Genomic DNA, 115,343 nt, shown 5'->3' on the forward strand with positions numbered 1-115,343 from the left:
GCGCCGGCGCTCGGCAACGCCATCTACAACGCCTGCGGCGCAAGGCTGCGCTCGCTGCCGATCACCGCCGCGGCGGTGAAGGCGGCGATGAAGGCGTAACAACAACGACGGGGTGGGGCGGTATGCCGCTCCACCCTGTTTGTTTTGATGATTGTCTTTGGCGCCCTCGGGTCACCTCCGCACTGTTTGTTTCGGTTGATCTGATCGCTTTTACTGATCTCCTCAGCCGGCTCTGCCCTCGATCATCAAGTCTGGCTGCACCACCACCACCACTGTCGTCCCGGACAAGCGCGCTCCCGGCAACGCGCAAGCGTTGTCCGGTGAGCGCGCGCAGATCCGGGACCCATAACCCTAGGGAGACGTGCGTGGCACGATGGTCGACAGATCTCGCCCAGCCACGTCCGCCGCGGCGTATGGGTCCCGGGTCGGCGCCTGCCAACGCTGGCGCGTTGGCAGGCTTGCCCGGGACGACACCTTTTGTGGGGGTCGGCTTGTGTGATCAGCCAAAAAAGGCCAGCAGGACCAGACGCCTCAAATCCTCCCACAGATCTCAAAGAAGTTCCATTAGCGCCCCTTGATTTGAATTCGAATTCGGAATACGAATTCAAAACGGAGGAGGGAACGACGATGAGGGACCTCTTGAACTTCGGGCAGATGCTGTCCGCCCACGCCCGCATGTCGCCGGATCGCACCGGCGCCCGTGACCTGGAGCGCGCGATGAGTTTTGCGCTCTGGAACGCGCGCGCCTGCCGGCTGGCCAACGCGCTGCTCGGGCTCGGCCTCGCCAAGGGCGATCGCGTCGCGATCCTGGCCTACAATTGCGTCGAGTGGTGCGAGATCTACGCCGCGACCGCCAAGGCCGGCTTGGTGGCGCTCCCTATCAACTTCCGCCTCACCGCGCCCGAGGTGCAGTTCATCGTCCAGAACGCCGAAGCGGCCGCGGTCATCGTACAGGACGAACTCACAGGCCTCGTCGAGGAGGCGCGCAAGGATCTCGGTATCGCCGACGATCGCTTCATCCATTTTGGCACCAGGCCGCGTCCGGCCGGCTATCGCGGCTATGAGGACATCATCGCCGCGGCTGCTGATCGCGAGCCGGAGCAGCAGGTCGCGCTGTCCGATCCCTGGACGCTGATGTACACCTCGGGTACGACCGGCAAGCCCAAGGGCGTGCTGCGCAGCCATCGCAGCGCCGTGCTGCTGTCGATGGTCACCGAGATCGAGTTGAAGCTGAGCCGCAACGACGGCGCGCTGCTGGTGATGCCGATGTGCCACGCCAACTCGCTCAATTTCTTCGGCGCGTTCGGCTATATAGGCGGCGTCAACTCGATCTATTCGCGCAAGAGTTTTGATCCAGAGCACGCGGTGACGACGCTCGCCGACGGCGGCTCGACCTTCACCTCGCTGGTGCCGACGCATTACATCATGATGCTCGACCTGCCGCGCGCGATCCGCACGCAGCACGATTTCAGCGCGATCACCAAGCTGATGATCTCTTCGGCGCCGGCGCGCCCGGAGACCAAGCGCGAGGTGATGGAGATGTTCCCGAAGTCCGGCCTCTACGAGCTCTATGGTGCGACCGAGACCGGCTGGGTCACGATGCTGCATCCGCACGAGCAGTTCACCAAGCTCGGCTCGGTCGGGCGCGAATGCGTCGGCGCGGCGCCGATCCGCATCCTCGACGAGGCCGGCAACGAGGTGCCGGACGGCGAGGCGGGCGAGCTCTATTCCTCCAACGCGCACACCTTCGACTGCTACTGGCGCCTTCCCGAGAAAACGAAGGAGGCGTTCCGCGGCGATTATTGCTCGGTCGGCGACATGGCCCGCCGCGACGCCGACGGCTACATCCATCTCGCCGACCGCAAGAGCAACATGATCATCTCTGGCGGCGAGAATATCTATCCTTCCGAGGTCGAGGCGCTGGTCGGCGCACATCCTGGGGTCAAGGACATCGCCGTGATCGGGCTGCCCGACGACAAATGGGGCGAGCGCGTCCATGCCGTGATCGTGCCGCGCGACGGCATGACGGTGCAGGAGTGCGAGCTGGTCGACTGGGCCAAGGAACGCCTTGCCGGCTTCAAGCGGCCGCGCTCCTACGCCTTCATCACCGACAGCGAGATGCCGCGCAACGCCACCGGAAAGATCCTGCATCGCGAGCTGAAGAAGAGATTTTCGTGAACGAGTGGTGGCAATGCGCTGCGGTCTGATAGATAGCTGCGATGCAGGCCGTCCTCAATTCCGCTCTCCCCATCTTCGCGCTGATCCTGACCGGATTTTTGTGCGGACGGTTCGGTGTGTTCGATCGCACCGCGACCGACAATCTCAACCGCTTCGCGGTGTATCTCGCGCTGCCGGCGCTGATCTTCACGGCGATGTCCAAGATCGGCGTCGAGCAGGTCAGCCAGTTCGGCTTCATCGGCGCGTTCTGCGGCGGCATCGCCGCGACTTTTGCGACCGGCTTCGTCATCAGCCGGCTGCGCGGCCGCCGCGTGGCGAACGCCAGCATCGAGGGGCTGGACGCCGGCTACAGCAATGTCGGCTTCATGGGCATTCCGATGTGCCTGCTGGTGTTCGGCCCCGACAGTGCGCCGGCCTCGATCATCGCGACCCTGTTCACGGCCTGCGTGCTGTTCCTGTTTGCGATCGTCGTCGTCGAGATGGATCTGCAGAAGGGCGCGTCGCTCGGGGCCACAGTGGCAAAGGTCGCGCGCTCGCTGCTGACCAGCCCACTGTTCATTGCGCCCGTCGCCGGACTCGCGGTGGGCCTCAGTGGCTTCGCGCTTCCCGCGCCGTTCATGAGCTTCACCACCTTGCTCGGCGGCGCGGCCTCGCCGGCGGCGCTGGTCTGCATCGGCCTGTTCCTGGCGCAGGAGCGCGTCGTCACGCACGATGCAACCTCGATCGCCATTCTCGTCTCGCTGAAGCTGGTGATGCAGCCCGCTGTCACTGCGCTGCTCGCCTTTCACGTCTTTTCAATGCCGCCGCTGTGGTCGCATTCGGCCGTCATTCTCAGCGCGCTGCCGATCGGCTCCGGGCCGTTCACGATCGCCAAGCTGTATGGGCTGGAGGCGGGCGTGACATCAGGCTCGATCCTCGTCTCGCACATCTTCGCCGTTCTCACGGTCTCGCTGCTCGTGGCCTGGCTGGCGCCGGGCTGATCACAACATCATCCGCCGGAGTGCTCCGATGAAAGTCTCTCCCGACAGTGCCGCCGACCTGATCGCCCGCCTGCTCAAGCGCCGCGGCGTTGCCCGCGTCTTCGCGCTGTGCGGCGGCCACATCATGCCGATCTGGATGCGGCTCGACGCCGAGGGCATCCGCATCATCGACGTGCGCGACGAGCGCGCCGCCGTCCACATGGCGCAGGCGCATGCGGAGCTCACCGGCGAGCTCGGCGTCGCATTGGTCACGGCGGGACCCGGCATGACCAACGCGATCACCGGCATCGCCAACGCCCACGTCTCGCGCGCGCCGGTGCTGGTGATGTCAGGCGGCAATCCGCGGCCGCAGGAGAACCGCGGCGGCCTGCAGGACATGGACCACACCCAGCTGGTGCGCTCGATCACCCGCTATGCCCGCACCGTGCGCGAGCCGTCGCTGGTGCTGCAGGAACTCGACGAGGCGATCTCGCGCGCGTTCGGCGATGGCGGCGAGCCGGGACCTGTCTTCATCGACTTCCCGGTCGACACGTTGCGCGGCATCGTGCCCAAGGCGTTGCAGCTCGAGGAGCATCTCGCGCCGAAGCCGCGCGCCGCGACGCGGCCCGATGCGGCGGAGGTCGAGAAGGCTGTGGAGCTGTTGTGGTCGGCAAGGCGCGTGCTGGTGATTTCCGGACGCGGCGCGCGCGGCGCAGGTCCTGAGCTGATCGCGCTGCTCGACCGACTCGGCGCTGTTTATCTCGACACCGGCGAGAGCAGGGGCCTGGTGCCGGACGACCATCCCTCCGTGGTCGGCGCGATGCGCGGCGCTGTCATGGGCGATGCCGATGTGATCCTCACCGTCGGCCGCAAGCTCGACTTCCAGCTCGCCTATGGTTCGCCGGCCGTGTTCAAGGACGCCAAGTTCGTGCGCATCAGCGATACCGCGAGCGAGCTGCGCGACAACCGCCGCGGCGCGGCTGAGATCCTCGCGTCACCTGCGGAAACGTTGCGCGCGATGGTCGCGCTGGCAGGCAACCGCGAATCCGCCGTCGACAAATCATGGGCGTTGAAGCTGCGCGCCAGCCATCAGGAGCGCGCCGCCAAGCTGAAGCAGAGCATGGCGGCGGCGCCAGCCGGCTCCGACGGCCGGCTGCATCCCAATCGCGTGCTCTCGGCGATCCAGGACGCCATCGGTAACGACGCCGTGGTCATCACCGACGGCGGCGACTTCCTGTCCTTCGCCCGCGTGGGCTTGAGCGCGCCCCTGATGCTCGATCCCGGCCCGTTCGGCTGCATCGGCATCGGCGTGCCCTACGGCATCGCCGCGAGTCTCGCTTATCCCGACAAGCCGGTGGTGGTCGCGACCGGCGATGGCGCGTTCGGCTTTAACGCGATCGAGGTCGACACCGCCGTGCGCCACAAGGCACCCGTGCTGATCGTCGTGGCCAATAACGGCGCCTGGCAGATCGAGGTGCACGACCAGACCGTGACGCACGGCAAGGTCGTCGGCACGAAACTTCAATTCGCCGATCACGCCGCGATGGCCCGCGCCTTCGGCATGCATGCCGAGCGCGTCGAGACGGAGGAGCAGTTGGGCCCAGCGATCCAGCGGGCGCTCGCCAATCGCCCGGCGCTGCTCGACATGGTGGTGACGCCGGAGGCGGTGTCATCGGATGCCAAGACAGGACTGGCGTGGGTGCCTGACCTGCAGCCGCTGGCGGCGTGGGACGAGGCGGAGCGCAAGTGGCGGGGGAGCTGAAGTATCAAAAGCCAGGACGATCAGCGCTCGCCTGGCAACAGCAGCGACGGTCGGTCGCGTTCGCGTAGCACTCACAATCAGACACGGCGGCAGTGCACCCTCTCCCCTTGTGGGAGAGGGTGGTATGAGCGCGCAACGCGCGATCATACCGGGTGAGGGGTCTCTCTCTACGGAGACAGTCTCGCGTGAGGAGACAAACCCCTCACCCAACCGAGTTTGACGCACTGTCCTACATGCCCTCTCCCACAAGGGGCGAGGGCGCAATCACTGGCAATGGCGAGTGAACTCATTCCTGCTTGGTGCGCGGTCGCCGAGCGCGTGGCTCGTAGCAAGCCTTGCCGAGGCATCAACTCGCGCGACGACTACGTCTGCTGCAGCTGCCTTGGCGCGCTGAGCCACAGCGCGAGCAACGTGCAGACCGCGCCGGACAGCAGATAGCCGCCGGCCGACAGCAGGCCGAAATACGACGCCAGCAGCAGCGCGGCAAGCGGCGCGAAGCCGGCGCCGAACAGCCACGCCAAATCCGCCGTCAGCGCCGATGCCGTGTAGCGATAGGTGCGGGCGAAGTTCGCGGCGATCGCTCCGGAGGACTGGCCGAACGACAAGCCGAGCAGGATGAAGCCGAGCACCATGTAGATGGTCTCGCCCGCAGGACCCGCGTCGAGCAGCTGCGGAGCAAAGCCGGAGAACACCGCGATTGCGATGGCAGAGCCGATCAGCAGCGATCTGCGGCCGATGCGGTCGGCGAGCATGCCGGAGGCGACGATGGCGATCACGCCGAACACCGCGCCGACGGCCTCGATGACCAGGAAGCGGGCCGGCGTCTCCTTGGTGAACAGGAACACCCAGGACAGCGGAAACACCGTCACCATGTGGAACAGGGCAAAGCTCGCGAGCGGCGCGAAGGCGCCGATCACGATGTTGCGGCCTTCGTGGCGAATGGTGCTGCCGACGCTGGCCGGCTGCAATTCGCGCGACTGGAATAGCTCGTCATATTCGGGGGTGACCACCATGCGCAGCCGCGCGAACAGCGCCACGACGTTGATGGCAAACGCGACGAAGAACGGATAGCGCCAGCCCCAGTCAAAGAAATCCGCTGCCGAGAGATTGCCGACGAAGAACGCGAACAGCACGCTGGCGACGATCAGCCCAAGCGGCGCGCCAAGCTGCGGAATCATCGCATACCAGCCGCGCTGATGCTCCGGTGCGTTCATCGCGAGCAGCGAGGCGAGGCCGTCCCAGGCGCCGCCCCAGGCGAGGCCCTGGCCTACTCGCGCCAGCGCCAGCAGCCAGATCGCGGCGGCGCCGACGGTGTGATAGCTCGGCAGGAAGGCGATCGCGACCGTAGAGGTGCCCAATAGAAACAGCGCTGTGATCAGCTTGGCGCTCTTGCCGTAACGGCGGTCGATCGCCATGAAGATCACGCTGCCGAACGGACGCGCGATGAAGGCGAGGGCGAACAGCGCGAAGGAATACAGCGTCTGCGTCAGTTCGTCGGCGAACGGGAACACCAGGCGCGGAAACACGATCACCGAGGCGATGGCGTAAACGAAGAAGTCGAAGAACTCCGACGTGCGGCCGATGATGACGCCGATCGCGATCTCGCCCGGATTCGCCTCATGCCTGCGGGAGAGATCGGTTTCGCCGTCCATGGCCGCTGCCTGTGTCATCGCCGCTCGCAGTCCTCTCGCATTCTATTCTCGGCCCGAAAATGTCCGCCGGGGCGTCGGTCCGGTATTGGACAAATTGTCCAATGTTGGGCGTGACGTCCGGTCGCTACGTGAGGCCTCGTTCAGAGATCCGCCTTTCGACGAGGTTAAACGTGCGTTACTGGAAATCGTTGGCTCTGGCGCCGCTGGGGCTCGCGCTCGGCGGCTGCAATCTGGTGGTGCTCTCGCCGTCCGGTGATGTCGCGGCCCAGCAGCGCGATCTCGTGGTCATCGCCACGGTGCTGATGCTGCTGATCGTGGTGCCGGTGATGGTGGCCACCGCCATGATCGCCTGGCGCTACCGCCAGTCCAACAAGGCAGCGACGTACACGCCGGACTGGGATCACTCGACCCAGCTCGAGCTGCTGATCTGGGCGGCACCTCTGCTGATCATCATCTGCCTGGGCGCCGTGACCTGGATGGGCACGCATCTGCTCGATCCCTATCGCACGCTCGGCCGCATCTCCGCCGATCGCGCGGTGACGCCGCAGGACAAGCCGCTCGAGGTCAACGTCGTCGCGCTCGATTGGAAGTGGCTGTTCATCTACCCCGAATACGGCATCGCCAGCCTCAACGAGCTCGCGGCTCCCGTGAACCGGCCGCTCGATTTCCGGATCACGTCCTCGTCGGTGATGAACTCGTTCTATATTCCGGCACTCGCCGGCCAGATCTATGCGATGCCGGGCATGCAGAGCCGGCTGCACGCGGTCATCAACAAGCCCGGCGTCTATCGCGGCTTCTCGGCGAACTACAGCGGCGCCGGCTTCTCCGGCATGCGCTTCGCCTTCCACGGCCTGCCGAATGCGGAGTTCAGCGGCTGGGTCGAGAAGGCCAAGGCCAGCGGCAATCAGCTCGGAAAGCCAGAATATCTGACCCTGGAGCGTCCGAGCGCCAACGAGCCGGTGCGCTACTACGCCTCCGTCGATGGCGACCTGTTCCGAGCCATCCTCAACATGTGCGTCGAGACCGGCAAGATGTGCATGAGCGAGATGATGGCGATCGACGCCAGGGGCGGCATGGGCATGGCCGGCATCAGCAACACGCTGCCGCTCGCCTATGACAAGTTCGCCGGCCGCGGCGCGGTGTTCGGCGCCGAGCCGAGCTTCGTCGCCGGCGGCGTCTGCCTGCCGGGCGATCAGGTCACGCGCATGGCCGCGGACTCCTCGCCGACCGTGCTGGCGCCGCTCGACTGGACGCCGCTGCAGGGACGCGGCTTGGAACGGCCCGGCTTGATGCGGCCGTCCAAGGCATCCTTCATCACGTGGTCCACCTCCAAGTCGGATTCGTGAGGACAACACCATGTTCGACACAGCCAATCTCACCAAGCTCATCTTCGGCCGGCTGACCCTGGAGTCGCTGCCGCTGCATGAGCCGATCATCGTCGGCACCTTCGCGATGGTCGCGCTCGGCGGCCTCGCGCTGTTCGGCGCCATCACCTATTTCCAGCTCTGGGGCTATCTCTGGAAGGAGTGGTTCACCACCGTCGACCACAAGCGCATCGGCATCATGTACATGGTGCTCGGCATCGTCATGCTGCTGCGCGGCTTTGCGGATGCCCTGATGATGCGCCTGCAGCAGGCGATCGCCTTCAACGGCTCCGAGGGCTACCTCAACTCGCATCATTATGATCAGGTGTTCACGGCCCACGGCGTGATCATGATCTTCTTCGTGGCGATGCCGCTGGTCACCGGCCTGATGAACTATGTCGTGCCGCTGCAGATCGGCGCCCGCGACGTGTCGTTTCCGTTCCTCAACAATTTCAGCTTCTGGATGACCACATCAGGCGCCGTGCTGGTGATGTGCTCGCTGTTCGTCGGCGAGTTCGCGCGCACCGGCTGGCTGGCTTATCCGCCGCTCTCGAACATGTCCTACAGTCCGGATGTCGGCGTCGACTACTACATCTGGGCGCTGCAGGTCGCGGGCGTGGGCACGCTGCTGTCCGGCGTCAACCTGATCTGTACCATCGTCAAGATGCGGGCGCCCGGCATGACCATGATGAAGATGCCGGTCTTCACCTGGACCTCGCTGTGCACCAACGTCCTGATCGTCGCCTCCTTCCCGGTGCTGACGGCAGTGCTGGCGCTGCTGTCGCTCGACCGCTACGTCGGCACTAATTTCTTCACCAATGATTTCGGCGGCGATCCGATGATGTATGTCAACCTCATCTGGATCTGGGGCCATCCGGAGGTCTACATCCTCATCCTGCCGGCGTTCGGCATCTTCTCCGAGGTGACCTCGACGTTTTCGGGCAAGCGGCTGTTCGGCTACACCTCGATGGTCTACGCGACCGTCGTCATCACCATCCTGTCCTATTTGGTCTGGTTGCACCATTTCTTCACGATGGGCTCCGGCGCCAGCGTGAACTCGTTCTTCGGCATCACGACGATGATCATCTCGATCCCGACGGGCGCGAAGATGTTCAACTGGCTGTTCACGATGTACCGTGGCCGCATCCGCTTCGAGCTGCCGATGATGTGGACGGTCGCCTTCATGCTGACCTTCGTGATCGGCGGCATGACCGGCGTTCTGCTCGCGGTGCCGCCGGCCGACTTCGTGCTGCACAACAGCCTGTTCCTGGTTGCGCATTTCCACAACGTGATCATCGGCGGCGTGCTGTTCGGCCTGTTCGCCGGCATCGCCTACTGGTTCCCGAAGGCGTTCGGCTACAAGCTCGATCCGTTCTGGGGCAAGATGTCGTTCTGGTTTTGGACGGTGGGCTTCTACTTCGCCTTCATGCCGCTCTACGTGCTCGGCCTGATGGGCGTGACCCGCCGCCTGCGCACCTTCGATGATCCAAGCCTGCAGATCTGGTTCATCATCGCGGGCGTCGGCGCGTTCCTGATCCTCTTGGGCATCGCCAGCTTCCTGATCCAGATCGCCGTCAGCGTCCTGCGCCGCGAGCAACTCGCCGACGTCACCGGCGATCCCTGGGATGCGCGCACGCTGGAGTGGGCGACGTCGTCGCCGCCGCCGGCCTACAATTTCGCTTTCACGCCCGTCGTGCACGACAACGACGCCTGGTGGGACATGAAGCGCCGCTTCTATGCGCGTCCGCTCGGCGGCTTCAAGGCGATCCACATGCCGAGCAACACCGGCACCGGCGTGATCCTGGCGGGGCTCAGCACGACCATGGCGTTCGGCCTGATCTGGTACATGTGGTGGATGGCGGCCGGCAGCTTCGTCGCGCTGCTGGCGGTCGCGATCGCCCACACCTTCAACTATCACCGCAGCTTCCACATCCCGGTCGATGAGGTCGTCAGCGTCGAGCGCGCGCGGACCACGCTGCTCGCGGCAGGAGCGAAGTCATGACGATCGCAACGGGCACCCTGAAGGCCGGCGAGCCGGTCTTCTACCTCGTCGACGAGCACGAGCACCCGGAAGGCAGCAGCACGATGCTCGGCTTCTGGATCTATCTGATGAGCGACTGCCTCATCTTTGCGATCCTGTTCGCCGTCTATGGCGTGCTCGGCGCGAAGTATGCCGCCGGCCCGGCGCCGAAGGACCTGTTCGACCTGTCGCTGGTTGCGGTCAACACCTCGTTCCTGCTGCTGTCCTCGCTCACTTACGGCTTCGCGATGCTGTCGATGCAGCAGAACCGGCTCAGTGCGATGCAGGGATGGCTGGTGGTCACAGGCATGTTCGGCCTCGCCTTCCTCGGCATCGAGTTGACCGAGTTCGCTCACATGATCCATGAGGGCGCGACGCCGCAGCGCAGCGCCTTCCTGTCGTCGTTCTTCACGCTTGTGGGAACCCACGGCCTGCACGTGACGTTCGGTCTGGTCTGGCTGGTCACGCTGATGGTGCAGGTGCAGCGCTTCGGCCTGATCGAGCCCAACCGGCGCCGGCTGGTCTGCCTCAGCCTGTTCTGGCACTTCCTCGACGTGATCTGGATCGGGGTCTTCACCTTCGTCTATCTGATGGGGATGCTGCGATGAGCTCGGAAGTCCACGCCCACGCGGATGCGCACCACGCGGCCGATGATCATGCCGGCACGCGTTCGGGGCAACTGATCGGCTTCGGCGCGTCCGTCGTCCTGACCGCGATCCCGTTCCTGCTGGTCATGACCGGCGCGCTCGACAAGCAGGCGACGGCGCTGATCATCACGGCGTTCGCGGCCGTGCAGGTCGTCGTCCACATGGTGTTCTTCCTGCACATGAACACCAAGGCCGAGGGCGGCTGGACCATGATGGCGCTGATCTTCACCATCATCATGGTGGTGATCGCGCTCTCCGGCTCGCTCTGGGTCATGCATCATCTGACGACCAACATGATGCCGGTGCACGAGATGGGCTCGACGCCGTGATGCCGGCTCCTGCCGACGGGGCAGGGGAACGAGCCGCGCGGCGCGCGTGGCGGCCGGCGACGCTCGCGATCGGCGCGGCATGGGTCGCGTGCGTCGCGATCCTGCTGGCCCTCGGCGTCTGGCAGGTCGAGCGCCGCGCCTGGAAGCTCGATCTGAGCGACCGGGTCGAGCGTCGCATCCACGCTGAGGCAGTGCCTGTACCGGATCGCGTTGCGTGGCCGGCGATCAATCGCAGCGACGATGAATATAAGCGGGTGACTCTGAGCGGTCGCTTCCTCTACGACCGCGAGACGCTGGTCCAGGCGCTCACGGTCGAGGGGCCGGGCTACTGGGTGGTGACGCCGCTGCAGACGGCCGACGGCGTCGTGCTGGTGAACCGCGGCTTCGTGCCCCCGGATCGACGCGATGTCGCAAGCCGCCGCGCTGGGAACCCGGATGGTCCGGTCAGCGTGACCGGGCTGCTGCGGATCTCCGAGCCCGGCGGCGGCTTTCTGCGCCACAACGATCCCGCCGCCAATCGCTGGTATTCACGTGATGTCGCGGCGATTACGGCGACACGCGGCTTGCGCGATGTCGCTCCCTTCTTCATCGATGCCGATGCCGCGCCCAATCCCGGCGGCTATCCGATCGGGGGCCTGACCGTGATCGCGTTTCCGAACAACCATCTGGTTTACGCGCTGACGTGGTTTACATTGGCCCTGATGCTGGCCGGCGCCGGTGTGCAGCGGCTCTACCGCGCGCGCAGCGAGACCGGCGTGGCGGCAGCGCAGGATGCGGAATGGGACGATCGGCAGCAAGGCATGCGCGGACACGAGGCGTCATCATCTTGAGCGGCGCCGTCGCATGAGGAATGAAGCGCCGAACCTGCCGATCGGAGCCGTGGCGGCACTCGCCGCGCCCGAGATCCATGCGCCGGTCACGACCAAGGACGCCACCAACCGCAAGAACATGGTGCTGTTGATCCAGCTGCGCTGGATCGCCGTGGTCGGGCAGATCGTCACCATCGCCTTCGTGAGTTACTGGTTCGGCATCGCGCTGCCGGTGCTGCCGATGGCTGCGATCATCTGCGCGCTGGTCGCGCTCAATATTGCCAGCCACATCTGGCTGCGCTATCGCGACGACGTCGGCAACCGGCATCTCTTGATCGCGTTGATGCTCGATGTCGTGGCGCTGACGTCGGAGCTCTATCTCACCGGCGGCGCGTCGAATCCGTTCACCTGTCTCTATCTGCTGCAGGTCACGCTCGGCGCCGTGCTGCTCGACGCCCGCTCGTCCTGGTCGCTGGTTGCGCTCACCGTGCTCAGCTTCGTCTGGCTCACGATCGAATATCGGCCGCTGGCGCTGCCGCAGCATCATGTCAGCGATCCGTTCGCTCTGCATATCACCGGCATGTTCGTCGGTTTCGTGCTTGATGCCGTGCTGCTCGTCGTCTTCGTCACCCGCATCAACCGGAATTTGCGTGAGCGCGACGCCAAGCTCGCCGACCTGCGCCAGCATGCCGCCGAGCAGGATCACATCATCCGCATGGGCCTGCTCGCGTCGGGCGCCGCGCACGAGCTGGGCACGCCGCTGGCCTCGATCTCGGTGATCCTCAACGACTGGCGGCGCATGACCGCGATCTCGGCCGATCCGGCGTTGGCCGAGGATTTCACCGAGATGGAAGTGGCCGTGCAGCGCTGCAAGTCGATCGTCACCGACATTCTGGTCTCGGCGGGGCAGGCGCGTGGCGAGGGCTCGGCGCCGACGACGTTGACGGCGTTCCTGACGACGCTGGTCGACGAATGGCGTGCGGCGCGCTCGGCGCGCAACCTGATGGTCCGCAACGAGTTCGGCTCGGATCCCACGATCGTCTCCGACGTCGCGCTCAAGCAGGCGATCGTCAACGTGCTCGACAACGCCTTCGAGGTGTCGCGTGAGTGGGTCGAGCTCGTCGTCGAGCGCGACGGCGATCAGCTGCTGCTCAGCGTCAGCGATCGCGGCCCGGGCTTCGATCCCGCCATGCTGGCGCAGCTCGGGCGCCCCTATCAGTCGAGCAAGGGCCGTCCGGGTCGCGGCCTCGGCCTGTTCCTGGTGGTCAACGTGATCCGCAAGCTTGGTGGCGGCGTTTCAGCCTGGAACCACAGGGGACGCGGGGCCACCGTGCGGCTGTCGCTGCCGCTCTCGATGCTTGCGATTGGAGAGCCCCGTGGAGATTGAACGCTCCCTCCTGATCGTCGAGGACGACGACGGCTTTGCGCGCACCTTGAAGCGCTCGTTCGAGCGCCGCGGCTACGACGCCGTGATCGCGCCCTCGCTCGAGCAGGTCGACGAAGCTCTGAAGGACAAGAATTTCGGCTATGCCGTCGTCGACCTGAAGCTCGGCGGCGCCTCCGGCCTCGTCTGCGTCGAGAGGCTGCACGCGCACGATCCGGAGATGCTGATCGTGGTGCTCACCGGCTTCGCCAGCATCGCCACCGCCGTCGAAGCGATCAAGCTCGGCGCCTGCCACTACCTCGCCAAGCCGTCGAATACCGACGACATCGAGGAAGCCTTCCGCAAGGCCCAAGGCAACGCCCAGGTCGCGCTCGCCGAGCGCTCGACCTCGATCAAGACGCTCGAATGGGAGCGCATCCACCAGACCTTGATCGATACGAATTTCAATATTTCCGAGGCCGCGAGACGGCTCGGCATGCACAGGCGAACATTGGCGCGCAAGCTGGAGAAGCGTCCGGTGAAGTAGGACGCCATTCGATCGATTTGTTGCTGAGATGAAGCTCAGCTCTTGCGGCACGGTCGGTGCGCTCCCTCTCCCCGTTCTTCACGGGGAGAGGGTTGGGGTGAGGGGCAGCCGCACGGGAAGTATGAATAAGGGGCCCGCGCACCGGGAGTGTATGTGGTGAGACCTGTACCCCCTCACCCGGATTGCATCTTCGATGCAATCCGACCTCTCCCCGCAAGCGGGGCGAGGTGCACCGTGCGAGCCGCGAGACGTGGGCTCAAGCTGAGCTTGGCTACCCGAAAGGGGGCTGCTGCATCCGGCCGTGAATGAAACCCCGCGCTACTCCGCCGCCTCGCTCCTGCCCTCGATCAGCAGCACGTCCAGGCTCTCGATCTCCTGCATCGCCCGTCCCGCGATGCCCTGCAGGTCGCCGTAGAGTCCGGCCGTCGAGTCCAGCACGCCGCGCAGCTGCTCCTCGCGCTTGGCCCAGAGACGCATCATGGTCTTGCGCTCGCGGTCCAGATCGCTCTGCATCTCGGTGAAGCGCTCGACGATAGCGTCGATGCGGTGGCGGAAGCGCGGACCGGTGAGATAGGCGTAGACCATTTCCATCTTGGTCTGCTGGCCCTCCTGCGCGAGCTTGCTGCAGGCGACGTCGATCAGCGACTGGCGCAGCGCCTGCGACAGCGGCAACGCGAAGCGCGGCTCGGCGACCCAGACGCCGTCGATCAGGTCGAAGCCGTCGACGCCCTTCGGCAAAGCCGTGGAGACGATCAGCGCGATGTCGGCCTTCGCCGCGCGCAAATCGTCGCGCAGCTTGACCAGCCAGCCGTCGCTCCAGTTCTTGGTCCGTTTGGACTCCCACAGGATCGCGCCGCAGGCCTGGCCGCCGGGGCCGACCACGCGATGGATGACGTCGCCGCCGAATTCGCCCTTCGGCACCGGCTCGACCAGGTCGCGCGGAAAGCGCGCGCGCAGCTGCGATTCCAGCTCGATCTCGAGCGCCTCGCCCTGCAGCTGCTGCGAGCCCTGCTCGGCCTTGCGGCGGAGCTCCTCGATCTGCCGCTGCATGCCGGCGATCTGGGTCTCCTTCTCGGCGACTTTCGCCTTCAACGAGTCCTCGGCTTCCAGCCGCGCCTTGTCGCGCACGGCGACGAGCGACTCCTGCACCTTGGTCTCGATGGTGAGGTCGAGCTCGCGGCGGGCCTCGTCGAGCTCGCGCTGCTTGCGCATCATCTCGGCCTGCGCCTTCTGCGCGTCGGCGAGCTTGGCGTCCTTGCTGACGATGGCTTCGTGCAGTTCGGCGAGCTGGCGGTCGCGGTTGCCGATCTCGTCGGCGACCGCCTGCCGTGCCCGTTCGGCCTCGGCTTGCGCAATGGCCGCACGCTCGGCCTTCAGCTTGGCGGCGACCTGCTGGTCGATGGCGGCCTTGGCCTGCGCGATCTGCTCCTGCGCGGCCTTGAGCTGCGCCTCGCGGCGGCCGAAATCGGCCTCCTTGGCCTGCAGCTGGCGCTCGAACTGCCGGCGCGTCTCCGCGATCAGCGGCGCTGCGAGCTGCTCGGTGAGCCGGATCTCGGTGCGGCAGGAGGGGCAGACGATCTGTGGATCGGTCATGATTCGCATCCTTGCATGGACACCGAATCTACCCGGCCGCCGCGTGGCATTTAACCCAAGCGACGGCTTATCCCGTGCAATTATCCGCGATTCACGCCGCGTGCGGCTTGGCCTCCGGCTCCGTCCTCGTCTCAGGCGTCTTGATGCGGAACCAGGCGACGTACAGCGCCGGGAGGAACAGCAGGGTCAGCACGGTGCCGACGATGATGCCGCCCATCATCGCGTACGCCATCGGGCCCCAAAACACCTCGCGGGCGATCGGGATCAGCGCCAGCGAGGCCGCCGCCGCCGTCAGCATAATCGGCCGCATGCGGTGTTCGGTCGCCTCCATCACGGCCTCCCAGGGCGGCCGTCCCTCGTCGCGCAGATGCTCGATCTGCACGATCAGGATCACCGAGTTGCGGATCAGGATGCCGATCAGCGCCAGCACGCCGAGGATGGCGACGAAGCCGAGCGGCGCGCCGCTCGGCAGCAGCGCCGCGACCACGCCGATCAGCGCCAGCGGCGCCACCGCGAACACCAGGAACAGCCGCTGGAAGCTCTGCAGCTGCAGCATCAGGATCGTGGCCATCGTGAACAGCATGATCGGCACCACCGCGATGATCGGCGCCTGGCTCTTGCCGCTCTCCTCGACGCTGCCGCCGGTCGCGACTTTGTAGCCGGCCGGGAGCTTGGCGTTGAAGGCAGCCATGGCCGGCTTGAGCTGATCGACGACCGTGTTCGGCTGCACCTGGTCGATCACGCTGGCCTTCAGGGTCAGCGTCGGCAGGCGCGAGCGGCGCCAGATTTCCGGCTGCTCGATCTGATAGCGCAGGGTCGCCAGCGCCGCGAGCGGGATCGACTGGCCGTTGGACCCGGATAGCTGCAAGTCGCGCAAGGTCTCCAGCGATTGCCGCTCCTTGGCCTGGGCGCGGCCACGGACGTCGATCAGATAGATGTCGTCGCGCACCTGGGTGATCGAGGTGCCGTCGAGCACGCCGTTCAGCGCGTTGGCGATGTCGGAGGAGGTGACGCCGAGCTGGCGCGCCTTGTCCTGCAGCACGTCGACCTTGACGACGCGCGCGGGCTCCATCCAGTCGAAGATGACGGCGCCGAGATGGCTGTTGTTGCGCATCACACCAGCGGCCTCCTGTGCGATCTCACGCACCTTGGCGACATCGGGCCCGCTGACGCGGTACTGCACCGGGCGGCCGACCGGCGGGCCGATGTCGAGCAGATGCACATAGGCGTCGGTGCCGGGGAAGGTCTTGGTCAGATAGGCCTGCAGCTTGGCGCGGGCGCGATCGCGCGCCTCGAGGCTCTTGGTGACAATGATGATCTGGCCGAACGAGACGTCGGCCGGCTGCACGTCGAACGACAGCACGAAGCGCTGCGCGCCGGAGCCGACATAGGTCGACCAGTGGTCGATGTCGGGATCGCCCTTCAGCGCCTCCGCTTCGAACTTCGCCATCTGCGCGTTGGTCTCGGTGATCGAGGAGTTCTGCGGCAGGTTGAAGTCGATGACCAGTTCGTTGCGGTCGGAGGAGGGGAAGAACTGCTGCTGCACGAAGCGCATGCCGAACACCGACAGCCCGAAGATCAGGACGGTCGCAATGATCGTGGTCCAGCGATGCCGCATGCAGGCGTTGAGCATGGCGCGGAACATCCGCGTGAGGCGGCCGCCCTCGGCATGATGGCTCGGCAGCGAGGCCGGCAGGATGGTGACGCCGAGCAGCGGCGTGAACAGCACGGCGACGATCCAGGACACCAGCAGCGACACCGCGATCACGACGAACAGCGTGAAGGTGAACTCGCCGGCGGCGCTGTTGTTGAGACCGATCGGGATGAAGCCGGCGACCGTCACCAGCGTGCCCGTCAACATCGGGAACGCGGTCGAGGTGTAGACGTAGGTCGCGGCCTTGCGCAGGGAGTCGCCGACCTCCAGCCGCGCCACCATCATCTCGACCGCGATCATGGCGTCGTCGACGAGCAGGCCGAGCGCGATGATCAGCGCGCCGAGCGAGATGCGCTGCAGGGAGATGCCGGTATAGGCCATGAACAGGAAGGTGATCGCGAGCACCAGCGGGATCGAGATCGCGACCACCAGCCCGGCGCGCACGCCGAGGCTGACGAACGAGATCGCGAGCACGATGATGACCGCCTCGTACAGCGCCTTGGTGAAGCCGCCGACCGCCTCCTCGACGATCTTCGGCTGGTCCGAGACGAGATGCACGCCCACGCCGACCGGCAGGTCGGCCACGACCTTGGTCATCTCCTCCTTGAGCGCCTCGCCGAACTCCAGCAGGTTGGCGCCGGACTTCATGCCGATCGCGAGCCCGATCGCGGGCTGGCCGTTGAAGCGGAACAGCGAGGTCGGCGGATCCTCGTAGCCGCGGGTGATGGTGGCGACGTCGGTGAGCGGGAAGAAGCGATCGTTGATGCGCAGGTTGATCGCCTTGAGGCTCTCCTCCGAGGTGAACTGTCCGGAGACGCGCACCGCGATGCGCTCCGGGCCCGCCTGCAGCACGCCCGACGGCGACACCGCGTTCTGCGCCTGCAACGCGGTCAGGATGGTGCGCTGGTCGATGCCGAGAGCGGCCACCTTGCGCGGCGAGAATTCGAGATAGATCACCTCGTTCTGCGCGCCGACGATGTCGACGCGGCCGACATTCGGCACGGTCAGCACCTTGGCGCGGACCTCTTCGACACGGTCGCGCAGCTGGCGCTGGCTCAAGCCGTCGCTGGTGAAGGCGTAGATGTTGCCGAACACGTCGCCGAAACGGTCGTTGAAGCCGGGGCCGATGACGCCCGAGGGAAAGTCGCCTTTGATGTCGTTGATCAGGTTGCGCACCTGCAGCCAGGTCGGCACCACGTCGCGCGCCTTGGTGGTGGCGAGCAGGTTGACGAACACCGTGGTCTGGCCGGGAACGGTCAGGCTCTTGGTGTAGTCGAGCGCCGGCAGTTCCTCGAGCTTCTTCTCGATGCGGTCGGTGACCTGCCGCGTCATCTCCTCGGCGGAGGCGCCCGGCCACTTCGCCTGGATCAGCATCGTCTTGATGGTGAAGGAGGGATCCTCCTCGCGGCCCAGATGGACGTAGGAGAACAGGCCCGCAGCCATGAAGGCGATCATGAAGTACCAGACCAGCGAGCGGTGCTCGAGCGCCCAGTCGGAGAGGTTGAACGATTTCACGGCTGCGAATCCTGATCGATGCGGACGGACTGGCCATCCTTGAGGCTGTGGACGCCGGCGGTGACGACGCGCTGTCCGGCGCCGAGGCCGCCGGTGACGCGGACGCTGCCGTCCTCGTTGCTGGCGATCGTGACTTCCTGCCGCTTGACGGTCTTGCTGCCGCTATCGACCAGCCAGACGAAGCGCTTGTCGTCCTGCTCGAGCACGGCCGAGCGCGGCAGCCGAATGACGGTCTTCTGGTCGGTCTCCATCGATGCCGTCACCGTGGTGCCGAGCCGCATGATCTCGGGCGGACCGTCCAGCGTGATACGGATGCGGCGCGTGCGCGTGGTGGCGTCGGCGCGCGGCGCGATCTCGCGGACCTTGCCAGTTGAGCTGACCTTGGGATCGACCTGCAGCCGCACCGTGAAGGAGGTGCCGACCTGCAGGCTGCCGGCGAGGTCGTCGCCGACGTCGATGACCGCTTCGCGGATGTCGGGCCGCGCCACCGTCACGACGCTCCGGCCCGGCGACACGACTTGGCCGACCTCCGCGCTGACGGCGGTGACGATGCCGGCGAAATCGGCCTTGAGCTGCGCATAGCCGAGCTGCTCGCGCGCCTTGGCGAGATTGGATTGCGCCTTGATCACCGAGGCCTGCGCCGCTGCGCGCGATTGCTCCGCGCTTTCCAGGGTCGCCTTCGTCGTCGCGTCGGTTTCCAGCAGAGCGCGCTGCCGGCCCTCGGTCCCGGTCGCGTTGGTCAGTTGCGCCTGGCTGCGCGAGACCTCGGCGGCCGAGGCACGCACGGCCAGCTCGAGCGCGGCGGGATCGATCGCCGCCACCACCTGGTCCTGCTTGACCATGTCCCCGACATAGACGGGACGCGCGATCAGGCGCCCCAGCACGCGGAAGCTCAGATCGGCCTTGTAGCGCGGCTCGATCGTCCCGGTCACGGCGGCGGCATTGGCGGCCTGCGGCTCGACGGTCATCGACAGCACCGGCCGGACCGGCTCGGGAGCCGCGGCCTTTTCGTTGCAGCCGGCGAGCACGGCCAGTGCGCCAAGCGAAACGACACAACGCATCGGCGTCATCACGACCGAGCCTCCTCGCTGAATGTGATCTGCTGCCCGACGCTCAGGAGCTTGCCGCCCTCGGTGACGACGCGGTCACCCGGCTTCAGCCCCACCGAGACGACGATCGCGCCAGTCTCGTAGTCCTCGATCTTGATCGGCTCGAGCGAGACGGTCTTGCTGGTGGGGTCGACCAGCCAGACGGCCGGTGTCTTGCCGTCCGCGTTGAGCGCGCTCCACGGCAGCACGATGCGCTGCTCGGGCTTGATGAAGCCGGTCGCGCTGACGGCGCTGCCGAGGGTCATCTCGGGGGGCGGATTCTCGATCGCGATCTTGACCCGGACAGTGCCGGACTTCGCATCGATCGTCGGCGAGACCTCGCGCACGGTGCCCTTGGCGGTCACCGAGGGATCGGAAAGCAGCGCGAGCGCCACCTTGGTGTCGTCGAACTTGAGCGACAGCGCCGCCTCATAGACGTCGATGACCGCGTCGCGATTGCCGTCATGGGCGAGCGTGAACACTGATTGCGCCGCCTGCGCCACCTGGCCGACTTCGATGTTGCGCGCCGTGATGGTGCCGTCGGCATCGGCGCGCAGCTCGGTGAAGCCGAGGGCATCCTTGGCGGTGTCGCGCTGGGCCTTGGCGGCCTCCAGCGAACCTTCCGCCGCGCGCAGCGTTTCCTGCGCCTGGTCGAAGGCTGCGCGCGTGGTGAAGCCGCTGGTGATCAGCGTCTGCTGGCGACCAAAATTGGAGGTCGCGACCTTGACCTGCGACTGCGCCGCCGCGACGGCGGCTTCGGCGGAATCGAGGTCGGCCTGCTGTTCGGCCGGATCGATCCTGGCGAGCAACTGGCCGGCCGTGACGTGCGCACCGACCTCGACCAGCCGCTCGGTGACGCGGCCGCTGACCCGGAACGACAAGTCGGCCAGCACGCGCGCCTGGACGTCGCCGGTCAGCGTGATGGATTGCCGCCGTTCCGACAGTTTCACGACCTCGGTCCGGACCGACCGTACCGGCGGCGCGGTCGCCGCCGTCTTCTGGTCGCAGGCCGCAAGCAGCAGCCCGGTCGCGGCACACATGGCGCCGGCCAGCAGGCGGGAGCCGGACCTGCGGAGGGAAGGTGGAGATCGCATCAGTGAATTCATGGTTGCACGTTCGGGCCCAGGCGGGGGTTGCAAGCGGAGTTGACGGTCGTTCCGACCGGGGTGGAGACCGTCGGTCGTCCTCTGCGTCCGGGATTGGAGGACGGTCATTGCAAGTTCGGGCCATTGAACCCCGACCGGGGTTTGGCCGTTGAGAGCGGGATCATGGCTTTCGGAACCATGCTGAGCAGCATCCCCTTGACAGCACGTGAATTAGACAAACATTTCTAGAAAAAAATGTCTAGTAACATTCCCGTTGATAGGATTAGGCTTGGCCCAACGTCGTCGGTGGCGGCCAAGCCGGCCGCGTCGATCTGCGGAGGATCAACCGGGAGTTCGAACGCAACGTGCGACGGAAGGATGTGATCACCCCGGAAGCTTCGGTCCGAACGCCCCGCGCTCCGCGTCAGGCCCGCGGCCGCGAGCGCCGCGAGCAACTGCTCGACGCCGCGGCGGCGCTGATTGCGGAATCCGGGTTGGCTGCGGTGAGCATGCACGCGACCGCCGCGCGCGCCGGCGCATCGATCGGCTCGGTCTATCACTTCTTCCGCGACAAGGATCAGATGCTCGACGCGCTCGCCGAGCGTCACGACGTGGAATTGCAGCCCGCCTTCCATCGCATGCGCGAGCGAAGCGATGCCGAATGGGCCGCCTTGTCGGCCTCGGAGGTTTTCGAGCAATTGATCGGCTGGGCGCTGCGCTACTTCGTCCGCCATCCCGACGCGCTGGCGACGCTCGATCTGCACGACAAGACCACCCATGCCGAGTTCAGGGCGGTGATCGACCGGGTCATGCGGGCCAGGCTCGGCCCGGAGATCGGCGCGCAGGCGGCCACCACCTTCGATGCCGTCGTGCTCGGCACCTTGCTGTTCACGCGCGAGCAGGACCCGCGCAGCCGCGACGTCGTGGTCGCCGCGCTGCCGGAGATGATGGCGACCTATCTGACGGCGCTGGAGGCGAAGCGGAAGCGGGCGAGGGGCTGAGGTAGAGGCGGCGGATCGACGCGATCAGCGCGGCTATTTGAATAGCCACTCGCTCTTTTTCCGACGGATCGCCACCGGCCGCGGCGCCGCCGTGTCCCCGTTCGGCTTCGCCGTCAGAACGATCTCGTCTTCGCTGTCCCAGCGTTCGAATTCGTAGCGCCATTTGCCATCCTCCGGCGTGCGGTAGTGCCAATCCTTCAGCGTCCGGTCGCGTTTCGCGGGGATGACATCGATGCCGTCGGGCGGCCCCGACGATTCGAGGCGGGACGTGACCGACACCAGCCAGCGCTTCGACGGCGAATAATGCGGCGGAGCGACGATGCCGATCTCGTCGCCGATGTCGGCGCGCACCAGCAGCCAGTCGATGCCCTCAGGGCGGCCGCGCTCGAGCAGCAGCAGGTCGTGATCGGGGAAATATCCGGTCAGCTGATACTTGACGCAGCCCTTGTCATCGCCGGCACATTTGGCGTCCTCGTTGCGATAGACGCGCGTGCGCCGATTGCGAAACGTCAGCTGCAAGGCGGCGCCGCGGCGTTGGGCCAGCTCCGGGACGTGGGCGAGGCAGGCGGTCTCCGATCGATCGAGGTCGCCGGTTCCGTTGTCGCCGATGCAGCGTCCGTCCTGCGACGGGTGATCGACGATGGCGAAGGCTGGCCGTTCAGCATGGGCAGCGCCGCCGGCGAAACAGCAGAGTGTTGCGAGCCCGATCGCAAGCGCCTTACTCATAAGCCACCTCCTGTCGAAGGCGTGTTGACGTGATCCACCGTGGTCGTCCGCATCTGCTGGGGTTTGTCGATGTACGCCGTGCGACAGCGGCGGCCCCGCCGTCTCTCGGGTCCGCGGTGCCGCCTGGCGGCGAGTTCCTCGACGGCCCGGGCCACGACACCGACGACGGCAAAGCTGACGAGCAGCGAGACGCACAGCAGCCCCAGGTAGAGCTTGAGAACCGAGCTTGCCAAACAGGCAAGCGCGATGAGCGCGACAATGGCCAGCCGGCCTTTGGCGGAGATCGACATGGTGAGAGCGTTTCGCTGTGAGCTGATGTGGCCGGCACTCTAGCGGCGCGTTCTCTCTGCGGACAAGCAGCGTCGAGGTGGGTGGTAAATTTTGCCGCAAGCTCATGCCGACAATCGAATTTGCTGCAGCTCCATCGTAGTTGCGCGCGCAAGTGATCAACTAAGCGTTGCGAAATTCCGGTTGTCGCGATGCGCGCTTCTCGCAGTGGTCGCGACAGCTGAAGAGAAGTTTGAATAGAACTGTCTCTATCGCGCGTTTTCGAAACCAGCAGGGTGACTTCGAGACATGTCCTCGCATGTTCGACTGCAAGCTCGGATTCATCGCACCATCACGCGGTATGGGTCCCCGCGTTCGCGGGGACGACATCGGCGATTGCCGTGCGACCGTGGAATTGATTACACGACTGTCGACCTCTCGCTCAGCTGTCGTCCCCGCGAACGCGGGGACCCATACCGCGTGATCCTTCGAGGGACGTCGCTATTCGTTGCCGCTACATCGAGCGGCGCCGATGCCCTGGCGTCCGGCGAAGACAGCGGACTATTCGTCACGTTCAAGGACGGTGACGCACGTGCGCGCAGAGAAAAAATTCTCCCGTCCTTTCAAGCTGATTGGGGCTGTCCAGTCCCTCTGCGAAAAATAATCTTGTTTCGTTTTATCGGAAAATGTGGTTGTCTGTCGCCATCCCGCCTCGAGCAGAGGGGCGTACGCGTCGTCACGATACGCGAGGTGGGGAGCGGTGGCCGCGACCGGCAGTGCCCGACGAGCACTGTGCGGCGTGGACGCGAAAACGCGTGGTCCTGGCGCCCCGATGCTGGCGCCAAGTCTTTGGCCGATGATGAAGCCGAAGGCGACGGTGGCTAAACAGCCGGACACCGGGGAGAGCGCGTCATAAGCGTTGACACCATCGCGCAGGGAGGGCCGGGTCTGTCCGGCTGTACCTGTGGTTCCTGCCCCGTGCACTTTTTTCGCACGGGGGCCACGGGCCTCAGCCGAGGTCCGGCCTTCCCTGCGCCCTCTGCATTCACGAGAGGGACAAATTCGATGCCATCACCCGGGCGCCACGCGTCGCGGGACTGCGATCGTATGTCGCGTGATGTCCGTACTGATCCGTTGTGCCGCGCTCTTTGAAATGTGAATCAGCTGTTTCCCCATCGTCGTCCCGGACCAGCCGCGACGCGCGACAGCGCGTTGCGGCGCCGATCCGGGACCCATACTCCGCAGCGCTGGTGATGAGCAATAAAGCGGATGACCAGCGTGCCTCAAACCGCTCCCTGGGGGTATGGGTCCCGGCTCGAGGCCGGGACGACAGTGGAATTTGGAGCTGCGTAGGGTGGGCAAAGCGGCCGCCGAAGGCGGCAGCGTGCCCACCGTGCATCGGCAGCGTCAGTGAGAATGGTGGGCACGGCGCGGGATGGAGCGGCGCGTGACGCAGACTGCGCGGGCGCGCCTTTGCCCACCGTACAGGCTAGCAACTTAGGACTTGATGACGGCCCCGATCGTGAGAGCCACGCTTCTACTGCCCGCCCGCCCAGGCGGCGAGCACGGCACGCTCCTCGCCGGTGATCTCGGTGATGTTGCCAGGCGGCATCGCGCTCGACCACGCCGCGTTGCGCGCGATCAGCCGGGCGTTACGCTGGATGTTGTCGGGCGTGTCGAGCAGCACGCCCTTCGGCGCGGCGACGATGCCGTCCCAGACCGGCTCGGCGGCATGGCACATGCTGCAGCGGGAGGTCACGATGTCGGCGACCTCCGTGAAGCTCGGCTGCGCGCCGGCGGCCGTCTTGGCATCGCGCGGACCGGCCGCGGACAGCAGCAGGATCGCGATCATGCCGGCTGCGGCGACGCCCCACACCCACCACGGCGACGGGTTGCCCTTGTGGCGCTCGTTGAAGAAGTGACGGATGACAGGGCCGAGCGCCAGCACGACGGCGACGATCGCCCAATTGTAGCGGGTGCCGAACAGCAGCGGATAATGGTTGCTGATCATCAGCACCACCACCGGGAGCGTAAGGTAGTTGTTGTGGACCGAGCGCTCCTTGCCGGTCTTGCCGAGCTTGGGGTCGGGCGCCTCGCCAGCGAGCAGAGCGGCGACGATCTTCTTCTGGTTGGGAATGATCACCGCGAACACGTTGGCGACCATGATGGTGCCGATGATCGCGCCGATCTGGTTGAATGCGCCGCGGCCGCTCAGCACATGGGTGAAGGCGTAGGTCAGCGCAACGAGAAAGATGTAGCCACCGATCGCGAACGGCAGCTCATGCCTGGCGAGCCCGCTGCGGCAGGCCGCCTCATAGAGCAGCCACGCCAGGGCCAGCGAGCCGAAGCTGAACAGGCCGGCCTGGACGGGCGTCAGATCGAGGATCGACTTGTCGACCAGGAACAGATCGGCATTGAGATAGTACACCACGATCATCAGCACGAAGCCGGACAGCCAGGTGGTGTAGGCCTCCCATTTGAACCAGGTCAGCTCGCTCGGCATCTGCGCCGGCGCCACCAGATATTTGACGATGTGGTAAAAGCCGCCGCCATGGACCTGCCAGGCCTCGCCCATCACCCCCTTCGGGAGGTTGTCGCGCGGCTTCAGGCTGAGGTCGAGCGCGATGAAGTAGAACGAGCTGCCGATCCACGCCACCGCCGCGATCACGTGCAGCCAGCGGAAGATCAGGCTCAGCCATTCCGATATGATCGAAGCCCACATCGCGTGGTCATCTCCTATTGTTCGCTTGAGGCCGTATCGTCAGGGCTGATGCACTGCCGACTTTTCCCCGCCCAAGCAGTAGCCGAGACATCCGGCGTCTCAGACGTGCTGCGCGGACGATGCGGCGGTGGCTGCGTCGGCCTCCGCGGCCTTGCCGCTGCCGAGGCCGTTGAAGAAGGCATTGAGCAGCACGGCCGCGACGGCACACAGCAGGATGCCGGACTCCAGCAGCGGCTGGAGATCCCTGGGCAGATTGTGGAAGAAGCCCGGCGCGGCGAGCGGGATCAGGCCGAAGCCGACCGAGATCGCGACGATGAACAGGTTGAAGCGGTTGGTTTTGAAATCGACATTGGCGAGGATGCGCGCGCCGGTCGCCGCGACCATGCCGAACATCACGAGGCCGGCACCGCCGAGCACCACCTGTGGCACCGCCTCGACCAGCGCGGCCATCTTCGGCAGTAGGCCGAGCAGCAGCATGATGGCGCCGCCGGTGATCGTCACCCAGCGCGTGCGCACCCCTGTGACCGAGACCAGGCCGACGTTCTGCGAGAACGACGTGTAGGGAAACGTGTTGAAGACGCCGCCCAGCAGCGTGCCGAGGCCATCGGCGCGCAGGCCGCGCGACAGTGCCTCGCGGTCGACGGTCTTGCCGGTCATCTCGCCGAGCGCCAGGAACATGCCGAGCGACTCGATCATGACCACGATCATGACGATGCACATGGTGACGATCGGCACCAGGCTGAACTGCGGCATGCCGAAGCGGAACGGGATCACCAGCGCGCCCCAGGGCGCCGCGGCGACCTTGTCGAAGTGCATCACGCCCAGCAGCGTCGCGAGCACCGCGCCGGCGACGATGCCGAGCAGCACCGAGACGTTGGCGACGAAGCCGGTGCCCCATCGGATCAGGCCGAGGATGAACAGCAGCACGAACAATGCGATGCCGAGGCCCTGCAACTGACCGTAATCCGGATTAGGAAAATTGCCCCTGACGCCGTCGACCATTTTGATGATGGTCGGCTGGCCGCCGCCGGCCCAGTTGATGCCGACGCGCATCAGCGAGATGCCGATGATCAGGATGATGGTGCCGGTCACGACAGGCGGGAACAGCGGCAGCAGCCGGCTGACGAACGGCGCGACGATGATGCCGAAGATGCCGGCGGCGATCACCGAGCCGTAGATCCCGAGCAGGCCGATCTCGGGCGAGGCGGCCATCGACAGCATCGGGCCGACGGAGGCGAAGGTGACGCCCATCATCACCGGCAGTCGAATGCCGACGCCGGGGAAGCCGATGCACTGCACGAGGGTGGCAAGGCCGCAGGCGAACAGATCGGCGCTGATCAGGAAGGCGACGTCCTCGGGCGGCAGCTTGAGGGCGCGGCCGATGATGAGCGGCACCGCGACCGCGCCGGCATACATCACCAGCACGTGCTGCAGCCCGAGCGCGAGCAGCTTCGGCACCGGCAGCATCTCGTCGACCGGATGAATCTTGTCGCTCATGTCTCCCCCCAGATCTTCCCCAAGATCAGCCATAAGATCGCGTCAGTCCCCGAATGCCTCATGCAGCTGCGGAAACAGCCGGTCAGGCTTGAACGGCGTCGCCGTGAAGCGGATGCCGGTCGCAGCGCGCAGTGCGTTGCCGAGCGCCGCGGCCACCGGATTGTACGGGCTCTCGCTCATCGATTTCGCCCCGAGCGGACCGATGGAGTCAAGCGTCGCGGCGAACAGCACGTCGGTCCGCGGCACGTCGGCGTAGGACGGCAGGTGATAGTCGCGGAAGCGCGGATTGACGACGCGGCCCGCCGCGTCGATCACGATCTCCTCGTAGAGCGCAGCACCCAGCGCCTGCGCGACGCCGCCCTCGACCTGGCCGCGGCACTGCATCGGGTTGGCGACACGGCCGGCGTCGGCGGCCTGCACGCTCTTGAGGATCCTGACCGCGCCAGTGTGCCTGTTCACGGCCACGCGAAAGCCCTGGACGTTGAACGCCACCGACCGTGGCGTGCCCTGCGAACTGCCGCTGGCGGTGAGCAGCGATCCGCTGGCCTTGGCAAGCTCGGCGAAGGTGAGGCGCTGCGCGCCGCAGGCGATGGCATCATCGGCCATCCGGCAATCGTCGGGAGCGACCTGCCAATGTTGTGCGGCGAAACTCTTGAGCTGGGTGGCCAGCGCCTCGGCCGCCGCCTGGGTGGCGCGTCCCGCGACGAAGGTGCCAGTCGAGCCATAGGCGCCGGTGTCGTGGCCGCCATGGGCGGTGTCGGACTGCCTAAGGCTGATGCGGTCCACCGTGGTGCCGATTACGGTCGCCGCGATCTGGCGATGCACCGTGCTAGTGCCGTTGCCGAACTCGGCGGTGCCGACGGTGAGGTCGAAGCCGCCGTCATCGCGCAGGCTGATCTCGGCATCGGCGAAGTGGCCGTCCGGCGGCACGGTGTCGATCATCGTCAGCGCGATGCCGTCGCCGGTGAGCCAGTCGGCCGACAGCTCGGGCGCCGGCGCGGCCTCGGCCATGGCGCGCTCGACCAGGTCGAGGCACTGGTCGAGACCATAGGAGCCGTACAGCACGTCGCTATGCTCCGAGCCCGGCGGCGTCAGCATCGGATCGCCGGGCCGGACGATGTTGCGGCGGCGCATCTCGTAAGGGTCGATGCCGAGCTGCAGCGCCAGTTCGTCGATCGCCGCCTCGACCGCGAACGTCGTCTGCGGCAGGCCGTAGCCGCGATAGGCGCCCGCCGGCACGGTGTTGGTGTAGACTGCGAGGCCGTCGACCTTCTTGTTCGGACAATTGTAGACCGAGATCGACTCGCCGCAGGCGTGGAACAGCACCGGCCCGGCATGATTGCCGTAGGCGCCGGTGTTGGAGAGCACATCGAGCTGCAGTGCGGTCAGCCTGCCGTCCTTGTCGGCGCCGGCCCTGACCGTGACGCGCATCGGATGCCGCGTCGAGGTCGCGATGAACTGCTCCTCGCGGGTGAACTCGAGCTTCACGGGGCGCTTCGTCTTCAAGGCGGCAAGCGCCAGGATGTCCTCGACGAACATCTCCTGCTTGCCGCCGAAGCCGCCGCCGACGCGCTTGCAGAACACGCGGACCTTGTCGGGCGCGAGATCGAAGATCTCGGCGAGCGCCCGCCGCGTCAGGAACGGCACCTGCGTGCTGGAGCGGACGGTGAGAATGCCATCGTCGTCGAGCCAGGCAAGACCGCCGTGAGTCTCCAGCGCGGCATGCTGCACGCGTTGCGTGGTGAACGTGCCTTCGTAGGTGGCGGCAGCAGAGGCGAGCGCGGCGGCGACGTCGCCGAACTCGCCATGGGTCTCGGCGGCGATGTTGCGGCTGACATCGGCGATGCGATGTTCGCTGCCGCGGCCGGCGTGGACGATGGGCGCGCCGGGTGCGATCGCGTCGGCGGGATCGACCACGGCGGGCAGGATCTCATAGTCGACGACCAGACGTCGGCAGCCTTCCTCGGCCGCAGCTTCCGTCTCGGCGACGACGGCGGCGACCTTCTGGCCGATGAAGCGCACGACGTCATCGAGCACGCGAGTGTCGGCCGGGTCCATCCACGCCTGCTCGTGGCGCGCGGTCGAGAACAGCACAGCCGGCGCGTCCTCATACGTCAGCACGGCGTGCACGCCGGGCACGGCCAGGGCGGCCGCCTTGTCGATGCTCTTGATGCGCGCATGGGCATGTGGCGAGCGCGCGAGCTTGACGTGCAGCAGGCCTTCGATGGCAGTGTCGAAGGTATAGCGCGCCGCGCCGCGCACGATGTCGGGTCCGGCCGGCGCAGGCAGGCTGCGGCCGAAGGCCTCGCCGGCCGCGACGTCTTCCACATGCGTGCGGCCGAGCAGCGCGTCCTCGATCGCGCGATAGCCGGTGCAGCGGCACAGATTGCCCTTCAGCGCTGCGCCCAGGTCTTTCTTCTGCGCCTGATTGAGCGACGCGCAGGTGACGATCATGCCGGCGGTGCAGAAGCCGCATTGAAAGGCCTGCGCGTCCAGGAAGGCCTGCTGCATCGGATGCAGGGCTTCATGGGTCGCGAGACCTTCGACTGTCGTCACCGCCTTGCCGTCGGCGCGGACCGCGGGGATCAGGCAGCTATGCACCGGTTCGCCGTCGAGCAGCACGGTGCAGGCGCCGCAGTCACCAGCGTCGCAGCCCTTCTTGACGCCGAAATGGCCGGTGTCGCGCAGGAACGTGCGCAGGCACTGCCCGGGGCGCGGCGCGGCATCGACTGGGTTGCCGTTGACGAACACGCTCATGGCCTGATGCCCGCGAGCTCGGCACGGATCTCCTCGGCGAGGCGCAAGGTCATCGCCTTGCGCCAGGCCGGCTTGCCGTGGACGTCGTCATGATAGAGCCCGTCAATGATCTCGCCGAGAATGCGGGCGCGCAGCGTGGCGGCGTCGGGCATCGTTGCGAAACGCAGCGGCAGCGGCCTGATGGTCGAACCGGTGACCGTGAGCAGCAGGTCGCCGTCGCGGCCCGCCGTTCCGATCAGCAGCGCGCCGGAGCGTCCGACCGGCGTGAGCGCGATCTGGCGGAAGGAGGTGCGCCGCTTGAGGGCTGCGAGCGGAACGTCGATCTGGCGCAGCAGGTCGCCGGCCGCGAGTACGTTGCGGTTATTGCCCGTGACGAAGTCGGCGACGCTGATTCGCTGCTCGCTGCCATCGGTCTTCCAGATCGTGCAGACGCCTTCGAGCGCGGCGAGCAGCGAGATCATCGGCCCGGCCGGCAGCGACATGCAGAGATTGCCGCCGACGGTCGCCGTCTTCCAGATCTTGAACGAGGCCAGGAACGCGCGGCAGCATTGATCGATCAGCGGCGCGGCGATCCAGTCGGCGGGGCATTGCAGAGCATCCAGTTCGGCGACGCTGCAGGTCGCAGCGATGCTGAGGCCGTGGTCGCTGATGGCGAGCGCCGGCCAGGCGAGATCGCTGAGGTCGATCAGGCGCGACAGCTGCGCCTGCGGTTCCGAGAACAGCCAGGTGCCGCCGGCGAGCCAGGCATCGCCTGCCTTCCAGGCGGGCAGCTCCGCCCGCGTTCGCGGGCGCACGACCTCGGTGATGGTGTTCAGGTCCATGATCACGCAAGCTCAAGGGCGAAGCAGATCGCCGGTGAAATCCTTGCAAGACCAGCGCCAACTGGCAATAGGATGACGTTGGCCTTCCGCTTGCAAGTCATCCGCAAACGCGAAGGTCGCAGCAGCGAGACGAGACCGTCATGAGCACCACGCCGATCTGGATCAAGGACCCGCTCGCCATCCTGGCCGAGGACGCTTCGCGCGGCATCGTGGTCAAGGATGGCCGCATCGTCGAGCTGGTGGCGGCGGGGAAGGAGCCTGCGACCGAAGGCGCCGTGGCGTTCGATGCGAGCGCCCATGTCGTGATCCCCGGGCTGATCAACACGCATCATCACTTCTACCAGACGCTGACCCGCGCGCTGCCCGCCGCGATGGACCGCGAGCTGTTCCCGTGGCTGAAGGCGCTGTATCCGGTCTGGGCGAAGCTGACGCCGGAGGCGCTGGATGCCGCGGTCACCCTCGCGATGGCCGAGCTGATGCTGTCCGGCTGCACCACGACCACCGATCATCACTACGTTTTTCCGGCAGGGCTCGAGGATGCCGTCGGCATCGAGGTCGCTGCGGCGAAGCGGCTCGGCATCCGGGTGCTGCTGACGCGCGGTTCGATGAATCTATCGGAACGCGATGGCGGGCTGCCGCCGGACAGCGTGGTGCAGGACGAGGATACGATCCTCGCCGACAGCGAGCGGGTGGTCGCGACCTATCACGAGCGCGGGCCGGATGCGATGGTGCAGATCGCGCTGGCGCCGTGCTCGCCGTTCTCGGTGACGGGATTGCTGATGCAGAAGACCGCCGCGCTCGCGGACAAGCTCGACGTCCGCCTGCACACGCATCTGGCGGAGACCGAGGACGAGAACCGCTTCTGCGAAGCGATGTTCGGCTGCCGTCCGCTTGACTATCTCGAAAAGAACGGCTGGCTCGGCCCGCGCACCTGGCTCGCCCACGGCATCTTCTTCAACGCTGACGAGATGAAGCGGCTCGGCAAGGCCAAGACGACGATCAGCCATTGCGCCTGCTCGAACCAGCTGCTCGCCTCCGGCTGCTGCCCGGTATGCGAGATGGAGGAGGCCGGCGTCGGCATCGGCCTCGGCGTCGACGGCTCGGCGTCGAACGACGGCTCGAATTTGATGCAGGAGGTGCGCGCCGCGTTCCTGCTGCAGCGGGCGCGCTATGGCGTGACGCGCATCAGCCACAAGGACGCGCTGCGCTGGGCGACGAAGGGCTCGGCCGCCTGCGTCGGCCGGCCCGAGCTCGGCGAGATCGCGGTGGGGAAGGCGGCTGACCTGGCGCTGTTCAAGCTCGACGAATTGCGCTTCTCCGGGGCGGGTGACCCGATCGCGGCGCTGGTGCTGTGCGGCGCGCACCGTGCCGATCGCGTCATGGTCGGCGGCCGCTGGACGGTGGTCGACGGCGCCATTCCGGGACTGGACGTCGCCGGCCTGATCGGCCGGCACAGCGCGGCCGCACGTCGCATGCAGGCGGGGTGAATGCGACCGTCAGGCCACTTGCGCGTCCACGAAGCGCTCGGCGTAATGGCAGGCGACGAGGCGGCCATCCAGTGGACGCAGGGACGGGCGCTGCGCGCGACAGAGATCCGTCACATGCGGACAGCGGGTCGAAAACACGCAGCCCGCCGGCGGATCGAGCGGCGATGGCAGCTCACCCTTGGGCACGATCCGCTGCCGCTTGCGGCCCAGGCCGGGCGTGGCATCGACCAGCGCCTGCGCGTAGGGGTGCAGCGGCCGCGCAAAGATGCGCTCTTTTGGCCCGTGCTCCATCACCAGGCCGAGATACATGATCAGCACGTCGTCAGCGATGTGCCTGACCACGCCGAGGTCGTGCGAGATGAAGAGGTAGGCAAGGCCAAGCTCGCGTTGCAGGTCGGCGAGCAGATTGAGCACCTGCGCCTGCACCGACATGTCGAGCGCCGAAACCGGCTCGTCGGCGACCAGCAGCTTCGGCCGCAGCATCAGCGCGCGCGCGATTGCGATGCGCTGCCGCTGGCCGCCGGAGAACATGTGCGGATAGCGGCCATATTGCTCCGGGCGCAACCCGACCTTGGCCATCATGTCGAGCGCCTGCGCCCGCCGCTCGTCCTTGCCGAGGCTGGTGTTGATGATCAGCGGCTCTTCCAGGATGGCGCCGACGCGCTTGCGCGGGTTGAGCGAGCCATAGGGGTTCTGGAACACGATCTGCACGGTGCGGCGCAAGGTCTGGGCCGTGCCGGCCGGCGGATGGACGGCGTCGAGCCCGTCGAGCGTGAGCGTGCCGGCGGTGGGCTTCTCGATCAGCGTCACGAGCCGGGCGAGAGTCGACTTGCCGCAACCGGATTCGCCGACGATGGCCAGCGTCTTGCCGGCCTCGATGGCAAACGATACGCCGCCCACGGCCTGCAGATGTGCGGGGGCGCGGAACAGGCCCTGCTTGATCTCGTAGCTCTGCTTGAGATCGCGGGCGGTGACGAGCGCGGTCATGACGATGCCTCGCCCGCGCGCGCCATCGCATCGGCCCGGCCGCGGTCGGCCGCAAGGCGCTGCTCCCGGGTCGGATCACCGAGCGGATAGTGGCAGCGGATCAGGCCATCGCGCCAGGGGCGCAGATCGGGACGGACCTCGTCGCTCACGGGTGTCGCATAGGCGCAGCGCGGGCTGAACAGGCAGCCGCGCGGCCGGTCATAGACGCCGGGCACCACGCCCGGAATGGTGGCGAGCCGTCTGCCGTCGCTCACCTCCGGGCGCGCCGCGAGCAATGCGGCCGTATAGGGATGCTGGGGCGCGGCGAGCAGGCTATCGGTCGGGCGCTGCTCCATGATCTGGCCGGCATACATCACCGCAACTCGCTCGGTGGTGTCGGCGACGACGCCCATGTTGTGCGTGATCAGGATCAGCGCCATGCCGCGGTCGCGCTGCAGCGACAGCAGCAGGTCGAGGATCTGGGCCTGGATGGTGACGTCGAGCGCCGTGGTCGGCTCGTCGGCGATCAGGAGTTTTGGATTGCAGGCGATCGCCATCGCGATCATGACGCGCTGGTTCATGCCGCCGGACAACTGGTGCGGATAGGCCGACAGCCGGCTTTCCGCGGCGGGGATGCCGACCTGCTCCAGGAGTTCGATCACGCGCCGCCGCGCCGCCTTGCGGTCCATGCCTTCGTGGATGCGCAAGGTCTCGGCCAGCTGATAGCCGATGGTGAAGGACGGATTCAGCGACGTCGTCGGCTCCTGGAAGATCATCGCGACGTCCTTGCCGGTCAGCGCGCGCCGCTCGCGCTCGGACAGCCGCTGCAGGTCGCGGCCCTCGAACAAGAGCTTGTCGGCCTCGACGCGTCCGGGATGAGGAACGAGCCCCATCAAGGCCAGCATGCCGACGCTCTTGCCGGACCCGGATTCGCCGACGATCCCCAGCACCTCGCCCTTGTCGAGCGTGAGGCTGACGCCGTCCACGGCCCGCACCATGCCGTTGCGCGACGGGAAGGCGACCGACAGATTTTCGATCTCGAGAAGCGGCATCGGATCGCCTTTACGGCCTTGTCTGCATCATCGTTTGAGCTTGGGATCGAGCGCGTCGCGCAGCCCGTCGCCGAGCAGGTTGAAGGCCAGGACGGTCAGCAGGATTGCAAGGCCCGGCAGCGTCACGACCCACCAGGCGCGCAGCACGAATTCCCGCGCGTCCGCCAGCATGGTGCCCCATTCCGGCGACGGGGGTTGTGCGCCGAGACCGAGGAAGCCGAGCGCGGCCGCATCCAGGATCGCGGTGGAAATGCCGAGCGTCGCCTGCACGATCAGCGGCGCCGCGCAGTTCGGCAGCACCTCCTTGAACATCAGGCGCAGCCGGCCGGCGCCGGCGACCTTGGCCGCGGTGACGTAGTCCTTGGAGATCTCGCTGATGACGGCGGCGCGCGCGATCCGCACGTAGTGCGGCAGCAGCACGATCGCAACCGCCAGCATGGCGTTCATGAGGCCGGGACCGAGGATCGCGACGATCACGATCGCCAGCAGCAGGCTCGGCAGAGTCAGGGTGATGTCCATGACCCGCATGATCGCGATTTCGGTTACGCCGCGAAAGAACCCGGCCACCAGACCGAGGACCGTTCCCGTCACCACCGACAGCGCCACCACCGCGATCCCGATCAGAAGCGAGAGCCGCGCGCCATGGATGAGGCGGGACAGGATATCGCGTCCGATCGCGTCGGTGCCGAGCGGGTAGGTGAGCGACCCACCCTGCTGCCAGAACGGGGGCCTCAGGAACGCGGTGTTGTCGGTGAGAACCGGCGAATGCGGCGCGACGACATCGGCCGAAAGCGCGAGTATGATCAGAACCGCGATCACGGCGAGGCCTGCCACCGCGCCGGCATTCTTCTTGAAATCAAGCCAGAACTCCACGAGCGGAGATGGCGGCGCGGTCGGCTCGGTCACGATGCGGCTCTGCAGGCTCTCGCTGCTCATCGCGTGTACCGGATGCGGGGATTGATCAGCCCATAGGTCACGTCAACCAGCAGATTGATCGTCATGACGATGGCGCCGATCAGCAGCGTGCCGCCCTGCAGGACCGGATAGTCGCGGCGGTTGATGCCCTCGATCAGCCATTTGCCGACGCCCGGCCAGGAAAAGATGGTCTCGGTCAGAATGGCGCCGGTGAACAGCACTCCGACCTGCAGCCCGACTACGGTCACCACCGGGATCAGCGCATTGCGCAAGGCGTGGATCGCGATCACGCGGAAGCGCGGCAGGCCCTTGGCGCGGGCGGTGCGGATATAGTCCTCGCCCAGCACCTCCAGCATCGCCGAGCGCGTCATCCGGGCAATCACCGCGAGCGGCACCGTGCCGAGCACGATCGTCGGCAGCACCAGATGCGACAGCGCCGATCTGAACGCGCCGACATCGCCGTCGAGCAGCGTATCGATGAGCAGGAAGCCGGTGACCGGTTCGACGAAATACTGCACGGCGATCCGGCCCGACACCGGCGTCCATCCGAGCTGCACCGAAAACAGCAGGATCAGCAGCAGTCCCCACCAGAAGATCGGCATCGAATAGCCGGTCAGCGAGAGGCCCATCACGCCATGATCGAAGATCGAGTTGCGCCGCGCCGCTGCAATGATGCCGGCTGGAAGTCCGAAGCAGAGCGCGAACAGGATGGCGCAGACCGACAATTCGACGGTGGCGGGGAACAGGCTCTGGAATTCCGAGATGACAGGCTCATGGGTGACGATCGAGCGCCCGAGATCGCCGTGCACCAGCCGCGCCAGATAGAAGCCGTATTGCACCATGACCGGCTGGTCGAAGCCGTACTCCTTGCGCAGCTGCGCCAGGCGCGCCGGATCGATGCCGCGCTCGCCGGCCATGGTCTCGATCGGATCGCCTGGGATGAGCCGGATCAGCACGAACACGAGCAGGGTCAGACCGATGAAGGTCGGAACCACGAGGCTCAGCCGGGTCAGAGCGAAACGCAGCATGCCTTGCTTCTATCGTCCTCGATCGCAGACAGGCGCGGGGCGGCGTCGACCGCTCCGCGCCGTGTCCGTCAGTCCTTGACGTCGACGCCGTAGAAGCTGTGGCGGCCGAACGGCGACAGCTTGAAGTCGATCACGCGCTTGCTGACCGGCTTGAGCTGCACCGCATGGGCGATGGTGAACCACGGGGCTTGTTCCTTGAAGACCACCTGCGCCTCGCCGTACAGCTTGGTACGCTCGGCCTGGTCGCTGACCGTCTTGGCCTTCAGGACGAGATCGTCGAACGGCTTGTAGCAGAACTTGGCGACGTTGGAGCCGCCGGATTGTGCCGAGGCACAGCCCAGCAAGGTGTGCAGGAAATTGTCGGGGTCGCCGTTATCACCCGTCCAGCCGAGCATGCCCATCTGGTGCTCACCGGCCTGCATGCGCTTGCGGTATTCACCCCATTCGAACGACTTGATCTCGGCCTTGACGCCGATCTTGGCGAGGTCGGCCTGCATCAGCTCGGCGATGCGCTTGGCGTTCGGATTGTAGGGGCGCTGCACCGGCATGGCCCACAGATCTGTCTCCAGGCCGTTCGGAAATCCGGCCTCGGCGAGCAGCTTCTTGGCCGCCTCCGGATCATAGGGATCGTCCTTGACGGCGTCGTTGTAGGACCACATCGACGGCGGGATCGGGTTCTTCGCCGCGATGCCCGTCGACAAATAGACGGCGTCGATGATCGCCTTCTTGTTGATCGCCATGCTGATCGCCTTGCGCACGCGCACATCGTCGAACGGCTTCTTCTGAGTGTTGAACGCAAGGTAGCCGACGTTGAGACCGGGCTGCTCAAGCACCGTGACGTTCGGGTCCTTGCGGATCGCGTCGATGTCGGCGGGGTTCGGATAGGGCATCACATCGCATTCGCCCTTCTGCAGCTTGGCCCAGCGAACCGAGGAGTCCGGCGTGATCGCATAGACGAGATCGTCGATCTTGGCCTTGCCGCCCCAGAATTGCGGGAACGCCTTGTAGCGGATCACGGCGTCCTTCTGGTACTGCACCAGGTAGAACGGACCGGTGCCGATCGGATCCTGGTCGATCTTCTCGGGCGTGCCGGCCTTCAGCATCGCATCGGCATATTCCTTCGACTGGATCGCTGCGAACGGCATCGCGAGATCCGCCAGGAACGGGGCTTCCGGCTGGTTCAGGGTGATCTTGATCGTATAGTCATCGACCTTCTCGACCGACTTCAGCAGCTTTGGCATCGCCATGTCGCCGAAATAGGAATGGTTCGGACTGGTCACCTTGAAGTAGGGATTGTCCTCCTTCCACTGCCGCTCGATCGAGAACAGAATGTCGTCGGCGTTGAAGTCGCGCGTCGGCTTGAACGATTTCGAGGTCGAATGCCACTTCACGCCCTTGCGCAGATTGAAGGTGTAGGTGGTGCCATCCGGCGAGATCGTCCAGCTTTCGGCAAGGCCCGGCCCCACCTGGGTGCCGCCGCGCTCGAACTCGACGATGCGGTTGTAGATCGGCTCATTGCCGTCGAACGACGTTCCGGTCGTGTTGACGCCGGGATAGAAGTTCTCCGGGCTGCCTTCCGAGCAGAACACGAGGGTCTTGGCAACAGCCGACGGACTTGCCAGCAGCGCCGAGGCGCAGACGGCAACGAGCAGGTGATATCTGTTCACGGTTGGAACTCCAGGTGAGAACCGGCAACGCGCATGCGCCAGGGGCTGCATCGCGGCGTCCAAGCCGAGCTTGCTATCGGGTGTTGCCGCTGTCAACGCACCGGAAGATGGGGCGCACCGGCGCCTGCGCCGCGCGATGGCTGCGCTGCGCCATGCCGGCATTCCGAGGAGCCCGGAAGGGGAGCCTTGCTGCGTCACCATGCGTCGCAGCAAGGCTCGGGATCGATGGTCGTCACCGTCACCCTGCCGCCGGCGGGCGGCAGGGGGGCTGTTGGCTGCTTGCCGCGCCTACTTGCCCGGCAGCTTGTCGTCGACGCCCTTGACGTAGAAGTTCATGCCGAGGATCTGGCCGTCGGCGAGGTTGGCGCCGCCCTTGCACTCGACCTCCTTGCCGTCCTGGCCGATGACCGGGCACTTGAACGGATGCAGCTTGCCGGAGATGATCGCGGCCTGGGTCTCCTCCGCCATCTTCTTCACGTCGTCAGTCATGTTGGTGTAGGGCGCCATTTCGAACATCTTCGAGTCGAGCCCGCCCCAGGTGTCCTCCGACTTCCAGGTACCATCGAGCTCGGCCTTGACGCGCGCGATGTAGTACGGGGCCCAGGTGTCCAGGATCGACGTCAGCTGCGCCTTGGGACCGAACTTGATCATCTCGGAGTCCTGGCCGAAGGCGAGCTTGCCGCGCTCGGCTGCGACCTGCATCGCCGCCGGGCTGTCGGTGTGCTGCATGATGATGTCGGCGCCCTGGTCGAGCAGCGCCTTAGCGGCGTCGGCCTCCTTGCCCGGGTCGAACCAGGTGTTGACCCAGATGATCTTGACCTTGATGTTCGGATTGATCGACTGCGCGCCGAGCATCGTGGCGTTGATGCCGGAGACGACCTCGGGAATCGGGAACGAGCCGATATAGCCGAGCACGCCGGCCTTCGACATCTTGGCCGCGATCTGGCCCTGGATGTAGCGGCCCTGGTACCAGCGGCCCGAATAGGTCGACATGTTCTTGTCGCGCTTGTAGCCGGTGGCATGCTCGAAATGCACGTTCGGATACTTCTTGGCGACCTTCAAGGTCGGATCCATGTAGCCGAACGAGGTCGTGAAGATCAGCTTGTTGCCGGCGCGGACCAACTGCTCGATGGCGCGCTCGGAGTCCGGGCCTTCCGGCACGTTCTCCAGATAAGTCGTCTCGATCTTGTCGCCGAGCTCCTTGACCAGCGCCTGGCGGCCGAGCTCGTGCTGATAGGTCCAGCCGAGATCGCCGATCGGGCCGAGATAGATGAAGCCGACCTTCAGCTTGTCGGCGGCATGCGCCACGCCGGCGATGCTCCCCGCCAGCACCAGCGCGGCGGCAGCGCCCAGAAGCTTTTTCATCATCGTCAATATCTCCAAACAGCCAGGGGAAAACGCGGTGATCCCAAGCGTGCGCCCCATCGCAGGCGCTCGGGATGAAGTCGTCAACGATCCGGTACGAACACGGTGCCCAGCGCCGCCGGAGCGGTCGAGCCGCCGGTGCGCGCGCGGGACAGCAGCACCAGCACGATCACGGTGGCGAGATAGGGCAGCGCCGACATCAATTGCGAGGGAATGCCGACACCAGCGCCCTGCGCATGCAGCTGCAGGATCGTCACCGCGCCGAACAGGTAGGCGCCGATCACGAGCCGGCCGGGCCGCCAGGATGCGAACACCACGAGCGCCAGCGCGATCCAGCCGCGTCCGGCGGTCATGCCGGGGATGAAAAACGGCGTGTAGGCGAGCGGCAGATAGGCGCCGGCGAGCCCGGCGCAAGCGCCGCCGAACAGCACGGCCAGCAACCGGATGCGCAGGACGGGATAGCCGAGCGCGTGCGCGGACACGTGGTTGTCGCCGCAGGCGCGCAGCACGAGGCCTGCGCGGGTGCGGTAGAGGAACCACCAGACGGCGACGATCAAAGCGAGCGACAGATAGACGAAGGCGTCCTCGCCGAACAGGATGCGGCCGACCAGCGGAGTGTCGCTGAGACCGGGAATAGAGAGTTTCGGCGCGGTGGTGATGCGTTCGCCGACGAAGCGCGCGCCGATCAGCCCGGACAGGCCGATGCCGAGAATGGTCAGCGCCAGCCCTGTCGCGACCTGGTTCACCGCCAAGCCGAGCGTCATGAACGCGAAGATCAGCGACATCAGCATGCCGGCGACGATGCCGCACAGCGCGCCGACGATGATCGAGCCGGACAGCCACGCACCGCCGAAGCCGCAGGCGGCGCCGACGATCATCATGCCCTCGACGCCGAGGTTGAGGACGCCCGCGCGCTCGGTGACGAGCTCACCGGTTGCGGCCAGCAAGAGCGGCGTCGATGCGGCCAGCACCGACAGGATGATTGCTTCAACCAGCACCACTTTGCACCTGTCGCGACGCGAAGACGAGCTTGAAACGATAGAGGATGAGGGAGTCGCAGGCGAGCACGTAGAACAGCAGGATGCCCTGGAAGACCTTGGTGACGTCGAGCGGGATCTTCATCGTGATCTGGGCCTGCTCGCCGCCGATGAACGTCAGCGCAAGGAACAAACCTGCAATTAGTATTCCAATCGGATTGAGCCGGCCGAGAAAGGCGACGATGATTGCGGTGAAGCCGTAGCCCGGCGAGATCCCCGGTTGCAGATGCCCGATCGGTCCTGCCACCTCAATGATGCCGGCCAAGCCCGCCAGCGCGCCCGAGACGGCGAAGGTCAGCAGCACGAGCTGGTTGGCGTTGAAGCCGCCGAACCGCGCCGCGCGGGGCGCGACGCCGACGACGCGGATCTCAAAACCCTTGATGGTGCGGTCGAGCAGCACGAAGGCGGCGGCAACGACCACGAGCGCAATGATGCTGCCGAGATGCAGCCGGCCGCCCTCGATCAGCACCGGCACGGTGGCGACGGGATCGAACTCCGCCGTGGTCGGAAAGTTGAAGCCCGCCGGGTCGCGCCAGGGGCCGCGGACGAGGTAGTCGAGCAGCAGATCGGCGACATAGACCAGCATCAAGCTGGTGAGGATCTCGCTGGCGCCGAACTTCACACGGCACAGCGCAGGGATCAGCGCATAGAGCGCACCGGCGACGGCGCCGGCGATCAGCATGGCCGGCAGCACCCAATGACCCGCCTCGGTGCCCTGCGTCTTAACCGCGATCCAGCTGCCCGCGACGGCGCCGATCAGGAACTGGCCCTCGGCGCCGATATTCCAGGCGTTGGCGAGATAGCACAGCGACAGACCGATCGCGATCATCACCAGTGGTGTGGCTTTCACCGCGATCTCCTGCAGCGAATAACCGTCGGTCAGCGGCGCGACGAAGTAGACGCCGAGTGCGGTGAGCGGGTTCTTGCCCAGCACCGCGAACAGCACGCTCATGGTGATGAGCGTCAGCCCGATCGCGATCAGCGGCGAGACGAGGGCAATGCTGCGCGATCGCTCGGCGCGCTTCTCAAGCACCAGCTGCATGCGCGGCCTCCTTCTGCTCCAGACTGGCGCCGCCCATCAGCAGGCCGAGCTTTTCGCGCGTCGCCTCGGCGCGGGGAAGGGCCTCAGAGAGATGACCATGAAACATCACCGCGATCCGGTCGGCGATCTCGATCAGTTCGTCAAGATCCTGGCTGGTGACGAGCACGGCCGCACCGGAGCTGGCGAGATCGATCAGAGCCTGGCGGATGATTGCGGCGGCGCCGGCGTCCACGCCCCAGGTCGGCTGGTTCACGATCAGGACGGCCGGCGCGCGCAGGATCTCGCGGCCGACGACGAACTTCTGCAGATTGCCCCCGGACAGGCTCGCGGCCTCGGGATCGCGCTTGGCCTTGCGGACGTCGAACGTCTCGGTGGTGCGATCGACGGTTCGCAAGGTCGCCGCGGCATTGACGAAGCCGTGCCGGACCATCTCGCCGGCCGCGTGTCCCGTCAGCAGCGCGTTCTCGGACAGTTTCATGCGCGGCGCCGTGCCGTGCCCGAGCCGTTCCTCCGGCACGAAGGCCGCGCCCATCTTGCGCCGCTGGGTGATCGAGAGGTTGCCGCAGGCGAGACCGTCGATGATGATCGTGCTGGGCTCCTTGACGAGGCGCTCGCCGGAGAGCGCGGCGAACAGCTCGTCCTGCCCGTTGCCGGCGACGCCGGCGATGCCGAGGATCTCGCCGCCCTTCAGTTCGAACGAGATGTTCTGCAGCCGGACACCGTGCAACTCAGCCGGCGTCAGCGTGAGGTCGTTGACGACCAGCCGCGGCACCGTGGTGCGCCGCTCGGCCGGCGGTTTCACTTCCTTGATCTCGGTGCCCACCATCATGCGCGCCAGCGAGGCCGCGGTTTCGCGCTTCGGATTGCAGGTCGCGACCTTCTTGCCGCCGCGCAGGATGGTCGCGGTGTCGCAGAGGCGCTTCACCTCGTCGAGCTTGTGGCTGATGTAGAGGATGGCGCGGCCCTCGGCCTTGAGCCGCTCGAGCACGATGAACAGCTGGTCGGCCTCCTGCGGCGTCAGCACGGCGGTGGGCTCGTCCAGGATCAGGAATTTCGGGTTCTGCATCAGCGCGCGCACGATCTCGATGCGCTGCCGCTCGCCGACCGACAATTGCCAGACCTCGCGCTTCGGATCGAGCGGCAGACCGTAGTCGCGCGCGACGTCGGCGAGCCGCGCCGAGACAGCCTTGAACGGCTCCTTGCCGTCGAGGCCGAGCGCCACGTTTTCGGCGACCGTCAGGTTGTCGAACAGGGAGAAATGCTGGAACACCATCCCGATGCCCAGTGCACGCGCTTCGGCCGGGCCGGACAGCTTGATCGGTTTGCCCTGCCAGCGCAGTTCACCGGCGCTCGGCTGCACCAGTCCGTAGATTGTCTTGACCAGGGTCGACTTGCCGGCGCCGTTCTCACCGAGCAGTGCGTGGATCTCGCGCGGAAAGATGTCGATGTCGATCCTGTCATTGGCCAGGAAGTCGCCATAGCGCTTGGTCAGTCCGACCGTCCGCAGGAGCGGCGGCGTAGGACTGGAATTGGCCGGCGTAGGGTCAAGCATCGGCTGCGTCGCGGGCAGGAGAGGGAACTACCTCAATTGTGAGCTAATTTGCGGCGGCGCGTAAGAGGCGAAAAGCGCCATCCTGTGCCCAACACTTGCTCAAGCATGGATCGTGCAGACACCGCGCTCTGCAGCGCGCTCCGGGTTGCAGCGGCCTACCGTTGCGAGTGGCCGGTTTGAACAATCGGAAATGGCGTGTGGCACTTTTGTGACAGTATTTGGAAATCGATTGGCCGCAGCAGTCTGCCCGTTGGATGAGCAACGTCATTCCATGCCAGCTCCGACGCACCGCTCGCGATCGCGAGTGATCGCATCGATGCGCTGAAGCCCGATCGCGAACTTCCGAAAAACCTCAGCAATGTGAAGCGCCAAGGCGCATCGTTCGCAGGACCGTGGTCGCGGCGAATCGTCTCAGGTCGTGGAACCGTTTCAGGGCGCGCGCGATCCGCAATGCGGCGGAAGCTTGATGAAACCTCGGGCAAGGCCTGGAGAAAGTTGAGGCTTCTCGCGCCGAAGCAACGGCGCAACTGTGCAGGCAAGTCCGGAATCGGCGCTTGTCAATTGGGGGTGTTTGAAATGTCGTTACGTAAATCCATTGCTGCTGCCATCACGCTCGGCGCAGCTTTCCTTGGCACCGCTGGTGTAGCCACGGCAGCCGACCTGCCGGCGAAGGCGGTCGCCAAGAAGGCTCCGGCGGACCTGCCGTTCTTCCTCGTGGTCGATAACCGCGTCAGCTTCTCCTACATCTTCAATGCCCGCCAGCCGGGCGCCTGGTCCGGCAACGCCAACGCCGGCTTCAACGCCAACACCGCCAAGCAGGTCTACTCGTTCACCCATTTCGACGTCTGGGGCTACGGCACCAACTTCTTCACCATCTCGCTGTTCAAGTCTGACCACAACGATCCGGCCGGGCCGTGCACGCAGACCGGCGGCATCGTGTCACCGAACGCGGGCTTCGCCTTCACGCCCGCAAGCTGCGCCGGCGCGACCGAGATCTACGGTCTGTTCCGCTCGACCTTCGGCTGGAACCAGATCTTCAACACCAAGGCCTTCACGATGGGGCCGCTGCAGAACATCTCGTTCGAGGTGGGCATGGATGCCAACACCGAGAACCGCTATTTCGGCGCGGCCAAGCGCGACGTCGTCGCCGGTCTGCAGTTCGCGTTCAACCTGCCGTACAAGGGCTACTTCAACGTCGCGCCGTTGATGTACTGGGAGTTCGCCAATCACAACTCGTTCTCGCAGTGCGGCGCCGGCTGGTCGAACCCGTGCATCGCCGACGGCAATACGTCGTTCAAGCCCACCTGGGCGGTCGAGACCAACTACTACATGGACCTCGGCTTCATGCCCGAGAACATGCAGTTCTTCTCGATCTCGGGCCGCGCCGGCTGGTATGGCAAGAAGGGCACCGACACTGAGCCGCTCCCGGCCAGCGTCGCGAACGGCGTCTACCCGACCAAGATCGAGTTCAACTCGGAGCCGATCCGTCTGACCTTCGACGCCTCGAAGGCGATGTGGGGCGAGAAGCAGAGCCACATGATCGATGTCTGGGTGGCCTATCGCTACTGGCAGAACAAGTTCGGCCTCGACCACAACAACGCCGTCGGCTGCTCCGTCGCAGGTGCGGGTACGACGCGCATCTCGACCGGTGCGTGCACCGAATCGTCGCTGTATTCGGGCGTGACCGTCAAGTTCTGAGTTCGGTCGAACGACGCAAGGCGCCGCGGCCCGGTCGCGGCGCCTTTGTTATTTGTTCCAGACCCCCGCATGCAACGCGGCGGCTTCGTCCTCGAGCAGGGGGCCGACGGCCTCGGTTGAACGCTGGCCGCTTGCGAACACGTCGCGGCACGGCAGGTCGAGTGTCGGGTTCTCCGGATGATTGCCCGTCAAGTCGCGCAGCCGCCGCTCGCCGAGGCCATACACCACGCGTCCGATGCCCGCCCAGTAGATGGCGCCCGCGCACATGGCGCACGGTTCTGCCGACGAATACAGCGTGGCTGTCGCTCGGACCTCTGGCGTTATCGACGTGCAGGCCTGGGTCGCAGTCAGCCGCTCCGCATGAGCCGTGGCATCGTGTGTCGGCATGTAGCCGTTCTCGGCCTCGATCAGAATGCGGCCGTCGGCGGCTACCAGCACCGCTCCGAACGGGTGATTGCCACGAGCCATCGCGCGGCGCGCGACAGCGAAGCTGTGACGCAGGAAATCCACGTCGCGCTCGCGTGGATCGGCGAGCCTCTCTCCGTCTCTCGACTCATCCGGTCTCGTCATCAGCTCTGCCTCGTTGCGGATCGGGTGATCCTGCGCCCGCATGATCAACTCCGCAAGCGCATGGCGGAACCCGATGGCTGGAGACCGCGTTTCCCGGCCCACGACCAGCATGACACCAGGGCAGGCGAGATGGCGGCGAGTTCGGATTCCAGGATTGCCGTCTATGCCGCGCTCGTCGGCAATCTGCTCGTGGCCTCCACGAAGATTGCGGCTGCCGTCTGGACCGGCAGTTCGGCCATGATGAGCGAGGCCATCCACTCGGTCGTCGACACCTCCAACGAGCTGCTGCTGTTGTATGGCATCCATCGCGCAAGCCGGCCGCCCGACCGCGAACATCCGCTCGGCCACGGACGCGAGCTCTACTTCTGGAGCTTCATCGTTGCGCTGCTGCTGTTTGCGCTGGGCGCCGGCGTATCGCTGTACGAGGGCGTGGCGCATCTGATGCATCCGCAGCCAATCGAGGATCCGACGGTGAACTACATCGTGCTCGGTCTCTCCTTTATCTTCGAGGCAGGGTCGTGGTGGGTGGCGGTGCGGCGCTTTCGTGCGGCCGCTCCAGGCCTGTCGTATCTCGAAGCTTTCAGGCGCAGCAAGGATCCGCCGGCCTTCATGGTCGTCTTCGAGGACAGCGCGGCGCTGATCGGCATCGTGATTGCCGCTGCCGCCACCGCGGCGGCGGTCGCGTTCGAACAGCCGGCATGGGACGGCATCGGCTCGATCCTGATCGGATTGCTTCTGGCGGTCACCTCTATGGCGCTCGCGCGGGAGAGCAAGAGCCTCCTGATCGGCGAGCCTGCGGACCAAGAGCTGACACGTTCGGTCGTCGACATCGCGCGCACCAGGAAGGGCGTTGAATCGGCCAACGGCCTGCTCACCGTGCAATTATCGCCGAAGCAGGTCGTGGTGGCGCTCAGCATCGAGTTCGCCGATGATCTGCGCGCTGACGATATCGAGCACGCCGTCGTTGCGATCGAAGCCGAACTGCGCGCCCGGCATCCGATCATCGCGGCGTTGTTCGTCAAGCCACAGACCAGCCTTCGCTATCGGCAACTGCGCGAGCGCCAGCTCCTGGATCGCTCGGCGCCCGCATAGCGGCCTGTCGCCGCCGCGCGTCACCGATAGACGACGTCGTTTCGCGCAGAGGACAGCCGCACCTGCGCGCATGAAGCTGCCCCCTGACCGCTGCGTGTGATGCGAGGTCAAAGCGGCACTTTGCGGCTCGTTCCTATCCCTTCTCGGTCGCGACAAAGGGCGCGCTCGCGAGCACGATGACCAGCAGCGCGGCGAGCATCCAGAACGCAGCGGAAAGGCTGGTGGCGGCGGCGACGAAGCCGATGCCGGCCGGGCCGAGCAACACGCCGGAGTAGCCGGCAGTGGTGACGGCGGCGACCGCAAGCCCGACGGGCATCGCGGTCTGCGCGCCGGCCCTGCGGAACAGCACCGGGACCAGGTTGGAGGCGCCGAGTCCGATCAGGGCAAAGCCTGCCATGGCGGCGACAAGGGAGGGAACCGCGAGCAGGACGATGAAGCCGGCAATCGTGATGGCGCTGCCCCACAGCAAGGTCGCGCGATCGCCGATCCGCGCCACGACGGCGTCGCCGACCAGCCGCCCGGTCGTCATCGCGATCGAGAACATGATGTAGCCAAGTCCCGCTTGAGCCGTGGGGAGACGGCCTGAGCCGGTCAGCAGCAATGCGCCCCAGTCGAGCATCGCTCCCTCGACCAGGAACATGATGGCGGCGAGCGCTGCGAGCAACATCACTGCGCCGTGCGGCAGCACGAGCAGTGGTCCGGACTGCGCCGGCTTGCCGGCCAGCAGCCGCGGCGCCGTGACGATCATCGCGACCAAGGCGAGCGCGCTGCAGGCGAGCGTTCCCGGCAGCGGCGCGACGTCGAAGGCGAGCAGCGCGGTCATGGCGCCGGACCCGGCAAAGCCGCCGATGCTGAACTGGGCGTGGAAGCCGGACATCAGCGTCCGCTCGCTCAACCGTTCGACTTCGATCGCCTGGATGTTCACGGCAACGTCGAGCGAGCCGAGCGCCGCGCCAAAGACGAACAGCGCGACCGCCAGCGTAGCTGGCGTCGCGGCGATCGTCAGCGGAGGCAGCAGGAGACCGAGCGCGATACCGCTGACGATGACGACCGGTTTGCTGCCATAGCGGGCGCTCAGAAGTCCGGCCGCCAGCATCGATGCGACCGAGCCGACGCCGAGCGAGAGCAGCAACAGCCCCAGCGTTGCGTCGTCCACGCCGAGCCGCTGCTTGGCGAACGGCACCAGAGGCGCCCAGCAGGCGAGGCCGAAGCCGGCCACGAAAAAGGCCAGGCGGGTCGCGAGCCGCGCCGCGCGAAGGTCGGAGAATGCCATGGATGATCCGGACGCAGAGAGGTCACGCCCGATGGGCCTGCCTAGAGAGAGGGAGGAGGCGCGGGGCAGCTTTGCAACGCGGCAACCGGCTTGAACGGCGGACGGCGATCAAAGCCCATGCCGCGCTTGTCGGCTTGACCTATCATGCCTATACGGCTGACGTCACCCAAAGCGACGCTTGACGGTGTCGCAGCCCGGACGCAGAGGAACGATGAACCCGGCAGACAAGTCCAAGACGGCCTTTGTTGCCGTCGACTGGGGAACCTCCAGCTTCCGAGCCTGGCTGATGGCCAGCGACGGGACGGAGCTCGCCGAGAGCCGCGGCAGCGAGGGCATGCTGCACTGTGCGACATCCGGCTTCGCGCCGGTGCTGCGTGCGCATCTGGCGAAGCTCGGGGCGCCGGCAGATACTCCGGTGCTGATCTGCGGCATGGCCGGCGCGCGGCAAGGCTGGGTCGAGGCGCCCTATCTGCACACGCCGACCCGGCTCGACGCATTGCACGCAGGCGCCATCCGTGTCGACACGGACGGCGATGTCAGAATTCTGCCCGGGCTCGCCCAGGCGCGGCCGGATCAGCCGGACGTGATGCGCGGCGAGGAGACGCAGCTTCTCGGCGTTACCGAGCCGGACTTCACCGGCGTCGTCTGCATTCCCGGGACGCACAGCAAGTGGATCCGGATCGACAACGGTGCCGTGGCAGAGTTCGCGACCTACATGACCGGCGAGCTGTTCGCGGTCGTCTCCGAGCACAGCATCCTGAAGCACGCCGTCGAGCCGGCTGCTGCAGAGGACAACACTGCCTTCGCGTCGGGGCTGGCCACGGCGTTGTCCTCACCGACGAGCCTGACCAGCGCGCTGTTCCGGCTTCGTGCGGCGCAGTTGCTGGGCTACGAGCAGCGGCCCGGAGGAGCCGCAAGATTGTCGGGACTTCTGATCGGCAGCGAGATCGCCGATGCGCGCGCGCGGTTCGGCGTGAATGTTCCGCTCAGGCTGATCGCAGCGGGCCGGCTCGGTGGTTTGTATCGTGAGGCTCTGGCTGCAAGCGGGTTCAATGCAAGTGAATGCGATGCCGAGCAGGCGTCGCGCCGCGGTCTGATCAAGGCCGCCCGGCAGATCTGGGGAGCGCGTTTCTGACATGACACAGTCCGTGGCCTGGCCCTCCGTCAAGCGGTCGCTCGTGGCGATCCTGCGCGGTATCAAGCCCGATGAGGCCGAGGGGATCGTCGAGGTCCTGATCGAAGCCGGCTTAGAGATGATCGAGGTCCCGCTCAACTCGCCGGATCCGTTCCGGTCCATCGAGCGCCTCGCCACCCGCTTCGGCAAGGACTGCCTGATCGGTGCTGGAACGGTGGTGAACGCGCCGGATTGCGTGCGGGTCGCCGAGGCCGGCGGGCGCCTGATGGTCAGCCCCAATGTCGATGCGGAAGTGCTGGCGACGGCGCAGGCCTACGACATGGTGACGATGCCCGGCGTGCTGTCGCCGACCGAAGCGTTTCTCGCCCTGCGCTGCGGCGCCTCGGCACTGAAATATTTTCCAGCCTCCGTGCTCGGACCGTCGGGCATCGCTGCGCAACTGGCCGTGCTGCCGAAGGGCGTCGTGGTCGGGGCTGTCGGTGGCGTATCCGACGCAAATCTCGGCAGCTATGTCGCCGCTGGTGTGCGCGCCTTCGGTCTCGGCTCGAGCCTGTACAAGCCGGGCATGGCCGCGAGCGACGTGCGCAAGACCGCGTCGGCCTCGGTGCTTGCCTACGATGCGGCAATCGCGGCTGCAGGTTGAGAGCAGCGCCGTCGGCGCCATCATCGCGGCCACGGTGGTCTGGCGGTCATAACGGCCCGCACATCTGCGGGCCGTTTCGTTGTCGATCAATCTCAGCCGCGACTCATCAGCTTGCCGCGGCGTTGATCTCCGGCGAGCCGCTCTGGTCCGCAGGCTGCGTGAACGCCTGCAGCGCTTCGGCCATCTGCGCGCGGCCGCCGGCGCTGGTGATGACGACGTCGACCATCGTGAACGACGAGTGGAAATGGCCGCGCGCTTTGAGCTGGCCGACCGGCACCCCGGCAGCCGCAAGCGCTTCTGCGTAAGCGACGCCCTCGTCGCGCAGCGGATCGAACTCGCAGGTGACGATGTAGGCCGGCGGCAGGTCCTGCAGCTTGCCGCGCAGCGGCGACACGCGCGGATCGGTCCGATCGGCCGGCGAGCAGTAGATGTCCCAGAACCAGAACATTAGGCCGCGGGTCAGGAAGTAGCCGGCCGCGTTCTCGGTGTAGGACGGGCGATCGAAGCTGCAATCGGTGACCGGGCACACCAAGAGCTGGCCGCCGATCGCCGGTCCGCCGCGGTCGCGCGCCAATTGGCAGGTGACGGCGGCGATGTTGCCGCCCGCGCTCCATCCGGCGACCAGCACCGGTCCCTCGCGGCCGCCGAGCTCGGCCGCGTGCTCGGCGACCCACTTGGCCGCAGCGTAGCCATCCTCGGCCGCATCCGGGAAGCGATGCTCCGGCGCGTGGCGGTAGTTCACGCTGACGAAGATCATGTTGGAGCGGCGGCACATGTCGCGGCAGAACGGATCATCCGACTGCTCGTCGCCGAGCACCCAGCCGCCGCCATGGAAATACACCACGATCGGATGCGGGCCGGGCGTCGCCGGCCGGTAGAGGCGATAGGCCAGGGGACCCTCGGCGCCTTGCAGCGTGCCGTCCTTGACCTCGCCCACCGGGCGGCCCGGCGGCCGGGCCTTGTTGAATTCGGCGACGAAGTCGCGTGCGCCTTGCGCGCCCATCGACTCGATCGGCGGCAGGTTCATCTCGGTGAGCATGTTGAGCACCAGCCGGACATCCGGCTGCAGCCTGACGATCTCGCCGTCGTTGCACTGGGTCAGTCCGTTCGGACCGGTCAGCTTGAAGCCGAGCATGCCGCGGCTGACGATCTCGTTGCAGATGCCGCGATAGGGACCGACGCCGCCGGTATAGGGCATCAGCGCCTGCGGCTTGCCCGGTACGTTGGCGCCCGTGTACCAGGTGTTGGCGAGCCGATGCAGCGTCACCGTGGCGCAGTCCGCCATGTGGCGCGACCAGCCGGCTTGCGCGGTCTCCGTCGGCTCGATCGTGGTGAAGCCGGCCTCGCGCAGCGCCGCCAGCCGATCGACCACGAAGTCGACATGCTGCTCGATCGACACCGCCATGTTCGACAGCACCGATGGGCTGCCCGGGCCGGTGATCAGGAACAGATTCGGGAAGCCCGCGACGGTGAGACCGAGATAGGTCTCCGGGCCATCAGCCCAGCTGTCATCGAGCGACTTGCCGCCGCGTCCCTTGATCGGGTGCACGGCGCGGATCGCGCCGGTCATGGCGTCGAAGCCGGTGGCGAACACGATGACATCGACATCGAAGCTGCGCTTGTCGGTCTTGATGCTGTTGGCGGTGATGGACGCAATCGGCTCCTTGCGCAGGTTGACCAGGGTGACGTTCGGGCGGTTGAACGTCGCATAGTAGTTCGTGTCCAGGCACGGCCGCTTGGCGCCGAATGGATGATCGTGAGGCGTGAGCGCCTCCGCCGTCTCGGGATCCTTGACGACGTCGCGGATCTTCTCGCGCAGCAGGTCGGCGGCCAGGGCGTTGCCATCGGCATCGACGCCCTGGTCGGCCCACAGCTGGGTCAGCATGCCGACGAGATCGCCCGCGGCCCACAGCTTCTCGAAGCGCTCGCGGCGCTCCGCCTCGCTCATCGCCCAGCTGAATTCGGCGGCCGGCGGGATCGGCACCCCGGTCATCGACCAGCGCGCCTGCTCGCGCAAGCCGTTGCGATCCTGCGCCAGCTGCGCGGCGCGATCCGCCGGCAACTGGCCGTTATGCGCCGGCAGAGCGAAGTTCGGCGTGCGCTGGAACACGGTCAGTTGCGCGGCCTGTTCGGCGATGATCGGGATCGACTGGATGCCGGACGAGCCGGTGCCGATCACGGCGACGCGCTTGCCGCGGAGATCTACGCCGTCATGCGGCCAGCGGCTGGTGAAGTAGATCTCGCCCTTGAAGTCGTGCACGCCGTCGATCTCCGGCGGCTTCGGCTGCGACAGGCAGCCGGTCGCCATGATGTAGTGGCGGCAGGAGACGGCAGGGCCGTTGTCGGTGGTGAGCAGCCAGCGCTCCCCAGTTTCATCCCAGGACGCGCCGAGCACGCGGGTGCCGAAGCGGATGTCGCGGCGCAGATCGTAGCGATCGGCAACGAAGCCGAGATAGCGTAGGATCTCCGGCTGGGTGGCGTATTTCTCCGACCACTGCCAGGCGGTCTCGAGCTCGGGATCGAAGGTGTAGCTGTAATCGACGGTCTGGATGTCGCAGCGCGCGCCGGGATAGCGGTTCCAGTACCAGGTGCCGCCGACATCGTGGGCGGTGTCGAGTGCGACAGCCGAGAATCCCGCCTTCCGCAGCCGATGCAGCAGGTACAATCCCGCGAATCCAGCGCCGACGACGGCGACGTCCACCGTCTGGGTTTCGCTCTGAGTCGATTCCTGCGCGCGTGCCTCGACCAATCCGTCTGACATGCCGACCTCCCGATGATTTTGTGATTGCCGGAAAGGCTAGCTCTGCTCGTGTGGTTTGTCAGCACACAAAACAACGATCTGCGGTTGTTGCGCCGCACGAGACTGCGTGAATCCGGTATGCCAGGCGCTGGTTTTGCATTGCAGCTGAAAACGTTGCTGCGGAGTGGACAAGACCCTGAGAAAGCGACAGAAAGCGCTTCTGCTGCGTCGCATTCACCAAGTTTCAACGCATCCCGACTGTAACAACCGCTACACTCCGCCACATCCACGACTTGAATCAGGCCAGGCCCATGCCGCTCTCGCTGCCCAAGCAAAAGATCCGCGTTCTGCTCCTGGAGGGCGTGAACGACTCGGCCGTCCGCATGTTCGAGGCCAACGGCTATACCGAGGTCGAACGGCTGCCCAAGGCGCTCGGCTCGGCCGAGCTGAAGCGGATGCTGTCCGGCGTGCACATGCTCGGCATCCGCTCGCGCACCAACCTGACCGCGGACGTGCTGCAGGCCGCCGACCGGCTGATGGCGGTGGGCTGCTTCTCGGTCGGTACCAACCAGGTCGATCTCGATGCCGCCAAGCGGCTCGGCATCCCCGTCTTCAACGCGCCCTATTCGAACACGCGCAGCGTCGCCGAGCTGACCATCGCGGAGGTCGTGATGCTGATGCGGCGAATCTTCCCGCGCTCGGTGTCGGCGCATGCCGGCGGCTGGGACAAGTCGGCCAACGGCAGCCGCGAGGTGCGCGGCAAGACGCTCGGCATCATCGGTTACGGCAACATCGGCTCGCAGCTGTCGAACCTCGCCGAGGCCATGGGCATGCGGGTGATCTTCTTCGATCTGACCGACAAGCTCCGCCACGGCAACACCGAGCCGGCCGACAGCCTCGACGAACTGCTGGCGACGAGCGACGTGGTGTCGCTGCACGTGCCGGAGACGCCGGCGACCGCCAACATGATCGGCGAGCGCCAGATCCGGCAGATGAAGGACGGCGCCTACCTGATCAACAATTCGCGCGGCACGGTGGTCGACATCGAGGCGCTGGCGAGCGCGCTGCGCGACGGCAAGCTGTCGGGCGCGGCCGTCGACGTGTTTCCGGTCGAGCCGGCCTCGAACGCCGATCCGTTCGTCTCTGCACTGCAGGGCCTGCCCAACGTGATCCTGACCCCACATGTCGGCGGCTCCACCGAGGAGGCGCAGGATCGCATCGGCGGCGAGGTCGCGCGCAAGCTGATCGATTATTCCGACGTCGGCTCGACCTTCGGCGCGGTGAACTTCCCGCAGGTGCAGTTGCCGGCGCGCCCGACCGGCACCCGCTTCATCCACGTCCATCGCAACGTCCCCGGCGTGCTGCGCCAGGTCAACGAGGCGGTGGCGCGGCACAACATCAACATCCTCGCGCAATACCTGCAGACCGATCCGGAAGTTGGTTACGTCGTGCTCGAAACCGACGTGGTCGGCGGTGAGGGCGAGGAGCTGCTATCAGAGCTGCGCGCGGTCGAAGGCACGATCCGCGTGCGCGTGCTGTACGATCACGATCGGCCGTGACGGGATGGAGGCCGTGCGATGACTGCCCAGGCTCCATCGTCTCCAGCCTCTTCGGTCGAGCTGAGCACGACGGTGCCGGCGCGCGTGCTGCGGCATGATCCGCAATACGGCATGTCGACGCTGTTCTTTGCCGATGGTGAGCTTCGCGTGCCGATGGTCGATGCCGCCGTCGATGCCGGCGTCTCCGTGACCATCGAGGCGCGCGACGTCTCGATCGCGCTGTCGCGTCCGATGGACGTTTCGATCACCAACCGGCTGCCGGGTCGCATCGAGCAGATCCTGCCGCTGGATCCGCCTTACGTGCGCGTCACCTTTGATCTCGGCGCGACCAGGCTGCATGCCCTGGTGACGCTCGAGTCCGTCGAGCGGCTGGCGCTGGAGCCGGATCTCTCCGCCTGGGCGATGATCAAGAGCGTCGCGATCGGGCCCGGCGCGGTTCGGCCTTCGGAGCTGCCTCGGCCGCGCCGCTGGCCCGCTTCTGATAGCGGGGATCCGTAGCCTTCAGCAACTCGCCCAGCGCGGCCGCCGTGGCGGTGCGCGTGCGCCGCTCCATCGAGCGGTACAGCGCAATCAGCCGCTCGCCGAACGGCGTGATCTCTGCGCCGCCGCCGCGGCGGCCGGGATGGGTCTCGAACACCGGCGTCTCGAAGGTGCGGTTGAGCGCATCCACCATCAGCCAGCATTTGCGGTAGGAGATGCCGCTCGCGCGGGCTGCGCCCAGGATCGAGCGCTCCTTGCGGATATAGTCGATCAGCAGCAGATCCTCCGGCGACAGGCTCCCGCCATTGCCGAAACTGATGGTCAATGCGATCTGAGCTTCGCGCTTCATCCCATTCCGATCCGCTCGCGTTGAGCGCCGATCATGTCACGTGCGTAGCGTGATGTCACCCGTCGGTCGGACCACGCCTCGATCCAGCCGGGGCCGCGCGCGACATCGACCGGAACGCATTCGGCGAACGGGCCTGCAAAGCGCGCCCACGCCTCCATCATCGCGGGCGATACTGCCGTGATGATGGGAAGCCCGGCCGAGATCGCCGCGCCGAACGCGTCGGCCAGGCCGCCGCCCGCCGCTTCCTGCTTGCCGAACTTGCTGAGGATGACGACGTCAGTGCCGCTGATGATCGACTGTTGCACGGCGGCGCAGGCAAGCGCGAGACCTTCCGGATCGAGGTTGCAAGCGAGCGATCCCGGACCGAGATCCTGCGAGATCGAGAACACACGTCCATCATCGAGGCTGCGCAGCATCATCGCCTTGCACGGCCTAGCCTTGTCCGCACTGCCCTCGATCACGCCGGACACGCGCAATCCTGTGTCTGCAAGGCGGACCGCGAATTCGCCGAGCAGATCCTGAATGACAGTGGATGCAGCGCCCTGCAGCGCCACGATCCGACTCGGTCCGATCTCAGCTTGACCCATGACAATCCTCCTTACACGTTGGCGGAGACGCGGCCCGCCTTCCGACCGGTTTGCATGATCTTCTGAACGGCCGATACGACGCTGGCCGCGATCGATTGCCCTCGCTCGTCCATGCCGGTCCAGGCGGCGGCACGGCCGCGCGGATCGATCTCGAGCAGCTTGACGTTGGCCGGCACGCGCAAACCGTCACGCGCGATGCCGCGCAGCGCGCCGTCGAGCGGCGACAGCACCGGCGTGCCGCCGAGCGAGCCCAGCTGCAGCCCCTTGTAGACGCGCGTGCCGATGTCGAGCGGCGTGTGCCAGACGGCCTCCTGGTCCGAATAGACAAAGCGCTCGCGACCGGCGCCGCCGAGATCGCGCGCCTTGCCGTCGGCATTGCGCGTGGTGCCCTGGGCCACGATCGCGCCGGTCTCGCATGGATGCGTCTCGATCGCGACGTCGCAATTGTGCCCGATCGCGAAGCGCGGCCCGACGCCGACCGCAATGCCTGCGACGCCGCGCAGGTCCGGCGTGACGACGTGTTTCTGCATGCGGGCGTCGACGATCACAGCCGGATAGCGGTATGCGATGATATCGGTGAGATGCATCCCGGTCACGGCGACCTGGTCGGACTCGCGGTGAATGCGCACGACATCCGCGATGCTCTCGGCGCGCGCGCCGGTCACACCGTCGAGTTCGCGAGCCTCGCCGAACAGCACGTCATGAAATGCCATGCCGCGGCGGATCGCCGGCGGAAAGGCGTCATGGCAGAGCACAATCGCAAACCGGGATTGGCTGAGCTTCGCCGCGACGGCGGAGGCGATCTCGTTGGTGCCCAGCACCAGCGCAAGCGGCTTGGGCGCGTTCGGATGCCAGGTGACGGCGGCGGCTCTCATGCTCATGACCTCGCGTTGCGAGATCGGATTAGCAAGCGCCGGGCCAAACCGTGCTGTGCGGGGCAAGCCGTTCATTGCATTGATGAAACGTACGCGCATCCGGCTCCAGGTCATCCTAAGCTATATTGTTTAGGATATAACATCTCATACTATATTGTCGCGTATACAACATGGAGTGATCGTACGGGTGAGGTCGGACGGTCGTCGGTCAGGCGACGGGGTCTTCGCGACGGACCAGCGCGACGCCCTTGACCTGGGCATAGACGGCAAGCCCGGTCTGCAGGCCGAGTTCGTTCCATGAGCGCTGGGTGACGCGCGACAACAGCCGCGCGCCCTGGCCATCCTCGCCGAGGCCGAGCAGGGCGGTCACGCGATGATCCGACTGGCTGCGGATCTCGAGGATCTTGACGCGCAGCACGTTGACGATGGTACTTCGGCTCGGCGCGTCCACGGCCAGACTGACGTCGTCGGCGAGGACGCGCAGCCGACGATGTGTTCCGGCGGCCAGCGGCTCGGCAGGGACCAGGAAATGTCCGCCGGCGACGACAAGCGTCGCCATTCCGTCCACGGCGTCCTGCGCCAGGACGGTCGCATCGAGGCTGACAGCAGCATCGCGCGACAGCGCAAGAGGCAGTGCGAGGTCCGCCTGCAATTTGCTGAGCGGGCCCGAGGCGAGAACCGCGCCGTTCCGCATCAGCACCAGCTGATCGGCGAGCCGCTGGACCTCGGGGATGTCGTGGCTGATATAGATGATCGGCAGCTCGAGAGCGGCATGCAGCCGCTCCAGATAAGGCAGGATCTCGTCCTTGGTCATCTGGTCAAGCGCCGACAGCGGCTCGTCCATCAGCAGGAGCTTCGGCTGGCTCAGCAGCGCCCGGCCGATCGCGACGCGCTGGCGCTCGCCGCCCGAAAGATGGTGCGGCGAGCGGTCGAGCAGTCTGCCGATGCCGAGCAGTGCAACGACCTCGTCGAAGCCGATCGCGTTCGTGCCGGTCTCGCCAGGATGGCCGTACATCAGGTTGCGCCGTACCGAGAGGTGCGGAAACAGATTGGCTTCCTGAAACACGTAGCCGATCGGCCGCTGGTGCACGGGACGGAAATGCTTCTCGTCCTGCCAGACGTCGCCCGCGACCGAGCACAGCCCGTCCAGACGGTTGAGGCCCGCAATGCAGCGCATGACCGCCGTCTTGCCGCAACCGGAGGGACCGAAGATCGCGGTCACGCCGCGCGCCGGCACTTCGAAGCGCGCGTTGAGCTCGAAACGTCCGAGTGCGCCGCGGAAGTCGACCTTGACGGTGCTCATGATGCGCTGCGCGCCATCTTCTTCTCGATCAGCATCATCGTGAGGATCACGCAGAACGAGAACACGACCATGCCGAGCGCCAGCACCGAAGCCTCGGCCCATTGCGAGGTTTCGACATAGTCATAGATCGCCACCGACAGCACTTTGGTCTTGCCGGGGATGCTGCCACCGATCATCAGCACGACGCCGAACTCGCCGACCGTATGGGCGAAGCCGAGGATCGCGCCGGTGAGGAAGCCGGGGCTCGCCAGCGGCACGGCGATGGTCCAGAACGCGCGCCAGGGAGAGGCGCGCAACGTGGCCGCCGCCTCCATCGGCTTCTCGCCCATCGCCTCGAATGCGTTGCGGATCGGCTGGACCACGAACGGCATCGAGAACAGCACCGAGCCGATGACGAGACCCGGAAAGGTGAATGCGAGCGTGCGTGCGCCCCACAGCGACGCCAGCGCCCCGCCGGGACCGCTGGGTCCAAGCGCGACCAACAGATAGAAGCCGAGCACGGTCGGCGGCAGCACCAGCGGAATGGCGACCAGCGCCGCCACCGCCTCCTTCCACCACGCCCGCGAGCGCGCCAGCCACCATGCGATCGGCGTGCCCACGATCATCAGAATGACGGTCGTGAGCGCCGCAAGCTCCAGCGTCAGCTTGATCGGCTGCCAGATATCGGCCGAGACGTGCAGGTTCATCAATGACGGTTCATGGCTCAGGTGCCCGATTTCGGATCCAGAGCATAGCCGAACTTTTCGATCACCGCACGCGCTTCCGGGGTCTTGAGGAAGGCCAGGAAGGTCGTGGCCGCCTCGTTGCCGGCCGAGGCCTTCAGCAGCACGGCGTCCTGGCGGATCTCGCTGTAGAGGTTCTGCGGCACCAGCCAGCGCGAGCCGCCGGCGTTCGGCATCAGCTGCGACAGCGCGACGAAGCCGAGCTCGGCATTGCCGGTGTCGACGAACTGGAACGCCTGCGAGATCGTGTTGCCCTGCACGATCTTGGGCTGGATCGTCTCATAGAGCTTGAGCGCCTTCAGCGTCTCGACCGCGGCAGCGCCGTATGGGGCAGCCGTGGGATTGGCAATCGACAGCTTGTTGAACGCGTTCGCCTTGAGCGTCTCCTCGCCCTTCACCGTATTCGCATCCTTGCTCCACAGTACGAGCTTGCCGATCGCATAGGTGAAGCGGCTCTCCGCAACGCCGAGGCCGTCGTCGACGAGCTTTTTCGGACGTTCGTCATCGGCCGAGAGCAGGATCGCGAACGGCGCACTCTCCTTGATCTGGGTATAGAACTGGCCGGACGAGCCGAAGCTCAGCACCAGCTCGTGTCCGGTCTTGGCCTTGAACAGCGCCGCGATCTCCTTGGCCGGCTCGGTGAAATTGGCGGCCACGGCGACGTTGGCACTCCCGGCAAAGGCGTGTGCTCCGGTCAGCAGTGCAATGGCCGCGCCCAAGGCGGCGGTGGCGAAGCGCATCGATCTCATCATTTTGTCCTTGTCGTATCACCAAGACGGGTCGCTGCGGCGGAACTGCAAGTCCCGTTCCGGCGCACCGGCGAGCGCCGATGCCGTGCTATATCAATCCGTATATATCAGAATAGACGGCTCGGCTGGTTGCCGTCAACATGGGGGCAGCCGCGTGCCGACGTGCTGCGCGTCCCTGTTTGACTTCCGACAATGGCTGTGGCGGCGTGTCACAAACGCGACGCCGCGTGCGATGAAAGACGCGTCGTATCTGAGCGTTTCGTTCGTACGATCGGCATTTGAGCCACGCAATGGCCGGTGCGCACGCGCGCTGGCCGTGCCGGTCAAGCAATGTGTGGACGTTCTGCCAACTTGCCCGACGGGCACTCCCCGCATCCCCGCCATGCGCAAACTGCCCGTCGAGCCAGTTTGTCGCACGCTGTTCGGCTTGCACCGTCGGGCAAATCGGATCGATGCTCTCGGCCATCCCGTTCGCGATGAAGAGGGACGTTTCGGCCGATCGTCACGGAGCGTAGCAAGCGGGGAGCGGTGGACGTGTCGGGCTCGGGGCTTTCGCGCAAGCGGGGCCGGCGAGCGAGCCTGGGACGTACGGTCAAGTCGCGTGGTCCTGGCCTCCCGACGCTGAGGTCAAGCTGGCTGATGATGCGGACACGCATCTCGCCGGTGATGGGGGCAAGACAGCCCGGTCCCCAGGGAGAGCGCGAAGCAGCCGTTCAAACCATCGCGCGGGGAAGGCCGGGTCGTCCGGCTGGACTCGTGGTACCTGCCGCCTGCATTTTTTTCTGCAGGCGGGCCACGGGCCTCAGTCGAGGTCCGGTCTTCCCCGCGCCCTCTCGGTTTTCGAGGGCGATGTCGGCAGCATGACCCGGGCGCAGATGCGCCGCGGGGCTGCGGTGGGCTGTTTGCTAACATCGTTCAGTGGAGGCGAGACGCGTCGCGCGCGCGGTGTTCGCCATGCCAGTGAGTTGGAACGGCCCCACGACCCATTCGGTGTCGTCCCGGGCTTGACCCGGGACCCATAGCCACCAGCGGGGATGCGAGGCAGGAAGGTAACTCAGACCGTGCCCAACACGTCGGCCTGTGGTTATGGATCCCGGATCTTCGCGCGCGATGCGCGCTCGTCCGGGATGACGGCGGAGGATGAGTTGGAACGGCCCCACGACATATTCGGTGTCGTCCCGGGCTTGACCCGGGACCCATAGCCACCGGCTTGTGTGTGAGGCCGGAAGGTAACTCAGACCGTGCCCAACACAATGGCCTGTGGTTATGGATCCCGGATCTTCGCGCGCGATGCGCGCTCGTCCAGGATGACAGCAAGGCTAAATGGTCGACGTGGACACGGGCAGCCTCCCGGAATCGGTCGTCTAGCCCATCTTCTGCCAGAGCTGCTTGACCAGCATTCCGGCCCGCTTCTCGATCGCCGCGGCGGCATCGAGCGCAAGGTCCTCGCGGTAGCGGCCGGTGATCAGTTGCACGCCGATCGGCTGGCCATTGTTGACCGCGACGGGAACCACTGCGCCGGGCAGGCCGAGCACGTTGATCGCCGAGATGAAGCGGATGTCGTTGAAGAAGATCTCCTGCACGCGCTCGGGGCTGACGGTGTCCTCGCGCGGACCCGGCGTCGGCTTCACCGTTGTCGGAGCCAGCACCACCGGATACTCCTCGAAGAACAGCTGCCAGGCGCGAATATGCGTCGAGCGCTGCGCCGTTGCTTTCATCCAGCCGGCGAGGTCGAGGATCTCGGCCTTGCTGCGCATGCCGCCCCAGGCCTTGTGGAAGTCCTCGGACGTGACGGCCAGCATCTTGGCCTCCTGCATCACCACCACCTCGGTGGTGATGACGTCGCACCACGTCTGCCACACGCCGGAGATGTCGGGCACCTCGACCTCGCTGACGCGATAGCCGGAGCGCTCGAGGTGATCGGCCGCCTGCCGGAGCGCGGCGTGCACCGACGGATCGACATCCATGTCATCCGGGATCCTGGCGAGCGCGACCTTGACCGGCCGCTTTGGCTTGTCGCCTTCGAGCGGTGCCGGCACCCACCAGGGATCGCGCGGATCGCGCCGGCTCATCACCTCCAGCGCCAGACGGACATCGGCGACGCTGCGCGCCAGCGGGCCTTGCGACGACATCAGATGCGCCAGCATCGGCCGCTCGGCCGCGGCGCTTTCATTGTAGGCGGGGATGCGGCCCTGCGTCGGCTTGATGGTCACGATGCCGTTGCAATGCGCCGGCCAGCGCAGCGAGCCGCCGATGTCGTTGCCATGCGCGATCGTGCCGATGCCCGCAGCCACAGCGGCGCCAGCGCCGCCCGACGAGCCGCCGCAGGTGATCTCCGGATCCCACGGGTTCAAGGTCAGCCCATGCAGCGGATTGTCGGTGAAGCCGCGGAACGAGAATTCCGGCGTGTTGGTGAGGCCGAGCACGATCGCGCCGGCCTTCTTGAGGTTGCGCACGACCGGCGCGTCCGACGGCGCGATGATCCCCATTTGCGCCGGCACGCCGTTGGGATTCGGCCGGCCCTCGTAGTCGACGTTCTCCTTGATGGTGACGGGGACGCCATGCAGCAGGCCGGACTTGTCGCGCGCCTTGTCGGCGGCGTGCGCGGCCTTCAGGGCATCTTCGGACAGATCGACGACCACGGCATTCAGCTTGGGATTGACCTCGTGCATGCGCGCGATGTGCGCCTGGGTCACCTCGACCGAGGAGACCGCGCCCGAGCGGATCGCCGCCGCGGTCTCGAGCGCCGACCATTGCCAGGCTGGTCCCTTCGGCAGCCGCGGCTTCGGTGCGGCTGCCTTCGCCGGTGGCTTGGGCTGCGGCTTGGCCTTTACGGGCTTCGTCTTTGCCCTGGCGCTCACCGCTGTGCGCTTCGGAGCCGGCTTGACGGCCTTTGCCGCCGGCTTCTTCCTTGTTGCTGATTTCGCCATCCGTGTTCCCCCCGGTTCAAGTCTCAAGCAATCGACATCGTCAGCGGCGGCTCGACCTCGGCCGGCAGCGGGCTGATATAGGGCGTGCGCCGCGTCCGCTGCTGCAGGTCGGCCTTGGCGGCTGCGATCAAAGCGGGCTCGTTGAGCGCCTTGATGCCGAGCCCGGCCATCGCCTTGGCGGCCTGCACCATCGCCTTGTGGGCGGCCGGCGTCTTGCCCTGCGCCACCACCTGCCAGGTGTGGAACGGCGTACCGATTGCCACCGTCGGCGCGTGGACTTGCACTGTCGGTACCACCCAGCTTACGTCGCCGACATCGGTCGAGCCGATCTGCGGATTGCGCTTGCTGTTGAGCGGCACCAGGAAGTCGGCGAGCGGCTTGTCGCTCGGCTCCATGCCGATGCTGTAGTAGACCGACTCGATGTCCTTGTCGGTCAGGGTTGCCTGGATCTGACCGGCGAAATCCTTGTCGGTCGCGTCGAAATGCGGCGGCCCGAGCTCCTCCATGACCTTGTAGAGCGCTTCTTCGAGCGGTGTGTTGGGCAGGATGTTGGAGACCGCCGAGATGATCTTCATCTCGACCTTGGTCTCCGTCATCATTGCCGCGCCCTGGGCGATCTTGTGCACGCGCTCGACCAGCTCGTTCATGCCGGGCAGGTCGCGCGCGCGGATCGAGTAGCGTACCCGCGCATGCGCCTGCACGACGTTGGGCGCGATGCCGCCGGTATCGAGCAGCGCGTAGTGCACGCGAGCGTCGCTCGGCATGTGCTCGCGCATGTAGTTGACGCCGACGTTCATCAGTTCGACGGCATCGAGCGCGCTGCGGCCAAGATGCGGCGAGGCGGCGGCATGCGAGGTGCGGCCGGTGAAGACAAAGTCGGCGCGGGTGTTGGCCAGCGAGGGCGTCATCACCACTTCCCAGAAGCTCGACGGATGCCAGGTGATGGCGATGTCGGCATCCTCGAACGCGCCCGAGCGCACCATGAAGGCCTTGGCGGCGCCGCCTTCCTCGGCCGGACAGCCATAGTAGCGCACGCGGCCCGGCACCTTGTTCGCGGCGAGCCAGTCCTTCACGGCCGTGGCCGCCGGTCTCGACCGGACGATGCTCGGCGACGCCGGCCTCCTGGCTGAGGCCGGGCAGGGCGTCGTATTCACCCATGAACGCGATGACCGGGCCGCCTTCGCCCCATTCTCCCATCAGCGCGGTCGGAATGCCCGCGACCTTCTCGGTGATGCGAAAACCCTGGTGCTTCAGCTCGGCGAGATGTTCGGCAGACGAGCGGGCCTCGGTGTAACAGACCTCGGGCATGCTCCACACCCGGTCGCTGAGCTCGATGAAACGGGTCTTGATCGCGTCGACGCCGCGCCAGATCTCGCTGCGGTTGTCCATCTCCAGTCTTATCCTCTGTATCCGATGACAAGCCGGTATGGTTATCAGCTTAGTTCCCCGACGCCTAGCGATCCCGGGCGAGAGCAGCCATGCGGCGGGTACCAACCGCACGCGAGCGCGCCATCCTTTGAGCAGATCGTGCTGCGATCGCATGCAGCACGATGCCTTCGGCAGCGCAGCGTGAAGGTGGTACGCCGTTCTCACATTTCGGAACTGCCGCCGTGCGCGGTTACCGCACCCGTCCAGGAAAACGACTATTGCGTCGTGAACAGCACGACCGCGATCGCCACCGACGCCGCGATGGCCGACACGGTGCCCGTGGTCGAGAGCACGCCCATGCGCCGCAGCGCCGCTGCGAACACGATGATGATCGGCGTGGCGGTGACGAGGCCGAGCTGTGCTTCGGTCATGGGATAGGCTCCTGGCGGTGTCGTCGATCCCTAGCGCGGTCCGGCGCCGCGCTGTTTGTGCACCGACAAAGAGCACCGCTGCTGCCCTGACTAGCTTCGCCGTCATCCAATGGAGACGGCGATGTCGGCACTTGCAGGCGAAACGGACCAGGAGGAACGCTGGGGCGTGTTCGAGGGCCTGCCCGGCGACCCCATGATGTGGGTGCTGATCCTCAGTGAACTCGTCGCGTTCGGCCTGCTGCTCGGCGCCTTCATCGTCGCACGCGCGGTCAATCCGGCGGTGTTCGCGGCCGGGCAGGCCATGCTCGACGGCCCGCTCGCCGCATTGAACACGATCGTGCTGGTGACGAGCGGCTGGGCAGCCGCGCGCGCGGCTGCCGCGGCGCGGTGCGCATCGCGCAGCGCACGGCGCTGGATCGCGCTGGCCATGCTGCTCGGTGCTGCGTTCATCGCCATCAAGCTGACGGAGTACGGCAACGAGATCGCGTCCGGTGCGAGCCTCGAATCCTCGGTCTTCTTCACGCTCTACTTTCTGCTGACCGGGTTTCACCTGCTGCACGTCGCGCTCGGGATCGTCATCCTCGCCGTCGTCGGCCGTCGCGCCACGTCCAGCGGCGTCGAGACCGGGACAGCGTTCTGGCACATGGTCGACCTGGTGTGGATCGTGATGTTTCCGGTCCTCTATCTGGTGGGGTGAGCCATGCTGCGCGACCGTCTCAATCTGGCCTGGCTTCACCTGCTTGGCCTCGCCGCAGCCACGCTCGCCGCCTCGCTGCTGGTGCCGAACAGGTGGCTTCTCGATGCTCTGGTCCTTTCGCTCGCCGTTGCGAAGGGCAGGGCGATCGTTCTCGACTATCTCGGACTGCGGCAGGCGCCGGCGCTGTGGCGCGGTCTGCTCACCACGTGGCTCGCCAGCCTTGCTGCCTTTGCCGCGCTCGCGGTTGCGGTCCGTGCCCTCATCTGACGACCGATCGTCGCGCTGGTTGCGCCCCGACAAAGAGCCCCGCGGCATCGCCGATAGATTGCCACCACACCATCGATCCTCACCAACCGGAAAGGACGTGTCATGGCGGAACGCCTGACCAAGTCGGCCGCGCGGAACGTCTTCTACGGCGGTTCGGCCTTCTTCTTTGCCATCTTCCTCGGGCTGACCGCGCACAGCCACTACTACATGGTCACGACCTCGACCAAGGCGTCGACGCTGTCCGACGGCGTCGCGCGCGGCAAGCATGTCTGGGAGCGGAACTCCTGCATCAACTGCCATACGCTGCTCGGCGAGGGCGCCTACTTCGCGCCCGAAGTCGGCAACGTCTGGGATCGCTGGGGCGGCAGAGAGGACCCGGCGGCGGCCCGCGGGATGCTGAAGTCCTGGATGCAGTCGCAGCCCTCCGGCGCGCCCGGGCGGCGGCAGATGCCGCAGTTCAACCTCTCCGACCAGGAGCTCAACGACCTCGCCGACTTCCTGCAATGGACCGACACGATCAAGCGCCAGGACTGGCCGCCGAACAAGGCCGGCTGAGCCCTTCATCCCGTCCTTCATCCACCAGAGAGATCCGCGATGAGATATGAGACCCAGAAGGTCGCGATGCTGTACTTCTACGGCGCGCTGACGCTCTTCCTCGCCCAGGTCCTGTTCGGCCTGCTCGCCGGCACCATCTATGTGCTGCCGAACACGCTGTCGGTCCTGCTGCCCTTCAACATCGTCCGCATGATTCACACCAACGCGCTGATCGTGTGGTCGCTGATCGGCTTCATGGGCGCCACCTATTTCCTGTTGCCCGAGGAGACCGAAACCGAGCTCTACAGCCCGCTGCTCGCCAAGATCCAGTTCTGGATGTTCTTCGGCGCCGCTGCTGCAGCCGTGGTCGGCTATCTCTTCCACTATCACGAGGGCCGCGAGTTCCTCGAGCAGCCCTTCATCATCAAGGTCGGCATCGTCGTGGTCTGCCTGATGTTCCTGTTCAACGTCACCATGACGGCGCTCAAGGGCCGCAAGACCACGGTGACCAACATCCTGCTGTTCGGGCTGTGGGGCGTCGCGATCTTCTTCCTGTTCGCGTTCTACAACCCGGCCAACCTCGCCGTCGACAAGATGTACTGGTGGTACATCGTCCACCTCTGGGTCGAAGGCGTCTGGGAGCTGATCATGGCCTCGATCCTGGCCTTCCTGATGATCAAGCTCAACGGCATCGACCGTGAGGTGGTCGAGAAGTGGCTCTATGTCATCATCGGCCTGGCGCTGTTCTCCGGCATCCTCGGCACCGGCCATCACTTCTACTGGATCGGCGCGCCCGGCTACTGGCAGTGGATCGGTTCGCTGTTCTCGACCCTCGAGGTCGCGCCGTTCTTCACCATGGTGATCTTCACGGTGCAGATGACCTTGAAGGCCGGCCGCAAGCATCCCAACCGTGCCGCGCTGCTGTGGTCCGTCGGCTGCTCGGTGATGGCGTTCCTCGGCGCCGGCGTGTGGGGCTTCCTGCACACGCTGTCGAGCGTGAACTACTACACGCACGGCACCCAGGTCACCGCGGCGCACGGCCATCTCGCCTTCTTCGGCGCCTACGTGATGCTCAACCTCGCCGTGATGGCCTATGCGGTGCCGCAACTGCGCCAGCGCGCGCCCTACAACCAGTGGCTCTCGATCGCGAGCTTCTGGATCATGTGCACGGCGATGATGGTGATGACATTCGCGCTGACCTTCGCCGGCATTCTCCAGGTGCATCTGCAGCGTGTGCTCGGCCAGAGCTACATGGACGTGCAGGACCAGCTCGCGATGTTCTACTGGGTCCGGCTCGGATCCGGCGTGTTCGTCGCGATCTCGGCGCTGATGTTCGTCTGGGCCGTGCTGGTGCCCGGCCGCGCCAAGCAGGCCGTGATCCCCGGCGCGCTGCAACCCGCGGAGTGAATGCTGGCGGGCGGCGGCCGCTCGGTCGCCGCCTGCATCCCCCGATGTTGGAGACCGACCATGAAAGCCGCGCTGCACGCGATCGATACCGTCCCCGCGTTTCCGCCGTACACGCCGACCGGCAATGAGTGCACGTTGTTCGAGCATGCCTTCCGACATCGGCTTCCGGTGCTGCTGAAAGGCCCGACCGGCTGCGGCAAGACCCGTTTCGTCGCGCACATGGCGGCGCGGCTCGGCCTGCCGCTGCACACGGTGGCCTGCCACGACGATCTCACCGCCGCCGATCTCACCGGACGTTATCTTCTCAAGGGCGGCGACACCGTTTGGACCGACGGGCCGCTGACCCGCGCGGTGCGCGACGGCGGCATCTGCTATCTCGACGAGGTGGTCGAGGCGCGCAAAGACGTCACCGTGGTGCTGCATCCTCTCACCGACGATCGCCGCATTCTTCCCTTGGAGCGGACCGGCGAGGAGCTGGCCGCGCCCGACGGCTTCATGCTCGTGGTCTCCTACAATCCCGGCTATCAGTCGCTGCACAAGGCGCTGAAACCATCGACGCGGCAACGCTTCATCGCCATCGAGTTCGGCTTCCTTCCGGCGGAGCAGGAGATCGCGGTCGTGTCCGCTGAGAGCGGGCTGTCGCCCGAGCGCGTGCGGCCCTTGGTGGCGCTGGCGCATCGGCTGCGCGCGCTGCAGGGCCATGATCTGGAGGAGGGCGTTTCGACCCGGCTGCTGGTCTATTGCGCCACGCTCGTCGCCGCCGGCACGCCTGTCGCCGATGCAGTACTCGCGGCGATGATCGAGCCGCTTACGGATGACTCGGACGTCAAGGCAGCGTTGCGCGAGGTCGCGCACGCCGTGATCGGGTGAGCCATGCTCGATTTCCTCGAACTGGAGGAGACCGTCGGCCGTGCCTGGCATCGCCTGGTCGGCACGACGTCGAGCTATCCGGTCCATCCGGATCACGCCGTCGCGCTGAGCGAGATCAGCGGCCGTATCGCCGTGATGTTCCGAGCGCTCGGCGGCGAGACCGGCGTGCAGATCGCCGGCAGCAAGGCGCGCAAATCGGGCCATCGCCTCGGCTGGCGACAGCGCATCGGCCTCGGCGACGAATGCCTTGATCAGGCGGGGCGCGACGGCGCCACCGTGTTCCTGCCCGAGACCATTGCGCTGTTGCCGGATCGCGCGCTCAACGCGCAGCTCTATCAATGGCTCGCGGCGTGGTTCGCGACCATGGAGATGGAGCCGGTGGCCGACAGCGATCCGCTGCGGCGGGATCTGCTCGCGTTGCGCCGGGCCCGTGAGACCACGATGGTCGTGCTCAGGCGCTTCCCCGGACTGAACCGAAGCTACGCCCAACTCGCACGTGCTCTGGCCGCTAGTCGTCCGCGGCGTCCGCTACCGCGGCTGGAGCTGCAGGTCGAGCAGATCGTCATGGCGCTGTTGGGAGCCGCTGTGCCGCCCACAGGGCCATTGTGGAACGCTGTGGTCGCCGATGGCGAACTGCCGGTCATGGCGCCGCCCGGCTACCGGTCGATGCTGCCGTGCCCATTGTGGGGCGATTGCTGGAGCCGGGAGGCCGTCGCGGCCGAACGCGATGACGACGAGACCCTGACGCCCACAGAGGACGCCGGCGCTCCCGACACCCGCAAACGGTTTGCGCGGCGTGAGCGAGATGACGCTGCCAAGCGCGACCCGTTCATCCTCAACCGCTTCGAGAAGATCCTCGCGATGGCGGAGATGGTGAACGTCGATCGTCCCTCCGACGACACCGATGATGACGACGCGCGCAAGGCGGCCGACGATCTCGATGAACTCGCGATCTCCAGGCGCAAGGGCAGGCCGGCGAGCAAGCTGAAGTTCGATCTCGATCTGCCGCCCGAAGCGGTCGATGCCGCCAAGCTCGAGTCCGGCCGGCTCTATCCCGAGTGGAACTACCGCAGCGGCGCGTATCTGGAGGATCATTGCCGTGTCGTCACCGGCAACGCCGCCGAGACCGGCGAGGTGTGGGTGCCGGACGAGGCGATGCGCCGCCGCATTCGCACCGTCCGCCGCCGCTTCGAGACCTTGCGGCCGCGCCACGAAGTGATGCGCGCGCAAGCCGACGGGCACGACCTCGACATCGACGCGCTGGTGCGTGCGCGCAGCGATCTTAATGCCGGGCATGGCGGGCTCGACCGCGTCCACCTTGCGATGCGTCCGCTTGCGCACGATCTCGCAGTGACTCTGCTGGCCGACGTGTCCTTGTCGACCGATGCGTGGGTCGACGGCGTGCGCGTGCTCGACGTCGAGAAGGAGGCGCTCTTGGTGCTCGCGCATGGGCTGTCGGCCTGCGGCGACAGCCACAGCATTCTCACCTTCACCTCGCGGCGCAATTCCTGGGTTCGCCTGGAGACGGTGAAGGCGTTCGGCGAGCCGATGAGCGGGCAGGTCGAGCGGCGCATCGGCGCGCTGCGGCCCGGCTACTACACGCGCATCGGCACCGCTGTGCGCCATGCCGCGGGCGAACTCGCTAAGCGACCCGAGCGCAAGCGGCTGCTGCTGGTTCTGACCGACGGCAAGCCCAACGATGTCGATCACTACGAGGGACGGTTCGCGATCGAGGATACGCGCAAGGCGGTGCAGGAGGCGCGCCGCGCCGGTGTTGCCGTGTTCGGCGTGACCATCGACGCGGCGGCGCGGTCGTATGTCCCGACATTGTTCGGCCGCGGCGGTTACGCCATCGTCGGCAACATCCGCCGCCTGCCTGCGGCGCTGCCGGCGCTGTACCGGCAGCTGGCGCACTGACTCTTAAGTCGCCGGTTCGCGCAGCGTCCTGAGCGGCACCGGCAGGTGGCCCATCAGCTTGTCGAACTCGCCGGGATCGAGCTTCTCCCAGAGGATCTCGAAGATGCCGCGCGCCGCCTTGAGCGGATCGACCGGAAATTGCGGCGGCAGCTGGCGGAAGATGTCGTCGACGAACTCTTCGAGATGTCGATCCTTGGTCGGCGTCGCCGCGTGGTGCCAGCCCTCGTAGTAGATGCCGCGGATCAAGAGCGGCAGCTGTGCGCCGAAATTGGCCGCAGTGGCCAGCGGCAGGCGGTCGCGCAGCACATGCAGCACTGCGCGGAGCGCGTTGTAGGCCTGCTGGCGGCTCGTCAGCGCCAGCCGCTGCTCGATCGCCTTCAGCCAGATGTTGGTTTCCTGGACGGTATGGTCCAGCGCGGTGACGCCGATCTCGCTCATCTGATTCTCCATGGCCATGCACAGGGATCGTTGGCGGCACGCCGAACCAGGGAACCGCAACGTGATTCGCTTGGACGTGCCGGCAGTAGGCGGCGTGTTCAAAGCGAGAACGTTGACCTGCATCAATGTCACGATGTCGTGGCCGGCCGCGAGGTAAACGAACGGTCAAGGGCGAGCCCCGGCGTTTACTGTTCCGGCCAGCGGAACGAAGCACCCTCACGTATCCCCCGCGCGTCGTCACGCCATGAGGTTGAACCGTAATCGTCCTGCTTGTGCAGAACGCGTCTTCGCTTGCTCGTCGCGACAGACTCACCTTACATCGGAGTCGTTCGAGGCGCGGAGACCCGCGCTCCCGGCACTCCCTCAACTCACGAATCGACGTCGGCTCGCAATGCTCAAGTCTGCCCAAGAGAAGTCTGTTCACAACAAGCCTGCTCAAGACAAATCCGGCAACGACCTTCCGCTGACCGGCTACGCGGTCGTGGTCGATGGTCAGATCAAGACCGAGTTCAAGACCAAGGATGGCGCGCATAACGGCGCGCATGACCTCAAGCGCCGCTTCCCGATGCTGCAGATCAAGGTGTACGACGCCGAGACCAAGCAGACCCACGAGATCGCGCTGGCGCGGGCGTGAGGCCACGCGGCGGGCCGCCACATCAACGCGAGGCTCCTGCACCGCACTGACATTGTCGACGTTTCCTGTCCGGACGTGAGCGGGTGAACGCATGCCCGTGACGTCGTCGCAAACGCGACGTTGATGCGGTTCTGATCTGCTCCTGCAAGGGATGCAGCCATTGCGTTTTTCATGGCGCCCTTGCCGCGAAGCAGATTGCCTTTTCTGCGCCGGTTTCGTTTGATCGCGATCTCTCTCGCATTGGATGGCCGGCAATGACGCCGACGATGCCGGTTGCGCGCAGATCGGAGATCGCCGTGAGTCGTATGTTTCGCGCCGCCGCCGCCCAGATGGGGCCGACGCAACGGGCCGACAGCCGCGCGCACACGCTGGCGCGGATGATCGACCTGCTGGAGCGCGCGGCCGCGCAGGGCGCGACGCTGGTGGTGTTCCCGGAGCTCGCCCTCACTACTTTCTTTCCGCGCTGGATTCTGGAGGGCGAGGCGCTCGATGGCTATTTCGAGCGGACGATGCCCAACCCGGCCGTGGCTGCGCTGTTCGATCGGGCGCGCGCGCTGCGTGTCGGCTTCTATGTCGGCTATGCCGAGCTGACGCTCGATGGGCGGCGCTTCAACAGCTCGATCCTGGTCGATCCCGGCGGCGAGATCATCAGCAAGTATCGCAAGGTGCATCTGCCGGGCTCGGTCGAGCCGCGCGACGGCGCCAAGTACCAGCAGCTCGAGAAGCGCTATTTCGGCTATGGCGATCTCGGCTTTCCGGCGGTGCGCGCCGGATCCGAGTGGGCCGGCGCGATCATGGGCATGATGATCTGCAACGACCGGCGCTGGCCGGAATCCTGGCGCGTGCTCGGGCTGCAGGGCGTCGAGCTGGTCTGCGTCGGCTACAACTCCGCGGCCTATGATCCGAACGGCGGCAACACGGAGGACGCGTCGCTGCGCACCTTTCACTCGACGCTCGTGGCGCAGGCCAACGCCTACATGAACGCAACCTGGGCGATCGCGGTGGCCAAGGCCGGCGATGAGGACGGCAGCGGCCTGATCGGCGGCTCCTGCATCGTCGACCCCAACGGCTGCATCGTCGCGCAGGCGACGACGCTGGCCGACGAGGTGATCGTCGCCGACATCGATCTCGACCTGTGCCGTCAGGGCAAGGACAAGATGTTCAACTTCGCAGCGCATCGCCGGCCCGATCAGTACAAGGTCATCACCGAGCGTGCCGGCGTCGTCGAGCCGGTCGCGATCGATTAGCTGCGTCGCAGGACGGGCTGCATCTGCGCATTGATTGCGCGCGTGACGGGGTCTCATTGAACTCTGTAAAACAGCTGGGCAAGCGACGTCGCCGCCGCGGCGCTGATCGCGCCCGGGTGATGCTAGACGTTCGGCCCTCGTGAAGTGATGAGGGCGCAGGGAAGGCCGGGTGCCGGTCGCACCCATGGTCCGCGTGCAACAAGAAGCACGCGGCAGAACCACAGGTACGGACCGGAGCATCCGGCCTTCCCTGCGCGATGGTTTACGGGCTTATACGCGATCTCCCCGGCGCCCGGCTTGTTGGCCGCCGTCATCGAGCCGATGCGTCACACCGGCCGACTTGATACCAGCTTCGGGATATCAGGACCACGCGACTTCGCCGTCCGCAGAGCACCGCTCGTCCGCGCAAGCGCTTTTTCGATGCTCTCACGTCCACCGCATTGCCGATCCAACGTTTCGTGACGACGCGTACGCCCCTCATCCGGACCGGAACGGGGAGAGCATAAGGCATGGATTCTGATTTACGGAAGAGGTTTATTTTTGCTGGAAGGTCTTGAAATCAGCCTTGTCTTTGAACCCGCATGCGAAATCAGTGTTCTTGCGCACGGCGATTCCGTCGCGCCTCGGGGCATTTTCGAAGCCGTCGCGCCGCTTCTTCTGCTCGTCGGGCAAATCAGTGTATGGGAATGGGGCGCTTGCCTTCCGACGGGCAGCGCGAAGTTCGAGGCCGCAATGAGCGTTGAACGCTATTTCGACGGAGAGATCGACGTGCTGCTCGCCGACGGCTCGCGGGTGCATGCCAGGGTGACGGCTGATGAAATCATGACCGAGGGAAAAGAGGTCTACTGCATCTCTCTCGTCCAGGGCAGTGAGGTCGAGACGGCGCAGTCCGACGTCGACTTTTTCGAAGCCTTGATCGAGCTACGGCTGGAGCTGGAAAAGCGTGGTGCGCTGCTGTGCTGTTTCGGCGCCAGCGAGAACGTTTATCCCTCGGGAATGCAGCGCGACATGGGCCCGGCGATCCTGGCCTACAAGATGCGTCTCGGCCAGCCGAGCCTGACGAAGGACATGGTCAACATCTTCTACGCCGACGAGACAGTGGTGCCCGCCACGGTCGAGCAGCAGGCGCGGTTTCATCGGCAGTGGGCCGACGGGTTCAGGAAGCGATGATTGGGAGCGCTCGGGGCCTCGGAGGTCGGGGCTCATGATCAACTCCGGACATCATTTGGGCCGTTGTTGTCGAATTCAAATATCTCCGCGCCGTCATGCCCGGGCTCGTCCCGGGCATCCACGTCCATCCGAGGATGCTGCACGACGTGGATGGCCGGGACAAGCCCGGCCATGACGGTGTGAGAGGGCGTTGCGCAAAAGTCAAACCGTAGACGCGACCGCCGTGTAGTTCGCGGGTGGGTGCCGACGGGGCACGGGTGCTATCTCGTCCCATACGCGCGGTCGCCGGCGTCGCCCAGGCCGGGGACGATGAAGGCGTCGTCGTCGAGGCCGTCGTCGATCGCGGCGGTCCACAGGGTGACGTCGGGGTGCAGGCCGCGGACGCGTTCGACGCCTTCGGGGGCTGCGATCATGCAGACCATGCGGATGTCCTTGGCGCCGCGCTCCTTGAGCCGGTCGACCGCGGCGACGGCGCTGTTGCCGGTTGCGAGCACCGGCGTCACCACGACGGCGAGGCGCTCCTGCAGGTCTGACGGCGCCTTGAAGAAATACTCCACGGCGGTGAAGGTGTGCGGCTCGCGGTAGAGGCCAATATGGGCGACGCGCGCGGTCGGCACCAGGTCGAGCATGCCGTCGACGAAGGTGACACCGGCGCGCAGCACCGGCACGAACACCAGCTTCTTGCCGGCGATCTTGGCCGACTGCATCCGAGCCAGCGGCGTCTCAACCTCGACTTCCGTCAGCGGCAGATCGCGCGTGACCTCGTAGCAGAGGAGCATGCCGATCTCCTTGAGGAGCTCGCGGAACGACTTGGTCGAGATCGACTTGTCGCGGATCAGGGTCAGCTTGTGCTGCACCAGCGGATGATCAACGACGGTGACGCCTTCCATGGCTTTCATCTCCGTGAGGTGGCAAAGGCGCGAAGCGCCGTGTCCACCGCGATTTTAGCTCAAGTCAGAATGGTGGGCACGCTGCGCTTTGCCCACCCTACGTGCAACTGATGAGCTTCGTCATTGCGAGGAGCGAAGCGACGAAGCAATCCAGACTTTCTGCCTGGCCCTGGATTGCTGCGCTCCGCTCGCAATGACGGAGCCGCGAGGTCGGTGAGTTTGGTGTAAACCCCTTAAAACACCGTGCCGTCGCTGATGATGGTCAATGGCGGGGAGCCGTCGGGGCGGCGGGCGAAGGCGAGCTTGCGGCCGGCGGCCCAGCTGCCGCCTTCGAGGATGCGCGCCAGCGGCAGCTGCTCGGGCGTCTGGCCGGTCCGCTCACGGATCAGCGCGGCCAGCCGGTCGAGCAGGGCGACGGTGAGGGCGCGCCATTCCACCACCAGCGGGGAGTCGACCTCATGGGCGCGCCCGGCATCGGCGGGGTCGCGCAACACCAGCACGCCGCCGTCGACGAACAGGCCGCCGTTGCGGTATTCGGCGAGGCCGGTGAGGCCGTCGATGTTCTCCACCACGAGGCCGGCGCGCTGCAGCGGTTCGATCAGCGAATAGCTCAGCCATTGCGACAGCTTGTGTAGCGGGACGAGACCGGTGGTCGCATCGTCGGTGACCAGCGATGTATGCCGCCAGCAATCGCCCAGCGCCGTGCCTTGCAGTGTCAGCCGCGACGGCCAGATCGGGCCGAGCTGCAGCAGCACCTGCTGCAGGATCGAGGCTGCCTCGATGCGGCCCGAAGCGGCGCCAGCGGCCAACTGGTCAAATAGCCCGCCCGGTCGTGGGCCGTCCTTCGTCGCGAACACTCCCGGGCTTGCGGCCGTGACGTCACCCAGCCGGCGCAGCAGTTCAACCCGTCCTTCCAGCCCGACCAGCGGATTGCCCGGTCCGACCTGGAAGCCGCGTTCGAGATCGGCAACGGTGAGTTGCTTGAGCTTCGCCGCATCGGCGCGCAACGGATCGCGCGTGTCGGCCGAAAATGCGCCGCTCGCGAACATGTCGAGGCTCGCCAGCGCGAGGCCCTCGGAGCGGCCGATGCGCGTACCGGTCGCGGCATCCTGATAGCGCCAGGCCGCGCCGGCCCCGGCGTCGAGCAGAACGCTGGTGATGGCGAGATCGAATTCGGCGCGCGCCCGCGCGGCGGCATCCTTCCAACTGATGCTGTCAGCAAGCGCAGCCCAGCGATCGACGCCGCCGATCACGAAGTGCCGCCAGCGCGAATGGAACGGTACCTCGCCGTTGGGATAGGCCTTGCTCGTCACGTCCAGAACGAGATCGGCGATCGCATCGAGCTTGCCGAGATCGATGCGGAAATGCGGCAACTGGTCCGCAAGCCCCAGCGAAAGCATCTGGTGCGCCCGCTCGCGCACGGCGCGGGCGGACAGGAGGGGGGAGACGTCGGTCATGATCGGCCGCTGCGCTCAGTACTTCTCGAGCGGGCGGCCGACGGTGTCGCCGAGCTCTTGCGGCTTCTGCGGCTCGAGCGAGAAATAGCCGGCGGCTTTCTTCGCTGCCATCTCGACATGAGCGTCGGCCGGGATCAGCTCGTCCGGAATCGGCACGCGCTCGACGATGTCGACGCCTTGGCCTGTCAGTGCGTCATGCTTCATGTCGCTCATCGAGATGAAGCGGTCGATGCGCTTGATGCCCAGCCAGTGAATCACGTCCGGCATCAGCTGCTGGAAGCGCGCGTCCTGCACGCCGGCGACGCATTCGGTGCGCTCGAAATACGCCGCGGCGGCGTCGCCGTCCTCCTGGCGCTTGCGCGCATTGTAGACCAGGAATTTGGTGACCTCGCCGAGCGCGCGGCCTTCCTTGCGATTGTAGACGATGATGCCGAGCCCGCCGCTCTGGCCGGCGGCGACGCATTCCTCGATGCCGTGGATCAGATAGGGACGGCAGGTGCAGATGTCGGAGCCGAACACGTCGGAGCCGTTGCACTCGTCATGGACGCGGCATGTGATCTTGGTGCGGGGCTCGTTCAGCTTGGTGACGTCGCCGAACAGATAGACGGTGGTGCCGCCGATCGGCGGCAGGAACACCTGCAGGTCCGGCCGCGTCACCAGCTCCGGATACATGCCGCCGGTCTGCTCGAACAGGCCGCGGCGCAGATTGGTCTCGCTGGTGCCGAACCGCGCGGCAACGCCGGGCAGGTACCACACCGGGTCGATCGCGACCTTCACCACCGACACGCTGCCATTGGCATGCACGACCTCGCCATCATGGACGAGGCGCTTGGCCGCGAGCGCGGCATGCAGCTCCGGCAGCTCGATGCGCGCCTTGGTCACCGCGATGGTCGGCCGGACGTCGATGCCTTCGGCGATCTCGCCGCCGAAATTCTCGGCGACCAGATGGCCCCAGGGATCGAGCGCGACGATCTTGGCCGGGTCGCGCCACTGGCCGAACGGGCCGATGGTGGCGGCGGGATGGGTGTTGGTGAGATCGGGGCGGCGGATCGGATCGAGCGCGCCGGAGGACACCGCGAGCGCGCGGTACACCGTGTAGGAGCCGCCATGGCTGCCGATCACGTTGCGGTCCTGCGGCCGCGACACCGTGCCGATGATCGGCCCGCGCTCGCGCGCGGTCTCCGCGCCCCAGTGGAGCGGGAAATTGTGCTTGGCGCCTGGCACCGGGTGCGAGGTCAGGCGGATGTGATCCGTACGGTTGGAGCGAGTCATCGCAGAGCCACCCCCAAAACGGCAACGGCCCGCCTTGACGACGGGCCTGAGCAGAACGTGTTCACGTTATCCATGCAACAATATAGCAGTTTTTCCCCGGCAAACAAGTGCTCCGCGCTCGCCGTCTATTTGTAAACGAATGGTATCAGCCGCGGCTGGCGCTGCAGCGCGGCGTCCAGCCCCTTGGCATGACGCTTGCTTTTTGAACGGCAGACCGCCAGCTTGGCGTGCATGGAATCCTCGGCGGCAAAGGCGGCATGGACCTGATCATTCGCAACGCGGTGCTGGCGCAGCAGGACGAGTTGCGCCGCGCCGATATCGGAATTTCCGATGGCAGCATCGTGGCCATCGCGCCGCGCCTGCAGGCTGCCGGCGAGGAGCGTGACGCCGAGAATTGCCTGGTCGTTCCGGGCTTCATCGAGACGCATATCCATCTCGACAAGACCTGCATCCTCGATCGCTGCACGATCAGGGAGGGCACCGTCGCCGAGGCCGTGCGCGAGACCGCAGCCGCCAAGCGCAACTTCACGGCGGAGGATGTCTATGCAAGGGCGAAGCAGACGGTCGAGCGCTGTGTCAGCCATGGCACGATGCGGATGCGTACCCATGTCGAGCTCGATCCGGGCATCGGCTTCATCGGCTTCGAGGCGATCCAGCAGCTCGCGCGCGACTACGCGTGGGCCATCGATCTCGAGATCTGCGTATTCCCGCAGGAAGGCCTGACGAACTATCCGGGCACCGAAGAGCTTTTGATCGAAGGGCTCCGCCGCGGCGCGCGCACCATCGGCGCGGCGCCGTATTTCGACATCGATCCGCCGGCGCAGATCGACCGCATCTTCGCGATCGCGCGCGACCACGACGTCGACATCGACATGCATCTCGATCTCGCCGAGACGCTCGATCACATGCAGATCGAATATGTCTGCCGCAAGACGGAGGAATATGGCTGGGGTGGTCGCGTCGCGGTCGGTCATGTCACGCAGCTGTCGCTGCTGCCGCCGGAGCGTTTCAACGCGATCGCCGTGCAGCTCGCCAATGCCGGGGTCGCGGTGACCGTGCTGCCGTCGACCGATCTGCACCTGATGGGGCGGCGGCAGGACCATGCGATCCCGCGCGGCGTCGTGCCGCTGGAGCCGCTGCGCGCCGCCGGCGTGACATGCTCGCTGTCGACCAACAACGTGCTGAACCCCTTCACACCCTATGGCGACGGCTCGCTGATCCGCATGGCCAATCTCTACGCCAACGTCTGCCACGTCTCGCGCCCCGACCATCTCGCCGGCTGCCTCGACATGGTCACGCATGATGCGGCGAAGCTGATGCGGCTCGGCGACTACGGCATCGAGGTCGGCGCGGCAGCCGATCTCGTCTGCATCGACGCCGTGACTCCGACGGAAGCGGTCGCGACCCTGGCGCAGCCCTTGTGGGGCCTGAAGCGCGGCCGCCCGTCGTTCTCGCGGACGCGGCCGGTGCTGCACAGGCCGGTGTGACAAATGGGATCCGTAGGGTGGGCAAAGGCGCATACAAGAACGTTGCGGCATTCGCAGCTCGATTGCGCGCCGTGCCCACCATGTCGCAACACGGTGCGCAGTCGCGGTGGGCACGCTTCCGCCGTCGGTCGCCGATTCACCGAGCAAGACGTCGCTTTGCCCACCCTACGGACTGATTGTGGAGATACATGATGCGCATGATCAATGTTGCCGCGGCCCAGATGGGGCCGATCCAGCGGGCCGACGGCCGCGAGGCCGTCGTGGCGCGCATGATCGCGCTGATGGATGAGGCCAAGCGCCGGGGGGCCGATCTCATCGTCTATCCCGAACTGGCGCTGACCACGTTCTTTCCGCGCTGGTACATGGAGGATCAGGCCGAGGTCGATACCTGGTTCGAGCGCGACATGCCCAACGCCGCCGTGCAGCCGCTGTTCGACCGCGGCGCGGAGCATGGCATGGCGATGTATCTCGGCTATGCCGAGCTGACGCCGGATGGGCATCACTACAACACGGCCGTGCTCACGGACCGCGAAAGCCACATCGTCGGCAAGTACCGCAAGGTGCATCTGCCGGGTCACGAGGAGTTCGAGCCACAGCGCAGCCACCAGCATCTCGAGAAGCGCTATTTCGAGCCGGGCGATCTCGGCTTCCCGGTCTGGCGGAATCTCGGCGGCATCATCGGCATGGCGGTCTGCAACGACCGCCGCTGGCCGGAGACCTATCGCGTGATGGGCCTGCAGGATGTCGAGATGGTGCTGATCGGCTACAATACGCCGTCGGTGAACTCCTTGAAATCGGCCGAGGGCCTGCAGCAGCGGCTGTTCCACAACCGCCTGTCGGCGCAGGCCGGCGCGTATCAGAACTCGTGCTGGGTGGTGGCGGTGGCCAAGGCCGGTGTCGAGGACGGCCATCCGCTGATCGGCGGCAGCCTGATCGTCAATCCCGACGGCGAGATCGTCGCGGAAGCCGTGACCGAGGGCGACGAGGTACTGGTGGCACCGTGCGATCTCGATGCGACGCGGTTCGGCAAAGAGACAATTTTCGACTTCGCCCGGCATCGCCGCGTCGAGCATTACGGGCTGATCACCAGCCGCACGGGCGCGGTGCCGCCGGAGTGAGCCATCAAGGCTGACTGAACTACGAACTGTGTCCGATGACACGAGAGCGCCGCTACATATTCGGTGTCGTCCCGGCGAACGCCGGGACCCATACCGCGGAATCTATCGAGGAACGTGGCTGCTAGTTGCCTGCCTCACCGCGGCCGGTGGTTATGGGTCCCGGCTCGGAGGCCGGGACGACAGCGGAATGTGAGGCCCGCAGTCGGGCAGGTCCGAGCCGCGACAATGCGAGATCGAGGAATCAACTACCCCGCAAACGCCACCGCGCCCAGCGCCATGGTCACCGCGGCCTGGGTCGGATCGATCACCGGAATCCCCAGCGCATCCTCCAAATTCTTCCGATTCCGCGCCATGCCGGCGCAGCCCATCACGATGGCGCCGGCGCCGTCTTCGTCTTTCAATGCGCGGCCGACGGAGATCATCTTCGCCAGCGTGCCTTCGCCCGAGGCCGTCTCCGCCACCGTCATGTCGAGCGGGCGCTCGGCGGCGAGCCGGTCCATCAATCCCATCTGGCGGAGATAGCGGATGTGGCGGCGGATCGAGCGTTGTGCGATGGCGAGCACGCCGAAGGTGTCGGCGCGGGTCAGCGCGGTCAGCACGCCGCATTCGGCGATGCCCAGCACCGGCCGCGTCGTCGCCTCGCGGCAGACATGCAGGCCCGGATCGCTGTAGCAGGCGATGACGAACGCGCTGGAGGCGTTGTCGCCCTCGACGAAGCGTCGCAGCGGCAGGGTAACGCTGTCGGCATCCTTCTGGCTCTCGATGCCGTAAGGCCCTTCCTTCAGCGTCTCGCAGACGATCTCGGGTCCCTCGGCGAACATCAGCGGCTTCAGCGCCGCCGCCAGGCCGTCGGTCACCACCTGGTTGGAGTTCGGGTTGATCACGGTGATGCGCGGGCGGGACATGGGAGCTACCTGCTTCTTCGGAGTTGACGGCGCCGGACAGGCAATCACTATGCGACGGTGGATGCAAGGAGGCCCACGCGGCCGCGCAGCTTCCACGGCGTTCCATCTGGCAGAACTTTTGGAGATCGCGATGACCGAGCCGGCCTATGACCTGATCATCCGGGGCGGGCGCGTCGCCACCACCACCGACACGTTCGAAGCCGACGTTGCCATCACCGGCGAGACCATCGCGGCGATCGGTCGCGGGCTCGGGCCGGCCAAACGCGAGATCGACGCGCGCGGCAAGTACGTGCTGCCGGGCGGCGTCGACAGCCATTGCCACATCGAGCAGCTCTCGGCCGCGGGCATCGTCAACGCCGACACCTTCGAGAGCGCCACGACGTCGGCCGCGTTCGGCGGCACCACGTCAGTGATCTCCTTCGCCGCGCAGCATGTCGGGATGCAGCTGCCGCAGGTGCTCGAGGACTATCATGCGCTGGCGCGCAAGGGCGCGGTCATCGACTACGCGTTCCACATGATCATTGCCGACCCCACCAAGGAGACCTTGGAGCGCGACCTGCCGGCGCTGATCCGGCAGGGGCACGGCTCGATCAAGATCTTCATGACCTATGACCGGCTCAAGATCGACGACGAGCCGCTGCTCGACATCCTCGTCGCGGCGCGCGAGGGCGGCGCAATGTTGTGCGCGCATGCCGAGAACCACGGCATCATCTCCTGGATGGTGAAGCGGCTCCTGGCGCGCGGCTACACCGCGCCGAAATATCACGCCATCAGCCATGCGCGCTTCTCCGAGGCCGAGGCGTTCAACCGCCTGATCGGCATGGCCGCGCTGGTCGATCAGCCGATCATGATCTTCCACGTCTCGACGGCGGAAGGCGCCAAGGTGATCCGCGACGCACGCGGGCAGGGGCTGAAGGTGTTCGCGGAGACCTGTCCGCAATATCTGTTCATGACGGCCGAGGATCTCGACAAGCCGGGCATCGAGGGCGCGAAATGGATGTGCAGCCCGCCGCCGCGCCGCGCCCCCGACCAGGAGGCGCTTTGGCAGGCGCTGTCGCTCGGCGATCTGCAGACGATTTCGTCGGACCACGCGCCGTATCGCTTCGACGACACCGGCAAGCTGCGTGCCGGCCCCAACCCGAACTTCAAGCAGATCGCCAACGGCCTGCCGGGTCTCGAGCTGCGGCTGCCGCTGCTGTTCGACGCGATGGTCTCGAAGGGCCGGCTCGGCCTCAACAAGTTCGTCGAGCTGACCGCGACGGCGCCGGCGAAGGTCTACAATCTGCATCCGAAGAAGGGTGCGATCGCGATCGGCGCCGATGCCGACCTCGCGCTGTGGGATCCGGACAAGCGCGTGACCATCGCCGATGACTTGATGCACGATCTTGCCGGCTACACGCCGTTCGCCGGGCGAAGCGTGCAGGGCTGGCCGGTGACCGTGTTGTCGCGCGGACGCGTCATCGTCGACGGCGGCAAGGTCTCGGCGCAACCCGGCTCCGGCCAGTTCCTCGCCCGCAGCGGCGGCGAGGCGGCGAAGCCGACCGGCCGGCTGGTGGCGGACATGGACCCGGAGCAGAATTTTGGGGCGAAGCTGCTGTAGGCGCGAGTAGGAGTTTGAGTTGCTGAGAATGTTCACGCTATCGCTCCTCTCTCCGTCGTCATGCCCGGGCTTGACCCGCCTGCGCGGCCGAAGCCGCTTCGGCGCGGCGAAGGCCCGGGCATCCACGCACGTCTCAGGATGCCGCCCGACGTGGATGGCCGGGACGGGGCCCGGCCATGACGTGGGGAGAGAGCTGGGCGCTCCTTGCGGATCGGTGCGTGCGGAGAGGGCAATCCCATGCATGTCCTGATCTTTGGCGGCGCCGGATTCGTCGGGCTCAACATCGCGCAGGCGCTGCTCGAGCGCGGCCATTCCGTGACCGTCTTCGACGCAGCTGCGCTGCCCAACGCCGCGCAACGCGTCTTCGCTCCTCACGGCGAGCGCCTGCGTGTGATCAGCGGTGATGTCACGGATGCCAGCGCCGTGGCCGCCGCCGTTGCCGGCGGCTGCGATGCGGTCGTGATGGGCGCGGCGATCACCGCGGGTCCGGATCGTGACGCGGCGGACCCGGAGAGCATCCTCGCGGTCAACCTGCTGGCGCAGGTGCCGATCCTACGGGCGGCGCGCAGCAGCGGCGTCAGACGCGTGATCAACCTGTCCTCCGCGGCGTCCTATGGCGCGAGCGGCCAGCGCTTTGCTGTGCTGGAGGAGACAACGCCGTGCGAGCCGGTGTCGCTCTATGCGATCACGAAGTTCGCGTCCGAGCGCGTCGCGTCGCGACTATCGGAGCTGTGGCAGACCGACGTCATCAGCGTGCGCCTGTCGGCGGTGTTCGGCCCGTTCGAGCGCGGCGGCGGCGTGCGCGACACGCCATCGCCGCAGGCGCTGATCGCGGCCTGTTGTGCGCGCAACGCGCCGGCGTTGTTGAATGAACCCGGCGACAAGGACTGGGTCTACGCGGTCGACGTCGCTGATGCCGTCTGCCTGCTGCTGGAAGCCGAAAAGCCGCAGCACTCGCTCTACAACATCTCCAATGCGGCGACGTTCACGGCCGAGGCCTGGGGCCGCGCCTTCGCAAGCGGTCGTGCAGGTTTCACGTGCCGTCTCGCGGAGCCGGGAGAAACGCCGACCGTACCGGTGTTCGCGCCGAACCGCGGCCGGCTGTCGACGACGCGGCTGGCCGACGAGTTCGGCTGGCGCGCGCGGTTCGACTGCGCGGCTTCGGCGGCGCATTTCGGCCGCTGGTTCGATCAGTACGGGAGGGACTGAGATGAGGCTCGAGGGCAAGGTCGCCGTCATCACCGGCGGCGGCTCCGGCATCGGCCGCGCCAGCGCCGTGATGTTCGCGCGCGAGGGCGCGCATCTCACGCTGGTCGATCGCGATGCCGGAGGCGCTGAGGAGACGCTGGCGCTGGTGCGCAGCGCGGGCGGCGACGGCAGCGTGCATGTCGGCGACGTCGGCGATGCCGGCTTTGCCAAGACCACGATCGAAAGCGTCGCCGCCGCGCGCGGCCGGCTCGACGTGCTGATGACCGCCGCCGGTTTCTCCTGCGGCGGCACCGTCGTGACGACCGATCCCGCCGATTGGGACGCTGTGTTCCGCGCCAATGTCGGCGGCACCTGGCTGTGGTCGAAGGTCGCGGTGCCGATCATGCAGGCGCAGAAATCGGGCTCGATCATCACGGTGGCGTCGCAGCTCGCAGTCGCCGGGGGCAAGGGCAACAGCGCGTATATTGCTGCGAAGGGCGCGATCATCAGCCTCACGCGCACCATGGCGGTCGACTTCGCCACCGACGGCATCCGTGTCAATGCGCTGGCGCCGGGCGCGATCGACACGCCGCTGCTGCGCCGGAGCTTTGCGCGGCATGCCGACCCCGAGCCGGTGCGCGAGGCCTCGCGCCAGCGCCACGCCATGAATCGCTTCGGCGAGGCCGACGAGGTCGCCGCCGCCGCGCTGTTCCTGGCCAGCGACGAGGCGTCGTTCACGACCGGCATCGTGCTGCCGGTGGATGGCGGGTGGCTGGCGGCGTGAGCAGGGATCTGACCGCGCTCACGGCGCAAGTCCGCGCCGATCTCGCAAGCATCGCGCATCCAAGTGCGCCATGGCTGAAGCCTGTCACCGGCCCCGATGGCGGGCCCGCGCTCGACGTGCTGATCGTCGGCGGCGGACAATCGGGACTGGCGACCGCCTTCGGGCTGTTGCGCTCGCGCGTCACCAACATCCTGGTGCTCGACAAGGCCGACGCGGGACGCGAGGGCCCCTGGCTCAGCTACGCGCGCATGCCGACCTTGCGCAGCCCGAAGGACTTCACCGGTCCCGACCTCGACATTCCCAGCCTGACCTATCAGTCCTGGCACGAGGCGAGATTCGGCGTCGAGAGCTGGCGCGATCTTGACCTGATTCCGCGCGAATATTGGGCAGACTATCTCCTTTGGTATCGCGAGGTGCTCGATCTTCCCGTGCGCAATGGCTGCGAGGTGGTCGACATCACGCCCGCTGCCGACGGGCTGCTGCAGGCGACGGTGCGCAGCCAGGACGGCGAGACGACGATCCTGGCCCGCAAGATCGTGCTCGCGACCGGGCAGGAGGGGATGGGCGACTGGAGCATTCCGGAGCCGCTGCGCCATCTGCCGCCGGCGCGTTGTGTTCATTCCGGTGCCGAGATCGACTTCGACGCCCTGCGTGGCCGCCGCGTCGCCGTGATCGGCGCCGGCGCCTCCGCCTTCGACAACGCCGCTGTCGCGCTCGAAGCCGGAGCGGCACGCGTGGACCTCTTGTGCCGCCGCGCGGAAATCCAGCTGGTTCAGCCTTATCGCTGGCTGACGTTCCGCGGCTTCCTGCGGCACTTCTCCGAGCTCGACGATGCCTGGCGCTGGCGCTTCATGCGCGCCATCCTCGAACTGCGCGAAGGCTTTCCGCAGCACACCTATGATCGCTGCGCGCGCCACGCCGCGTTCCATCTGCACGAGGGTGCGCCCGTCACGGCCGCGCGCGACACCGCCGACGGCGTCGTGCTGCAGACTTCGAAAGGCGAGCTCATCGCCGACTTCGTCGTCAGCGCCACCGGGATCTCGATGGATTTCGCGCAGCGCCCGGAGCTGCGACGCTTCGCCGCGAACATCGCGCGCTGGTCCGATCGCTACACGCCCGACGAGAGCGAACGCAACGACCGGCTCGGCGCCTTTCCCTATCTCGCCGACGACTATGCGCTATGCGAACGCAACCCGGGTGAGACGCCGTGGATCAGCGACATTCACGTGTTCGCCATCGCATCCACCATGAGTTTCGGCGCCTCGGGATCATCCATCAACGCGATGACGACGGCGGTGCCGAAGCTGGTGCACGGGCTGACGCGCGGCTTGTTCAAGGCGGATATCGAGCAGCACTGGGCAGCGTTCAAGGCCTACGACGTGAAGCAGGCCACCGTGCGCCGTGAGCCGTGATCGAGGCTGCAAGCGTGGGCTTGTCGCGCTGCGTCATGCAAGGCCTCTCGTCAATTCGCGTGGCACATGATTTGCTGCTGCGCTGCTGTCGCCAGTGACGGCTGGCAAGGCGTTCGGTCCCGGATTTTGGGACTATCGAAGCAACAGGGGGCGATGGATTTCATGATGTCGAAACGTTTGTTGTTCGCGGCGACCGCATGGCTCGCGGTGACGTTGGCCGCGCCCGCAGCGCAGGCGCAGAGCCGCGCGGAAACCCTGCGCTATGTCACCGGCGCCACCGTCAATACGCTCGATCCGAACATTCCGGGCTCGACCCGCGAGGCCTTTGCGCTGTCGATGTCGAGCTACGACCGGCTGGTGTCGTTCGGTCGCAAGCAGCTCAATGGTAAGTGGGTGTTCGATCTCGACACGATCACCGGCGAGCTCGCCGAATCCTATTCTGTCAGTTCCGACGGTCTGAAGATCACCTTCAAGCTGCGCCCCGATGCCAAGTTCCAGGACGGTTCGCCGGTCACCGCCGAGGACGTCAAATGGTCGCTCGACCGCTGCGTCACCGCGCCGATCCTCGGCAAGGCGCAGCTGCTGACGGGCTCGCTGACCTCGGCCGATCAGTTCAAGGTCATCGATCCGCTGACGATCGAGGTCACCCTGCCGAAGCCGGACAAGCTGGCGCTGCCGAATCTCGCCACCGTCTATCCGATCATCATCAACTCCAAGCTCGCTAAGACGCATGCGACCGCTGAAGATCCGTGGGCACTGAACTGGACCAAGGAGAACGCGGCCGGCAGCGGCGCCTATGTCGTCGAAACCTTCAAGCCCGGCGAGCAGGTGATCGCCAAGCGCAACGACGCCTGGAACCGCGGTACGCCGGACAAGCCGGCGGCGTTCAAGCGGCTGATCATCCAGTCGGTGCCGGAGCCTTCGACGCGCGCCAATCTCGTCGAGCGCGGCGACGCCGATCTCGTTATCGATCTCCAGGCCAGCGACGTGCAGTCGCTCGAAGGCAAGGGCAAGCTGAAGGTGACCTCGACGCCGCAATACAATGCGGTGACCTTCATCTCGATGAACAACACGATTCCGCCGTTCGACAACGTCAACGTGCGTCGCGCCATCGCCTACGCGCTGCCCTATGACGACATGTTCAAGGCCGCGCTGTTCGGCCGCGGCGCGCCGCTGTACGGCGCCACCTGGGCTGACGGCAAGCCGCCGAGCGGCGGCTACCCGATCCCGCAGCCGATCAAGCTCGACCTCGACAAGGCCAAGGCGTATCTGAAGGACGCCGGCATGCCAGACGGCTTCTCCACCACCTTCAGCTTCAATGTCGGGCAGGCGGCGACCGCCGAGCCGCTGGCTGCGCTGGTGAAGGAATCATTGGCCAAGATCGGCATCAAGGTCGACATCCAGAAGCTGCCGGACGCGCAGATGTCGACGTCGATCAACGAGAAGAAGCTGCCGTTCTTCACCGAGGGCATCGTCGCCTGGCTGCCGTCGACCGATTATTTCTACCGCAACTTCTACACCGGCAAGCAACGCTGGAACTACTCCTCAACCGACAATGCCGAGCTGGAGAAGATCGCGCAGGCCGCGCGCTTCGAGGCCGACAAGGCGAAATACGAGGAGCAGGGCAAGGCGCTCAACGCCATCCATTTTGACCAGATGTTCCAGATCCCGATCTGGCAGCCGGCGCAGGACGCGGTGATGCAGCCGACGGTGGACGGCTATGTCTACCAGTTCACCCGCCAGGTCGATTATCGTAACTTGAGCCGGAAGTAAGACGACCGGCTCTGCTCAGGATCGTCATGGCCGGGCTTGTCCCGGCCATCCACGCGGTTCGGCACGCTTGGAACGACGTGGATGCCCGGGCCTTCGCCGCGCCGAAGGGGCTTCGGCCCCGCAGGCGGGACGAGCCCGGGCATGACGGAGTAACAAACCACGAGTGGACCGGGGTCGTGAGAGCTTTGGATCGCGACAGGCGCTGCGGTTCAATTGACAATTGATCGAATTAGGAGAACCAACAGACATGGGCACGATCGGCGCGACGTTGCTGCGGGCGGGACGACGCTTCGTCTCGTCGCTGCCGGCGCTGTTCGGCGTCCTGGTCTTCACCTTCCTGCTGATGCGGGTGCTGCCGGGAGATCCGGCCGTGTTCTTCGCCTCCGGCCCGAATGCCGGCCAGGAGGAGATCGAGGTGATCCGCCGGCAGCTCGGGCTCGACAAGCCGCTGCCGAACCAGCTCGCGATCTATCTCACTGACGTCGCCCGCGGCAATCTCGGCCGCTCGATGATGACCGGGCAAGCGGTGTCGAAGGATCTCAAGGAGCGGCTGCCGGCCTCGCTGGAACTGACGTTCACGGCGCTCTTGATCGCGCTGGTCTCGGCGGTGCCGCTTGGCGTCATCGCGGCGCTGCGCCCAGGCTCGGCGGTCGACCATGGCGTGCGGCTGTTCTGCTCGCTCGGCGTCTGCGTGCCGACGTTCGTGTCGGGACTGCTGCTGATCTACGTGTTCTATTATCTGCTCGGCTTCGCGCCGGACCCGACGGGACGCATCGACATCTTCACCACGCTGCCGCCATCGCGCACCGGCTTCCTGATCATCGATTTCCTGCTCGCCGGCGATCTCGACGGCTGGTCGGCGGCGGCGCGGCAGCTGATGCTGCCCGCCTTCACCATGGCGCTGTTCGTGATCGCACCGCTGGCGCGGATCACCCGCGCCTCGATGCTGGTGTCGCTCGGCAGCGACTTCGTGCGCACCGCGCGCTCGGTCGGATTGTCCTGGTGGCGGATCGTCGTCACCTATGCGCTGAGGAACGCGATCCTCCCCGTCATCACCATCGCCGGCATCGTGTTCTCGACCATGCTGGGCGCGAACGTGCTGGTGGAGAAGGTGTTCTCCTGGCCTGGCGTCGCCTCCTATGCGCTCGATGCGCTGCTGGTCTCGGACTACGCGCCGGTGCAGGGTTTTGTCTTGCTGATGGCGACGATTTTCGTGATCGTCAATCTCGTCGTCGATCTGCTCTACGGCATCGCCGATCCCCGCGCGACGGTGGCCTGAGCATGACTACGATCGAGACCTCATCGACCCTGCGCCACACCGCCTTCGTGCTGCGCGGCAATCCGGTTACGGCGGTGGCCGCCGCGGGCGCGCTGCTGCTTGCGTTGATCGCGCTATTCGCGCCGTGGCTCGCGCCCTATGATCCCGTCGCCTCTGACGTGCCTGCGGCGCTGCAGCCACCGAACGCGGCGCACTGGTTCGGCACCGATCAGCTCGGCCGCGACGTGCTGAGCCGCCTGCTGGTGGCGAGCCGGCTCGACCTCACCATCGCCGTGACGGCGGTCGCGGTGTCCTTTGCCATTGGCTCCATCGTTGGCGCGCTGTGCGGCTATGCCGGCGGGCGGCTCGACAAGGCGGTCGGCCGTTTCGTCGACGTGCTGATGGCGTTCCCGCTGTTCGTGCTGGCGATGGCGATGGTCGCCGCGTTGGGCAACCGCGTCGAGAACATCGTGATCGCGACCGCGATCATCAACCTGCCGTTCTACATCCGCTTTGCGCGTGCCGAGGTGAACATCCGGCGCAATCTCGGCTGGGTCGAGGCCGCGCGCGCCTGCGGCGAAAGCCATGTCGCGGTCGTGCTGCGCTTCCTGTTGCCGAACGTCTTGCCGGCGATGGCGGTGCAGATGTCGCTCAATCTCGGCTGGGCGATCCTCAATGCCGCGGGCCTTTCCTTCATCGGCCTTGGCGTCAAGCCGCCGACACCGGAATGGGGCATCATGGTCGCCGAGGGCGCGCGCTTCATCTCGACGGGGCGATGGTGGCTGGTGGCGTTCCCGGGCCTTGCGCTGATGAGTGCGGTGCTGTGCTTCAACCTGCTCGGCGATGGCCTGCGCGACATCCTGGATCCGAGGATGCGGACGTGACCGCGCCCTTGTTGGAAGTCGAGAACCTCAAGGTCACCTTCTCCACCCGTCGCGGTCTCGTCGAAGCCGTGCGCGGCGTATCGCTGTCGCTGCAGCCCGGCGAGATGCTGGGCCTGGTCGGCGAGAGCGGCTCCGGCAAGTCGGTCACGGGCTTTGCCATCACGCATCTGCTCGATAAGGCCGGCCGCATCGCCGACGGCCGCATCCGCTTCAAGGGCCAGGACATCACCCGCGCCGGCGGCGCCGATCTGCGCAGCCTGCATGGGGCGGCGATGGCGATGATCTTCCAGAACCCGCGCGCGGCTCTCAATCCGATCCGCACCGTCGGCCAGCAGATCGCGGATGCCATCCTCGCGCATCGCCGGCTGTCGCGGCAGGAGGCGCAGGCCGAGGCGCTGTCGCTTTTGAAGGCGGTGCAGATCCGCGACCCTGAGCGCCGCATGGGTGCCTATCCGCACGAGCTGTCCGGCGGCATGTGCCAGCGCGTGATGATCGCGATCGCGATCTCCTGCAGCCCGCAACTCCTGATCGCGGACGAGCCGACCACCGGCCTCGACGTCACCACGCAGAAGGTGGTGATGGACCTGCTCGCCAGGATCGCCTCTGAACGCGGCATGGCGACGATCCTGATCACGCATGATCTCGGACTTGCCGCGCGCTATTGCTCGCGCGTCGTAGTGATGGAGCAGGGCAGGCTGGTCGAGGAGGCCGCGCCGCTGACGCTGTTCCACCGGCCGCAGCATCCCTACACCAGGCGCCTGGTCGCAGCCTCGCCGACGGCGACCTCGCGGGTCGAGGATCTCGTGCCCGATGGCGACAAGATCCCGCTCGTCGAGCTGACCGGGCTGCCGCCTCCACCGCACGGCACGCCGCCGCTGCTCGACGTCAAGACCATCGCCAAGCGCTTCGACGATGGCACCATCGGCGTTGCCGACTTCTCGATGACGATGCGCGGCGGCGAGAGCGTCGGCCTGGTCGGCGAGAGCGGTTCGGGCAAGAGCACGACCTCGCGCATGATCTGCCGCCTGATCGATCCCAGCGAAGGCGAGATCCTGTTCGACGGCCAGTCGATCGGCCAGATCCCGGCGCGCGACTTCCATCGCTCCGAACTGCGCAAGGACATCCAGATCGTCTTCCAGGACCCGAACGACAGCCTCAATCCGCGCTACACGGCGTTCGACTGCATCGCCCATCCGCTGCTGCGGCTGATGAACATGCGCGGTGGCGACAAATTGCGACAGCGTGTCGAGGAATGCGCCGACCGCGTCGGGCTGCCGCGCGAGCTGCTGTCGCGCTTTCCGCATCAGCTCTCCGGCGGCCAGAAGGCGCGTGTCGGCATCGCCAGGGCCATCGCCTGCCGGCCGCGGCTGCTGGTGCTGGACGAGCCGACCGCGGCGCTCGACGTCTCCGTCCAGGCCGTGGTGCTGCAGCTTCTCAACAAGCTCAGGCGCGAGGACAATCTCGCCTTCCTGTTCGTCAGCCACGATCTCAACGTCGTGCGCATGATGTGCGACCGCACCATCGTGCTGCGCACCGGCCTGATCGTCGAGCAGGGCGAGAGCCGGGCGCTGTTCGCTAACCCGCAGACCGACTACACCCGCGAACTGGTCGACGCCGTCCCGCACATCGCCGCGCCAATGGCCCTGGCGCCGGTTTGAGCCAACGGTCGTCGATGCCGGTATCGTGCTGGCGAAAGTGCAGGCTGCCGCGCGAGCTCGAGCTGATGAGGCGCCTCAAGCAGGTAATCGATCCGCACGGGCTGATGAACCCGGGCAAGCTGCTGCCGGTCAGCGCCCGGAGCCCCCCACCCCCGACCCCTCCCCGCTTGCCGACAATCGCTGGCGCGATTGCGGCGTGGGGGAGGGGAGCTCACCGTGCGCGCGGCGGCGACGTCGCCCTGCTCCTTGATTTGATGCGTTGCTGTCGCTGGTCAGCATCCGCGACAGACACCGGTGAGGCTGCGTTTCATACGCGCTTCGTCGACCTCTGATCCAGGCCGCGACCGGCTGTCGGGATCCAGCGGACGCACGATCGTGAGCGTGGCGTTCAGTCGCAACGGTGTTATGACGTCCCGCGGCACGGCTGGGAGTGGCTGTATCGTTTTCAGTCGGGTAACGATCGTATCGTCGATCGACTCCGATCCCGTTCCCTTGATGATCTCTACGGCCGCGAGGGTCCCGTCCTGCTCGATCGTCATCGCGATCTGCAGGCGGACCTCTCTGGGCCAGCTTTTCATCTCCGGAGAAAGCGTGACGGGAGCGCCATCAATCCGGGACTGCAGACTCTTGCGATAGGCTTCGTCCGCGGCTGCATTGGAGCTGTCGGTCATCCAGGATAGGCGGGCTCGGCCTGTATCGGATGGAGGGATGAAAACGAAGATCGCGGTAAACTTGAATGGAGCTTGCATATCGTCGGGGACGCGAGGGACTGGCTGCAGGCGCCGCAAGGCCGTCAGCACATTGCTGGCGTCGTTGGAGGGAAGATCACCCTTGACGATTTTTGCATCGAGAAACCGGCCGTTGCGATCAATCAAAAGCTCGATTGTCAACTCCATCGATCGTGCGGTCAGCTCCGGAGGGAACACCCAAGAGTTTCCGCTGACATACGAAGACAGCCGCTCCTTGTACGCCGGCTCATCCGCACGTGCGAATGGCCCCAGATACACAACCAGGATGCAGCCAATCAGAAAACGCATTGCACGTCCCACCTCGATGATCGCACCGTAAACAATGTGTCCGCGCTGTGCCAGATGGTTGCCCGACGTGCCGGTCGCGACCGTCGTGCTGTCGTGGTCAGGCTTGATGATTTCGGTGCGCAGCCGGTCGGGCCGAGGCGATCCGTGCGGGGACCGGGCGAGATGAGCTGTACTTTGTGGCATTCGGTCCGATTGTGCTTGAACATGACGAACGCCGTGGCGTAGGCGTCAAGCCTGAAGCGGTGGGTGATCAACCGCTCCGACTGCAGGGAGGTGGACGACATGGAACAGACGTGGCGCTGGTTTGGACCGGAGGATCCCATCACCCTGCCGCAGGTGCGTCAGACCGGCGCGACCGGCATCGTCACGGCGCTGCATCACGTTCCCTATGGCGTGGTGTGGAGCACCGAGGAGATCATCAAGCGCATCGGCCTGATCGAAGGCGATTCCTCGCTGCGGCTGCGCTGGAGCGTGGTCGAGAGCCTGCCGGTCTCGGAGGCGATCAAGCTCGGCGAGGGCGACCTCACGTCGTTGTTCGACAATTACCGCCAGTCGCTGCGCAACCTGGCGTCCTGCGGTGTCACCACCGTGTGCTACAATTTCATGCCGGTGCTGGACTGGACGCGCACCGAACTCGCGCATCGCTTGCCAGGCGGCGCCACCGCGCTGCGCTTCGACATGGATCGTCTCGCGGCGTTCGACTGCTACATCCTGCAGCGCCCCGGCGCCGAGGCCGAGTTCTCCGCCGACGTGCTCGACCGTGCGAAAGCCTGGGTGGCGCAGGCCTCCGAGACCGACAAGGACCGGCTGCTCGCGACCATCATGGCGGGCCTGCCCGGCGCCTATGATCGCTACGACGTGCCCGGCCTGCGCCGCATGCTGGAGAAATATCGCGGCATCGGCCATGCCGAGCTGCGCGCCAACTATGCGCGCTTCCTGCGCGAGGTGGTGCCGGCGGCCGAGGAATGCGGCGTCAGCCTGTGCGTGCATCCGGACGATCCGCCGCGCGATCTGTTCGGACTGCCGCGGGTGGTGTCCTCGGCGGATGATCTGCAGTTCATCGTCGATGCCGCGCCATCGAAAGCCAACGGCATCACCTTCTGCACCGGCGCGCTCGGCGCCGGCGGCCAGAACAACGTGCCGGCGCTGGCCGAGCGCTTCGCCCCGCATATCCGCTTCGTGCACCTGCGCAACGTCACCAAGATGCTCGACGGCTCCTTCATGGAGGCGGAGCATCTGCGCGGCGATGTCGACATGGTTAACGTCGTCACAACGCTGCTGAAGGAGCAGGCCCGCCGCAAGGCCGAGGGCGACCCGGACTGGCGCATCCCGTTCCGGCCCGATCATGGCCATGAGCTGGCCGATGACATCGGCCGCGGCACCCATCCCGGCTATCCGCTGGTCGGCCGGCTCAAGGGACTGGCGGAGGTCCGCGGCGTCATGACCGCGGTAGCGGCCATCAACCGCTTGCCGGTCTGACCCCGTCGTGATCTAGGATCGCCGGACAAGATTAGGACAGGGAGACCGGCCGATGCGTGCCGTCGTGATTCACGCCCCCAAGGATCTGCGCATCGACAGCTTCCCGGATCCGGCGCCGGGAGCCGGCGAGGTCCGGGTCAAGATCGCGGCCGGCGGCATCTGCGGCTCGGACCTGCATTATTACCACCATGGCGGCTTCGGCACGGTGCGCATCAAGCAGCCGATGGCGCTGGGGCACGAAATCGCCGGCCACATCGCCGCGGTCGGCGCCGGCGTGACCGGCCTGTCCGAGGGCACCCGCGTCGCCGTCAATCCGAGCCTGCCTTGCGGCACCTGCGCCTATTGCCGCGAGGGGCTGCGCAACCAGTGCCTGGACATGCGCTTCATGGGCAGCGCGATGCGCGATCCGCACGTCCAGGGCGGCTTCCGCGAATATGTCACCGTCGATGCCGCGCAGGCGGTGCCGATCGCACCGTCGCTCTCGCTCGGCGAGGCCGCGATGGCCGAGCCGCTGTCGGTGTGCCTGCACGCCGCCCACCAGGCCGGCTCGCTGCTCGGCAAGCGCGTGCTGGTGACCGGCTGCGGCCCGATCGGCGCGCTGTCGATCCTGGTCGCGCGTTACGGCGGTGCGGCCGAGATCGTCGCGACCGATGTCGCCGAGGCGCCGCTTGCGGTGGCGCGCACGCTCGGCGCCAGCCAGGCCCTCAACGTCGCTGCCGAGCCAACGGCGCTCGATCCCTGGCGTGCGGGAAAGGGCACGTTCGACGTGCTGTTCGAAGCCTCCGGCAATCAGGCGGCGCTGCGTGGCGCGCTCGACGTGATGAGGCCGGGCGGCGTCATCGTCCAGCTCGGGCTCGGCGGCGAAATGACCTTGCCTATCAACACGCTGGTCACGAAGGAGCTGCAATTGCGCGGCACCTTCCGCTTCGACCGTGAGTTCGCGCTGGCGCTGCGGCTGATGGGCGAGGGATTGCTAGACGTCAAGCCGCTGATCTCGGCGACGCTGTCATTTGAGCAGGCCGTCGCCGCCTTCGAGCTCGCCAGCGACCGCAGCCGGTCGATGAAGGTTCATTTGACGTTTTGATCGTGGGATTGATGCCGATGAGAGTCGCCTGCATCGGAGAGTGCATGGTGGAGTTTGCGCAGGAGGACGGCAGTCTGTTCCGGCGCGGCTTCGGCGGCGATACGCTCAACACGGCGCTGTATTTGGCCCGGCTCGGCGTGGCGACCTCGTATGTCACGGCGCTCGGCGACGATCCCCTGAGCGCGATGATGCTGGCCGCATGGAAGGCCGAGGGCATCGACACCGCTGACGTGCTGCGGGTCGAGGGCCGCGTCCCCGGCCTCTACATGATCGAGCGCGACGCCAAGGGGGAGCGCAGTTTTCTCTATTGGCGCGACCGCGCGCCGGCGCGCGAGCTGTTCGATCGTGCCGACCGCGACATGCTCGACCGTCTCTCGCGCTTCGACTGGATCTATCTCTCCGGCATCAGCCTGTCGCTGTACGGCGAGACCGGCAAGGCCAAGCTGCGCGAGCTGCTCACGGTGGCGCGCAAGCGCGGGGCGCGCGTCGTGTTCGACGGCAACTACCGGCCGCGCGGCTGGCCCAGCCCCGAGGTGGCGCAACGTGCGTTCCGCGCCATCCTGCCGCTGGTCGACATTGCGCTGCCGACGCTCGAGGATGAGCAGGTGCTGTTCGGCGATGCCGATGCCTCGGTCTGCCTGCGCCGCTTCAAGGACGCCGGCGTCCCCGAGGTGGTGGTCAAGCGCGGGCCGCGCGGCTGCCTGATCCATGCCGATGGCGTGCTGGTGGACATCGCGCCGCCGGCCGTGCTGAAGCCGATCGACACCACGGCGGCCGGTGATTCCTTCAATGCGGCCTACCTGGCCGCGCGCATCAAGGGCGCGCCGCCGCGCAAGGCGGCCCTGGCGGGCCATCGGCTCGCCGGCGCCGTCATCATGGCGCCCGGCGCCGTGATCCCGGCGACCGCGATGCCCCGTGACATTCTGGACATGAGCGAGACGTGATGAACAATTCGGACAAGCGCGCAAAGCTCGATGCGGTGTTTGCGCTGGCGCCCGTGATCCCGGTGATCACGATCGAGGATGCGGCGCGGGCGGTGCCGCTGGCGCGGGCGCTGGTCGCCGGCGGCCTGCGCGTCATCGAGATCACCCTGCGCACGCAGGCCGGGCTCGACGCCGCGCGCGCGATCATCGCCGAGGTGCCCGACGCCGTCGTCGGCATCGGCACGGTGCTGACGCCGGCCGACTACGAGCGCGCCGCCCACCTCGGCGCCGCCTTCGCGATCAGCCCGGGACTATCGATCGGACTGCTCGACGCTGCCAATGCCGGCGAGCTGCCGTTCGCGCCGGGCATCCAGACGCCGTCGGACCTGATTGCCTGCGTGACGCGAGGCTATGAGCTGGTGAAGTTCTTCCCGGCGGTGCCGGCCGGCGGCCTCGCCGCGCTCGATGCGCTGTCCGGACCGTTCCCGAGCGTGCGGTTCTGTCCGACCGGCGGCATCAATGCCGGCAACGCCGCGCAATGGCTCGCGCACAAGAAGGTCGTCGCGATCGGCGGCTCTTGGATCGCGCCTGCCGCGGACATCAAGGCCGGCGCGTGGGCTGCGATCGAGCAGCGCGCCCGCGAGGCGACGAAGCTGCGCTGAACACCGCAACAACTTCAAATGTCATTGTTGTCGGTGCGCAAGCGCGGCGGCATGAAGGTAATTAGGTAGGATATTCGTTTACTTTTCAAAAAGTATTACAGTCAAATAATATGACTAGTCAGGCCTGATGTTCCGTGGAATAACGGCCCCGTCAGCCATCGAGGCTGCGTCAACGGTGCGAAGACACCGCTGCGAGCGGTGCCGCACCAAGATACTTTGTGGGAGAAACGCCTGATGACCCTGAAAGCCCTCTTTGCGGCCTCGGCAACGGCCGCCTTGCTGCTTGCTCATCCTGCCAGCGCCGCGGAGCTGACCGTCGGCTTTTCGCAGATCGGATCGGAATCCGGCTGGCGCGCCGCCGAGACCTCGGTCTCGAAGTCGGAAGCCACCAAGCGCAAGATCAACCTGAAGATCGCCGACGCGCAGCAGAAGCAGGAAAACCAGATCAAGGCGATCCGCTCGTTCATCGCCCAGGGCGTCGACGCGATCTTCCTCGCGCCGGTCGTTGCCTCCGGCTGGGACGCCGTGCTGAAGGAAGCCAAGGAAGCCAAGATTCCGGTCGTGCTGCTCGACCGCGACATCGATCCCTCGGGCAAGGACCTCTATCTGACCGCCGTCACCTCCGACAGCGTGCATGAAGGCGCCGTCGCCGGCGAATGGCTCGCCAAGACCGTCGGCGGCAAGGACTGCAACGTCGTCGAGCTGCAGGGCACGGTCGGCGCCAGCGTCGCCACCAACCGCAAGAAGGGCTTCGACTCCGTCGTCGCCAAGAACGCGAACCTGAAGGTCGTGCGCAGCCAGACCGGCGAGTTCACCCGTGCCAAGGGCAAGGAAGTGATGGAGAGCTTCATCAAGGCCGAGAACGGCGGCAAGTCGATCTGCGCCGTCTATGCCCACAACGACGACATGATGGTCGGCGCGATCCAGGCGATGAAGGAAGCCGGCCTCAAGCCGGGCAAGGACGTCCTGACCGTCTCGATCGACGCGGTGCCGGACATCTTCAAGGCGATCGCCGCCGGCGAAGCCAATGCCACCGTCGAGCTGACGCCGAACATGGCGGGCCCGGCGTTCGATGCGATCGTTGCCTTCAAGGAGAAGGGCACCACGCCGCCGAAGTGGATCCAGACCGAATCGAAGCTCTACACCTCTGCCGACGAGCCGATGAAGGTCTACGACAGCAAGAAGGGCCTCGGCTACTGAGCCGTAGCTCTCGCCGTCGTCCTGGCCAGGTGAGCAGTTTGCGCACTAGGCCGGGACGACGACAGCAAGTGGCTGGTGCTCGCATGTGAATGCGGGCGCCGGTCCCATGATCTTGCCCAGCAGCATAGTAGTTGGCCATGTTTGATCCTTCAGCCCCTCCGGCGGCACGTCCCTTCCTTCTGGAGATCTGCGGCCTCAGCAAGAGCTTCGGCACGCTGAAGGCGCTCGATGACGTCGACTTCAAGCTGGGTGAAGGCGAGATCCACGCGCTGCTCGGCGAGAACGGTGCCGGCAAGTCGACCTTGATCAAGGTCGTCACCGGCGTGTTCGCGCGCGACGCGGGCAGCGTGCGGCTGGCGGATCGCGAGATCGAGGCGCGCTCGGCCAAGGACGCCGTCGATGCCGGCATTGCGACGGTCTATCAGGAAGTGAACCTGCTGCCGAACCTGTCGGTGGCGCAGAACCTCTATCTCGGCCGGCAGCCGACCCGCTTCGGTGTCGTGCGCGAGGCCGAGATGCGGCGGCGCGCGCGTGCGCTGCTGCTGGACTACGGCCTCGACATCGACGTCGGTGCGCCGTTGTCGAGCTATTCGGTCGCGGTCCAGCACATCACGGCGATCGCGCGCGCGGTCGATCTCTCCGCGCGTGTCCTCATCCTGGACGAGCCGACCGCGAGCCTCGATCGGCACGAGGTCGAGGTCCTCTTCAAAGTGATGCGAAAGCTCGCGGAGCGCGGCATCGGCATCATCTTCGTCAGCCATTTCCTCGACCAGGTCTATGAAATCTGCGATCGCGTCACGGTGCTGCGCAACGGCCGGCTGATCGGCACGCGCGACATCGCCGACCTGCCGCGGCTCGATCTCATCCGCATGATGCTCGGACGCGAGCTGGCCGAAACCACCCACGAGCGCGCGGCGAGCCAGCCCGACACGGCGCGCGAGGTCTGTGTCAGCTTCAAGGGCTACGGCAAGCAGAGCTATCTCGCGCCGTTCGATCTCGAGCTGCGCCGCGGCGAGGTGGTCGGGCTGGCCGGCCTGCTCGGCTCCGGCCGCACCGAGACCGCGCGGCTGGTGTTCGGCGCCGAACGCGCCGACAGCGGCGAGGCCACGATCGACGGCAAGGCCATCAGGCTGAACTCGCCGCGCGACGCCGCCGCGCTCGGCTTCGGCTATTGCCCGGAGGAGCGCAAGACCGAGGGCATCGTCGCCGACCTCACCGTGCGCGAGAACATCGTGCTGGCGCTGCAGGCGCAGCGCGGCTTGCACCGTCCGCTATCGCGGCGCGAGCAGGACGAGATCGCGCTGCGCTACATCCGCATGCTCGACATCCGGCCGCCCGATCCGGAACGTCCGATCGGACTGCTGTCCGGCGGCAACCAGCAGAAGGCGCTGCTGGCGCGCTGGCTCGCGACGTCGCCGAAGCTGCTGGTGCTGGACGAGCCGACCCGCGGCATCGACGTCGGCGCGCATGCCGAGATCATCCGGCTGGTGCGTGAATTGTGCGAGCAGGGCCTGGCGCTGCTCGTCATCTCCTCGGAGCTCGACGAGATCGTGACCTATTCGAACCGTGTCGTGGTGCTGCGCGACCGCGCCCACGTCGAGGAGCTGAAGGGCGAGGCGGTCGAAGTCTCCAGCATCCTCGCCGCGATTGCCGCGGATGCCGCCCCCGTTCACGAGGCCGCATCATGACGCTCCGGATTCCGCGCCGCGGCCTCGCGCAAGCGCTCGCACTGCTCGTGATCCTGATGATCGATCGCGCGGTGTCGCCGCAATTCTTCAATCTGCATCTGCAGGATGGCCGGCTGTTCGGCAGCGTCATCGACGTGCTCAACCGCGGCACGCCGGTGGCGCTGCTGTCGCTCGGCATGGTGCTGGTGATCGCGACCGGCGGCATCGATCTTTCGGTTGGCGCGGTGATGGCGATCGCCGGCGCCACCGCGGCGAGCCTCGCCGATACGCATTCGCTGCCGGTCGTGATCGCGTCGGCGCTCGCCGTGGGCCTGGCCTGCGGGCTGTGGAACGGCATCCTCGTCGCCGTGCTGCGGATCCAGCCGATCGTCGCGACGCTGATCCTGATGGTCGCGGGGCGCGGCATTGCGCAGCTGATCACCGAAGGACGCATCGTCACCTTCACCTCGCCCGACCTGGTGTGGATGGGCAACGGCGCCGTGCTCGGCCTGCCGACCCCGGTCGCAATCGCGATCGGCATGCTGCTGGTGACGGCAGCGGTCGTGCGCGGCACCGCGCTGGGGTTGTTGATCGAGGCGACCGGCGGCAACGCCCGCGCCAGCGAGCTGTCCGGCGTCGGCACCCGCGCGATGATCCTGTCGGTCTATGTCTGGTGCGGCCTGTGTGCCTCGCTGGCCGGCGTCATCGCTGCGGCCGACATCATGGGTGCGGATGCCAACAATGCCGGCCTGTGGCTCGAGCTCGACGCGATCCTCGCCGTCGTGATCGGCGGCACCTCGCTGTTTGGCGGCCGCTTCAGCCTGATATTGGCGGTGGCCGGCGCGCTGATCATCCAGGCCATGAACACCGGCATTTTGCTGTCCGGCTATCCGCCGGAGCTCAATCTGCTGGTCAAGGCCGTCGTCGTGCTCGCCGTGCTCTTGGCGCAGTCGCCGCGGCTCGGCGATCTCTCCCGCTTCACCGCGCGCTGGCGGAGGACCAAGCCATGAAGTCATCGACTTCGGTTGCAATCACCGCTTTCGTGCTGGTCGCGGGCTTCGCGCTGTGCGCGCTGCAGTTTCCGAACATCGCCTCGACCCGCGTCGTCGCCAATCTGCTCACCGACAACGCCTTCCTCGGCATCGTCGCGGCCGGCATGACCTTCGTGATCATCTCCGGCGGCATCGACCTCTCGGTCGGCTCGGTGATCGGCTTCACCACGGTGTTCGTGGCGCTTGCGGTCGAGCGCTGGGGCCTTCCGCCGTTTGCGGCCTTCGCGCTGGTGCTGGTGCTGTGCGCGCTGTTCGGCGCCGCGATGGGCGCCGTCATCCACGTGTTCGAGCTGCCGCCGTTCATCGTGACCCTGGCCGGCATGTTCCTGGCGCGCGGCATCAGCTTCCTGCTGTCAACCGAATCGATCCCGATTACGGCGTCGATCTATAGCGAGGTGTCCGACTTCGCGATCCGGCTGCCGGGCGGCGGCCGGCTTACCGCAATCGCAATCGCCATGCTGGTCATCCTTTTGCTCTGCGCGCTGCTGCTGCACCTGACGCGGTTCGGCGCCAACGTCTATGCCCTCGGCGGCAGCCGCGCCGCGACCGCGCTGATGGGCATTCCGGTCGGACCGATGACCATCCGCATCTATATGCTGTCGAGCGTGCTCGCGGGCCTCGCCGGCATCGTCTTCTCCTTCTATACCGCGGCCGGCTATTCGCTGTCGGCGGTCGGCGTCGAACTCGATACCATCGCGGCGGTCGTGATCGGCGGAACATTGTTGACGGGCGGGCAGGGCTCGGTCATCGGTACCTTTCTTGGCGTCCTCATCCAGGGCATGATCCAGACCTACATCAACTTCGATGGCACGCTGTCGAGCTGGTGGACCAAGATCGCCACGGGGGTTCTGTTGTTCGTTTTCATTGCGCTGCAGCAAGGTCTGATGGCACTGGCGCGCCGCTCGTCTGCGAAGCCGGCAAGGGCCAGGACTGCGGGGGCGGCGACATGACGACGCCGCACATCGTCTCGATTCCGACCCGGCGCGCGCATTCCAACCACGCCGAGGTCGCTCGCAGCATCGGCATCGACATCATCTCAGGCAAACTGGGCGAGGGCGTGCGGTTGCCCGGCGATGCGGAGTTGACGGCCACGTTCGGCGTGTCGCGACCCGTGCTGCGCGAGAGCGTCAAGACGCTGGTGGCCAAGGGCCTGCTCTCGACCAAGGCGCGCGTCGGCACCGTGGTGCGCGAGCGCTCGGCCTGGAACATGTTCGACCCCGACGTGCTGGCTTGGCATCTCGATGCAGGCATCGACAAGCGCTTCCTCGCCGACCTCGCCGAGATCCGGCTGGCGATCGAGCCGCGGGCCGCCGCGCTTGCCGCGGAGCGCCGCAGTGAGGACGACATCGCCGCGATGCGCAAGGCAATGGCCCAGATGGAGCGCGAGCCGTCGACCTCGGTCGCCTTCGCCGAAGCCGACCTTGCGCTGCACGTCGCGGTCGCCAACGCCTCGGGCAATCCCTTCATGCGGTCGATCGGCGCTGTGATCGAGGCGGCGCTGCGCACCTCCTTCGTGTTGAGCGCGCCGGTCGAGATAGCCGATCGCGACACTGTGCTGGTCTGGCACCAGCGCATCATCGACGCCATTGCCGATGGCAATCCCGAGGGCGCCTCGGAAGCCATGATCGAAGTCATCTACAACGGCCGGCGGCGTCATGCGCAATCGGCTGCACGAACGGACCAGGAATGAGCAACGACAAGTCAGACAAGCAGCTGCGCAGCCAGGCGTGGTTCGGCCGCCAGGACAAGATGGGCTTTTATTATCGCTCATTCCTGAAAAACAGCGGTACGCCGCAGGACCGGTTCGAAGGCCGTCCGGTCATCGGCATCTGCAACACCTGGTCGGAGCTGACGCCCTGCAACGCGCATTTCCGCGTCATCGCTGAGCATGTCCGCCAGGGTGTGCTCGATGCCGGCGGCTATCCGCTGGAGTTTCCGGTCTCCTCGCTGGGCGAGGTGACGATGCGCCCGACAGCGATGCTGTTCCGCAACCTCGCCTCGATGGACGTCGAGGAGGCCATCCGCGCGCATCCGCTGGACGGCGTCGTGCTGCTGATGGGCTGCGACAAGACCACGCCGGCGCTGCTGATGGGCGCGGCGTCCGCCGATCTGCCGGCGATCGGCGTCTCCGGCGGTCCGCAATTGCGCGGCGTCTATCGCGGCCAGATCATCGGCTCCGGCACCAACATCATCTCGATGAGCGAGCAACTGCGCGCCGGCGAGATCACCTTGAAGGAATTCCATGAGGCCGAGGCCGGCATGAACCGCTCGGCCGGCAGCTGCATGACCATGGGCACGGCGTCGACGATGGCCTCGATGGTCGAGGCGCTCGGCATCGGCCTGCCGGAGAACGCCGCGATCCCCGCGGCCGACGCGCGCCGCAATCTGCTGGCGCGCATGGCGGGCCGGCGCATCGTCGAGATGGTCGGCGAGGACCTCAAGCCGTCGGACATTCTCACCCGGCAGGCGTTCGAGAACGCGATCCGCACGCTGGCGGCGATCGGCGGCTCGACCAACGCGGTCGTGCATCTGCTCGCCATCGCCGGCCGCATCGGCGTCGAGCTCACCCTCGACGATTTCGACCGCCTGTGCCGCGACGTGCATTGCCTCGTCGACCTGATGCCGTCGGGCCGCTTCCTGATGGAGGACTTCTACTACGCCGGCGGCCTTCCTGCGGTCCTGCGCGCGCTCGGTGAGCGCGGTCTGCTGCACAAGGACGCGCGCACCGTCAACGGCAAGACGCTGTGGGACAATGTCGCCGAGGCGCCGAACTACAATGCCGAGGTGATCACGCCGTTCGAGACGCCGTTCAAGACGGAAGCCGGCATCGCCATCCTCACCGGCAACCTCGCGCCGAACGGCGCCGTCATCAAGCCGTCGGCGGCCTCGCCGGAGCTGATGAACCACACCGGGCGCGCGGTGGTGTTCGAGAGCGTCGAGGAGATGCACGACGCCGTCGACGACGACAATCTCGATATCGATGCGTCATGCATCATGGTGCTCAAGAACTGCGGCCCGAAGGGCTATCCGGGCATGGCCGAGGTCGGCAACATGCCGCTGCCGGCGAAGGTGCTGCGCCAGGGCGTACGCGACATGATCCGCATCTCGGATGCGCGCATGTCCGGGACGGCCTACGGCACCGTCGTGCTGCACGTCGCGCCGGAGGCGACCATCGGTGGACCGCTGGCGCTGGTCAAGAACGGCGACATGATCACGCTCGACGTCGCCGCCCGCCGGCTGCATCTGCATGTCAGCGACGAGGAGCTGGCTGTGCGCCGGGCCGCCTGGACGCCGCCGAAGCCGCATGCCGCCCGCGGCTATCAAAAGCTCTACATCGATCACGTGCTGCAGGCCGATCGCGGCGTGGATTTCGACTTCCTGGTCGGCCGCACCGGCTCGCCCGTGCCGCGCGACAATCACTGAGAGGTGCCCATGACCGCTTCCGCCAAAAAGCTCTACAAGGGCGTCTTCCCGGTGGCGCCGACCGTGTTCGACGCCGATGGCCGCCTCGACCTCGAGGGCCAGAAGCGCGCGATCGACTTCATGATCGATGCCGGCTCGCACGGCATCTGCATCCTCGCCAATTTCTCCGAGCAGTTCGTGCTGACCGACGACGAGCGCGATCTCGTCATGACCACGGTGCTGGAGCACGTCGCCGGCCGCGTGCCGATCATCGTGACGACCACGCATTTCTCGACCTTCGTCTGTGCCGAGCGCTCGCGCCGCGCGCAGGACAAGGGCGCGGCGATGGTGATGGTGATGCCGCCCTATCACGGCGCCACCTTCCGCGTGCCCGATAGTTCGATCTATGAGTTCTATCGCGGCGTGTCGGATGCGATCTCGATTCCGATCATGGTGCAGGACGCGCCGGTCGCCGGCACGCCGCTGTCGGTGCCGCTGCTCGCGCGCATGGCCAAGGAGATCGAGAACCTCGCTTATTTCAAGATCGAGGTGCCGCGCGCCGCCGACAAGCTGCGCGCGCTGATCGAGGCGGGCGGCGCTGATATCGAGGGTCCGTGGGACGGCGAGGAGGCGATCACCCTGATGGCCGATCTCGACGCCGGCGCGACCGGTGCGATGACCGGCGGCGGCTATCCCGACGGTATCAGAAAGATCATCGATCCCTATTTCGCTGGCGACCGTGACGCTGCTGCGGCCGCCTATGAACGTTGGCTGCCGCTGATCAACTACGAGAACCGGCAGTGCGGCCTTGCCACCTGCAAGATCCTGATGAAGGCGGGCGGCGTGATCAAGCACGACACGCTGCGCAGCCCGCAGCCGCCGATCCATCCGGCGACGCAAAAGGGCCTGCTCGAGATCGCGCGCCGGCTCGACCCGGTCGTGCTGCGCTGGGGACGCTAGAGATGAGCGAGCTTCGTGTCGCCATCGTCGGTTTCGGCAAGATCGCGCGCGACCAGCACGTGCCGGCGATCGCTGCCACCGAGGGCGTGACCTTGACCGCCGTTGCGAGCCGCAACGCGTCGCTGCCGGGGCTGCCGCATTTCGGCACCATCGAGGAGCTGTTGCGCGACGGTCCGGAGATCGATGCGGTTGCGCTGTGCACGCCGCCGCAGGTGCGCCGCGCCCAGGCGCTTGTCGCGCTCGAGGCCGGCAAGCATGTCATGCTGGAGAAGCCGCCGGGCGCCGCCGTCAGCGAGCTCGATCCGCTGATTGCGCTTGCCGCCGCCAGGCAGCGCACGCTGTTTGCGACCTGGCATTCGCGCTACGCGCCGGCGGTCGAGCCGGCGCGGGAGTGGCTGTCACAGCGACAGATCCGCAGCGTGCGGATCGACTGGAAGGAGGACGTCCGCGTCTGGCATCCGGGACAGGCCTGGATCTGGCAGCCCGGCGGGCTCGGGGTGTTCGATCCCGGCATCAACGCGCTATCGATCCTGACCCGTATCCTGCCCGAGCCGGTGTTCTTGACCGAAGCGGAACTGTCGTTCCCGTCCAATTGCCAGGCGCCGATCGCGGCCAGCCTGTCGCTCTCGACGGCCAGCGACCTGCCGATCGCGGCCGAGTTCGATTTCCGCCAGACCGGGCCGCAGAGCTGGGACATCAGGGTCGAGACCGACGAGGGACAGCTGAAGCTGTCGCTGGGCGGTGCGCGGATGACCGCGGACGACCAGGTGATGGTGGATGAGAAGGAGCGGGAATATCCCGGCCTCTACCGCCGCTTCGTCGAGTTGACGAAGACCGGAGCCAGTGACGTCGACCTCGCGCCGCTGCGGCTCGTCGCCGATTCCTTCCTGCTTGGCCGCCGCAACATCGTCGAGCCGTTCGAGGACTAGAGCCATGACCGAGGCGCGGATCACCAAGGATGTGTTCGGGACTTTGCCGGACGGTCGCGAGGTCGAGCGCGTGACCTTGCGCGGCGACGGCGGCTTCGAGGTGCGGATCATCACCTACGGCGCGGCGCTGCAGGCGCTGCTGGTGCCGGATGCGCAAGGCCGCGTTGACGACGTCGTGCTCGGCCATGACGACCTCTTGAGCTACCTCAAGCTCCGGAGATTCTTCGGCGCGACCGTCGGGCGCTACGCCAATCGCATTGCCAAGGCGCGCTTTGAGCTCGACGGCCAGGAGGTGCGTCTGGACGCCAATAACGGCGCGCACGCGCTTCATGGCGGGCCCGACGGCTTCGACCGCAAGCTCTGGCAGATCGTCGCGACCGAAGACGGTGCGCAGCCGTCAGTCACGATGCTGTATGTCAGCCCCGACGGGGAGGCGAACTATCCGGGACGGTTGGACGTTCGCGTCACCTATCAGCTGATCGGGCCGATGGAGTTGTCCGTCACGTTCAGTGCCCGGACGACCCGCACCACGGTGGTCAACCTGACCAATCACAGCTTCTTCAATCTCGACGGCCTAGCCGCCGGCACCGATACGCTCGATCATCGTCTGACGCTCGCGGCGGACCACTATCTCGCGATCGATGAGACCGCGATTCCGCTGGCTGGGCCGCCGCATTCCGTCGCCGGCACGCCGTTCGATTTTCGCGAGGCGCATCCGGTCGGTGCGCGCATCCGCGCCGACGATGCGCAGATCAGATGTGGCCGCGGCTATGACCACAATTTCTGCCTGCGCGAGGGCAGCGGCGTTCGCTTCGCGGCGCGGCTCGCATCGCCGCGCTCCGGGCGGGTCATGGAGTTGCACACGGACCAGCCCGGCCTGCAGATCTATTCCGGCAACTACATCGACGCGACCGTCAGCGGCAAGGGACGGGTCTATCGCCAGTCCGACGCCATCTGCCTGGAGCCGCAGGTCTGGCCGGACAGCCCGAACCGGCCGGATTTCCCGAGCGCGCGGCTGACGCCGGACAGCGTCTACAAGCACGAGACCGTCTATCGCTTCTCGATCGCGGGGGCGTCCGTGTGATGGAGCATGTGCCGACCACCGTCCTCTGCGCCGACCACTGTCATCTCGGCGAGGGGCCGACCTATGACCCGGCCACTGACACCGCGTGGTGGTTCGACATCCGCGAGGGATTGCTGTTCGAAGCCAATCTCGGCAGCGGTGAGGTTCGTCGCCACGTGCTGGGGAGGATGGCCAGCGCGCTCGGCCGCATCGATTCCTCCCGGCAGCTGGTCGTGACCGAGGACGGCCTCTATATCCGGACCATCGCCGACGGCGCGCTGTCGCCGTATCTGCCGCTCGAGGCCGACAATCCGGCGACGCGGTCGAACGATTCGCGCGTCCATCCCTCCGGGACGTTCTGGATCGGGACCATGGGCCGCAAGGCCGAACGGGGGTTGGGTGCGATCTACGCGCTGCATCGCGGCGAGATCGTCCGGCTGTTCCCGAACGTAACCATTCCGAACGCGATCTGCTTCTCGCCGGATGGTTCGATCGGCTATTTCGCCGATACCGACGAGAACGTGCTCTATCGCGTCCTGCTCGATCCGGCGACCGGCCTGCCGCGCGGCGAGCCTGAGGTTCTGGTGCGCCGGCGCACGCCCGGCGGCATCGACGGCGCGGTCGTCGATGCCGATGGGCGCATCTGGCATGCCTGCTGGGGCGGTGGTTGTGTCGACGTCTACAGCCCGCAAGGCGAGCACATGCGCAGCATCGCGGTGCCGGCCAGCCAGGCCAGCTGTCCGGCCTTCGTCGGAAAGGACTTGTCAAGCCTGCTCGTCACTTCTGCCTGGCAGGATATGGACGCGGCGGCCAAGGCGGCCGACCCTGGTCACGGTCAGACTTTTCTGCTCGATGTCGGAGTCCACGGCCGTGCCGAGCCCGACGTCAAACTATCCATCTGAGAGGAGGAACAATCGGTCAGGCGTCGTTCAGCCTAACAGTTAACTGGTACCAAAATACGCAATCGCGTATTCATTGTCCAAATTTGAAGTCCAAAGGGAGTGAAATATGTCGAGAATGAAGACCATCATGGCCGCCGCCCTGGCCGGCCTCGGCGCCCTGGCGCTGTCGAGCGCCGCCATGGCCCAGAGCAAGGGGACCGTGGGCATCGCGATGCCGACCAAGTCCTCGGCGCGCTGGATCGACGACGGCAACAACATCGTCAAGGTGCTGAAGGAGCGCGGCTACGGCACCGACCTGCAGTATGCCGAGGACGATATCCCGAACCAGCTCTCGCAGATCGAGAACATGGTCACCAAGGGCTCCAAGGTGCTGGTGATCGCCGCGATCGACGGCACCACGCTGTCGGACGTGCTGAAGCAGGCCAAGGCCAAGGGCATCATCGTGATCGCCTATGACCGCCTGATCCGTGACACCCCGAACCTGGATTACTATGCCACGTTCGACAACTTCCAGGTCGGCGTGCTGCAGGCGCAGTCGATCGTGGACAAGCTCGGACTGAAGGACGGCAAGGGCCCGTTCAACATCGAGCTGTTCGGCGGCTCGCCGGACGACAACAACGCCTACTTCTTCTACAATGGCGCGATGTCGGTGCTGAAGCCGTTCATCGACTCCGGCAAGCTCGTGGTCGGATCCGGCCAGATGGGCATGGACAAGGTTGCGACCCTGCGCTGGGACGGTGCCACCGCCCAGGCCCGCATGGACAACCTGCTCAGCGCCTTCTACGGCAAGAAGCGCGTCGACGCGGTGCTGTCGCCGTATGACGGCCTGTCGATCGGCATCATCTCCTCGCTGAAGGGCGTGGGCTATGGCAGCGCCGATCAGCCGATGCCGGTGATCTCGGGCCAGGACGCCGAAGTGCCGTCGGTCAAGGCGATGCTGCGCGGCGACCAGTACTCGACCATCTTCAAGGACACCCGTGACCTCGCCAAGGTCACCGCCGACATGGTCGACGCTGCGCTGAGCGGCAAGGAAGTCCAGGTCAACGACACCAAGACCTACAACAACGGCGTCAAGATCGTTCCGTCCTACCTGCTCAAGCCGGTCGTCGTCGACAAGAGCAATTGGGAGAAGGTCCTGATCGACAGCGGCTACTACAAGAAGGCCCAGTTCCAGTAATCCTGGCCTTGGACTTCAACGACCCTCTCCCCGATCTCGGGGAGGGGGGCTCTACCACTGAAGCCCGCGGGGCGCGCGCGCGCGCGGAACGAAGTGGAGACACGAACAGAGATAGAAGACGATGACCGCAATCCTGGAAATGCGCAACGTCAGCAAGAGCTTCGGCAACGTGCAGGCTCTGCGTGACGTCAGCTTCACCGTCGAGCCTGGCGAGATCCACGCCCTGGTCGGCGAGAACGGCGCCGGCAAGTCGACGCTGATGAAGGTGCTCAGCGGCGTCTATCCGCATGGCCGCTACGAGGGCCAGATCATCTTCGAGGGCGAGGAGCGAAAGTTCCGCGACATCAACGATTCCGAGGCGCTCGGCATCATCATCATCCACCAGGAGCTGGCGCTGATTCCGCTGATGACGATCGCGGAAAACATCTTCCTGTCGCATGCGCCGCAGCGCTTCGGCGTCATCGACCGCGACGAGGTCTACCGCCGCACCCAGCAATTGCTGGCGCAGGTCGGCCTGAAGGAATCGCCGGATACGCTGATCACCGATCTGGGCGTCGGCAAGCAGCAGCTGGTCGAGATCGCCAAGGCGCTGTCCAAGCGCGTCAAGCTCCTGATCCTGGACGAGCCGACCGCCAGCCTGAACGAGGCCGACAGCGCGGCGCTGCTCGACCGCCTCGTGAAGTTTCGCGAGCAGGGCATCTCCTCGATCCTGATCACCCACAAGCTCAACGAGGTCTCGCGCGTCGCCGACCGCATCACCGTGCTGCGCGACGGCCGCAGCGTCGATGGCATCGACTGCCGCGCCGAGCCGGTCCTGGAGGACCGCATCATCAAGAGCATGGTCAACCGCGACATGGCGCACCGCTTTCCCGAGCGCCAGCCGAAGATCGGCGAGCCGGTGTTCACGGTCGAGAACTGGTCCGTGTTCCATCCGCAGCATACGGACCGCCGCGTCATCAAGAATGTCGACTTCCAGGTCCGTCGCGGCGAGATCGTCGGTATCGCCGGGCTGATGGGCGCCGGCCGCACCGAATTCGCGATGAGCCTGTTCGGCCGCTCCTGGGGCTTCAACATCTCGGGTCGCGCCCGGCTCGAGGGCCACGATGTCAATCTCAACAGCGTGCCCGCGGCGATCGATGCCGGCCTCGCCTATGTCACCGAGGACCGCAAGCAGCTCGGCCTGATCCTGGCCGACGACGTCCGCAAGAACATCACGCTGGCGAGCCTCGGCCAGGTCGCGCCGAAGGGCGTGATCGACGACATCGCCGAGCTCAAGGCGGCCTCCGGCTACCGCGGCCGGATGCGGATCCGCTGCTCGGACGTCTATCAGGAGGCCGGCCAGCTCTCCGGCGGCAACCAGCAGAAGGTCGTGCTGTCGAAATGGCTGATGACCGATCCCAAGGTGTTGATCCTGGACGAGCCGACCCGCGGCATCGACGTTGGCGCCAAATACGAGATCTACTGTATCATCCAGGAGCTTGCGGACGCCGGTCGAGGTGTGGTGGTAATCTCGTCGGAAATGCCCGAGTTGCTCGGAATCTGCGACCGGATCTGCGTGATGAATGACGGCGCCTTCGTCGGCGAGTTTGCCGGCCCGGAGGCGACGCAGGAAAAGATCATGCGCGCTATCATGCGCAACGAAGCCATCAAGAACCAGGAGACGGCCGCGTAAGCGGTCGGGAGGACACCACCAATGACCGACAAGACGGTTTCGCTCCCGGAGGAGAAGCCCCACAGCGGCTTCCTGAAGAACAATCTGCGCAGCTACGGCATGCTGATGTCGTTGTTCGTCATCATGCTGTTCTTCCAGGTCATGACCGACGGCACGCTGCTGCAGCCGCTCAATCTCACCAACCTGGTGCTGCAGAACAGCTACATCGTCATCATGGCGCTCGGCATGCTCTTGGTCATCGTGACCGGGCACATCGACCTGTCGGTCGGATCGGTCGCCGGTTTCGTCGGCGCGGTCGCGGCCGTGCTGATGGTGCGCTACCACATCGACTTTCCGATCGCCATCATCGCCTGCCTGATCGTCGGCGCCGTGATCGGCGCGGCGCAAGGCTACTGGGTGGCGTATTTCGGCATTCCATCCTTTATCGTCACCCTGGCCGGCATGCTGGTGTTCAAGGGCCTGGCGCTGGCGCTGCTGCAGGGCCAGTCGCTCGGTCCGTTCCCCGGCACCTTCCAGAAGCTCTCGTCCGGATTCATTCCGGAGCTGATCTCGGGCGCCGGCAATCTCAATCCGACGTCCATTGCGATCGGTGCGGTGCTGACGCTCATCCTGGTGTATGCCAGCGTCAAGGGCCGCGCCCGCGAGGTCGAGCACGGCATCGAGGTCGAGCCGTTCGGCGTCTTTGCCGGCAAGAACGTCGTGCTGGCCGGCGTTCTGATGTACTTCACCTATCTGATCGCCTCGCACCGCGGCCTGCCCAACGTGCTGGTCATCATGGTCGCGCTGATCGCGCTGTACGGCTTCATGACCCGCCGCACCGTGGTCGGCCGGCAGATCTACGCGGTCGGCGGCAATGCCAAGGCGGCCAAGCTGTCGGGCATCAAGACCGAGCGGCTGGTGTTCCTGACCTTCGTGAACATGGGCGTGCTGGCCGCGCTGGCCGGCCTGATCTTCGCCGCCCGCCTCAACACCGCGACCCCCAAGGCGGGACTCGGCTTCGAGCTCGACGTCATCGCGGCCTGCTTCATCGGCGGCGCCTCGGCCTATGGCGGCGTCGGCAGGGTCGGCGGTGCCGTGATCGGCGCCATGATCATGGGCGTGATGAACAACGGCATGTCCATCCTCGGCATCGGCATCGACTATCAGCAGGTCATCAAGGGCCTGGTGCTGCTCGGCGCCGTCTGCATCGACGTCTACAACCAGCGCCGCTAACCGTTTCCAACAACGATCTCGACCTCGCTGCCGGCGCCTTCGCGCCGGCAGTTGCGTTTCTGGGCCAGCACGCCACTGCTCGCACCAGCGGCGATCGCCGCCGGCCATGGCTGCTTCCTCTCCGACCGCTAAGGCGTGGACGGGAGCGTCGCCTTCACGTCAGCCTGTTCGCTGGTGCGCGGTACCGTAGTCTTCCGGGCCCCCAGTCGAGTACCGGACGGCAATTCCCTTAACGATGGTCTTGCTATCAGCCTTGGCGAACCAGCCGAGCTGACAAGCCATGTTTCATCACTCCTTCATTCCTGTATCGGCCCTCAACGACGGAAACCGCGGCGGCGATCGCCGCGGACCGCGATTTCGGTTGCATGCGTTGGTGGCTGACTTGGCAAAGAGGCGCGTGTCGATCGGCGTAGTTGAAACTGCTTTGCAGTTGAAGGCGAGCCGTGATGCAGGGTGAGCACGTAAAGGTAGAGTAGCCGTAATATTACGGCCTTCATATTTAACAGTCCAACAATGGCTTTCCACACAATTTGAGTGAGTTCCCGGCGGCCGCAAAGGTCTCGCCGGCCCGAAATCAAAGGTCAGAGTTGCTCGCCGGCGTCGTCGGTCAGCAACCGGAGCAGTCGACGGATTTTCAACAATGATGGACGCGATGTCGACCTTGACCCCTGACGCTGCGGACGGGCCGCATTCCGCCGCTCATGCGCTTCCGCAAATGCTCGATCTGACACAGGCCGTGCAGCTGCGCGACGAGATGATCCGGCTCGTGAACGCCGGTGACGTCGTGCTCGATGCGAGTGGCGTGGAGCGGATGTCGACACCATGCGTGCAGATCCTGCTTGCCGCCGGCCGCGGCGCGCGGGCCGCGAACAGGTCGTTCAAGATCACGCAGGCATCGGAGCTGTTCAAGACAGCGATCGCAGACCTGGGCCTTCGTAACGAGTTTGAAAATTGGATGGAGTGACATGGCTAAGCGAATTCTGGCAGTCGACGACTCGAAGACCATGCGGGACATGGTGAGCTTCACCTTGAAGAAGGCCGGCTTCGACGTGGCCGAGGCCGAGGACGGCAAGGCGGCGCTCAACGTGCTGACCGGCGGCAAGTTCGATCTGATCATCACAGATCTGAACATGCCGAACATGGACGGCATTTCGCTGATCAAGAACGTGCGTTCCGGCAGCCAACACCGCGCCGTGCCGATCCTCATTCTGACGACCGAAAGCGACGGGACCAAGAAGGCCGACGGCAAGGCCGCTGGGGCGACCGGCTGGCTCGTCAAGCCCTTCAATCCGGAGCAACTGATCGCGACCGTCAACCGGGTATGCCCGTGACATCAGACAGCGAAGCATATCCGGTCGCGCAGTTCCGCAAGACCTACTTCGAAGAGTGCGCCGAGCTGATGGACGCGTTGCAGTCCAATCTCGAACTCCTGGCCAATGGGCAGGAGGACGACGAGACGCTGCACGCCATCTTCCGGTCGGTTCACTCGGTGAAGGGTGGCGCCGGCGCCTTCGGCTGCACGGATCTCGTGGCGTTCTCGCATACGTTCGAGAGCCTGCTCGATGCGCTGCGCGATCACAAGATCCCCGCGACCCACGACATCAAGCAACTGCTCCTGCGTGCCAGCGACGCGCTCGCGGATATCGTGAACGCGGCGCGGCTGGAGCAGCAGCTGCCGCCGAACTTCGCGGCTGATATCAGCGCGGCGATGCGGGATGCGCTGCAAGGGGCGGGGCAGTCCGCGGACGTCTCCGCGCCGGCGGCGGCTTCGGAGGCGAAGGCCCTGACCGAACAGACCCATCGCATCCGGTTCCGCCCGCACACGGAGATGCTGAAGAAGGCCAACGAGCCGCTGCTGCTGATCCGGCAGCTGGGCAAGCTGGGGTCGCTGAGCACCGAGGTGGACAGCTCGAACCTGCCGCCGCTCGAATCGCTCGACCCCGAGGCGGCCTATCTCAACTGGACCTTCACGCTCGATACCGCCGTACCGCGTTCGGCGATCCAGGACGTCTTCGAGTTCGTCGAGGACGATTGCGACCTCGAGATCGAATCGCCGGAGCCCGCGGCGCCGGTCGCCGAGGCCGCCGCCACCGACGCGGCGGGCGCGACCGACACGACGGGCGCTGTCACGGCGACGGTCGCCGCCGTCGGCGTCGCGCAATCGATCCGCGTCGACGTCGACAAGGTCGACCGGCTGGTCAACCTCGTCGGCGAACTCGTGATCAGCCAGGCGATGCTGACGGAGCAGGGTCTCGGACTGCCGGCCGACAAATATCCCGAGCTGATCCAGGGCATCGAGGCGCTGGCGCAGAGCGCGCGCGAGCTGCAGGAAAGCGTGATGGCGATCCGCGCCCAGCCCGTGAAGTCGGTCTTCGCCCGGATGCCGCGGATCGTGCGCGAGCTCGCGGCCACCCTCGGCAAGGAAGTGCGCATCGTCACCTCCGGCGAGATGACCGAGATCGACAAGACGGTCATCGAGCAGCTGAACGATCCGCTCACGCACATGATCCGCAATGCGCTCGACCACGGCATCGAATTGCCGGCCGAGCGCATCGCCGCGGGCAAGGTCCGGCAGGGGACGATTCACCTCTCCGCCGCGCAGCGCAGCGGCCGCATCGTCATCGAAGTGTCGGATGACGGCCGCGGCATCAACAAGGACAAGATCCTCGCCAAGGCAAAGTCGCGTGGTCTCGTGCCGGCGGGCGCCAATCTCAGCGATGACGAGATCAACGAGCTGATCTTCCTGCCGGCATTCTCTACGGCCGAAGTGATCTCCAACATCTCCGGACGCGGCGTCGGCATGGACGTCGTCAAGCGCAACGTGCAGGCGCTGGGCGGAAGAATCTCGGTCCGGTCGCGCTTCGGGCAGGGATCGGCGTTCACGCTGTCGCTGCCGCTCACGCTCGCGGTCGTCGACGGCATGGTGGTGTCGGTCGGCAGCGAGACGTTCATCATTCCGCTGGTCGCGATCGTCGAAAACCTGCGGCCGCAGACCGCCGACATTCATCCGGTGGTCGGCCGCGGCCACGTGCTCGCGCTGCGCGGCGAATATCTTCCGCTCGTCTATCTGCATCGGCTGTTTACGATCAACGACGCCATCGGCGATCCCTGCCGCGGCATCGTGATCATTGTCCAGAGCGAGAGCGCCGGCCGCGTCGGGATCGTCGTCGACGAGCTCTTGGGCCAGCAGCAGGTCGTGGTGAAGAGCCTCGAGGCCAACTACGAGCCGGTCGACGGCATCAGCGGCGCGACGATCCTCGGCAACGGCCGGGTCGCGCTGATCCTGGACGTCGCCCGTCTGCACGAGATCGACGTCCGCGGCACGGCCATGAGGCTGCCGCCGCCGGACGCGCCAACCGAAACCGAAAAGGACTTGACCCATGCAGCCTGACAACAAGCCGGCCGTGCAATTCGGCCAGGACGTGGCGGTCAGTGAGAACGTGCAGCAGTTCATCACCTTCACGCTCGGCGAGGAGGAGTACGGCATCGACATCATGGTCGTCCGCGAGATCAAGGGCTGGACCGAGACGACGATGATCCCGAACGCGCCGTCGCATGTCCGCGGCGTCATCAACCTGCGCGGCATCATCGTTCCGATCTTCGATCTCCGTGCCAGGTTCGGCACCGGCGTGACCGTGCCGACCAACATGCACGTCGTCATCATCGTTGCCGCCGGCACGCGCACGGTCGGCCTGCTGGTCGACACCGTGTCCGACATCATCTCCGTCGATCCGAAGGAGATCCGTGAAGTGCCCGACATGGGCATGCCGACCGAGGATCAGTTCCTGGAAGGTCTGGTCGCAATACAGGACCGCATGGTGACGCTGGTGTCGCTGTCCGGCCTGTTCGGAATGCCCACCGAGTCAATCAAGCGTACGGCGGCCGTCGCCGCCTGAACCCATCACAAGCCATTTTTGCGAGATCGTCATGAGCGACACATACGAGGACAACATCATGCAGGACTTTACGGCCGACGGCGCACCGGGCGAAGACAACGCGAGCAAGGCAAAGGCCCGATCGCGCAGCAGCCGCCCGCGGCCGGCTGCCGCAAAGGCGCCTGAAGCGTCGGGTGCGACGAGGGACCTGCAGGCCCAGGTCGCAGCCATGAACCGCTCGCAGGCGGTCATCACCTTCGGGCTCGACGGCACGATCCTCGATGCCAACGACAACTTCCTGAACGCGCTGGGCTACACCCTTGCCGAGATCAAGGGCCAGCATCACTCGATGTTCGTCGATCCGGCGTACCGCCAGAGCCATGAATATCGCATGTTCTGGGACAAGCTCGGGCGTGGTGAGTTCGATGCCGGTCAGTACAAGCGCATCGGCAAGGGCGGCAAGGAGATCTGGATCCAGGCCAGCTACAACCCGATGCTGGACGCGAGCGGCAAGCCGTATCGCGTCGTGAAGTTCGCGACCGACATCACCGAGCAGGTGATCCGCAACGCCGACTTCGGCGGCCAGATCGCCGCGATCAACAAGGCGCAGGCGGTCATCGAGTTCACGATGGATGGCAAGGTCCTCAACGCCAACGAGAACTTCCTGAACACGCTGGGTTACACGCTGGGCGAGATCAAGGGCCAGCACCACTCGATGTTCGTGGATCCGGCCTACCGCCAGAGCCACGACTATCGGATGTTCTGGGACAAGCTCGGCCGCGGCGAATATGACGCCGGGCAGTACAAGCGCATCGGCAAGGGCGGCAAGGAGGTCTGGATCCAGGCCAGCTACAACCCGATCATGGGCCCGGACGGCAAGCCGTTCAAGGTGGTGAAATACGCCACCGACATCACCGAGGACGTCATCCGCAACGCCGATTTCGGCGGCCAGATCTCGGCGATCAACAAGGCGCAGGCGGTCATCGAGTTCACGATGGACGGCAAGGTCGTCAACGCCAACGAAAACTTCCTGTCGACGCTGGGCTACTCGCTGGGCGAGATCAAGGGCCAGCATCATTCGATGTTCGTCGACGCCGCCTATCGCAGCTCGTCCGACTACCGGATGTTCTGGGACAAGCTCGGCCGCGGCGAATATGACGCCGGCCAGTACAAGCGCATCGGCAAGGCCGGCAAGGAGGTCTGGATCCA

Annotated in this window: 97 protein-coding genes and 1 pseudogene (1 of these 98 running past the window's edge); 60 read left to right on the plus strand and 38 right to left on the minus strand. The window is 66.2% G+C overall.

The window, feature by feature from the left end; genetic code table 11:
- The first annotated feature begins 627 nt into the window (after positions 1 to 627).
- Genes ACQR07_RS26120 through ACQR07_RS26130 form a run of 3 tightly spaced genes read left to right on the plus strand, consistent with a single transcriptional unit; the run spans position 628 to position 4,899 of the window.
- Entirely contained in the window at positions 628 to 2,178 is a 1,551-nt protein-coding gene (locus ACQR07_RS26120; RefSeq protein WP_434904993.1) for an AMP-binding protein, read from the plus strand.
- A 41-nt stretch (positions 2,179 to 2,219) separates the two neighbouring features.
- Complete coding sequence (locus ACQR07_RS26125; RefSeq protein ID WP_434904994.1) at positions 2,220 to 3,158, plus strand: AEC family transporter; 939 nt, start codon at positions 2,220 to 2,222, stop codon at positions 3,156 to 3,158.
- 28 nt (positions 3,159 to 3,186) lie between these two features.
- On the plus strand, positions 3,187 to 4,899 hold the full coding sequence (locus ACQR07_RS26130; protein ID WP_434904995.1) for a thiamine pyrophosphate-binding protein: 1,713 nt from the start codon (positions 3,187 to 3,189) through the stop codon (positions 4,897 to 4,899).
- A 362-nt stretch (positions 4,900 to 5,261) separates the two neighbouring features.
- Here ACQR07_RS26130 and ACQR07_RS26135 read toward each other — a convergent pair whose 3' ends face one another.
- Positions 5,262 to 6,569: an MFS transporter gene (locus tag ACQR07_RS26135; RefSeq protein ID WP_434904996.1), complete on the minus strand. Its 1,308-nt coding sequence runs from the start codon at positions 6,567 to 6,569 to the stop codon at positions 5,262 to 5,264.
- Between the two features lie 152 nt (positions 6,570 to 6,721).
- Between ACQR07_RS26135 and cyoA the strand changes: the two genes are divergently transcribed.
- Genes cyoA through ACQR07_RS26170 form a run of 7 tightly spaced genes read left to right on the plus strand, consistent with a single transcriptional unit; the run spans position 6,722 to position 13,630 of the window.
- Positions 6,722 to 7,897, plus strand: a complete 1,176-nt coding sequence (gene cyoA, locus ACQR07_RS26140; RefSeq protein ID WP_434904997.1) for a ubiquinol oxidase subunit II — start codon at positions 6,722 to 6,724, stop codon at positions 7,895 to 7,897.
- A 10-nt stretch (positions 7,898 to 7,907) separates the two neighbouring features.
- On the plus strand, positions 7,908 to 9,917 hold the full coding sequence (cyoB, locus tag ACQR07_RS26145; protein ID WP_434904998.1) for a cytochrome o ubiquinol oxidase subunit I: 2,010 nt from the start codon (positions 7,908 to 7,910) through the stop codon (positions 9,915 to 9,917).
- Positions 9,914 to 10,543 (plus strand): cytochrome o ubiquinol oxidase subunit III, encoded by a 630-nt coding sequence (gene cyoC, locus ACQR07_RS26150; RefSeq protein ID WP_434904999.1) that lies wholly within the window; start codon positions 9,914 to 9,916, stop codon positions 10,541 to 10,543. The genes cyoB and cyoC overlap by 4 nt, the downstream gene beginning before the upstream one ends.
- Entirely contained in the window at positions 10,540 to 10,911 is a 372-nt protein-coding gene (gene cyoD / locus ACQR07_RS26155; protein WP_434905000.1) for a cytochrome o ubiquinol oxidase subunit IV, read from the plus strand. Before cyoC ends, cyoD begins: the two co-directional genes overlap by 4 nt.
- Complete coding sequence (locus ACQR07_RS26160) at positions 10,911 to 11,741, plus strand: SURF1 family protein (RefSeq protein WP_434905001.1); 831 nt, start codon at positions 10,911 to 10,913, stop codon at positions 11,739 to 11,741. The genes cyoD and ACQR07_RS26160 overlap by 1 nt, the downstream gene beginning before the upstream one ends.
- 13 nt (positions 11,742 to 11,754) lie before the next feature.
- A complete protein-coding gene (locus ACQR07_RS26165; RefSeq protein ID WP_434905002.1) occupies positions 11,755 to 13,107 on the plus strand; it encodes an ATP-binding protein in 1,353 nt (450 codons plus the stop codon).
- Entirely contained in the window at positions 13,097 to 13,630 is a 534-nt protein-coding gene (locus ACQR07_RS26170) for a response regulator transcription factor (RefSeq protein WP_434905003.1), read from the plus strand. The genes ACQR07_RS26165 and ACQR07_RS26170 overlap by 11 nt, the downstream gene beginning before the upstream one ends.
- Before the next feature lie 318 nt (positions 13,631 to 13,948).
- Here ACQR07_RS26170 and ACQR07_RS26175 read toward each other — a convergent pair whose 3' ends face one another.
- From ACQR07_RS26175 to ACQR07_RS26190, 4 genes are all read right to left on the minus strand, one after another.
- Positions 13,949 to 15,223 (minus strand): DUF2130 domain-containing protein, encoded by a 1,275-nt coding sequence (locus ACQR07_RS26175; RefSeq protein WP_434905004.1) that lies wholly within the window; start codon positions 15,221 to 15,223, stop codon positions 13,949 to 13,951.
- Between the two features lie 91 nt (positions 15,224 to 15,314).
- Positions 15,315 to 18,392 carry an efflux RND transporter permease subunit gene (locus ACQR07_RS26180; RefSeq protein ID WP_434905005.1) on the minus strand — a complete coding sequence of 1,026 codons (3,078 nt, stop codon included), beginning with the start codon at positions 18,390 to 18,392 and terminating at the stop codon, positions 15,315 to 15,317.
- Entirely contained in the window at positions 18,389 to 19,465 is a 1,077-nt protein-coding gene (locus ACQR07_RS26185) for an efflux RND transporter periplasmic adaptor subunit (protein ID WP_434905006.1), read from the minus strand. The genes ACQR07_RS26180 and ACQR07_RS26185 overlap by 4 nt, the downstream gene beginning before the upstream one ends.
- A complete protein-coding gene (locus ACQR07_RS26190) occupies positions 19,462 to 20,586 on the minus strand; it encodes an efflux RND transporter periplasmic adaptor subunit (RefSeq protein ID WP_434905007.1) in 1,125 nt (374 codons plus the stop codon). The genes ACQR07_RS26185 and ACQR07_RS26190 overlap by 4 nt, the downstream gene beginning before the upstream one ends.
- Positions 20,587 to 20,930: 344 nt before the next feature.
- On the opposite strand from ACQR07_RS26190, the gene ACQR07_RS26195 reads away from it, so the two are divergent.
- Positions 20,931 to 21,566, plus strand: coding sequence for a TetR/AcrR family transcriptional regulator (locus tag ACQR07_RS26195; RefSeq protein ID WP_434905008.1), 636 nt, complete (start codon positions 20,931 to 20,933; stop codon positions 21,564 to 21,566).
- Positions 21,567 to 21,599: 33 nt separating this feature from the next.
- Here ACQR07_RS26195 and ACQR07_RS26200 read toward each other — a convergent pair whose 3' ends face one another.
- The 6 genes from ACQR07_RS26200 to ACQR07_RS26225 form a co-directional block, all read right to left on the minus strand.
- Positions 21,600 to 22,292 (minus strand): hypothetical protein, encoded by a 693-nt coding sequence (locus tag ACQR07_RS26200; protein WP_434905009.1) that lies wholly within the window; start codon positions 22,290 to 22,292, stop codon positions 21,600 to 21,602.
- Entirely contained in the window at positions 22,289 to 22,582 is a 294-nt protein-coding gene (locus ACQR07_RS26205) for a hypothetical protein (protein WP_434905010.1), read from the minus strand. The genes ACQR07_RS26200 and ACQR07_RS26205 overlap by 4 nt, the downstream gene beginning before the upstream one ends.
- A gap of 1,514 nt (positions 22,583 to 24,096) precedes the next feature.
- Entirely contained in the window at positions 24,097 to 25,281 is a 1,185-nt protein-coding gene (locus tag ACQR07_RS26210; protein ID WP_434905011.1) for a urate hydroxylase PuuD, read from the minus strand.
- Between the two features lie 99 nt (positions 25,282 to 25,380).
- Positions 25,381 to 26,778, minus strand: coding sequence for a nucleobase:cation symporter-2 family protein (locus tag ACQR07_RS26215; protein ID WP_434905012.1), 1,398 nt, complete (start codon positions 26,776 to 26,778; stop codon positions 25,381 to 25,383).
- A 42-nt stretch (positions 26,779 to 26,820) separates the two neighbouring features.
- On the minus strand, positions 26,821 to 29,535 hold the full coding sequence (locus tag ACQR07_RS26220) for a molybdopterin-dependent oxidoreductase (protein ID WP_434905013.1): 2,715 nt from the start codon (positions 29,533 to 29,535) through the stop codon (positions 26,821 to 26,823).
- The gene (locus tag ACQR07_RS26225) at positions 29,532 to 30,356 is read right to left on the minus strand and encodes an FAD binding domain-containing protein (RefSeq protein WP_434905014.1); all 825 of its coding nucleotides are present in this window, start codon (positions 30,354 to 30,356) and stop codon (positions 29,532 to 29,534) included. Before ACQR07_RS26225 ends, ACQR07_RS26220 begins: the two co-directional genes overlap by 4 nt.
- 140 nt (positions 30,357 to 30,496) lie before the next feature.
- Here ACQR07_RS26225 and ACQR07_RS26230 point away from each other — a divergent pair, with 140 nt between their 5' ends.
- Positions 30,497 to 31,843 carry an 8-oxoguanine deaminase gene (locus ACQR07_RS26230; protein WP_434905015.1) on the plus strand — a complete coding sequence of 449 codons (1,347 nt, stop codon included), beginning with the start codon at positions 30,497 to 30,499 and terminating at the stop codon, positions 31,841 to 31,843.
- A 9-nt stretch (positions 31,844 to 31,852) separates the two neighbouring features.
- Here ACQR07_RS26230 and ACQR07_RS26235 read toward each other — a convergent pair whose 3' ends face one another.
- The 9 genes from ACQR07_RS26235 to ACQR07_RS26275 form a co-directional block, all read right to left on the minus strand.
- On the minus strand, positions 31,853 to 32,830 hold the full coding sequence (locus ACQR07_RS26235; protein ID WP_434905016.1) for a peptide ABC transporter ATP-binding protein: 978 nt from the start codon (positions 32,828 to 32,830) through the stop codon (positions 31,853 to 31,855).
- Positions 32,827 to 33,861, minus strand: coding sequence for an ABC transporter ATP-binding protein (locus ACQR07_RS26240; RefSeq protein ID WP_434905017.1), 1,035 nt, complete (start codon positions 33,859 to 33,861; stop codon positions 32,827 to 32,829). The genes ACQR07_RS26235 and ACQR07_RS26240 overlap by 4 nt, the downstream gene beginning before the upstream one ends.
- Before the next feature lie 27 nt (positions 33,862 to 33,888).
- On the minus strand, positions 33,889 to 34,797 hold the full coding sequence (locus tag ACQR07_RS26245; RefSeq protein WP_434905018.1) for an ABC transporter permease subunit: 909 nt from the start codon (positions 34,795 to 34,797) through the stop codon (positions 33,889 to 33,891).
- Positions 34,794 to 35,804 carry an ABC transporter permease subunit gene (locus ACQR07_RS26250; protein ID WP_434905019.1) on the minus strand — a complete coding sequence of 337 codons (1,011 nt, stop codon included), beginning with the start codon at positions 35,802 to 35,804 and terminating at the stop codon, positions 34,794 to 34,796. The genes ACQR07_RS26245 and ACQR07_RS26250 overlap by 4 nt, the downstream gene beginning before the upstream one ends.
- 68 nt (positions 35,805 to 35,872) lie before the next feature.
- On the minus strand, positions 35,873 to 37,471 hold the full coding sequence (locus tag ACQR07_RS26255) for an ABC transporter substrate-binding protein (RefSeq protein WP_434905020.1): 1,599 nt from the start codon (positions 37,469 to 37,471) through the stop codon (positions 35,873 to 35,875).
- 288 nt (positions 37,472 to 37,759) lie between these two features.
- Entirely contained in the window at positions 37,760 to 38,839 is a 1,080-nt protein-coding gene (locus tag ACQR07_RS26260; protein ID WP_434905021.1) for a BMP family ABC transporter substrate-binding protein, read from the minus strand.
- 80 nt (positions 38,840 to 38,919) lie between these two features.
- Positions 38,920 to 39,837 carry an ABC transporter permease gene (locus tag ACQR07_RS26265; protein ID WP_434905022.1) on the minus strand — a complete coding sequence of 306 codons (918 nt, stop codon included), beginning with the start codon at positions 39,835 to 39,837 and terminating at the stop codon, positions 38,920 to 38,922.
- Entirely contained in the window at positions 39,824 to 40,915 is a 1,092-nt protein-coding gene (locus ACQR07_RS26270; protein ID WP_434868750.1) for an ABC transporter permease, read from the minus strand. Before ACQR07_RS26270 ends, ACQR07_RS26265 begins: the two co-directional genes overlap by 14 nt.
- Positions 40,899 to 42,467 carry an ABC transporter ATP-binding protein gene (locus ACQR07_RS26275; RefSeq protein ID WP_434905023.1) on the minus strand — a complete coding sequence of 523 codons (1,569 nt, stop codon included), beginning with the start codon at positions 42,465 to 42,467 and terminating at the stop codon, positions 40,899 to 40,901. The genes ACQR07_RS26270 and ACQR07_RS26275 overlap by 17 nt, the downstream gene beginning before the upstream one ends.
- Before the next feature lie 576 nt (positions 42,468 to 43,043).
- Here ACQR07_RS26275 and ACQR07_RS26280 point away from each other — a divergent pair.
- The gene (locus ACQR07_RS26280) at positions 43,044 to 44,165 is read left to right on the plus strand and encodes a hypothetical protein (RefSeq protein ID WP_434905024.1); all 1,122 of its coding nucleotides are present in this window, start codon (positions 43,044 to 43,046) and stop codon (positions 44,163 to 44,165) included.
- Positions 44,166 to 44,213: 48 nt separating this feature from the next.
- Here ACQR07_RS26280 and ACQR07_RS26285 read toward each other — a convergent pair whose 3' ends face one another.
- Positions 44,214 to 44,633, minus strand: a complete 420-nt coding sequence (locus ACQR07_RS26285; protein ID WP_434905165.1) for a nucleoside deaminase — start codon at positions 44,631 to 44,633, stop codon at positions 44,214 to 44,216.
- A 231-nt stretch (positions 44,634 to 44,864) separates the two neighbouring features.
- Between ACQR07_RS26285 and ACQR07_RS26290 the strand changes: the two genes are divergently transcribed.
- Positions 44,865 to 45,827 (plus strand): cation diffusion facilitator family transporter, encoded by a 963-nt coding sequence (locus tag ACQR07_RS26290; protein ID WP_434905025.1) that lies wholly within the window; start codon positions 44,865 to 44,867, stop codon positions 45,825 to 45,827.
- Between the two features lie 133 nt (positions 45,828 to 45,960).
- Here the strand turns inward: ACQR07_RS26290 and ACQR07_RS26295 are convergent, their stop codons facing one another.
- Entirely contained in the window at positions 45,961 to 47,100 is a 1,140-nt protein-coding gene (locus tag ACQR07_RS26295) for an MFS transporter (RefSeq protein ID WP_434905026.1), read from the minus strand.
- Between the two features lie 211 nt (positions 47,101 to 47,311).
- On the opposite strand from ACQR07_RS26295, the gene ACQR07_RS26300 reads away from it, so the two are divergent.
- Together ACQR07_RS26300 and ACQR07_RS26305 are read left to right on the plus strand one after the other, a co-directional pair.
- The gene (locus ACQR07_RS26300) at positions 47,312 to 48,235 is read left to right on the plus strand and encodes a 2-dehydro-3-deoxygalactonokinase (protein ID WP_434905027.1); all 924 of its coding nucleotides are present in this window, start codon (positions 47,312 to 47,314) and stop codon (positions 48,233 to 48,235) included.
- A gap of 1 nt (position 48,236) precedes the next feature.
- Positions 48,237 to 48,878 carry a 2-dehydro-3-deoxy-6-phosphogalactonate aldolase gene (locus ACQR07_RS26305; RefSeq protein WP_434905028.1) on the plus strand — a complete coding sequence of 214 codons (642 nt, stop codon included), beginning with the start codon at positions 48,237 to 48,239 and terminating at the stop codon, positions 48,876 to 48,878.
- A gap of 106 nt (positions 48,879 to 48,984) precedes the next feature.
- Here the strand turns inward: ACQR07_RS26305 and ACQR07_RS26310 are convergent, their stop codons facing one another.
- Positions 48,985 to 51,639 (minus strand): flavin-containing monooxygenase, encoded by a 2,655-nt coding sequence (locus ACQR07_RS26310; RefSeq protein ID WP_434905029.1) that lies wholly within the window; start codon positions 51,637 to 51,639, stop codon positions 48,985 to 48,987.
- Positions 51,640 to 51,929: 290 nt separating this feature from the next.
- On the opposite strand from ACQR07_RS26310, the gene serA reads away from it, so the two are divergent.
- Positions 51,930 to 53,177, plus strand: coding sequence for a phosphoglycerate dehydrogenase (gene serA, locus ACQR07_RS26315; RefSeq protein ID WP_434905030.1), 1,248 nt, complete (start codon positions 51,930 to 51,932; stop codon positions 53,175 to 53,177).
- Between the two features lie 18 nt (positions 53,178 to 53,195).
- Positions 53,196 to 53,675 (plus strand): TOBE domain-containing protein, encoded by a 480-nt coding sequence (locus ACQR07_RS26320; RefSeq protein ID WP_434905031.1) that lies wholly within the window; start codon positions 53,196 to 53,198, stop codon positions 53,673 to 53,675.
- Here ACQR07_RS26320 and ACQR07_RS26325 read toward each other — a convergent pair.
- From ACQR07_RS26325 to ACQR07_RS26365, 9 genes and pseudogenes are all read right to left on the minus strand, one after another.
- Positions 53,584 to 54,006 carry a winged helix-turn-helix domain-containing protein gene (locus ACQR07_RS26325; protein ID WP_434905032.1) on the minus strand — a complete coding sequence of 141 codons (423 nt, stop codon included), beginning with the start codon at positions 54,004 to 54,006 and terminating at the stop codon, positions 53,584 to 53,586. The genes ACQR07_RS26320 and ACQR07_RS26325 overlap by 92 nt on opposite strands.
- The gene (locus ACQR07_RS26330) at positions 54,003 to 54,593 is read right to left on the minus strand and encodes a DUF2478 domain-containing protein (protein WP_434905033.1); all 591 of its coding nucleotides are present in this window, start codon (positions 54,591 to 54,593) and stop codon (positions 54,003 to 54,005) included. The genes ACQR07_RS26325 and ACQR07_RS26330 overlap by 4 nt, the downstream gene beginning before the upstream one ends.
- Before the next feature lie 11 nt (positions 54,594 to 54,604).
- Complete coding sequence (locus ACQR07_RS26335) at positions 54,605 to 55,468, minus strand: xanthine dehydrogenase (protein WP_434905166.1); 864 nt, start codon at positions 55,466 to 55,468, stop codon at positions 54,605 to 54,607.
- A 208-nt stretch (positions 55,469 to 55,676) separates the two neighbouring features.
- Positions 55,677 to 56,771: a molybdenum ABC transporter ATP-binding protein gene (gene modC, locus ACQR07_RS26340; protein WP_434905034.1), complete on the minus strand. Its 1,095-nt coding sequence runs from the start codon at positions 56,769 to 56,771 to the stop codon at positions 55,677 to 55,679.
- Complete coding sequence (gene modB, locus ACQR07_RS26345; RefSeq protein WP_434905035.1) at positions 56,768 to 57,457, minus strand: molybdate ABC transporter permease subunit; 690 nt, start codon at positions 57,455 to 57,457, stop codon at positions 56,768 to 56,770. Before modB ends, modC begins: the two co-directional genes overlap by 4 nt.
- 17 nt (positions 57,458 to 57,474) lie before the next feature.
- On the minus strand, positions 57,475 to 58,242 hold the full coding sequence (gene modA, locus ACQR07_RS26350; RefSeq protein WP_434905036.1) for a molybdate ABC transporter substrate-binding protein: 768 nt from the start codon (positions 58,240 to 58,242) through the stop codon (positions 57,475 to 57,477).
- Positions 58,243 to 59,606: 1,364 nt separating this feature from the next.
- Positions 59,607 to 61,172 (minus strand): amidase family protein, encoded by a 1,566-nt coding sequence (locus tag ACQR07_RS26355; protein ID WP_434905037.1) that lies wholly within the window; start codon positions 61,170 to 61,172, stop codon positions 59,607 to 59,609.
- 23 nt (positions 61,173 to 61,195) lie between these two features.
- Positions 61,196 to 62,561: pseudogene (locus ACQR07_RS26360) on the minus strand (M20 family metallopeptidase).
- A gap of 254 nt (positions 62,562 to 62,815) precedes the next feature.
- The gene (locus ACQR07_RS26365; RefSeq protein ID WP_434905038.1) at positions 62,816 to 62,971 is read right to left on the minus strand and encodes a hypothetical protein; all 156 of its coding nucleotides are present in this window, start codon (positions 62,969 to 62,971) and stop codon (positions 62,816 to 62,818) included.
- Between the two features lie 121 nt (positions 62,972 to 63,092).
- Between ACQR07_RS26365 and ACQR07_RS26370 the strand changes: the two genes are divergently transcribed.
- From ACQR07_RS26370 to ACQR07_RS26395, 6 genes are all read left to right on the plus strand, one after another.
- Positions 63,093 to 63,668: a cytochrome c oxidase subunit 3 gene (locus ACQR07_RS26370; RefSeq protein ID WP_434905039.1), complete on the plus strand. Its 576-nt coding sequence runs from the start codon at positions 63,093 to 63,095 to the stop codon at positions 63,666 to 63,668.
- Between the two features lie 3 nt (positions 63,669 to 63,671).
- Complete coding sequence (locus ACQR07_RS26375; RefSeq protein ID WP_434905040.1) at positions 63,672 to 63,935, plus strand: cytochrome C oxidase subunit IV family protein; 264 nt, start codon at positions 63,672 to 63,674, stop codon at positions 63,933 to 63,935.
- Positions 63,936 to 64,037: 102 nt separating this feature from the next.
- Positions 64,038 to 64,490 carry a c-type cytochrome gene (locus ACQR07_RS26380; RefSeq protein WP_434905041.1) on the plus strand — a complete coding sequence of 151 codons (453 nt, stop codon included), beginning with the start codon at positions 64,038 to 64,040 and terminating at the stop codon, positions 64,488 to 64,490.
- Positions 64,491 to 64,529: 39 nt separating this feature from the next.
- Positions 64,530 to 65,876 (plus strand): cbb3-type cytochrome c oxidase subunit I, encoded by a 1,347-nt coding sequence (locus ACQR07_RS26385; RefSeq protein ID WP_434905042.1) that lies wholly within the window; start codon positions 64,530 to 64,532, stop codon positions 65,874 to 65,876.
- Between the two features lie 60 nt (positions 65,877 to 65,936).
- Positions 65,937 to 66,746, plus strand: coding sequence for a CbbQ/NirQ/NorQ/GpvN family protein (locus tag ACQR07_RS26390; RefSeq protein WP_434905043.1), 810 nt, complete (start codon positions 65,937 to 65,939; stop codon positions 66,744 to 66,746).
- Positions 66,747 to 66,749: 3 nt separating this feature from the next.
- Positions 66,750 to 68,663: a nitric oxide reductase activation protein NorD gene (locus ACQR07_RS26395; RefSeq protein ID WP_434905044.1), complete on the plus strand. Its 1,914-nt coding sequence runs from the start codon at positions 66,750 to 66,752 to the stop codon at positions 68,661 to 68,663.
- Between the two features lie 3 nt (positions 68,664 to 68,666).
- On the opposite strand, the gene ACQR07_RS26400 is transcribed toward ACQR07_RS26395, so the two are convergent.
- On the minus strand, positions 68,667 to 69,101 hold the full coding sequence (locus ACQR07_RS26400) for a DUF2267 domain-containing protein (protein WP_434905167.1): 435 nt from the start codon (positions 69,099 to 69,101) through the stop codon (positions 68,667 to 68,669).
- Between the two features lie 391 nt (positions 69,102 to 69,492).
- On the opposite strand from ACQR07_RS26400, the gene ACQR07_RS26405 reads away from it, so the two are divergent.
- The 3 genes from ACQR07_RS26405 (at position 69,493) to ACQR07_RS26415 (ending at position 72,152) form a co-directional block, all read left to right on the plus strand.
- The gene (locus ACQR07_RS26405) at positions 69,493 to 69,735 is read left to right on the plus strand and encodes a hypothetical protein (protein WP_434868722.1); all 243 of its coding nucleotides are present in this window, start codon (positions 69,493 to 69,495) and stop codon (positions 69,733 to 69,735) included.
- Between the two features lie 305 nt (positions 69,736 to 70,040).
- On the plus strand, positions 70,041 to 70,982 hold the full coding sequence (locus tag ACQR07_RS26410; RefSeq protein ID WP_434905168.1) for an N-carbamoyl-D-amino-acid hydrolase: 942 nt from the start codon (positions 70,041 to 70,043) through the stop codon (positions 70,980 to 70,982).
- A 540-nt stretch (positions 70,983 to 71,522) separates the two neighbouring features.
- Positions 71,523 to 72,152: a hypothetical protein gene (locus ACQR07_RS26415; protein WP_434905045.1), complete on the plus strand. Its 630-nt coding sequence runs from the start codon at positions 71,523 to 71,525 to the stop codon at positions 72,150 to 72,152.
- A 260-nt stretch (positions 72,153 to 72,412) separates the two neighbouring features.
- Here ACQR07_RS26415 and upp read toward each other — a convergent pair whose 3' ends face one another.
- From upp to ACQR07_RS26430, 3 genes are all read right to left on the minus strand, one after another.
- On the minus strand, positions 72,413 to 73,042 hold the full coding sequence (gene upp, locus ACQR07_RS26420) for a uracil phosphoribosyltransferase (protein ID WP_008961936.1): 630 nt from the start codon (positions 73,040 to 73,042) through the stop codon (positions 72,413 to 72,415).
- A 233-nt stretch (positions 73,043 to 73,275) separates the two neighbouring features.
- Positions 73,276 to 74,499: a URC4/urg3 family protein gene (locus tag ACQR07_RS26425; RefSeq protein ID WP_434905046.1), complete on the minus strand. Its 1,224-nt coding sequence runs from the start codon at positions 74,497 to 74,499 to the stop codon at positions 73,276 to 73,278.
- A gap of 15 nt (positions 74,500 to 74,514) precedes the next feature.
- On the minus strand, positions 74,515 to 75,771 hold the full coding sequence (locus ACQR07_RS26430) for a GTP cyclohydrolase II (protein WP_434905047.1): 1,257 nt from the start codon (positions 75,769 to 75,771) through the stop codon (positions 74,515 to 74,517).
- Positions 75,772 to 76,028: 257 nt separating this feature from the next.
- Between ACQR07_RS26430 and ACQR07_RS26435 the strand changes: the two genes are divergently transcribed.
- Positions 76,029 to 77,258 (plus strand): amidohydrolase family protein, encoded by a 1,230-nt coding sequence (locus tag ACQR07_RS26435; RefSeq protein ID WP_434905048.1) that lies wholly within the window; start codon positions 76,029 to 76,031, stop codon positions 77,256 to 77,258.
- Positions 77,259 to 77,449: 191 nt separating this feature from the next.
- Complete coding sequence (locus ACQR07_RS26440) at positions 77,450 to 78,376, plus strand: N-carbamoyl-D-amino-acid hydrolase (protein ID WP_434905049.1); 927 nt, start codon at positions 77,450 to 77,452, stop codon at positions 78,374 to 78,376.
- A gap of 245 nt (positions 78,377 to 78,621) precedes the next feature.
- Here ACQR07_RS26440 and ACQR07_RS26445 read toward each other — a convergent pair whose 3' ends face one another.
- The gene (locus tag ACQR07_RS26445) at positions 78,622 to 79,281 is read right to left on the minus strand and encodes an aspartate/glutamate racemase family protein (protein WP_434905050.1); all 660 of its coding nucleotides are present in this window, start codon (positions 79,279 to 79,281) and stop codon (positions 78,622 to 78,624) included.
- 130 nt (positions 79,282 to 79,411) lie between these two features.
- Between ACQR07_RS26445 and hydA the strand changes: the two genes are divergently transcribed.
- From hydA to ACQR07_RS26490, 9 genes are all read left to right on the plus strand, one after another.
- Positions 79,412 to 80,881 carry a dihydropyrimidinase gene (gene hydA, locus ACQR07_RS26450; protein WP_434905051.1) on the plus strand — a complete coding sequence of 490 codons (1,470 nt, stop codon included), beginning with the start codon at positions 79,412 to 79,414 and terminating at the stop codon, positions 80,879 to 80,881.
- Positions 80,882 to 81,118: 237 nt separating this feature from the next.
- Positions 81,119 to 82,090: an NAD-dependent epimerase/dehydratase family protein gene (locus ACQR07_RS26455; protein ID WP_434905052.1), complete on the plus strand. Its 972-nt coding sequence runs from the start codon at positions 81,119 to 81,121 to the stop codon at positions 82,088 to 82,090.
- Between the two features lies 1 nt (position 82,091).
- Entirely contained in the window at positions 82,092 to 82,853 is a 762-nt protein-coding gene (locus ACQR07_RS26460; RefSeq protein ID WP_434905053.1) for an SDR family oxidoreductase, read from the plus strand.
- The gene (locus ACQR07_RS26465; protein WP_434905054.1) at positions 82,850 to 84,265 is read left to right on the plus strand and encodes an NAD(P)-binding domain-containing protein; all 1,416 of its coding nucleotides are present in this window, start codon (positions 82,850 to 82,852) and stop codon (positions 84,263 to 84,265) included. The genes ACQR07_RS26460 and ACQR07_RS26465 overlap by 4 nt, the downstream gene beginning before the upstream one ends.
- A 153-nt stretch (positions 84,266 to 84,418) precedes the next feature.
- Positions 84,419 to 86,038, plus strand: coding sequence for an ABC transporter substrate-binding protein (locus tag ACQR07_RS26470; RefSeq protein ID WP_434905055.1), 1,620 nt, complete (start codon positions 84,419 to 84,421; stop codon positions 86,036 to 86,038).
- A gap of 247 nt (positions 86,039 to 86,285) precedes the next feature.
- Positions 86,286 to 87,317, plus strand: coding sequence for an ABC transporter permease (locus tag ACQR07_RS26475; protein WP_434905056.1), 1,032 nt, complete (start codon positions 86,286 to 86,288; stop codon positions 87,315 to 87,317).
- 2 nt (positions 87,318 to 87,319) lie between these two features.
- Complete coding sequence (locus ACQR07_RS26480; RefSeq protein ID WP_434905057.1) at positions 87,320 to 88,180, plus strand: ABC transporter permease; 861 nt, start codon at positions 87,320 to 87,322, stop codon at positions 88,178 to 88,180.
- Entirely contained in the window at positions 88,177 to 89,838 is a 1,662-nt protein-coding gene (gene nikE / locus ACQR07_RS26485) for a nickel ABC transporter ATP-binding protein NikE (protein ID WP_434905058.1), read from the plus strand. The genes ACQR07_RS26480 and nikE overlap by 4 nt, the downstream gene beginning before the upstream one ends.
- 14 nt (positions 89,839 to 89,852) lie before the next feature.
- Positions 89,853 to 90,170: an FAD-linked oxidase C-terminal domain-containing protein gene (locus tag ACQR07_RS26490; protein ID WP_434905059.1), complete on the plus strand. Its 318-nt coding sequence runs from the start codon at positions 89,853 to 89,855 to the stop codon at positions 90,168 to 90,170.
- On the opposite strand, the gene ACQR07_RS26495 is transcribed toward ACQR07_RS26490, so the two are convergent.
- Positions 90,111 to 91,058, minus strand: a complete 948-nt coding sequence (locus ACQR07_RS26495; RefSeq protein ID WP_434905060.1) for a TonB C-terminal domain-containing protein — start codon at positions 91,056 to 91,058, stop codon at positions 90,111 to 90,113. The two genes, ACQR07_RS26490 and ACQR07_RS26495, sit on opposite strands and share 60 nt — an antisense overlap.
- A 99-nt stretch (positions 91,059 to 91,157) precedes the next feature.
- Here ACQR07_RS26495 and uxuA point away from each other — a divergent pair, with 99 nt between their 5' ends.
- From uxuA to ACQR07_RS26605, 22 genes are all read left to right on the plus strand, one after another.
- Positions 91,158 to 92,354, plus strand: a complete 1,197-nt coding sequence (uxuA, locus tag ACQR07_RS26500; protein WP_434905061.1) for a mannonate dehydratase — start codon at positions 91,158 to 91,160, stop codon at positions 92,352 to 92,354.
- Between the two features lie 52 nt (positions 92,355 to 92,406).
- Entirely contained in the window at positions 92,407 to 93,438 is a 1,032-nt protein-coding gene (locus tag ACQR07_RS26505; protein WP_434905062.1) for an L-idonate 5-dehydrogenase, read from the plus strand.
- Between the two features lie 17 nt (positions 93,439 to 93,455).
- Positions 93,456 to 94,382, plus strand: coding sequence for a sugar kinase (locus ACQR07_RS26510; protein ID WP_434905063.1), 927 nt, complete (start codon positions 93,456 to 93,458; stop codon positions 94,380 to 94,382).
- Positions 94,379 to 95,023 (plus strand): bifunctional 4-hydroxy-2-oxoglutarate aldolase/2-dehydro-3-deoxy-phosphogluconate aldolase, encoded by a 645-nt coding sequence (gene eda / locus ACQR07_RS26515; RefSeq protein ID WP_434905064.1) that lies wholly within the window; start codon positions 94,379 to 94,381, stop codon positions 95,021 to 95,023. The genes ACQR07_RS26510 and eda overlap by 4 nt, the downstream gene beginning before the upstream one ends.
- 234 nt (positions 95,024 to 95,257) lie before the next feature.
- Entirely contained in the window at positions 95,258 to 96,223 is a 966-nt protein-coding gene (gene ytfQ / locus ACQR07_RS26520) for a galactofuranose ABC transporter, galactofuranose-binding protein YtfQ (RefSeq protein ID WP_434905065.1), read from the plus strand.
- Between the two features lie 137 nt (positions 96,224 to 96,360).
- A complete protein-coding gene (locus tag ACQR07_RS26525; protein WP_434905066.1) occupies positions 96,361 to 97,911 on the plus strand; it encodes a sugar ABC transporter ATP-binding protein in 1,551 nt (516 codons plus the stop codon).
- The gene (locus tag ACQR07_RS26530) at positions 97,908 to 98,900 is read left to right on the plus strand and encodes an ABC transporter permease (protein ID WP_434905067.1); all 993 of its coding nucleotides are present in this window, start codon (positions 97,908 to 97,910) and stop codon (positions 98,898 to 98,900) included. Before ACQR07_RS26525 ends, ACQR07_RS26530 begins: the two co-directional genes overlap by 4 nt.
- Positions 98,897 to 99,892 (plus strand): galactofuranose ABC transporter, permease protein YjfF, encoded by a 996-nt coding sequence (yjfF, locus tag ACQR07_RS26535; protein ID WP_434905068.1) that lies wholly within the window; start codon positions 98,897 to 98,899, stop codon positions 99,890 to 99,892. Before ACQR07_RS26530 ends, yjfF begins: the two co-directional genes overlap by 4 nt.
- Positions 99,889 to 100,632, plus strand: coding sequence for a FadR/GntR family transcriptional regulator (locus ACQR07_RS26540; RefSeq protein WP_434905069.1), 744 nt, complete (start codon positions 99,889 to 99,891; stop codon positions 100,630 to 100,632). The genes yjfF and ACQR07_RS26540 overlap by 4 nt, the downstream gene beginning before the upstream one ends.
- Positions 100,629 to 102,365, plus strand: coding sequence for an IlvD/Edd family dehydratase (locus tag ACQR07_RS26545; RefSeq protein WP_434905070.1), 1,737 nt, complete (start codon positions 100,629 to 100,631; stop codon positions 102,363 to 102,365). Before ACQR07_RS26540 ends, ACQR07_RS26545 begins: the two co-directional genes overlap by 4 nt.
- A 9-nt stretch (positions 102,366 to 102,374) precedes the next feature.
- Positions 102,375 to 103,304 carry a dihydrodipicolinate synthase family protein gene (locus tag ACQR07_RS26550; protein WP_434905071.1) on the plus strand — a complete coding sequence of 310 codons (930 nt, stop codon included), beginning with the start codon at positions 102,375 to 102,377 and terminating at the stop codon, positions 103,302 to 103,304.
- Positions 103,305 to 103,306: 2 nt separating this feature from the next.
- A complete protein-coding gene (locus ACQR07_RS26555) occupies positions 103,307 to 104,233 on the plus strand; it encodes a Gfo/Idh/MocA family protein (protein ID WP_434905072.1) in 927 nt (308 codons plus the stop codon).
- A gap of 4 nt (positions 104,234 to 104,237) precedes the next feature.
- Positions 104,238 to 105,317, plus strand: a complete 1,080-nt coding sequence (locus tag ACQR07_RS26560; RefSeq protein ID WP_434905073.1) for an aldose epimerase family protein — start codon at positions 104,238 to 104,240, stop codon at positions 105,315 to 105,317.
- Positions 105,317 to 106,198 carry an SMP-30/gluconolactonase/LRE family protein gene (locus ACQR07_RS26565; RefSeq protein ID WP_434905074.1) on the plus strand — a complete coding sequence of 294 codons (882 nt, stop codon included), beginning with the start codon at positions 105,317 to 105,319 and terminating at the stop codon, positions 106,196 to 106,198. Before ACQR07_RS26560 ends, ACQR07_RS26565 begins: the two co-directional genes overlap by 1 nt.
- A gap of 106 nt (positions 106,199 to 106,304) precedes the next feature.
- Entirely contained in the window at positions 106,305 to 107,375 is a 1,071-nt protein-coding gene (gene chvE / locus ACQR07_RS26570) for a multiple monosaccharide ABC transporter substrate-binding protein (protein ID WP_434868693.1), read from the plus strand.
- Between the two features lie 121 nt (positions 107,376 to 107,496).
- On the plus strand, positions 107,497 to 109,047 hold the full coding sequence (mmsA, locus tag ACQR07_RS26575; protein ID WP_434868692.1) for a multiple monosaccharide ABC transporter ATP-binding protein: 1,551 nt from the start codon (positions 107,497 to 107,499) through the stop codon (positions 109,045 to 109,047).
- A gap of 21 nt (positions 109,048 to 109,068) precedes the next feature.
- Complete coding sequence (mmsB, locus tag ACQR07_RS26580; RefSeq protein WP_434905075.1) at positions 109,069 to 110,259, plus strand: multiple monosaccharide ABC transporter permease; 1,191 nt, start codon at positions 109,069 to 109,071, stop codon at positions 110,257 to 110,259.
- A 643-nt stretch (positions 110,260 to 110,902) separates the two neighbouring features.
- Positions 110,903 to 111,223, plus strand: coding sequence for an STAS domain-containing protein (locus ACQR07_RS26585; protein ID WP_434905076.1), 321 nt, complete (start codon positions 110,903 to 110,905; stop codon positions 111,221 to 111,223).
- A 1-nt stretch (position 111,224) separates the two neighbouring features.
- On the plus strand, positions 111,225 to 111,590 hold the full coding sequence (locus ACQR07_RS26590; RefSeq protein ID WP_434905077.1) for a response regulator: 366 nt from the start codon (positions 111,225 to 111,227) through the stop codon (positions 111,588 to 111,590).
- A complete protein-coding gene (locus tag ACQR07_RS26595) occupies positions 111,581 to 113,650 on the plus strand; it encodes a chemotaxis protein CheA (protein WP_434905078.1) in 2,070 nt (689 codons plus the stop codon). The genes ACQR07_RS26590 and ACQR07_RS26595 overlap by 10 nt, the downstream gene beginning before the upstream one ends.
- A complete protein-coding gene (locus ACQR07_RS26600) occupies positions 113,640 to 114,155 on the plus strand; it encodes a chemotaxis protein CheW (protein WP_434868687.1) in 516 nt (171 codons plus the stop codon). Before ACQR07_RS26595 ends, ACQR07_RS26600 begins: the two co-directional genes overlap by 11 nt.
- Positions 114,156 to 114,186: 31 nt before the next feature.
- Positions 114,187 to 115,343: the 5' portion of a methyl-accepting chemotaxis protein gene (locus ACQR07_RS26605; protein ID WP_434905079.1), read on the plus strand. It continues 1,216 nt past the right edge of the window; the window shows 1,157 of its 2,373 coding nt (coding positions 1–1,157); the start codon lies at positions 114,187 to 114,189; its stop codon lies beyond the right edge, outside the window.

The organism is Bradyrhizobium sp. HKCCYLS20291, assembly GCF_051167715.1.
GTDB lineage: Bacteria > Pseudomonadota > Alphaproteobacteria > Rhizobiales > Xanthobacteraceae > Bradyrhizobium.

Excerpts from the sequence above, each read along its gene's own strand:
- ACQR07_RS26120 (WP_434904993.1), top strand. The coding sequence starts at position 628 with ATGAGGGACCTCTTGAACTTCGGGCAGATGCTGTCCGCCCACGCCCGC.
- ACQR07_RS26125 (WP_434904994.1), top strand. The coding sequence starts at position 2,220 with ATGCAGGCCGTCCTCAATTCCGCTCTCCCCATCTTCGCGCTGATCCTG.
- ACQR07_RS26130 (WP_434904995.1), top strand. The coding sequence starts at position 3,187 with ATGAAAGTCTCTCCCGACAGTGCCGCCGACCTGATCGCCCGCCTGCTC.
- ACQR07_RS26135 (WP_434904996.1), bottom strand. The coding sequence starts at position 6,569 with ATGACACAGGCAGCGGCCATGGACGGCGAAACCGATCTCTCCCGCAGG.
- cyoB (WP_434904998.1), top strand. The coding sequence starts at position 7,908 with ATGTTCGACACAGCCAATCTCACCAAGCTCATCTTCGGCCGGCTGACC.
- cyoC (WP_434904999.1), top strand. The coding sequence starts at position 9,914 with ATGACGATCGCAACGGGCACCCTGAAGGCCGGCGAGCCGGTCTTCTAC.
- cyoD (WP_434905000.1), top strand. The coding sequence starts at position 10,540 with ATGAGCTCGGAAGTCCACGCCCACGCGGATGCGCACCACGCGGCCGAT.
- ACQR07_RS26160 (WP_434905001.1), top strand. The coding sequence starts at position 10,911 with ATGCCGGCTCCTGCCGACGGGGCAGGGGAACGAGCCGCGCGGCGCGCG.
- ACQR07_RS26165 (WP_434905002.1), top strand. The coding sequence starts at position 11,755 with ATGAGGAATGAAGCGCCGAACCTGCCGATCGGAGCCGTGGCGGCACTC.
- ACQR07_RS26175 (WP_434905004.1), bottom strand. The coding sequence starts at position 15,223 with ATGACCGATCCACAGATCGTCTGCCCCTCCTGCCGCACCGAGATCCGG.
- ACQR07_RS26190 (WP_434905007.1), bottom strand. The coding sequence starts at position 20,586 with ATGAATTCACTGATGCGATCTCCACCTTCCCTCCGCAGGTCCGGCTCC.
- ACQR07_RS26200 (WP_434905009.1), bottom strand. The coding sequence starts at position 22,292 with ATGAGTAAGGCGCTTGCGATCGGGCTCGCAACACTCTGCTGTTTCGCC.
- ACQR07_RS26205 (WP_434905010.1), bottom strand. The coding sequence starts at position 22,582 with ATGTCGATCTCCGCCAAAGGCCGGCTGGCCATTGTCGCGCTCATCGCG.
- ACQR07_RS26210 (WP_434905011.1), bottom strand. The coding sequence starts at position 25,281 with ATGTGGGCTTCGATCATATCGGAATGGCTGAGCCTGATCTTCCGCTGG.
- ACQR07_RS26215 (WP_434905012.1), bottom strand. The coding sequence starts at position 26,778 with ATGAGCGACAAGATTCATCCGGTCGACGAGATGCTGCCGGTGCCGAAG.
- ACQR07_RS26220 (WP_434905013.1), bottom strand. The coding sequence starts at position 29,535 with ATGAGCGTGTTCGTCAACGGCAACCCAGTCGATGCCGCGCCGCGCCCC.
- ACQR07_RS26225 (WP_434905014.1), bottom strand. The coding sequence starts at position 30,356 with ATGGACCTGAACACCATCACCGAGGTCGTGCGCCCGCGAACGCGGGCG.
- ACQR07_RS26230 (WP_434905015.1), top strand. The coding sequence starts at position 30,497 with ATGAGCACCACGCCGATCTGGATCAAGGACCCGCTCGCCATCCTGGCC.
- ACQR07_RS26235 (WP_434905016.1), bottom strand. The coding sequence starts at position 32,830 with ATGACCGCGCTCGTCACCGCCCGCGATCTCAAGCAGAGCTACGAGATC.
- ACQR07_RS26240 (WP_434905017.1), bottom strand. The coding sequence starts at position 33,861 with ATGCCGCTTCTCGAGATCGAAAATCTGTCGGTCGCCTTCCCGTCGCGC.
- ACQR07_RS26245 (WP_434905018.1), bottom strand. The coding sequence starts at position 34,797 with ATGAGCAGCGAGAGCCTGCAGAGCCGCATCGTGACCGAGCCGACCGCG.
- ACQR07_RS26250 (WP_434905019.1), bottom strand. The coding sequence starts at position 35,804 with ATGCTGCGTTTCGCTCTGACCCGGCTGAGCCTCGTGGTTCCGACCTTC.
- ACQR07_RS26260 (WP_434905021.1), bottom strand. The coding sequence starts at position 38,839 with ATGATGAAAAAGCTTCTGGGCGCTGCCGCCGCGCTGGTGCTGGCGGGG.
- ACQR07_RS26270 (WP_434868750.1), bottom strand. The coding sequence starts at position 40,915 with ATGCAGCTGGTGCTTGAGAAGCGCGCCGAGCGATCGCGCAGCATTGCC.
- ACQR07_RS26275 (WP_434905023.1), bottom strand. The coding sequence starts at position 42,467 with ATGCTTGACCCTACGCCGGCCAATTCCAGTCCTACGCCGCCGCTCCTG.
- ACQR07_RS26280 (WP_434905024.1), top strand. The coding sequence starts at position 43,044 with ATGTCGTTACGTAAATCCATTGCTGCTGCCATCACGCTCGGCGCAGCT.
- ACQR07_RS26285 (WP_434905165.1), bottom strand. The coding sequence starts at position 44,633 with ATGGCTCGTGGCAATCACCCGTTCGGAGCGGTGCTGGTAGCCGCCGAC.
- ACQR07_RS26290 (WP_434905025.1), top strand. The coding sequence starts at position 44,865 with ATGGCGGCGAGTTCGGATTCCAGGATTGCCGTCTATGCCGCGCTCGTC.
- ACQR07_RS26295 (WP_434905026.1), bottom strand. The coding sequence starts at position 47,100 with ATGGCATTCTCCGACCTTCGCGCGGCGCGGCTCGCGACCCGCCTGGCC.
- ACQR07_RS26300 (WP_434905027.1), top strand. The coding sequence starts at position 47,312 with ATGAACCCGGCAGACAAGTCCAAGACGGCCTTTGTTGCCGTCGACTGG.
- ACQR07_RS26305 (WP_434905028.1), top strand. The coding sequence starts at position 48,237 with ATGACACAGTCCGTGGCCTGGCCCTCCGTCAAGCGGTCGCTCGTGGCG.
- ACQR07_RS26310 (WP_434905029.1), bottom strand. The coding sequence starts at position 51,639 with ATGTCAGACGGATTGGTCGAGGCACGCGCGCAGGAATCGACTCAGAGC.
- serA (WP_434905030.1), top strand. The coding sequence starts at position 51,930 with ATGCCGCTCTCGCTGCCCAAGCAAAAGATCCGCGTTCTGCTCCTGGAG.
- ACQR07_RS26320 (WP_434905031.1), top strand. The coding sequence starts at position 53,196 with ATGACTGCCCAGGCTCCATCGTCTCCAGCCTCTTCGGTCGAGCTGAGC.
- ACQR07_RS26325 (WP_434905032.1), bottom strand. The coding sequence starts at position 54,006 with ATGAAGCGCGAAGCTCAGATCGCATTGACCATCAGTTTCGGCAATGGC.
- ACQR07_RS26330 (WP_434905033.1), bottom strand. The coding sequence starts at position 54,593 with ATGGGTCAAGCTGAGATCGGACCGAGTCGGATCGTGGCGCTGCAGGGC.
- ACQR07_RS26335 (WP_434905166.1), bottom strand. The coding sequence starts at position 55,468 with ATGAGAGCCGCCGCCGTCACCTGGCATCCGAACGCGCCCAAGCCGCTT.
- modC (WP_434905034.1), bottom strand. The coding sequence starts at position 56,771 with ATGAGCACCGTCAAGGTCGACTTCCGCGGCGCACTCGGACGTTTCGAG.
- modB (WP_434905035.1), bottom strand. The coding sequence starts at position 57,457 with ATGAACCTGCACGTCTCGGCCGATATCTGGCAGCCGATCAAGCTGACG.
- modA (WP_434905036.1), bottom strand. The coding sequence starts at position 58,242 with ATGAGATCGATGCGCTTCGCCACCGCCGCCTTGGGCGCGGCCATTGCA.
- ACQR07_RS26355 (WP_434905037.1), bottom strand. The coding sequence starts at position 61,172 with ATGGCGAAATCAGCAACAAGGAAGAAGCCGGCGGCAAAGGCCGTCAAG.
- ACQR07_RS26365 (WP_434905038.1), bottom strand. The coding sequence starts at position 62,971 with ATGACCGAAGCACAGCTCGGCCTCGTCACCGCCACGCCGATCATCATC.
- ACQR07_RS26370 (WP_434905039.1), top strand. The coding sequence starts at position 63,093 with ATGTCGGCACTTGCAGGCGAAACGGACCAGGAGGAACGCTGGGGCGTG.
- ACQR07_RS26375 (WP_434905040.1), top strand. The coding sequence starts at position 63,672 with ATGCTGCGCGACCGTCTCAATCTGGCCTGGCTTCACCTGCTTGGCCTC.
- ACQR07_RS26380 (WP_434905041.1), top strand. The coding sequence starts at position 64,038 with ATGGCGGAACGCCTGACCAAGTCGGCCGCGCGGAACGTCTTCTACGGC.
- ACQR07_RS26385 (WP_434905042.1), top strand. The coding sequence starts at position 64,530 with ATGAGATATGAGACCCAGAAGGTCGCGATGCTGTACTTCTACGGCGCG.
- ACQR07_RS26390 (WP_434905043.1), top strand. The coding sequence starts at position 65,937 with ATGAAAGCCGCGCTGCACGCGATCGATACCGTCCCCGCGTTTCCGCCG.
- ACQR07_RS26395 (WP_434905044.1), top strand. The coding sequence starts at position 66,750 with ATGCTCGATTTCCTCGAACTGGAGGAGACCGTCGGCCGTGCCTGGCAT.
- ACQR07_RS26400 (WP_434905167.1), bottom strand. The coding sequence starts at position 69,101 with ATGAGCGAGATCGGCGTCACCGCGCTGGACCATACCGTCCAGGAAACC.
- ACQR07_RS26405 (WP_434868722.1), top strand. The coding sequence starts at position 69,493 with ATGCTCAAGTCTGCCCAAGAGAAGTCTGTTCACAACAAGCCTGCTCAA.
- ACQR07_RS26410 (WP_434905168.1), top strand. The coding sequence starts at position 70,041 with ATGTTTCGCGCCGCCGCCGCCCAGATGGGGCCGACGCAACGGGCCGAC.
- upp (WP_008961936.1), bottom strand. The coding sequence starts at position 73,042 with ATGGAAGGCGTCACCGTCGTTGATCATCCGCTGGTGCAGCACAAGCTG.
- ACQR07_RS26425 (WP_434905046.1), bottom strand. The coding sequence starts at position 74,499 with ATGACCGACGTCTCCCCCCTCCTGTCCGCCCGCGCCGTGCGCGAGCGG.
- ACQR07_RS26430 (WP_434905047.1), bottom strand. The coding sequence starts at position 75,771 with ATGACTCGCTCCAACCGTACGGATCACATCCGCCTGACCTCGCACCCG.
- ACQR07_RS26435 (WP_434905048.1), top strand. The coding sequence starts at position 76,029 with ATGGACCTGATCATTCGCAACGCGGTGCTGGCGCAGCAGGACGAGTTG.
- ACQR07_RS26440 (WP_434905049.1), top strand. The coding sequence starts at position 77,450 with ATGCGCATGATCAATGTTGCCGCGGCCCAGATGGGGCCGATCCAGCGG.
- ACQR07_RS26445 (WP_434905050.1), bottom strand. The coding sequence starts at position 79,281 with ATGTCCCGCCCGCGCATCACCGTGATCAACCCGAACTCCAACCAGGTG.
- hydA (WP_434905051.1), top strand. The coding sequence starts at position 79,412 with ATGACCGAGCCGGCCTATGACCTGATCATCCGGGGCGGGCGCGTCGCC.
- ACQR07_RS26455 (WP_434905052.1), top strand. The coding sequence starts at position 81,119 with ATGCATGTCCTGATCTTTGGCGGCGCCGGATTCGTCGGGCTCAACATC.
- ACQR07_RS26460 (WP_434905053.1), top strand. The coding sequence starts at position 82,092 with ATGAGGCTCGAGGGCAAGGTCGCCGTCATCACCGGCGGCGGCTCCGGC.
- ACQR07_RS26470 (WP_434905055.1), top strand. The coding sequence starts at position 84,419 with ATGGATTTCATGATGTCGAAACGTTTGTTGTTCGCGGCGACCGCATGG.
- ACQR07_RS26475 (WP_434905056.1), top strand. The coding sequence starts at position 86,286 with ATGGGCACGATCGGCGCGACGTTGCTGCGGGCGGGACGACGCTTCGTC.
- ACQR07_RS26480 (WP_434905057.1), top strand. The coding sequence starts at position 87,320 with ATGACTACGATCGAGACCTCATCGACCCTGCGCCACACCGCCTTCGTG.
- ACQR07_RS26490 (WP_434905059.1), top strand. The coding sequence starts at position 89,853 with ATGCCGGTATCGTGCTGGCGAAAGTGCAGGCTGCCGCGCGAGCTCGAG.
- ACQR07_RS26495 (WP_434905060.1), bottom strand. The coding sequence starts at position 91,058 with ATGCCACAAAGTACAGCTCATCTCGCCCGGTCCCCGCACGGATCGCCT.
- uxuA (WP_434905061.1), top strand. The coding sequence starts at position 91,158 with ATGGAACAGACGTGGCGCTGGTTTGGACCGGAGGATCCCATCACCCTG.
- ACQR07_RS26505 (WP_434905062.1), top strand. The coding sequence starts at position 92,407 with ATGCGTGCCGTCGTGATTCACGCCCCCAAGGATCTGCGCATCGACAGC.
- ACQR07_RS26510 (WP_434905063.1), top strand. The coding sequence starts at position 93,456 with ATGAGAGTCGCCTGCATCGGAGAGTGCATGGTGGAGTTTGCGCAGGAG.
- ytfQ (WP_434905065.1), top strand. The coding sequence starts at position 95,258 with ATGACCCTGAAAGCCCTCTTTGCGGCCTCGGCAACGGCCGCCTTGCTG.
- ACQR07_RS26525 (WP_434905066.1), top strand. The coding sequence starts at position 96,361 with ATGTTTGATCCTTCAGCCCCTCCGGCGGCACGTCCCTTCCTTCTGGAG.
- ACQR07_RS26530 (WP_434905067.1), top strand. The coding sequence starts at position 97,908 with ATGACGCTCCGGATTCCGCGCCGCGGCCTCGCGCAAGCGCTCGCACTG.
- yjfF (WP_434905068.1), top strand. The coding sequence starts at position 98,897 with ATGAAGTCATCGACTTCGGTTGCAATCACCGCTTTCGTGCTGGTCGCG.
- ACQR07_RS26540 (WP_434905069.1), top strand. The coding sequence starts at position 99,889 with ATGACGACGCCGCACATCGTCTCGATTCCGACCCGGCGCGCGCATTCC.
- ACQR07_RS26545 (WP_434905070.1), top strand. The coding sequence starts at position 100,629 with ATGAGCAACGACAAGTCAGACAAGCAGCTGCGCAGCCAGGCGTGGTTC.
- ACQR07_RS26550 (WP_434905071.1), top strand. The coding sequence starts at position 102,375 with ATGACCGCTTCCGCCAAAAAGCTCTACAAGGGCGTCTTCCCGGTGGCG.
- ACQR07_RS26555 (WP_434905072.1), top strand. The coding sequence starts at position 103,307 with ATGAGCGAGCTTCGTGTCGCCATCGTCGGTTTCGGCAAGATCGCGCGC.
- ACQR07_RS26560 (WP_434905073.1), top strand. The coding sequence starts at position 104,238 with ATGACCGAGGCGCGGATCACCAAGGATGTGTTCGGGACTTTGCCGGAC.
- ACQR07_RS26565 (WP_434905074.1), top strand. The coding sequence starts at position 105,317 with ATGGAGCATGTGCCGACCACCGTCCTCTGCGCCGACCACTGTCATCTC.
- chvE (WP_434868693.1), top strand. The coding sequence starts at position 106,305 with ATGTCGAGAATGAAGACCATCATGGCCGCCGCCCTGGCCGGCCTCGGC.
- mmsA (WP_434868692.1), top strand. The coding sequence starts at position 107,497 with ATGACCGCAATCCTGGAAATGCGCAACGTCAGCAAGAGCTTCGGCAAC.
- mmsB (WP_434905075.1), top strand. The coding sequence starts at position 109,069 with ATGACCGACAAGACGGTTTCGCTCCCGGAGGAGAAGCCCCACAGCGGC.
- ACQR07_RS26585 (WP_434905076.1), top strand. The coding sequence starts at position 110,903 with ATGGACGCGATGTCGACCTTGACCCCTGACGCTGCGGACGGGCCGCAT.
- ACQR07_RS26590 (WP_434905077.1), top strand. The coding sequence starts at position 111,225 with ATGGCTAAGCGAATTCTGGCAGTCGACGACTCGAAGACCATGCGGGAC.
- ACQR07_RS26595 (WP_434905078.1), top strand. The coding sequence starts at position 111,581 with ATGCCCGTGACATCAGACAGCGAAGCATATCCGGTCGCGCAGTTCCGC.
- ACQR07_RS26600 (WP_434868687.1), top strand. The coding sequence starts at position 113,640 with ATGCAGCCTGACAACAAGCCGGCCGTGCAATTCGGCCAGGACGTGGCG.